Source organism: Stenotrophomonas sp. GW821-FHT01H02A (assembly GCF_059422145.1).
This window is the reverse complement of the sequence record NZ_JBWKWI010000003.1, coordinates 167,853-282,359: the sequence shown is the minus strand read 5'-3', so window position 1 is coordinate 282,359 and position 114,507 is coordinate 167,853. Positions and strand designations below refer to the sequence as shown.

Genomic DNA, 114,507 nt, shown 5'->3' with positions numbered 1-114,507 from the left:
TCTTCGAACGCCGCCATGGCCGCCGCTTCCTGCACCTCATCGCCGGCCGCGAATTCGGTGACCACGTAATACGGGTGGACCTCGGCGAACGGTGCCTGCGCACCATGCGCCAGCACATGCTCGAGCGCGCGGTCGGTGAAGAACTCGAAGGCCTGCAGCTGCAGCCGCTCGCGGAACGCGGCGAACACCTGCATCAGCACCTCGAACGAAGGCAGCGCCAGCAGCATCACGTTGCTGGCCGGCGGCGGATCGGTGAGCTTCAGGGTCGCTTCGACGATCACGCCGAGCGTGCCTTCCGAGCCGATCAGCAGCTGGCGGAAATCGTAGCCGCTGGAGTTCTTGATCAGGCCCTTGTTGAGCTCGATCAGCTCACCGGCCATGGTCACCACCTTCAGGCCAGCGATCCACTCGCGCGTGTTGCCGTAGCGGATCACCCGGATGCCGCCGGCATTGGTGGCGATGTTGCCGCCGATCGAGCACGAGCCGCGCGCGGCGAAATCCACCGGGTAGATCAGCCCGTGTTCGAGCGCGGCGTTGTGCACCGCCTCCAGTGGCATGCCCGCCTGCACGGTCAGGGTGCGGTCGACCGCATCGAAGGCCAGCGGCTTGTTCATGCGCTCCAGGCTGAGCACCAGCTCGCCATGGGCGGCCACCGCGCCGCCGGACAGGCCGGTCCGGCCACCGGAGGGCACCACGGCCACGTTCCGGGCGACCGCCCAGCGCAGGGTCGCCTGCACCTCTTCGACCGTGCCCGGCAAGGCGATCGCCAGCGGTGCCGGGGTCCAGCGCCGGGTCCAATCGCGGCCATAGTGCTCCAGGTCGGCCGGATCGGTCTTCAGGCGCAGCCCGGGGCAATCGTGCAACAGCGAATCAAGGCGCGGGTCGGTCATGGGGCGTCTGGCGGTGCCGGGGGAGCCCGCAAGCCTGCCAGCCACTCCCCGCCGCGTCCAGTAGCGGCGCCTCGGGTGACGGAGCGCGTTGCTGCTCCCCTGCCCCCTGCCCGCGCACTCCGGATAGGTGCATCTGAAACCGTTTCGCCAGCGATTGGCGCACCGCACCATCGCGGCCGGCTTCTGGCATAGTTGAGGGCTCCCGCCGCCACACGTCGCACGCCGCCCATGTCGCCGAAAAAGACCTCGTTCCCGAAGCAGGATATCCGCGTATTGTTGCTCGAGGGGGTCAGCCAGACCGCGATCGACGTGTTCACCGCGGCCGGCTATTCGCAGATCGAACTGCACAGCAAGGCCCTGCCCGAGGACGAGTTGAAGGCGCGCATCGCCGAGGCCCACATCGTCGGCATCCGTTCGCGCACGCAGCTGAGCGCGGACGTACTGGTGCATGCCAAGCGCCTGATGGCGGTCGGCTGCTTCTGCATCGGCACCAACCAGGTGGACCTGGAGGCAGCGGAGCTGGCCGGCATCCCGGTGTTCAACGCCCCCTACTCCAATACCCGCAGCGTGGCCGAGCTGGTGATCGCCGAGGCGATCATGCTGACCCGCGGCATCCCGCAGAAGAACGCCGAATGCCATCGTGGCGGCTGGTCGAAGTCGGCCGCCGGCAGCCACGAGGTGCGCGGCAAGACGCTGGGCATCATCGGCTACGGCCACATCGGCACCCAGGTCGGCGTCATGGCCGAGGCGATGGGCATGCAAGTCATCTTCCACGATGTGGAAACCAAGCTGTCACTGGGCAATGCCCGGGCCGCGATCAGCCTGGACGACCTGCTGGCGCGCGCCGACATCGTGACCGTCCACGTGCCTGAAACGCCGGCCACGCAGTGGATGCTCGGCGCCGATGAACTGGCCCGGATGCGCCGCGGCGCGCACCTGATCAACGCCGCGCGCGGCACCGTGGTCGACATCGATGCGCTGGATGCGGCCCTGCGTTCAGGCCATCTCGGCGGCGCGGCGGTGGACGTGTTCCCGGTCGAGCCCAAGGGCAACGGGGATGCCTTCGTCTCGCCGCTGACCGCGCACGACAACGTGATCCTGACCCCGCACGTGGGTGGCAGCACGCTGGAAGCGCAGGACAACATCGGCGTGGAAGTAGCGGCCAAGCTGGTGCGCTACAGCGACAACGGCAGCACGCTGTCGGCGGTCAACTTCCCGGAAGTGACCCTGCCCGAGCACGCCGAGAGCCTGCGCCTGCTGCACATCCACCAGAACGTGCCGGGCGTGCTGTCCAAGGTCAACGAGATCTTCTCGCGCCACAACGTCAACATCGACGGCCAGTTCCTGCGCACCGACCCCAAGGTCGGCTACGTGGTGATCGACATCACGGCCAGCGAATCCCAGGCCGGCGCGGTCCGCGAAGAGCTGGCGGCGATCCCGGGCACCCTGCGCACCCGCGTGCTGTATTAATGTATTAATGGGGACGGGGGTAATTAATAATCACCCCCGTCCCGGTTGAATCAACGTGCCAGCCATCGTTTGGCCATGCGCGGCAGCGAATCATCTCCATCCGGGGTCTCGATCGCCGCGTTGGCCACGTCACGGATCTCGCGCCAGGCCAGCGCCAGTGATTCTTCGCTGATCGCGAACTGCTCGCTGCCCAGCGCTCGCACCACGTAGCGGGCGTCGTAATGCCAATGCCCCGGCACGTCCTTGCGTTCCGGAATCCAGTGCTTGTCGATGTCGAACAGTTCGCCATCCTCCAGCACCAGCGCGGACAGCCCGGATTCCTCCTCGGCCTCCTTCAGCGCCACCTGGGCCAGATCGCGCTCGCCATCGGCGTGGCCGCCCAGCTGCAGCCAGCGGCCCAGCTTGCGGTGGTGGGTCAGCAGCACGCGCTGCCCGTCGGCGCTCACCAGCCACGCGCTGCCGGTGAAATGCCCGGCCAGGCGCTCACGCAGAAACGGATTCTCCGGATCGTCCAGCAATGTGCTGAATTCGTCAGCCAACGCGGCGTGCTCCGGCTGTCGGCGGGCATAGGCGTCAAGCTGACTGCGCAGGGCAGCGTCAGGAACGGCAACGGATTCGGGGTTGAGCGACATGGCAGGAGCAGGCATCGGGCGGATTTGGCCGATTATCGCTCGGCCATGCTGCATTTGTGCTTGTACAGCGGCTTCAGCTTTGGCTAAGGTACAGCGGGCCCCGCACCGCTGGGGCGCCCAGTCGCCATCAGGGCGTGCGGCAATGTACCGCGCGCCTCACCTTTGTTCATTTAGGGAAGCACTGCATGCTGAAGTCTCTGTTGAGGGTCAAACCGGTCGCACCGGCACCGCACGTCGATGCCGGCGAGCCCATCGAAGGCAGCCTGGACGGCGAGCCCACACTGAAACGGACCCTCACAGCGAAACATCTCATCCTGCTCGGCATCGGTGCGGTGATCGGTGCCGGCATCTTCGTGCTCACCGGCCAGGCGGCGGCGAACCATGCCGGCCCGGCGGTGATGCTGTCGTTCGTGTTCGCCGGCTTCGCCTGCGCGCTGGCCGGCCTGTGCTACGCCGAGTTCGCGGCGATGATGCCGGTCTCCGGCAGCGCCTACTCCTACTCCTACGCCACCCTTGGCGAAGGCATGGCCTGGTTCATCGGCTGGTGCCTGGTGCTGGAGTACCTGTTCGCCTCGGCCTCGGTCGCGGTGGGCTGGTCGGCGTACCTGATCAGCTTCATCACCACCACGCTGAACATGCCGTTCCCGGATGCGCTCAGTGCCGCGCCGATCGCCTGGACCGGCCACGAGTTCATCGCCTCGGGCAAGCTGTTCAACCTGCCGGCGGTGCTGATCGTGGCGGCCGTCTCCGGCCTGCTGTACGTCGGCGTGACCCAGTCGGCCTTCGTCAACGCGATCATCGTGGCGATCAAGGTCACCGTGATCTGCCTGTTCATCGGCTTCGGCGCCGCGCACCTGGATCCCGCCAACTGGACCCCGTTCATTCCGGAGAACACCGGCGTGTCCGGCGAATTCGGCTGGAGCGGTGTGTTCCGTGCGGCGACCATCGTGTTCTTCGCCTACATCGGCTTCGATGCGGTCTCCACCGCCGCCGGTGAGACCAAGGACCCGCAGCGCAACATGCCGATCGGCCTGCTCGGCTCGCTGGCGGTATGCACCATCGTCTACATCATCGTCTGCGCGGTGCTGACCGGCATGATGCCGTACCACCTGCTGGGCACCGACAAGCCGGTCGCGACCGCGCTGGAGCCCTACCCGACCCTGTCCTGGCTGAAGACCGCGGTGGAGATCGGCGCGATCGCCGGCCTGTCCTCGGTGGTGCTGGTGATGATGATGGGCCAGACCCGCATCGCCTACACGATTTCCCGCGACGGCCTGCTGCCGAAGATCTTCGGCAAGGTCCACAAGCGCTTCCGGACCCCGTACTGGAGCACGATCGTGGTCGGCGTCATCGCCGCGGCACTGGCCGGCATGGTGCCGCTCAACGTGCTGGGCGAACTGGTGTCGATGGGCACCCTGCTGGCCTTCGCCACGGTCTGCATCGGCGTACTGATCCTGCGCTACACCCGCCCGGAGCTGGAGCGTCCGTTCCGCGTGCCGATGGTGTGGGTGATCTGCCCGCTGGGCGCGCTGGCCTGCCTGTTCCTGTTCTACCAGGCATTCGTGGTGCATTGGCACCTGTTCGTCGCCTGGACCCTGCTCGGCCTGTGCATCTACTTCGGCTACGGCATCCGCCACAGCAAGCTGAACAAGAAGAACGCCTGAGTGCTGCCGGGCCGGCCCAGTGCCGGCCCGGTCGTTTGTTACGTCGCGCCTGAGAAGAATTCCAAACCATGTTCAAGCAACTGTGGGCCACCAAGCATCCGCACGCCGCCCATGAAGACGCCAACGGCCTGAGCCTGCGCCGTACCCTCGGCCCCTGGGGCCTGACCGCGCTGGGCATCGGCGCGGTGATCGGCGGCGGCATCTTCGTGATCACCGGCCAGGCCGCGGCCAACCACGCCGGCCCCGCGATCATGCTGTCGTTCGTGCTGGCCGCGATCTGCTGCGCCTTCTGCGCGATGGCCTACGCCGAATTCGCGGCGATGGTGCCGGTCTCCGGCAGCGCCTACACCTATACCTATGCCACGTTCGGCGAGCTCTCGGCCTGGTTCATCGGCTGGATGCTGGTGCTGGAATATGGCGTCTCCGCCTCGGCGGTGGCGGTCAGCTGGACCGGTTATTTCCTGAGCCTGCTCAGCCATTTCGACATCCATCTACCGGCCGCGCTGGTCGGTGCGCCGCTGGATGGCCAGCTGCGCCCGACCGGTGCCATCGCCAACCTCCCAGCCGCCGTGCTGGTGCTGCTGTTGACCTGGCTGTGCTACGTGGGCATCAGCAAATCCTCGGCCATGAACATGGCGATGGTGGTGCTCAAGACCGCGCTGATCGTGCTGGTGATCGTGGTCGGCTGGAAGTATGTGGACCCGGCCAACTGGACCCCGTTCATTCCGGACAACGAAGGCCCGGGCAAGTACGGCTTCGATGGCGTGCTGCGCGGTGCGGCGATGGTGTTCTTCGCCTACATCGGTTTCGAAGCGGTCTCAGTGGCCGCGCAGGAATCGCACAAGCCGCAGCGCGACATGCCGATCGGCATGCTGCTCTCGCTGGTGATCTGCACCGTGCTCTACATCGCCATGGCGGCGGTGATGACCGGCCTGGTGCCGTACCAGTTGCTGGGCACGGATGAGCCGGTGGTGACCGCGGTGGCGGCGCATCCGCAGCTGGGCTGGTTGCGCGTGGTCGTGGAGATCGGCGCGCTGATCGGGCTGTCCTCGGTGGTGCTGGTGATGGTGATCGCGCAGCCGCGCATCTTCATGATCATGGGCCGCGACGGGCTGCTGCCGCCGTTGTTCACCAAGATCCACCCGAAGTACCGCACGCCGCACATCAATACCGTGATCACCGGCATCGGCATCGCGCTGCTGGCGGCGGTGTTCCCGCTGGACGTGCTCGGCGAGCTGACCTCGATGGGGACGCTGATCGCGTTCGCGGCGGTCTGCGCCGGCGTGCTGATCCTGCGCCGCACCCAGCCGGACCTGCCGCGTCCGTTCCGGATGCCGATGGCGTGGTTGATCTGTAGTCTGGGCGTGCTGAGCTGCGTGGCGCTGTTGACGGCGATGACGGCCCACAACTGGATGCTGATGGGCTTCTGGACGCTGGGCGGTTTCGCGATCTACTTCGGTTATGGGTATCGCCATAGCCGCCTGCGCGGGAAGTAAGGTCTACGCTTAAGGCCACGGCCGAAACGGCGGCTGTCGTGGATCAATCGGTTTGGCGGGGTGGTGCGGGTTCGCGGGGGACGCCGTGAATCCATCCCTGGAGGCTTATGTCGCCGCATCCATGCGGCTCATACCCCCGCCAACCCACACCACCCCGCCTCTGACAGCGTGCGGGTGACGGTGCCCACGTCACATGCAACGCCAAACGCCCGGCCTTCGGCATCCGGTTCGGCTTCCAGTTCGGCGTCAGCTTCGGCGTCAGCTTCGGCGTCAGCTTCGGCTTCGGCTTCGTGCCGGCGGGCTCCTCACTGTGTGGAAGGACGGACGGGGTGGGGTTTGAGGGGGTATGAGCCGCATGGATGCGGCGACATAAGCCTACAGGGACGTACTTGCGGCGTCCCCCGCAAACCCCACCCCGTCCGGCCCAGTCGACAAACCTGCTTTTGGCGTTTGACCTAGCTAAAATGACCGGCATGAGCACCCCCACCTTCCCGTACGACACCGCGCGCCTGAGCGAGCTGGCCCAGCTGCTGATCGACAACGTCCGTGAGCTGGCCCATGCCGGCTGGACCCCGGCCACCAGCAGCAACTTCTCCCACCGCCTGGATGACCGCCATGCCGCGATCACCGTGTCCGGCAAGGACAAGGGCCGGCTGGTGGAAGACGACATCATGGTGGTCGATTTCGACGGCAAGGCCGTCGGCCGGCCGCTGCGCCCGTCCGCCGAGACCCTGCTGCACACCCAGCTGTATCGCCGCTTCCCGGAGATCGGCTGCGTGCTGCACACCCATTCGCCGGTGCAGACCATCGCCTCGCGGCTGTATGCGCCGCAGGGCCATATCCGGCTGGAAGGTTACGAGCTGCTCAAGGCCTTCCACGGCAACAGTACCCACGAGATGGCGGTGGATGTGCCGGTGTTCGCCAACACCCAGGACATGGACGTGCTCTCGGCACAGGTCGATGCCCTGCTCGACACCCAGCCGCTGTGGGGCTACCTGATCGACGGCCACGGTCTGTATGCCTGGGGCCGTACCATGGCCGAGGCGCGCCGCCACATGGAAGCCTTCGAATTCCTGCTCCACTGTGAGCTGGAACTGCGCAAGCTGCGCGGCTGATCGCGCTCAGATTCCTGAAGAGAATCTGTATTCCGCGCATCGGCATCAGTGCGTCGCCCCCACCCCGGCGCCGCACTGGTACCCTTTCCTTCCCCTCTTCGCCTCGATGCCGCCGCCATGAGCCGACTCCGCATATTTGATGACACCGCCCCGGATGTCCCGCTGTTCGACAGCCGGGATGGCGAGGCGATCGCCGCCGAACTGACGCCGATCGGGGTCACCTTCGAGCGCTGGCAGGCGGCCCATGAGGTCGCGCCGGGCGCCAGCCAGGACGAGGTGTTCGCTGCCTACAGGACCGATATCGACCGCCTGGTCGCCAAGCACGGCTTCAAGAGCGTGGACGTCGCCTCGATCGCGCCGGACAACCCGAACCGCGCAGAGCTGCGCAGGAAGTTCCTGGACGAGCACTTCCACAAGGAAGATGAAGTCCGTTTCTTCGTCGCCGGCTCCGGGCTGTTCACCCTGCACGTGGACGGCAAGGTCTACGAGATCGAGTGCGTGAAGAACGATCTGATCGCCGTGCCCGATGGCATCACCCACTGGTTCGACATGGGCGAGGAGCCGAGCTTCGTGGCGATCCGCTTCTTCACCGAGCCGGATGGCTGGGTCGGCCATTTCACCGGCAGCGACATCGCCCAGACCTTCCCGCGTTACCACCCCGCACAGCACCAGGCCGACTGATCCATGCCGCATCCGACCGTCATCCTCACCGATATCGAGGGCACCACCAGCAGCATCTCGTTCGTCAAGAACGTGCTGTTCCCGTATGCGCGCAAGGCATTGCCGGCGTTCGTCGCCGCGCACGGCCAGGAGCCGCAGGTGCGCCGCTGGCTGGACGCGGTGGCGGTCGAGATCGGTGGCGCCTGCCAGGACAGCCTGATCGTGGAGACGCTGCAGGGCTGGATCGACCAGGATCGCAAGCACACCGCGCTCAAGGCGCTGCAGGGCATGATCTGGGAAAGTGGCTACCGCAACGGTGACTACAAGGCGCACTTCTATCCCGAAGTGGCCGCCGTGTTGAAGGGCTGGCATGCCGAGGGCAAGCCGCTCTACGTGTATTCCTCCGGGTCGGTGCCGTCGCAGAAGCTGTTCTTCGGCTTCAGCGAGGCCGGTGACCTGACCGGGCTGGTCTCGGGCTGGTTCGACACCGAGGTCGGTGGCAAGCGTGAGGCGGACAGCTACCGCCACATCGTCGAGGCGATCGGCGTGCCGGCCGGGCAGATCCTGTTCCTGTCCGATGTCGTCGAAGAGCTGGATGCCGCGCGCGAGGCCGGCCTGCAGACCCGTCTGCTGGATCGGCTTGAGGATTACCCGCTGCCGCGCAGTGGTGAAGCCACCCACGGCCACGACCGCGTCGAGAATTTCCAGCAGATCACGCTGTAGAGCCGATGGGTAAACCCGACCGGTAGAGCCGACTGTTAGTCGGCTGACGCCATGCCGATCGAAGAAAAGCAGCCGACCAACAGTCGGCTCTACCGGTCGCCTCTTCCCCCATCGGCTGACGCCATGCCGGTCGCCCGTCGCGTTACCTTGCCTTCGTATCCGCAAGCGAGGTGAAGCGCAGCGCATCACGCAGCGTGTCCAGGTCCATCTCACTGCGCAGGCGGATGGTGACCGTCTCACCCGGCACCAGGTCCAGCGCGTTGTCGTCCAAGGTGGCATCCACGCCGTCGAAGTCGATCCACAGCGCACGCACCAGCTTCGGCGCACGCAGGGTCAGCACGGCACCCTCGCCGTCCGCGCGCAGCGTGCTGTCGATCTTCGCAGGTGACAGCGCCAACGCCTTGGCCGGGACGAAGTAGACCACCTGTTGCGACAACAGCGTCGCGCCATCGAACAGCTCAACCACCGCCACGGTCCGCGTGGGATCGGCCCCTTTCAGCAGGTCCGCATCGGCGAATCGTCCCACCTCCAGCGCGGACAGCGGCGGCAACGCCACCGTGTGCCGCTGCTCGCTGTGCCGGGTGCCATCGACATCGAGCACACGCAGCCGCCACGTTGCCTGCAGGCCCTGCTGGCGATCATTGAGCAGGCTCACCCGGGTCACGCCTTCGTCGCGCAGCGCGGCCACCGCGTGGTCGGCGAAGAAGCGCCTGGCATGGAAATGCAGCGCCTTCCAGCGCCCGTCGTAGTCGATGCTCGACCACGACGCACCCGGCCACACGTCGTTGAGCTGCCAGTACAACGAGCCCATCGTATACGGCCGTGAGGCGCGGTGATGGAGCGCGGCGAGCTGGATGCCGTCGGCCTGCATCACCTGGCTCAGGTACACGAAGGCCGGGAAGTCGCGCGGCGTGCCGTACTCCTCCTCGATGTACTTGAGCAGGCGCTGGTTGCCCTCGCCGGCCATGAATTTCTGGTGCGCGCGCACCGTCGCGCTGTCGACCTGCTGCTCGGCGACCGGAATGATGCCGTCCAGCGTGCGCAGCACCGGCCAGGCCTGCAGCCCGTACTCGGACATGAAGCGCGGCGTTTCGTGCAGGTAGGCGGTGACCGGCAGCGCCGGATTGCCCCACACCTGCCAGTAGTGCTTGTCGCCGCGGGTGGAATCGTTGGCCTTCTCATCCAGGTCGTTGCTCGGCGAGCTCGACCAGTACGGCACGCCCAGGCCCTCCTCGGCCACCACCTGGCGCAGGTCATGGCCGAACAGATCCACGTAGCCCTGCCAGACCTTCGCGGCGAACGCGGGATCCGCAGCGGTCAGGGCGCGGCCGTGGCCCCAGTCCTTCCACGCGGTCTCTTCTTCGTTGTTGCCACACCACAGCACCACGCTGGGGTGATGACGCAGGCGGCGCACATTGTCGCGCGCTTCGGCGACCACGTTCGCGCGGAAGGCCGGATCGTAGCCGGGCTGCATGCCGCCGCCGAACATGAAGTCCTGCCAGACCAGCAGGCCAAGTTCGTCGGCGATGTCGAAGAACGCATCGTCTTCGTAGTAACCGCCGCCCCAGTTGCGCAGCATGTTCATGTTGGCATCGCGCGCCGCGGTCAGCTCGCGTCGGATCCGCGCCGCGTCCACGCGCGCGGGGAACATGTCGAACGGAATCACGTTGGCGCCCTTGGCGAAGATCGGCACGCCGTTGATGACGAACGCGAAGCCCTGCCCGCCGTTGCGATCCACCTCACGGCGCAGCTCGACGGTGCGAAGACCGGTGCGCTGCTCGATGTGGGTCGCGTCCGTCGTGCCAGGTGCCAAGGTGGCACGCACGGTATAGCGCGCCTGCTCACCCTGCCCGACCGGCCACCAGCGCCGCGGCTGCTGCAGCGCGACCGGGATTGAGATACGGTTGTCGCCGGCCTGGAGCAGAGGCATGCGCTCGATGCGCGCCACGCGCTTGCCGTCCGGGTCCACTACCTCCAGCTGCAACGCTGCAGTGCCGACAGCAGCACTCTCCACCTCCACTGCAACCTCAAGGTCCGCCCGCGTCGCATCCAGGGCGCGGGTCTGCACGCTCAGCGTGGTCAAACGCTGCGCGTCCCAGCTCTCCAGTTGCACTGGCCGCCAGATGCCGGCGGTCACGTAACGGGGGCCCCAATCCCAGCCGAAGTGGTAGCCAGGCTTGCGCACGAAATTGCCGATCATCGCGTCTTTGGGCTCATCGCCATAGGGCGAGGGATAGTTGCCGGCGATCTTGTGCGGCATCGCCTGCACGCCCGGCAGCAGGGTGCGGATCGGCGAGCGCAGCACGATGCGCAGTTCATTGCCGTGCGCGCGCAGCTTGCCGTCGACCCGCGCGCGCCAGGTGCGATGGCTGTTGTCGGCCTTCAGCAGCGGCTGGCCATTGAGCGCGACCGTGGCGAACGTGTCCAGCCCTTCGAACGCCAGCTCGGCATGCGCACGGGCGAGCGTGCTGGCATCCACATCGAACCGTGCGCGGTACTCCCAATCGGCCAGGCCGATCCACTGCAGGCCGGCCTCCGCGGCGCCGACGTAGGGATCGGGGATCCGCCCCTGCGCCAGCAGGTCGGTATGCACCGCGCCGGGCACCTGCGCCGGGCGCCACTGCTGCAGGTCAGGGTGCGCGGCACCGCGCGCGTCACCGGGCAGCAGGCGGAATGACCACTCCGCCGCCAGCGGGGCGGCAGCCACGGGCAGTGCCCATGCTGCCAGCAGGACCAGCAACAGCCAGCAGGCCGGTGCAATGACATGGAGACGGCTGTGCGCGCGCATGGAGACCTGCCTGGCTGCGGGAGCAGCCGACCAATGGTCGGCTCTACCGGGGTGTTGGAGCAGCCGACCAACGGTCGGCTCTACCGGGGTGTTGGAGCAGCCGACCAACGGTCGGCTCTACCGGGATGTTGGGGCCGCCGACCGACGGTCGGCGCTACCGGATTCAACGCACTACGTTGAGCACTTCGTAGCACGCGCCCATAGTGTGGTAATCGGTCTTGCCGGCCGGGCTCTTCTCGTCGCTGTACTTGCGGTTGTCGGCGTCCAGGATGCGGTACCACGCGCCGTAGCGGTGATCGATCATGTGCTGCCAGGCGTAGCCCCACAGCTTGTCGTACCAGTCCCAGTACACGGCGTCGCCGGTGCGCTTGGCCAGCAGTGCCGCGGTGGCCAGCGATTCGGCCTGCACCCAGAAGTACTTGTCGTCATCGCAGACGCTGCCATCCGGTGCGAAGCCGTAGTACAGCCCGCCACGCTCGGCGTCCCAGCTGCGCTCCACCGCCACATCGAACAGATGCCGCGCGGTCGGCACCAGCCAGTCGGCCTGTACATGGCGGTCCAGGATCAGCAGCAGCTTGGCCCATTCGGTCTGATGCCCGGGCTGGAACCCCCACGGACGGAACAGATGCTTGGGATTGTCGCGGTTGTAATCCCAGTCGATCTGCCACTGCCGATCGTAGTGCTCCCACACCAGCCCGTCGCCCTGTGCGGCCTGGCGGCGGGTCATGTGGTCGGCCAGCAGCAGCGCACGATCCAGGTAGCGCTGTTCGCCACTGGCCTCGAACGCCGCCAGCATCGCCTCGCACATGTGCATGTTGGCGTTCTGGCCGCGGTAGTCACTGAAGGTCCAGGCGGCATCGGCTTCGTCCTTGTACAGGCCGAACGCCGGTTCCCAGAAACGCGATTCCAGCAGCTGCCAGGTCTCGTCCATCCACGCGCGTGCTTCGTTGATGCCGGCCTTCAGCGCGCAGCTGTAGGCGAGCAGCACGAATGCCACGCCGTAGCAGTGGTTGGTCGCATCTTCGACCACACCATCGCGCAGCGTCCAGGCGTAACCGCCGGTGGCCGGGTTGCGATGCACCTCGCGCAGGTAGCGGATGCCGTGTTCGACCGCGGCCAGATCTTCCGGCTTGCCGAACTCGCGGTAGGCCATCGCGTGGTTGAACACGAACCGGGTGCTGCTGACCAGATGACGATGACTGGCATCGTAGACGCTGCCGTCGTCGCGGTAGTAATGGAAGAAGCCGCCCTTGGGGTCGATTTCATTGGGCTGGTAGAACGCCATCGTCTGCGCGATATGGGCGCGCAGGAACGCGGGCGAGCGGAAGTCGGGGGTTGGCGGAACCGGCGTGGTCATGCGGCGTCATCCTGTTGTTGCTGCAGCAGTTGCTGGACTTCATGGAGGCTGGGCATCGCGGCGAAGGCGCCCTTGCGGGTCACCGCGAGCGCACCGACGGCCGCGCCGAAACGGATCGCTTCCACCAGCGCGGTGGGGTCCTGGCAGAACGCGGCGAAGCCTGTACCGTCGCCACCGCGCTCGCCAATGCCGAACAGCAGGCCGCCGACAAACGCATCGCCTGCCGCAGTGGAATCGACCGTGGTGACCCGAAAGCCGGTGAGCACGCCGTGCGTGCGGCGGGTATGCCAGCGGATCGGCGCGGCACCGTCGGTGATCACCACCGCCTGCGCCTGCGCGGCGAGCAGGCGCTCGACCACCGCGGCGTCACCACCCGGCACCGAGGCCGCCAGATACTCGAGTTCCTCGCGCGAGAGCTTGACCAGATCGGCCAGCGACAGCGCTTCCCACAACCGCGGCAGCGGATCGACAGCGGTCGGCCACAGCGCGGGGCGCAGGTTGAGGTCGAGGCTGACCATCGCACCGGCCTGGCGCGCGCGGCGCATGCCCTCCAGCGTGGCCTCGGCGATCTCGGCCTCGGTCAGGCTGTTGGAGCACACGTGGAAGCTGCGCGTGCCTTCAAAACAGTTCGGGTGGAAGTGCGCGCTGCGGAACAGCAGATCGGCCGCCGGCGGGCGGTAGAAGCTGAAGCTGCGCTCGCCGCTGGCATCCAGCGCAACGAACGCCAGCGCGGTCTTGGCCGCGTCGGTGCGCACGATGCAGTCGGTCGCCACGCCGGCACCGGCCAGGCTCTCGGCGAGGAAGTCGCCGAACATGTCCTGGCCGAGCATGCCGGCGAAATGGGTATCCGCACCGAGCCGCGCGGCGGCCACGGCGACGTTGGCCGGGGCACCACCGGCGTACTGCAGGAAGGCACGCGGGGTGTCCGGGGTGGCCGGCGGCTGGGCAAGTAGATCGATCAAAATCTCGCCGAAACAAACAATCTTGGACATCGTGGCCTCAAGCTCCCTGGCGGAATCCGACGGCCGGGCGCGAACCGGACAGGCCGTAGAAAATGATGTAGCCGTAGCACAGCAGCGGCAGGATGAAGGACTCATGCAGCCCGATCTGGTCGGCCAGCAGGCCCTGCAGGTACGGCACCACCGCGCCGCCGACGATGGCCATGATCAACAGGCTGGAGGCCTTGTTGGTCAGCGTGCCCAGGCGTTCGATGCTCAGCGCGAAGATGGTCGGGAACATGATGGAATTGAACAGGCCCACCGCCACGATCGAGTACAGCGCGACCTGCCCCTGGCTGAGCATGGTCAGCGCCAACAGCGCCACGTTGATGCCCGCGAACAGGGTGAGCAGCACGCGCGGCGAGAACCGGGTCATGATGGCCGAGCCGGCGAAACGACCGATCATCGCCAGCGTCCAGTACGCCGAGACGTAATGGGTGGCCTCCTTCTCGGTGAAGCCGCCGATGTTGGGCAGCGACAGGTAGTTGACCAGGAAGCTGCCGATCGAGACTTCCGCGCCCACGTAGAAGAAGATCGCCAACACGCCGAACAGCACGTGGCGATGGCGCAGCGCATCCAGCAGGGTGTGCTTGCTGGTGTCGGCCTGCTCGGTGGTCTCGGTCAGCGCCGGCAGGCGGAACAGGCAGACGAACACCGCCAGCAGGAACAGCGCCACCGCCAGGCCGACATACGGGCCCTGCACCGACTGCGCTTCCTGCACGCGGTAGGCGATCTGCTCGGCCGCCGGCAGCGCGCCGATCTCATCGGCACTCTTGACCGTGTTGCCCAGGATCAGCAAGCCGCCGAAGATCGGCGCGATCGCGGTGCCCAGCGAGTTCAGCGCCTGGGCCAGGGTCAGGCGGCTGGAGGCCGTCTGTTCCGGCCCGAGCAGCGCCACATACGGATTGGCTGCCACCTGCAGCACGGTGATACCCGTGGCCAGCACGAACAACGCGCCCAGGAAGGCTTCATAGATGCGCAGCTCGGCCGCCGGCCAGAAGCCCAGCGCGCCGACAGCGGCGATCGCCAAGCCAGCCACGATGCCCTTCTTGTAGCCCAGGTGCGCGACCAGCCGGCCGGCCGGGAGCGACATCAGGAAGTACGCGCCGAAGAAGGTGAACTGCACCAGCATCGCGCGGGCGTAGTTCAGTTCGAACACGGCCTTCAGGTGCGGGATCAGGATGTCGTTGAGGCAGGTGAGGAAGCCCCACATGAAGAAGATGGTGGTCGCCACGGCCAGCGCGACGCGCGTGTTCACCACGGGCGCAGCGGAGGATGAGGTGGGGAGGCGGGGCGTTGGAGAGATGGGCATTCAGGTACGCGCCTCAGTGCGCGAGCAGGTGATTGGGGGAGCCATCAGACGGTCATCGCGCCGCTGCTCTCGCGGACGCGGAGCTGGACCGGTGCAACGGTACGGGCCGGTGCGGCGTCGGGGTGATCCAGACGCAGCAACAGCAGTTCGGCGGCCTGTCGCCCGCGCTCGCGCGGGTTGACGGTCAGCGTGGTCAGCGGCGGCGATGCCACCGAGGCCTCGGAAATATCATCGAAACCGGTCACCGCGAAATCGCGGCCCGGCTGCACGCCACGTGAGGCCAGGCCCAGCATCAGGCCCAACGCGACGCTGTCGTTGTAGCAGACCGCTGCGGTGGGCACGGCATCCAGCGCGAACAGCTCGCCGGTGCGCGCGGCCGCGTCCAGGCGGCTGGGCGAGGTTTCGATCAGCCACTCCGGCTGCACCGGCATGCCGGCTTCGACCAGTGCCTGCGCATACCCGGTACGTCGCTGATGGCAGGAGCTTGACACTGCATGCCCGCCATAGAACGCAATGCGGCGGTGGCCCTGCTCGATCAGATGGCGCGTGGCCAGATAGGCACCCTGCTGGTTGTCCAGGGTCAGGAAGTCCCAGTCGGCGCCCGGCAGCTCGCGGTTGAACAGCAGCACGTTGGCATGCCCGAGCACCTGGCGCAGCTGCCCGGCATCGCTGCCTTCGGCCGGTGACAGGATCAACCCGGCCGGCATGTGCTCCATCAGGGTGGTCAGCACCGCCTGCTGCCGCTCCGGCGATTCGCCGGTGCTGCCGAGCAGGGTCACGAATCCCTTGCCGCCCAGCGCTTCGTCCACCCCGGAGGCGAATTCGGCGAAGAACGGGTTGGACAGGTCGTTGATGACCAGGGCCACGCTCGACGACGTCCGGCGACGCAGATTGGCCGCGCCGCGATTGTACACGTAGCGCTGGCGGCGCAGTTCGGCCTCCACCTTGGCACGGGTGTCGACGTTCACCAGCGGGCTGCCACGCAGCACCAGCGAGACGGTCGCGCGCGACACGCCGATCGCTTCGGCGATGTCGGTCACGGTGACCGCGCGCGTGCCTTTGCCGGCGGGGGTGGCATTGTCTTTCATCGGGTCGTCGGGTTCCTCAAGCAAGGTGCAAGCCTAAACGATCGCATTGACCAGCGGTCCGTGCCCGTGCCGACGGTCAGCCCCGGTGGGCTGGCGATGGCGCGGGCCAGCGCGTGACTCATTCCAGCCCCGCGCCCGGCGTGGCGCAGAACGAGGCCGGCAGCGCCTCCGCCTGGGTGCCCCAGCCGTTCTCCGGGGCCGTGTTGCCCAGCGCGAACGCGATGGTGCCACCGCGCTGCAGCTGCGCCCAGTCCAGCCACACCGGCGCATGCGCGCGGCCATCGACCTGGACGTTCTGGACGTACTGCAGCTGGCGGCCATCCGCGCCCGGCGCCTTCAGGGTGAGCGTCCTGCCCTGCCCAAGGTCGATCTCGGCGCGGGCAAAGCGCGGCGTGTGCAGCAGGAACTCGCCGCTGCCCGGCACCGCCGGGTACAGACCGAGCGCGCTGAACAGGTACCAGGCCGACATCGTGCCCAGGTCATCGTTGCCGGTCACGCCGTTGGGCGCATTGGTGAACAGCTGCTGCGCGGCGCGCACCACGGTAGCGGTCTTCCACGGCTGGCCGATCAGCGTGTACATCCACGGCGCGTGCAGGTCCGGCTCGTTGTTGGGGTTGTAGCGGTACTGGTTGTAGTAGCTGTACGGGCCGACCACCCATTCCTTGCGCGCGGCGGTCAGCGGCGACTTCACGAGTGCGTCATAGGCGAAGAACGTATCCAGGCGGCGGGCCGCCTGCTCACGACCGTGCATGGCCTGGACCAGGCCGGGCACGTCCTGCTGCGCCAGCCACTGGTACTGCCACGCGGTGCCTTCATGGAAGCCATGGTGCGAACGCGGGCTGTACTTGCCATCGGCCGGCAGGTACCACGCGCCGTCTTCCATGCGCGGCCGCGGGAAGCCGTTGAAGTCGCCCTCCTCGTCCCGCACCGACGGATCCCACACCTTGTGCCAGTTGCGACCGCGCTCGCGCAGCACGCCGGCATCGGCGGCATGCCCGAGGCCATCGGCCATCTGCGCCAGCGCGCAGTCGGCCAGCGCGTACTCCAGCGTCGCCGAGCCCCCGTGGTGCGGATCCACGTCCATGCCCTTGGACGGGAACGCGCGGTCGTACTGCACGTAGCCATTGGCCAGGTAGCTCGGGTTGCCCGAACGGCCCGCGTGACGCGAGTTCATCGGCGGCACCTCGAACGCGTTCTTGCGCAGCGCGGTGTACGCCTCGCCTTCGCGGCCCGCCAGCGCGCCGAAGCGCCACAGGTCGACCAGGAACGGCGTCACCGGGTCACCGGTCATCACGTTGGTTTCGAAGTTGGCGTAGCCCCAGCGCGGGAGCCAGCCGCCCTGCGCTTCGATGGCCAGCAGCGTGCGGCCGATGTCGCGCGCGACGTCCGGCTTGGTCAGGGCCAGCCACTGGTTCTGCGCGCGATAGGTATCCCACAGCGAGAAGTACTCGTAGTAAGTCCAGCCATCGGCGCGATGGATGTTGTCGTCGTAGCCACGGTAACGACCGTCGGCATCGCTGCCGGTCAGCGGCTGCAGCAGCGCGTGGTACAGCGCGGTGTAGAGCACGGTGCGGTCGTCATTGCTGCCGCCCTGCACGCGCACGGCAGCCAGTTCCTTGCGCCACTGCTGCTGCGCCAGCTGGCGCATCTGATCGAAGCCAAGCAGGCGATCGCCCTGCATGCCATCGCTGCGCAGGTTCGCGCGCGCGCCTTCGGCGTCCACGTGGGAGATCGCGCTGACCGCGGTCACCGCGCGGCCCTTGGCCAGATCGAAGCTGAGCCACGCGCCGCTCGGCTTGAGCTCACCTTCCATGCCATGGCGGGCGCCGGGCAGGCCACCGCCCTCGCCCCAGGTGCCGAACGCCTTGAACGGGCGGTCGAACTCGATGCGGAACCAGGTGGTGTACTGATGCCCACCGCAGAAGCTCTTGGTGACCAGCTTGCCTTCCACCGCACGGTCGCCGACGACGTCGACCACGCTGCCGATCACCGAATGGCGCTCGTTGGCCTGGCCGAGGTTGACCAGCACATGGCCGGTGCCCGCATCGGCGGCGAAGGTGTAGCGCTCGGCCGCGGCACGGGTGCGTGCAGTGGCCTCGGCATCGATGCCGCCATAGTTGGTCAGGCGCACCTTGTAATAGCCCGCCTGCCCGACTTCGCCGTCATGGGTATAGCTGGAGGCGTAGCGCTTGTGATCGAAACTCTTGGCGTCGTCCGTATCGAAGTCACCGCCCGGGCCGATGCTGCCGGTCACCGGCAGGACCGAAACCTGGCCGCCCTGCTCCCAGCAGCCTGCGCCGGACAGGAAGGAATGCCCGAAACCCCGGATCTTCGGATCGTCGTAGCGCCAGCCCGCGTAGTGCTCACCGATCGGGCTGACCTGGATCAGGCCGAACGGCGCCGAAGCGCCCGGGAACGTATTGCCATCGTCCTTGCTACCGATGAAGGTGTTGACCTCGCGCTCCAGCGCGGCGGGCGCGGCCTGCAGCAACAGCGGCGCGCAGTTCAGCGCCAGCAGGCAGGCCAGGCCGGCGAGCGGGCGGCGCCGGGACGGGACGGCACCGGCGGCGGGAACGACGGAAGGACGGTGAGAAAGACGGGTCACGGACACGGACTCCTTGGCGGACGTGGCGGCAGCGCGAACCAGTAGCGACGGGCGCCGCTGGTTCCCTGGACTGGGCGACCCAATCCACACCCCGGTGAATTTAGATCGATTTAAGTAAAGCACGGGAATTTCAACCGATGCATTCTGCGCTGCAACATCGGCGGCCAGGCGACGGCTGCCCACGCTGACCGGCGCTGCGCAGTGACGGGCGGGGCCAGATCCCGGCGGCGCACTTTTCCTCCCATCGGGCGCCCCACGGGGTTGGAGCCGTGAAACCAGCCACGCCGCGGGATCGGTCGGGGTCAAGCGAAAGCACGCACCGCGTCCATATTGCGGAGCAGCATGCGTCCCCCGCCCGGTCGTGCTAAAAATCCCCCGCCAATCGTTTAGATCGATCCAACTTAAAACGGTCACGATTGCCGGAAGTGGGGAGCCGGGGGACTGCCCCACGCGATGCATGCGGGACGCGCCAGGCAACTCGACGCTCTGGAACATGGGCTTCAAACATTAGATCGATTCAAAGAATTCGTATCGCCACCGTTTCAATCCAGGAGAGGGAGAGAGTGGAATGAAGATGTCACGCATGCACCGCCGCGTTACGTTGTCCGCGGCCATCGCAAGCGCCTTGGCCGCGGCTGTCGTGCCCGCCAGCGCGTTCGCGCAACAAGCGACCCCGGCCGCGACCGGTACCCCTGATGCCACCACGCTCGACAGCGTGACCGTCACCGGCTACCGCTACGCCATCGAAAAGAGCCTGCAGCAGAAGCGCGACGCCAACGCCGTGGTCGAGGTGATCACCGCCGAGGACGTGGGCAAGTTCCCCGACAAGAACGTCGCCGATGCGCTGCAGCGCGTGCCCGGCGTGGTGATCACGCGTAGCGGCGGCGAAGGCAAGAGCGTCAGCGTGCGCGGCCTCGCGCCCGACCTGACCCTCACCCAGTTGAACGGCAATTACGTCGCCACCTCGGAAACCAACAACGAGGCGTCGCGTTCGTTCAACTACACGCTGCTGCCGTCGAACATGCTGTCCAGCGCGGAACTGTTCAAATCGCCGGAAGCGCGCATCGACGAAGGCGGCATCGGCGGCACGGTGATCCTGCACACCCGCCGTCCGCTCGACATGGAGGCCAACTCCGGGTACGTGAATCTGGAAGGCACCTCGTCGGACACCAGCCACGACATCGATCCGCAGGCCTCGGCGCTCTACTCCTGGCACAGCAAGGACGAACGCTTCGGTGTGCTGGTGGGCGTGACGCAGCAGAAGCGCACCAGCCGCACGATGGAAGCCAGCACCGAGGACTATCAGTGGTATGGCGCCGGCGACGCGCGTGATGCCAACGGCAATGTGCTGCCGCAGGATGGCATCCACTACTGGTGGGGCCAGTCCGGTTTCAACAACCAGACGGGCGGCAATTACAGCGACTTCTTCATGCCGACCTCGGTGAACTTCGCCGTGAAGGAAGAGAAGCGCGAGCGCAAGGGCGGCCAGCTGACCTTCCAGTTCAAGCCGCTGGACAACCTGACCCTGACCGCCAACTACTTCCGCTTCGAGCTGCAGGGGGATTACACCCAGAACATGCTCAAGGTGCCGGAGTGGAGCATGGCCCGCTTCAACGGCGACGGTAACTGGGCCGGCGGCCGGCTGCTCAACGGGCTCGACTTCGATCCCAGCGGCAGCATCGTGACCGGCGCGCAGTTCGAAAAGCTGCCGGGCAAGGCCTACATCTGCAGCGAAGAACAGGCAGCAGCGGCTGGCCTGGCGCCGGGCGGCTGGGGTCCGGACGATTGCACCCTCCCTACCCCGCAGCTGACCGGCGGCTACAGCAAGGAGAAGGCGCTGTCGCAGACCGCCGACCTGTCCGTCGAGTGGGACATCAGCCCGTTGTGGAAGGCGTCGTTCACCGGTGGCCGCACGTGGTCCGAAGGCGGCCCGTCGATGAACTTCCGCATGTCGGCCAAGCCGCGCCGCAAGGTCGGTGCGGACTACCTGTCGGGCAATCAGTACACCGCGTGGGACCTGACCGGCACGCCGTCGGTGCAGTTCTCGCCGGACCTGCAGCAGCAGCTGATGGCCGGCATTGCCGAAGTCGACACCGGCTCGACCGACTCGTCGTGGATGCAGACCGAGGTCGAACAGAACTACTTCCAGGCCGACTTCACCAAGCTGTTTGAAACCGGCTGGCTGGACTCGATCCAGTTCGGCACCAAGTACCGTGACGGCAAAGTCCACCGCAACACCGGCAACACCTACTGGGTGTGCCAGGGCCTGGACCCGGCCGACTACGACAACAACCGTTACCAGGCCGGCTGCGATTCGACCGCCGGCGATGCACAGCCGGGCTTCTTCCTGTCCAACCCGATCAGCAACATCGCCGGTGGCTTCAACGCCAACGTGTTCCCGGGCATCAACTACCCGGCCTACATCAATTACCTCAACCAGACCTACGGCGGCTCGCACAACCGCACCGAAGAAGACTTCGTCTACGACGTCAACGAGAAGATTTACTCCGGCTACTTCCAGGCCAACTTCCGTACCGAGCGCCTGCGCGGCAACGTCGGCGTGCGCGTGGTGCGCACCGAGCAGTTCGCCCAGTCCAGCGATTCGGTCGAGCGCTTCAACGATTACTTCGTCGACAACGCCAACGGCTCGCCGATGAGCTGCGACGATCCGGCCGCGGATCCGACCCTGCGTTGCCAGGGCGGCTTCGTGCGCCTGCCGGACAACCAGGTCCGCGACAAGGTCTACACGCTCAGCTCGCTCGACAAGACGTACACCGACTTCCTGCCGAGCTTCAACATCGCCTGGGACATCACCGACAGCCTGGTGCTGCGCGGTGCAGCGTCGAAGGTCATCGCACGTCCGGGCTATACCAGCATCGCCTACCCGGGCGGCCTGAATTACATCAGCGAGGAATACAGCAACGACCGCCGCGTCGCCGGCGGTACTGACACCCCCGGCTGGTACGGCTCCGGCAGCAACAAGAACCTGGAACCGTTCAAGGCCATCCAGTTCGACCTCGGCGTGGAGTGGTACTTCAAGCCGGGCTCCGCCGCGGGCGTGGCACTGTTCCGCAAGAACGTGGACAACTTCACCGTCCCGGTGGTGCGCGACCAGCAGATGACGGTCGGCGGCCAGACGGTCACCGTGCAGAAGTACGCCACGGAAGCCAACGGTCGTGATGGCGTCTCGCAGGGTGTGGAGGTGTACGGTCAGTACACGTTCGACATGGGCTTCGGCGTACAGGCCAACTACACCTACAACGACACCAACCTCGCCTCGATCGTGCTGGATGGCGAAGAAATCGGTGCCTCGCCGCTGGTGGGCAGCGCCAAGAACCAGGCCAACGTCACGATCTTCTACGAGAACGACACGATCCTGGCCCGCGCCTCGTACAACCGCCGTGGCGAAGTGGTGGGCGGCCTGAACAACGGCCTGACCACCTACACCAAGCCCTACGACCAGCTCGACCTCAACGTGGCGTACAACATCACCCCGGACTGGACGGTCACCGCCTCGGTGCTGAACGCCACTAAGTCCGAGCTGCAGAGCTACATCGGCGGTGACAGCGAAGCCCGCCTGCTGTCCAACATCTACGCCGGCCGCCAGTTGTACTTCGGCGTGAACTGGAAGTTCTAAGCATCACCTGGCCCGCCTCCGGGCGGGGCAACGGTCCTCCACGGCAGCTGCGCTGGTACAGGCGGCTGCCGTTTTTTTTTAACAGGGACGGAGGTAGTTAATTGCAGCCACGCGTCACGGATTAACTACCTCCGTCCCCGTTAAGGCTGTGCGCAGTGCGCTGACATGTGCCGCGTCGGTGACGCTCCAGTCCGGCGACAACCCGATCAGCGCCGGATTGTGGTGGCGCATCGCCGAGTGCTGCGTGGCCTTGGCCGAGGCGTGCAGTTCACGGCAACCGCTACGCTCGACAACCTCCGCGATGTTGGCCGCAGTGATGCCCGCGCCCGCCATCAGCGAAATCCGGTCACCGGCCTGCGCCACCAGCCCACCCAGGACATCGGCACCGGCCAGTGCACTGGCCTGCCCACCCGAGCTCAGGATGCGCTGGCAGCCCAGCGTCACGATCTGCTCCAGCGCCGCCGGCAGATCACGCGCGGCATCGAAGGCACGGTGGAAGGTGATGCCGAGCGGACCCGCCGCCGCCACCAGTTCGCGGCACAGCGGCATATCGATGCCACCGTCGGCATCCAGGGCACCGATCACCACCCCATCGCAGCCGAGCGCGCGGCAGTGCGCGATGTCGCGCAGCATGATTTCGGTCTCCAGCGCGGTATAAAGAAAATCGCCAGGACGCGGCCGGATCAGCACGAACAATGGAATCCGCAGGCGATCACGGGCGACCGCGATGCTGCCCTGCGACGGGGTGGTGCCGCCCTCGGCGAGGTTGTCGAACAGTTCGATCCGATCCGCGCCACCCTGCTGGGCAGCCAGCGCGGAGGCTACCGAGTTCGAGGCGATCTCCAGCCGCCGGTGCGGCGCGCTCACGTCTGCCCGCTCGTGTACACCGACGCGGAATCACGCAGATCGTCCTGCCGGTCCTTGTCGCAGACCGCGTAGACGAAGCCGCGATGCAGCGCATACGCGCCGACCTCACCGTGCTTGTTCAAGGCAAGGAAGCAGACCTGCAGGGTCCTGCTCGCCTCGGGGCGCTTGCGCACCACCCGCGCGATCGCCTCGCGGCAGGCCTCGGCCGGCGAGCGACCCTGGCGCATCAACTCGACCACCAGGAACGAGGCCGCGTTGCGGATCATCTCCTCACCAACGCCCGAAGCGGTGGCGGCACCGACCTCATTGTCCACGTACAGGCCCGCCCCGATGATCGGGCTGTCGCCGACCCGACCGTGCATCTTCCAGGCCATGCCACTGGTGGTGCAGGCACCGGCCAGACGCCCTTGGGCATCAATGGCGAGCATGCCCAGCGTGTCATGGTTGCTGCTGTCGCCAGGACGGCTGCGCCGCTCGGCATTGATCTCGGGGGTGTACTGCGCGGTCGTGAGCCACTCACGCCAGGCCTTCTCGGCTTCCGGGGTGAGCAGCTTTGTCCGCTCGAAGCCCTGCTTCACCGCGAACTGCTGCGCACCCTCGCCGACCAGCATCACGTGCGGCGTCTGTTCCATCACCCGCCGTGCCACCGAGACCGGGTGCGCGATATCGCTCAGCGCCGCCACCGACCCACAGCGGCCATCGCCGTCCATGATGCTGGCATCCAGGCTCAGTACGCCATCGCGGTCCGGATTGCCGCAGCGCCCGACCGTTGGATTGCACAGGTCGCTCTCCGCCCAGCGCGCGCCGGCCTCGACCGCATCGAGCGCGGAGCCGCCGGCAGACAGCGTTTTCCACGCGACCTGGTTCGCCCCCACCCCGAAATCCCAGGTGGACACGACGCGCGCACCGGAGGCCGCGCGTGCCTGCAATGTGGGCAGCGCGAGGGCGCCAGCGGCCAGGGCACCGGCCTGGAGGAATCGCCTGCGGTCAGTCATGGGTATGTCTCCAGCGAACGGACAAGGAAGGAATCACGCGACGATACAGCGATGCTCCGCATGCCAGACCGCCGCACCAAGAACACCAAGTTCGCCGTGGTCCACCCGCCAGATCGGCACCTGGCGCAGCACGTCGTGCATCACGCCCTTGGCCAGGAAACGCGCGCGGAAACGGCCATCACGCAGGAAGCGATCGACCCGCGTGGAGATACCGCCCGCCAGGTACACAGAACGCGCGCCAAACGTGGTGGCCAGGTCGCCGGCCAGACTGCCAAGCCAGGCGCAGAACACTTCCAGTGTCTCCACCGCCAGCGGATCCACGCCTTCGTGCGCGGCCGCGATCAGCGCCTCGGTGCTGGTCCAGTGCGGGGTGACGCCACGGATCTCGCACAGGCAGGGATACAGGTTCATCAGGCCGCCACCGGACAGCACGCGCTCGTTGTCCACGTGGTCCCAGCGCTGCAGCAGGCGCGACAGCACCTCCAGTTCCAGCGCGTTGCAGGCATTCAACGCGGCATGGCCGGCCTCGCTGGCCAGTACCGGCCGCTCGCCACCTTCAAAGCGCAGCGCCGCACCCAGCCCAGTGCCCGGACCCAGGACCAGCGCCGGCCAGCGCGGGCCCGCCTCCGGATCGCCGTTGAGAGCCACCAGGGTCTCCGGCGCCACGTGCGGAATCGCATAGGCAACCGCTTCGAAATCATTGATCAGCGCCAGCGACGCCAGCCCCGATGCGCGACGGGTCTGCGCGACCGAGACCGGCCACGGCAGATTGGTGTTGACCAGATGGTCGCCGTCCAGCAGGCCGGCGATCGCAACCACGGCGGTGTCCGGCGCTGTCGGCAGCGTGGCGATGAAATCGGCCAGGATCGCGGCCAGGCCAGGATGGTCGGCGCAGGCATAGCGCCGCAGGCCGCTGAGCTGTGGCGCAGCGCCCGCACGCACGGTGGCCAGCGCGACCCGGGCGAACGTACCGCCGACATCGGCCACGATCAGCGTGTCGGGAGTGGAATCCCGGTGGGCCGCGGTCGGCGACACCTCAGGTTGAGCCAGAACCGGTGCCGCTTCGCTCACTCGCTTGCCTTGGTTGAATCGATTGAATCCCGGCGATTCTCAGGCATCGCCGGGGGAATGCAAAGCCGCCTGCGCCATACAGCGCCGTACTGAAACACCGGCGTGGCGATCTCAGGGCTTGGCGGTCTGCAGGCGATAGCTGGTGCTGGCCGTGGCGGTCGGGCCATCGCCCTGCACCGCGCGCACTTCCACCTTGTGCTCCCCCACCGCCAGGTGGGTGGGCAGCGCGCCGCGCCACAAGTGCGGCGACGGCGTGGCTTCCGGCGAGCGGTCGTAGCCGCGCAGGCGCTCGGCGCTGTCGTCGGCGACGTTTTCCTGCAGCAGGCGCGGGTCCGGCTGCTCGACGCGCTTCATCGGCTGCCAGGCGCCATCGTCCACGCGATACTCCACCAGCGAATCGGCCTGGCCCATGAACACGTTGGCGTACACGCCCCACGCCGGATACGCCCCCTGGCGCAGCACCTTCGGCGCATGCAGGGCGATCTGGTAATCGTCCGGCGCGCGCGCCACGTAGTAGCGCAGGCCGTACTCACCGCCGGGCTTGACCGACAACACCGCGTAGCCGTTCGGGGTGCCATCGCTCATGGTCGCATCGGGGATCCCGCTGCTGTCCTTCGCCCCGGACCAGAATGCACCACAGGCGGCGCCGACGTTGTACTCGTGCAGCGGCTTGCGGCCCTCCCAGCCTTCGGCGGCACCGTGGTAGTAGTGCTGCTGGGTGTGGCTGTGGCCACTGAGCACCAGCACGTTCGGGAACTCCTTGAGCAGCGCGAACAGGCGCGCGCGGTCGGCATGGCGGAACGTCTCACGGCCCGGCGCCGCATCGAACAGCGGGATGTGCATGCCGAGCACGATCAGGCGATCGCGTGGCAGGCCCTTGAGGTAGTTGCCGAGGAAGGTGAACTGGTCCGCGCGCAGGCCGCCCACGTAGCTCGGCTTGGCCTTGGGGTCGTAGACCACGTCATCGAGGAACACGAAGCTCGCCCCTCCCTCTTCCACCGCATAGGTGTCCGGGCCGTATACGGCGCGCCAGCTGTCCAGCGAGTGCGCATCGCTGCCGGCGTCCATATCCAGATCGTGGTTGCCCGGCACGTGGAACCAGGGCACCTGCAGCTGGGCGGTGACCTTGTTGATGGCCGGGTACAGGCTCAGGTCGTCATTGACGATGTCGCCCAAGGTGGTGCCCAGGCGCGCCGGGTGCTTGCCGATGATCGGGTCGACGATGGCGCGCTGGTAGTAGCCGATGTCCTGGCGGCTGGCGGTCTGCGAATCGGTGAACACCAGCATCTCGAAGCCGTTGCGCGCGGCATCGGTATCCTTGGCCGGTTCCAGCGCGAAATCCCAGTTGCGGGTCGCGCTGCCGGTGGCACGGATGCCGTCGTACTTCAGCTTCGGCGAGCCCTGCGGCACATAGTGGCGCCAGTACGACGGCAGCCCATTGGCGGCGGCCGGGAAGCGGTACTCGTCCGGCTTGATCACGAACACGGTCTGGCCGTCGCGCACCGGCAGGCTGTAGCTGCCATCGGCGGCGGTGCGCACGATCACTTCACCATTGGAGACCTGCACGCCGGCCAGGCCGGGATCGGTCGGGCCGCGCCCCGGCTTGCCGTCGCGCTCCTGATACACCTTGCCGGTGACGGTCGTTGCGGCCGCCCAGGCAGGCGAAGTCATCAACAGCAGGCAAGCCAGCCAGGCAGCAGTACGGGTCATCGGGGGCGGTCCGGTCGGGGGTGGGGAATTGTAGAGCCGCACATCATCGCCTGCACCGCGTTTCACCGACGTTAAACGAGGTGAGCTCTCGCCTTATCCCGCGTGGCGCGCCGCCAGCACCGCGACCGCGTCGTCCAACGAGAGACCACGCGCACGCAGCAGTACGGTCAGGTGGAACAGCAGGTCAGCCGACTCGCCGAGCAGCGCCTCATCATCCTGCACCACCCCGGCCAAGGCGGTCTCCACGCCCTCCTCGCCCACCTTCTGTGCGATGCGCCGGATGTCACCCTCGAACAGCGACGTGGTGTAACTCCCGGCCGGGCGCTGCTGCGCGCGCTCGCGCACCACGGTATCCAGCCGGCCCAGGAAATTGCCCGGGGCCTGCGGGAAGCAGCTCTCACTGCCGGTGTGGCAGGTCGGCCCGGCCGGGCGCGCACTCACCAGCAGGGTGTCGTTGTCGCAGTCGATCCGCACCGCAGTCACCGCCAGCGCGTTGCCGGAGGATTCGCCCTTGGTCCACAGCCGCTGCTTGCTGCGGCTGAAGAAGGTCATGTGGCCCGTGGCCAGGGTCTGCTCCAGCGAGGCCGCGTTGGCATAGCCCAGCATCAGCACACGCAGCGTGTCCGTGTCCTGCACCACCACCGGCAACAGGCCATCGCCCTTGCCCCAGTCCAGCTGCGCCAGCGCCTCGCGCGACGGCCGCACGTCAATGGAACTCACCTCAATAGACATCTCGAACCTCGATCTGCTGCTCGCGCAGGAACTGCTTGAGCGCGGGAATGGCGATGGCGCCACTGTGGAAGACACTGGCGGCCAGCGCGCCATCGACGTCGGCCTGGTCGAACACATCGGCGAAGTCCTGCATGCCGCCGGCGCCACCGGAGGCGATCAGCGGGACGTGGCACAGCGCACGCGCCTGGCGCAGCTGGGCCACGTCGTAACCGCGGCGCACACCATCGCTGTCCATGCAGTTCAGCACAATTTCGCCGGCGCCCCGGCGCTGTGCTTCCACCAGCCAGTCCAGCGTACGTACCGCCACCGCCTGGGTCTTGTCCGGGTCGCCACTGAACCGGCGCACCCGCCATTCGCCGTCCGCCTCGCGCACCGAATCGATACCGACCACCACGCACTGCACGCCGAAGGCATCGGCCAGTTCTTCAATCAGTTCCGGCCGGCCCAGCGCCGGGGAATTGATGGAAATCTTGTCGGCGCCGGCATGCAGCACGCGCCGCGCGGTCTCCACGTCACTGATCCCACCGGCCACGCAGAACGGAATATCGATCAGGCGCGCGATGCGCTCGATCCAGGCCACATCCACCGCGCGCCCTTCCGGGCTGGCGCCGATGTCGTAGAACACGAGCTCGTCCGCGCCCTGGTCGCGGTAGCGCAGCGCCAGCTCGGCGATGTCGCCCATGTCCACGTGATCGCGGAAACGCACGCCCTTGACCACGCGGCCATCGCGTACATCCAGGCACGGAATCAGGCGGCGGCTCAGCATGCGAGTGCTCCTTCCAGGGTCATGTGCCCTTCCAGCAATGCCTTGCCGAGGATCGCCCCGCCGCAGCCGACCGCCTTGGCCTGGGCGACATCGTCGGCGTCGCGCACGCCGCCGGAGGCCTGCACCGCCACGCCTGGCAGCAACTGCGCCAGGTGACCGTAGAGATCGATGTTCGGCCCGGACAGCATGCCGTCGCGGGCGATATCCGTGCACAGCAGGTGCTGCATGCCGGCCGCGGCGTAGCGCTGGGCCAACACCTCCAGAGTGTCTTCGGCGGTCTCGGTCCAGCCATGCACCGGCAACAGCCAGCGGCCGTCTTCGGCCTGGCGGGCATCAAGCGCGATGGTCAGCCGGTCCGGGCCGAACTCGCGCAGCCAGCCGATCACCGTGTCCGGCTCACGCACCGACACCGAGCCGACCACCACGCGGGTCGCGCCGGCCTCGAGCATCCGGGCGACGTCATCGCGCGAGCGCACACCGCCGCCGGTCTGCACTTGCAGACCGGTCTGCGCCGCGATCGCCGACAGCAGCGGCGCCAGCGTGTAACCGCCGGCACGTGCGGCATCCAGATCGACCAGGTGCATCCAACTCGCGCCGGCCGCGGCAAAGGCCTGGGCGCGCGGCAACGGGTCATCGCCGTAGGTGGTCTGCTGCGCGTAGTCGCCCTGCAGCAGCCGCACCACACGGCCTTCGCGGATATCCAGGGCGGGATAGACGATGAAACTCATGTCGGTTCGATCTCGATGAAGTTGCGCAGGATGCGCGCGCCGGTGTCGGCCGAGCGTTCCGGGTGGAACTGGGCCCCACTGTGCCGGCCGCGCTGCACCACGGCCGCGAACAGCCCACCGTGATCGCACGCCGCCACGGTGTCTTCGCCCAAGGGCGCGGCGTAGCTGTGCACGAAGTAGGCACTGGCGCGTTCCGGCACGCCGGCGAGCAACGGCGACTCGCGCAGTGGCAGCAAGCGGTTCCAGCCCATGTGCGGCACGCGGATGCCGGTTGCCGGGCGCAGGTGGCGCACGACCCCGGGCAACAGGCCCAGGCATTCGACGTGTCCTTCTTCAGAACCGTCGAACAGCAGCTGCATGCCCAGGCAGATGCCGAGCAGCGGCACCTGCAGGTCACGCAACGGCTGGACCAGACCCTGTGCATGCAGGCGCGCCATCCCGTGCGGAGCGGCGCCGACGCCGGGCAGGATCACCCGCGTGACGCCCTCCAGTCCCTGCGCATCGCGGACCAGCCGCACCTGCACACCCAACCGTTCCAGCGCATAGCGGACCGAGCCGAGGTTGGCCCCACCCGCATCGATCAGCGCGACCTCGGTCACAGCGCCCCCTTGGTGCTCGGCAGCGCGGTGCCCTGGCGCGGCAAGGCCTGGCGCAGCGCACGGGCAAGCGCCTTGAAGCAGGCCTCGACCTTGTGGTGATCATTGTCACCGCGCACGCTCAGGTGCAGGTTGAGTCCGGCCGCATCGCACAGCGACCGGAAGAAGTGCGGCACCAGCTCGGTCGGCATGTCGCCGACGCGCTCGCGCTTGAACCCGCCCTCGAACACGAAATACGGGCGCCCACTGAAATCCAGCGCGGCACTGGCCAGGGTTTCATCCATCGGCAGGGTGAAACCGTAACGGCCGATCCCGCGCTTGTCGCCGAGCGCCTCCCGCAGGGCCTGGCCCAGCGCCAAGCCGGTGTCTTCGATGGTGTGGTGCTCGTCGATGTGCAGATCGCCCTCGGCCTGCACGCTCAGCGCGAAGCCGCCGTGCTTGCCGATCTGCTCCAGCATGTGATCGAAGAACGGCAGCCCGGTGTGGGTCTGCGGCTCGGCGGTGCGGTCCAGATCGACCTCGACCCGGATCTTCGTTTCCTTGGTATTGCGCTGCACGCTCGCCCGGCGCGGCGCGTCGGCCAGTTCGTGCGCGATCGAGGTCCAGTCCCAGTCGCCGCCGAACTGCTCGGTGCGCAGCTGGAAACCACGGATCTTCATGTTCCCGGCGAACTGGATGTCGGTCAGGCGGTCGCCCACCATCGCCGAACGGGCCCAGTCGATACTGCGGTCCTGCAGGTAGGGCAGCATCAGGCCGATGCCCGGCTTGCGGGTCGGCGCGTTGTCCTGCGGCCAGGTACCGTCGATGAGCACGTCGCGGAAGGTGATGCCCTGGCTGGCGAAGATCTGCAGCATCAGGTCGTTGGGGCCATCGAAGCTGGCCTGCGGATAGCCTTCCGTGCCCAGGCCATCCTGGTTGCTGACGATCACGAACTGGTAGCCCGCATCGCGCAGCTTGAGCATCGCCGGGATCACATCGCGCACGAAGCGCAGCTTCTCGTAGGCATCGATCTGGAAATCGGCGGGCTCTTCGATCAGGGTGCCGTCGCGGTCGACGAACAGAATCGGGGTCATGCGGCAGCCCTCCGGGCAGTGAGGGCGGCGAGTACGCGGTCGTTCTGCTCCGCGCTGCCGATGGTGATGCGCAGCGCATCGCCCAGCTGCGGCGCGGCACGCTGGTCACGCACCACTACGCCGGCCGCGAGCAGCGCATCGAACGCGCCCTGTGCGTCGGCAAAGCGGGCCAGCAGGTAGTTGCCCTGCGAGGGATAGACGCGCAGCACGCCGGGCAGCGCCGCAAGGCCCGATGCCAGGCGGGCACGTTCGGAGGTGATCTGTGCGATGCGCTGCGTGGTCACGGCCAGATTCTCGTTGCCGAGCGCGGCCAGCGCCAACTCGGCACAGGGTGCTGGCACCGGATAGGGTGCCTGGCAGCGGCGCAGCAGCTGGATCAGCGCGGCATCGGCGATCAGGCTGCCGATGCGGGCCGCCGCCAGCGCATGCGCCTTGGACAGCGTGCGCAGCACGGCGATGTTGTCGTAACGGTTCAGCAGCGTGGTCGCGGACGGCTGCTCGGCATACTCGCCGTAGGCCTCATCCACCACCACCAGCGCCCTGTCCTGCAACGCCGTGGCCACCCGCTCGATCTCGGCCAGCGTGATCACGCTGCCGGCGGGATTGGATGGCGAGCACAGGAACACCAGCTTGGCGTTGCCCGAGAGTGCGGCGGCGATCACGGCATCGATATCGGCGACCATCGCATCGCCCTGGTCGACCAGGGGCACCTCGATCAACGGCGCGTTCTGCAGGCGGGCGCAGACGGCATACATGCCGAACACCGGTGGCGTAGTCACCACCGCATCGCGGCCCGGCTCACAGAGCGCGCGTACCAGCAGATCGATGGCCTCGTCACTGCCACGACCAATCAGCAGTTGTCCGGAGGCGCAGCCATACAGCTCGGCCAGGCGATCACGCAGCGCCACCGGTTGCGGGTCCGGATAGCGGCGCGCGCCACCGGCGACGTCGGCCGGGTTGGCCCACGCCGACTCATTCGCGTTGAGCCAGACATCACCGGTCAGCACACTGCTGCGTGCCGAGGAATACCCGGTAAACGCCTGCAGATCGGCACGGACCAGCGACAGGACGGAGGCAGTGCTCATGCGGCCGCCTCCATGCGCAGGGTTACCGCGTTCTCGTGCGCATCCAGACCCTCGGCACGGGCCAGCACACGGGCGCACTCGCCGATCGCCGCGATGCCGGCGGCGGTGGCCGACTGCACGCTGATCAGGTTCTGGAAACTGGCCACGCTGACACCGCTGTAGGCACGTGCCGCACCGGCGGTGGGCAGCACGTGGTTGGTGCCACTGCAGTAGTCGCCCAGCGCTTCGGGGGTGTAGTCGCCGAGGAACACCGAACCGGCGGCCTCCACCTTCTCCAACCATGCGCGCGGCTCGCGCAGCGCCAGAATCAGATGCTCCGGCGCGTACCGGTTGCTGATCGCGAAGCCGTCATCAAGCGAATCGACCAGAATCAGGCGCGAAGAAGCGAGCGCCTGCGCGGCGATCTCCGCACGCGACAGTTGCGCCAGCTGCGCCTCCACGGCCGCTTCAACGCGCTCCACCATTCCTGCGTCATCGGTCAGCAACAGCACCTGCGAGTCCGGGCCATGCTCGGCCTGCGACAGCAGATCGGCGGCGACGAACGCCGGATTGGCGCCCGCATCGGCAATCACCAGCACTTCGGACGGACCGGCCGGCATGTCGATGGCCGCCGCGCCGTCCTGGGCCACCTGCTGCTTGGCTTCAGTCACGTAACTGTTCCCCGGCCCATACAACTTGTCGCAGGCCGGCACGCTGTCGGTGCCATAGGCCATCGCCGCGATTGCCTGCGCGCCGCCCAGCTTGAAGACGCGGTGCACACCGGTCAGGCGCGCGGCCACCAGCACCGCAGGATCGGCACTGCCGTCCTTGCGCGGCGGCGTGCACAGCACCACTTCGCGGCACCCAGCCAGCTGTGCGGGCACCCCCAGCATCAACGCAGTGGACGGCAACGGCGCGCTGCCCGCCGGCACATACAGACCCACCCGACCGATCGGGCGCACCACGCGCTCACAGCGCACGCCGGGGGCGGTCTCGACCGCATAGCCCGTGCTCATGCCAGCCTGGTGGAACGTACGGATACGCGTGGCAGCATCGATCATCGCCTGGCGCAGTTCGGCCGGGACCGCCTGTTCGGCGGCGGCAAATTCGGCCTCGCTGACCTCGAAGGTCGTCGGCGCCACTCCGTCGAAACGCAGGGTGATCTCGCGCAGTGCGACGTCGCCGCCTCCGCGCACCGCCGCGATCAGGGTCGCGACAGACTCACGGGTACGTGCCGCCACGGCCTGGACCGGGCGTTGCAGCGCCTGCGCCTGGGCGCCGGCATCCAATTGGGACCACGTCAAACGATTCATGCCAGCGACCGCTCCACACTCAGTACCATCAAGCCCTGCGCCCCCGCGCGCTCCAGTTCCTCCAACCGCTGCCAGGTCAATGCGCCGTGGCACATGGTCTGCAAACGCAGGTGACCGCCGTCATCGGGCAACTGCACCAGCGGGTCGGCGTCGGGCAGCAGGCGGGTCAGCTCGGACACCCGGTCCAGTTCGGCGCGGAACATCAGCAGCTTGCTGTCCTGCACCTTCACCACGCCATCCAGACGACGCAGCAGCATCGCCATCAGGCCGGCGCGGGCGTCGTCGGGCGTGCGGACCGGACCGGCCAGCACGGCCTCGCTTTCGAGCAGGGTTTCGACCGGCTTGAGCTGGTTGGCGGCCAACGTCGCGCCGCTGGAGACCAGGTCGCAGATCAGGTCTGCCGTGCCCAGGCGCGGGGCGATCTCGACCGAGCCGGACAGTTCGACCACCTGCGCATCCACGCCGCGCGCGGCCAGCCAGTCGGCCAGGATCGCCGGGTAGCTGGTGGCGATGCGCTTGCCGGCCAGCTGCGCCACGCCGGTCCACTCCCACTCGTCGGGTACCGCGAGCATCAGCCGGCACTGGCCGAAGTTGAGCCCGCGCCGCGCCTGGTAGGCGTCCGGCAGGCCGATCCGGCGGCGCGCGGCGCCCTGCTCGTCCAGCTCGTTACGGCCGACGATGCCGAAATCGCACACGCCATCGGCGATCAGGCCGGGAATGTCGTCGTCGCGGACCAGCAGCAGGTCCACCGGCAGCGATTCGCCGTAGCAGAACAGCTTGTCGCGGCTCTGCCGCCAGCTCAGCCCGCAGGCGGTCAGCAGGCTGCGCGCCGGCTCGGCCAGCCGCCCGTTCTTCTGGATGGCGATACGCAGCCGGTCGCGTGCCGGGGCGGTCTGGGTTGCACTCATGGGGGTGGTCTCTACTCGGATGCGGGGGAAGGCGGCGTGGCGGCGATGGCGGCGGCGTAACCGCCGTGGCCGTGGTCCAGCGAGCGCGCCACGCGCCCGGTGGTGGTCACGCTGACCCCGGTCAGCTCATGGATCTCGCGATACGGCACGCCCTGCTGCAGCAGCGGCACGACCTTCCAGCGATCGGACAGCGCCTCCAGCTCGGCAGGGGTGCACAGGTCGCGCAGGAACGCGGTCACGGCCTCCGGATCGGACAAGGCAGCAAAGGCACGCGCCAGCGAGGCCAGATCGGCCTGGGCATCTTTTTCGCGGGGGACGGGACGTAGTTTCATTGTATCAATGTAATAGCGTGCTATTACATTAGCGCAAATGACGGCGCATGGTCAAACCGCCACAGAGGGCGGAATGGCCCGGTTCAGGGTCTGGAAACGAACAACGCCCGCGTGGCGGGCGTTGTATGAATCAGCGGGGATTCGTGCCGAGCAACTGTCGGCACTACCGGCAGTGGACCTCGGCCCTAAGCGCGCCGCTGCGGCGGCATTCACCGAGCAGGCTGCCTTGGGGGCTGGGGAGCGACTCCACCGCCTCCAACGCCCCGGCGCCGTGGGGACACTGTCGCCCGGCCAGCTCGCGCAGGTCGCGTTCGAGCTGCGCGTGGTCGATCACATGGCAGCGATCAACCACGAGCCGGTAATGCCCGGGGCCGATCCGCTCGCTGCGCAGGGCGGGATCGCTGTGGCAGCCAGCGAGCAGGAGCACCATCAGTGCCCCTGCCGCGACCTGTTTCATGCCATCGCCTTGGCCTGCTCCAACTCAACCTGCAGCGCGCTGGCCAGCTCGTCGCGGGCGACCTCGAACTGCTGCTCGCGCAGCAGATCCTTGACCGCCACCACGCCACGCGCCAGCTCATCCTCACCGGCCAGCACGACGAAGCGGATGCCTGCCTTGGCGGCGTACTGGAACTGCTTGCCGATCTTCTTCGGCTCCATCTGCACTTCGGCATTGATCCCGCCCACGCGCAGGCGACGGGCGATGTCCAGCGACTCGGCCAGGCCGTTGTCGTCCATCAGGGCCACCAGTGCGTGCACGCTGCTGTCCTCGATCCCGGCGATCAGGCCGGCCTCGCGCAGCTGCCAGAACAGGCGGGTCAGGCCGATGGAGATGCCCACGCCTGGCAGCTTGGACTTGCTGTAATGGCTGGCCAGGTCTTCATAACGGCCGCCCGAGCAGATCGAGCCGATCTGCGGGTGGTCGGTCAGCGTGGTCTCGTAGACGGTGCCGGTGTAGTAATCCAGGCCGCGCGCGATCGAGAAGTTCAGGCAGTACGCGGTTTCCGGTACACCCAGCGCCTTGACCAGCTGCAGCACTTCGCGCAGTTCGGCGACGCCCAGCTTCAGCGTTTCGCTGGCGGCGCCGTCGACCAGCAGTGCATCCAGCTGCGCCAGGGCATCTTCATGGCTGCTGGAACGCACGGCGACGAAGGCCAGGATGCGCTCGACCTGCTCGGCCGGAATGGCAAAGCCCTCGCCCCCCAGCGTCTCGCGCACGTAATCGGCGCCCCGCTTGTCCAGCTTGTCCACTTCACGCAGCACCGCCAGCTGGCGCTCGCCATCGGCCACGCCCAGGCTTTCGAAGAAGCCGCGCATCAGCTTGCGGTTGTTGAGCTGCACCGAGAAATCCCCGATGCGCAGCTCCGCGAACACCGCATGGATGACCGCCAGCACTTCGGCGTCGTAGCGATTGCTCAGCGTGTCCTTGCCGATCACATCGATGTCGCACTGGTAGAACTCACGGAAACGGCCTCGCTGGGCACGCTCGCCGCGGTACACGCGCTGCATCTGGTAACGGCGGAACGGGAAGGTCAGGTCGTGTTCGTGCTCGGCGACGTAGCGTGCCAGCGGCACGGTCAGGTCGAAGCGCAGGGCCAGCTCGGGCAGCGCCTTCGCTTCGGCTTCGGCGGCGTTGGCCAGCGCGCCGGTGGACTGCACGAAGTACACCTGGCGCTCGGTCTCGCCGCCGGACTTGGTCAGCAGCACATCGGACAGCTCGAACACCGGGGTTTCCACCGGCAGGAACCCGAACCGCTCGTAGTTGCGGCGGATGACGTCCAGCATGCGCTGGAACGCGATCTGCTCACGCGGCAGCAATTCCATGATGCCGGGCGGCGTACGGGGCTTGATCACTTGCGGGACTCCTGCGGAAACGGGGGGATGAGCGAGCGGCATATTCTAGCCGCAGCCAGCGCGACGGGCCGCATCCGGGCCTGCGGACCGGGCCAATGGCGGCATGAAGTATCATAGGCAGGCCCCGCTTGCTGACCTGACATGACCCGGCCCCACTCCGGTACCGCGCTTTCCGCTGTTGAAGACCCCGCCGCCCCCGGTTGCTCGCCGTTGCGCGACTGCCTGCATTGCTCGGTCCGGCACCTGGCGGTCTGCTCGGCGCTGTCGCCGGATGAAGTACAGGCGCTGGAACGGGTTACCGTTTCCCAGCCCCTCCCGCTCGGGTCCACCCTGGCCCGTGCCGGCGAGCCGCGTCAACATGTCTATACGATTACCGCCGGTGCGCTGCGCCTGGTCCGCACCCTGGCCGACGGACGCCGCCAGATCAGCGGGTTCGTCCTGCCCGGCGATTTCCTGGGGCTGAGTGGCAGCGATCACCACCGCTATGACATCGAGGCCATCGCCGACAGCCGCGTGTGCCGCGTATCACTGCCGCAGATGAAGGACCTGCGCTCGCGCTTCCCGCACCTGGAGCGCAAGTTGCTGCAGCGCGCCTGCCAGGAACTGGATGCCGCGCAGGATGCCGCGATGGCGCTGGGCCGGCTGCAGCCGGCCGAGAAGGTCGCCGATTTCCTGCTGCGCCTGGCCGCGCGCGAAGCCCTGCTCGGTGAAACGGGGCTGCGCGTGACCCTGCCGATGGGCCGCGGCGACATCGCCGATCATCTCGGCCTGACCATGGAAACCGTCAGCCGCACCTTCACCAAGCTGCGCCAGCAGGGCCTGATCGCCCTGCCCCATCTGAATACCGTCGAGATCCTGGACGAAGCCGGCCTTCAGAAGCTGTCGGCCGACGAGTCGTACTGACTCCACCTCACCCGCGCAACAACACCTCACGCAGCGCGCCATAGGCCGGTGCGCATGCCTCGGCCGTTGCAGGCCGCTCCAGCAAGGCAGCCAGTGCCGGCGGCACCGTCAGTGGCTTGCCGATCAGCGGCTCCACCACCGATTCGAACTTGGCCGGATGCGCGGTCGCCGCGACCGCCCAATGCCCCTGTGCGCCGGCGGCACGCAGGTGCTCCAGGCGCGCCACCGCCGTCGCGGTATGCGGGCAGAACACCTCGCCGTGCAGGTCATGCCGCCGCTTGATCAGTTCGCGGATCGCCGCATCATCCACCGACTCGGCAGTGAACGCGGCCCGGAGCGCCACATCATCGTCGTTGTACAGCCAGCGCAGCCGCTCGACATTGCTCGGCGCGCCCACGTCCATCGCGTTGGCGATGGTCGCGACGCTGGTCTGCGCGCGGTAGGCCTCGCCCTGGAAGTAGCGCGGCAATACATCGTTGGCATTGGTCGCCAGGGCGATCTGTCCGAGCGGCAGGCCCATCGCCCGCGCCAGGATCGCCGCCATCGCATTGCCCAGGTTGCCGGTCGGAATCACCAGGTTCAGCACGTGGCCGGTCTGCGCCTGGTGCACCAGCGCCGCATGCGCGTAGTAACTCATCTGCGGGAGCCAGCGGCCCAGGCTGATGCTGTTGGCCGAGCTCAGCGGGACCTCGGCCTGCAGTTCGCGATCGCCCAGCGCCTGCTTCACCATGGCCTGGCAATCATCGAAGGAGCCTGCCACGCGCAGCGCGTGGATGTTGTCGCCGAAGCACCCGAGCTGATGCGCCTGCCGCGGCGAGACCCGTCCATCCGGGTACAGCACCACCACCCGGATCCCCGGCTGCCGATGGAAGGCAGCCGCAACCGCCGCCCCGGTATCGCCGGAAGTCGCGACCACGATCGTCAGCGGACGCTCGCGCCCCTGCTGCAACCGGGCCAGACAGGCCGCGAGGAAGCGCGCACCGAAATCCTTGAAGGCGGCCGTGGGGCCATGGAACAGTTCCAGCACATGGTCGTCGGCCGTCGCCAGCGGACGCAGCGGCGCATCGACATTGAAGGCCTGCGCGCAGAGTTCGGGCAGCACCTGCTCCAGGGCATCGTCATGGAAATACGGCGCCAGCACGGCCGCGGCCGTCTGCGCGAAGGAATCGCGCGCCGACCAGTGCTGCAGGCGCGGACGGTGCTCGGGAACATACAGGCCGCCATCCGGGGCAAGGCCGGCGGCAAGCGCCTGGCTGAGCGAGGTGGCGGGGGCAGCGTGACGCGTGGAGACAAACTTCATCGGACATCCCAAAGTAGAAAGTGTGGAGGCGTCACAGCAGGCGGGCGGCGGGCGCATTCAAGGGCGACACCCAGCCCTGGCTGTCGAAGCCTGCGTCAGCGAATGCGTGCTGGACCGCGGACTGCGCGGCACATGCGGCCTCGCGCTGCTCGAACCAGGCAAACACGCTCGGCCCCGCACCGGAAATGCTGGCGCCCATCGCACCGGCATCCAGGGCGGCATCGCGCGCCGCTGCAAAGCCGGCGATCAGACCGGCACGGCGTGGCTCGACCAGCACGTCGCGCAGGCCCGCACGAACCAACGCGGCATCGGCGGTGTAACAGCCACTGAGCACCAGCGCCAGATTCGCGCTCTGCGCGACGAACTCGCCCAAGGCGTAATGGCCCTGCAATGCAGCGCGTGCACGGCGGGTCTCCAGCACCGCATCCGGATGCACCAGCAGGCTGTGCCACGCCACCGGGACCGGCACCGGCACCAGCCGGTCCGCCGTGCTCAGTACCAGCCCGCCCAGCAGCATCGGCCCCAGGTTGTCGCCGTGCCGCCCGCCACTGGCGACCGCCTCGCCGGTCAACGCGAATGGATACAGCGCTTCGCGCGACAGCGGCTGCGGCAACAGCGCATTGGCGGCGACCAGTGCCGCCACGCATGACGCGGCCGAACCGCCCATGCCCGAGCCCAGCGCGATGCCCTTGTCGATCTCCACCTCGAACCCGAACGGCAGATCCAGCGCGGCACGCAGTGCGATCAACGCGGCACCGGCGGTGTTGTCCTCCGCCACCAGCGGCAGGTCCACCGTGGTGCCGCGGATCGCGTGGATGCGTACCACGGGCGCCTCGATACGCCGCACGGTCACCGTATCGCCAACGCCTTCGATCGCGTGGCCAAGGATGTCGAACCCGACCCCCACGTTGCCGACCGAGGCCGGTGCGAATGCGCGTGCTTCCGTCATGCGGCCCTGACTCACAGACGTGCTCCTTCGCCCACCGCCACGCGCAGCACATCGGCGAACACGCCGGCGGCGGTCACCTCCGGCCCGGCGCCAGGCCCCTGCACCACCAGCGGGTTGTCGCAGTAGCGGCGCGTGGTGAACTGCACCACGTTGTCGGTCAGACGCAGGTTGGCAAAGGCATGTCCCGCCGGCAGCGCGACCAGTCCTACTTCAGCGCCATCCGGGGTCAGGCGCGCCACGTAGCGCAACACCGCACCCTCGGCCCTGGCGACCGCCAGCCGCTCGGCGAACACCGCATCGATCTGCGGCAGGCCGGCCATGAAGTCGTCCACGCTGGCCTGGCGAAGCGCCTCGGGCACCAGGCTCTCCACGCGCACCTGCGCCAGGCTGAGCTCACGGCCTGCCTCGCGCGCCAGGATCACCAGCTTGCGCGCGACGTCCACGCCGGACAGGTCATCGCGCGGGTCCGGCTCGGTATAGCCCATGCCCCGCGCCTGGCTGACCAGCTCGGAGAACGGCACCTGCCCGTCGTATTTGTTGAACAGCCACGCCAAGGTGCCGGAGAAAATGCCGTCGATCGCCAGTACTTCATCGCCGGTATCGACCAGGTCGCGCAGCGTGGTGATCACCGGCAGGCCCGCACCCACCGTGGCCTCGTAACGGAAACGCGCGCCGCTGCCGGCGGCCGCCTCGCGGATCGCGTGATAGCGCTCCAGCGGACCGGCACCGGCCTGTTTGTTCGGGGTGACCACGTGGATGCCCGCGGCCAGCCAGCCGGCATAGCGGTCGGCCACATCGGCACTGCCACTGCAGTCGATGATCAGCGCGTGTGGCAGATGTGCGGAGAGCAGGTGTTCGGTGAATGCGTCCAGATCGCTCGGTTGGGCCGGGCCGGACAGCGCCGCGCGCCAGTCGCCTTTCAGGCCGCGCTCGTCCAGCACCATGCGGCTGCGCGAGGCCACCGCACGCAGCCGCAGGTCCACATTGGCGCGGCCGAGCAGTTGCACCTGGGCGGCCTGCAGCTGGTCCAGAAGTGCCGCACCTACGTTGCCCGGGCCGATCACGCCGACCGAGAATGTCTGCGGCGACAGCCAGAACCCGGCATGCGCCGCGCGCAGGGCCTTGGTCGCATGGCGGCTGTCCACCGCCACGGAAATATTGCGCTCCGACGAGCCCTGCGCGATCGCCAGGATGTTCACCTGCGCGCGGCCCAGCGACTCGAACAGGCGCGCGGCCACGCCCGGCTGCCCGGCCATGCCATCCCCCACCGCCGCCAGCACGCTTACGTTGTCGGTCAACTGCACGCGCTGCACCTGGCCCAGGCTCAGTTCATGCGCGAACGCCTGCAGCAGCGATTCGCGCGCACGCACCGCCTCGGCCTGCTTCACCACGCAGCAGATCGAGTGCTCCGAGGACCCCTGCGAGATCATCACCACCGACACATGCGCATTGCGCAGCGCCGCGAACACCCGCTCAGCGGTGCCCGGCACGCCAATCAGGCCGGTGCCTTCCAGATTGATCACGGCCAGGTCCGGGCTCAGGGTCAGCCCTTTGATCGGGCCGGACGCGGTGCGCTCGGCGGTGATGCGCGTACCCGGATGGTCCGGGTGGAACGTGTTGCGGATGATGATCGGCAGGCCGCGCTCGATCGCCGGCGACATCGTCTGCGGGTGCACCACCTTGGCGCCGAAATAGGCCAGCTCGCAGGCCTCGTCGTAGCTCAGCGCTTCCAGCTGGACCGCTTCGGGCACGACCCGTGGGTCGGCCGAGAGCACGCCGTCCACGTCGGTCCAGATATGCAGTTCATCGGCATTGAACAACGCAGCGAAGATCGCGCCGGAATAGTCGCTGCCGTTGCGGCCCAATGTGGTGATGCGGTCCTGGCGGTCGCGCGCGACGAAGCCGGTCGCCACAATGCGCGATTGCGGATGCTGCAGTCGCCATTGGGCGAGGCGTTCGGCGCTGCGCACCCAGTCCACGTCCACGCCCAGCTCGCCGCGCTCGATCACCAGCACGTCGCGCGCATCCAGCACGGCGCAGTCTTCGCCCAGCGTCCGCAGGTACTGGCCGAGCAGTTCGGCGGAATACACCTCGCCCATGCCCTGCACACGGTCCAGCACTTCGCTGGGCAGGCCACCGATCACCGCCAGCGCGCCGAGTACCTCGGCCAGCTGATCGAAGCGCTGGTCCAGCCACTCCACCGTCGCGCCAGCGTGCTCACCCAGCAAGGCAACGGCGGCACCGCGGTGGCGGACACGCAGCGCATGCCAGTGCTCGCGCCAGGCCGAGCCGTCTTCGGCCGCCAACGTCGCCACGCCGATCAGTCCATCGGTGACGCCCTTCATCGCCGAGACCACGGTGACCTGCATCGCCTCCTCACGGGCCAGCAGCAGCTGCGCCACATGGCGATAGCGCTCGGCATCGGCAACCGAGGTGCCGCCGAACTTGTGGACCACGGTGGCCGCACCGGCCCGCGCGGCGACGGACACGGCAGGCGGGGCGGAAGGTGGAGCGGAAGCGGCGACAGAAGACATGCTGACCTCGATGGGAGGCCCCGCGTCACATCAGGCTTGAGAGTTTCCCCCGCCACCTGATCTGGGTGCGGGGCCGTGGTTTTCGGAAATTACGCGAAGACGACGGGCCGCACCGGGCGAGTGGTGGCGGTGGTAATGATGGTGGTACCGGTCGACACGGCCTGGCCGCCCGCGGTAGCGGGTACGAGCACAGTGGCGTGGGCGGCGGTGATGACCATGGATCAAGAAAACTACGCCGCCGCCCTGCTTGTCAAGTGCTGCGCTGCAAAAGATCGCGACACGCAAACCGCCGCGATCGTCGGCCAAACAGTTGCGATTGTGACCATCCAGACGCAGCAAGGCCCGCCCTAGCCCGCGTGCTCGGCCACCGCGGCAGGCGGTCGATGCGCATGCGCGCACATCAGCACACCGGAGATCAGGCAGACGATGGCCACCGTTTCCATGAGCGTCGGCCAGCGCTGCTGCCAGGCAAAGCCATACAGCAGCGCGAACAGGGTTTCGAAGACGATCATCTGGCCGGTCAGGGTCAGCGGCAGGTGGCGGCTGGCGCGGTTCCAGCAGGCGTTGCCGAGCACCGAAGCGACCACCGCCACGCCGGCGCTGATCAGCCAGAAGTTCAGCCACTCACCGGGCGGATGCACCGTCGTACTGGTCAGGAAGGCACTCGGCACCAGCACCAGGGCCAGGCCGCCGGTGGTGATGCCGGTGAGCAGCGACCAGTCGTGGCCGGACAGATCCGGCCGGCGCGCCAGCCATCGGCTGTTGCCGATCGAGTACACCGCCCAGGACAACAGCGCGCCGATCGCGCACAGCAGGCCCAGCAAACGGCGCCCGGCAGACCCCTGCGCATGCTCGGCCATCAAGGCCTCATAGCCCACCAGCGCCACCCCAAGCAGGCACAGCAGCAGCGCCGGGGCCAGCCGACGCAACGGCACCGCACCCTCTTCGCGCACGCCGGCCAGGGTCACCACCACCGGGATCAATCCCACGATCAGCGATGCCGCGGCGCCACCGGCCCACTGCACGGCATTGGCCAGCAGCAGGAAGTACACCAGATTGCCGGCCAGGCTCAGCCACAGCAGGCCGCGCCACTCGGGCCAGGCCAGCCGGTCCTTGAGCTGCCGCCAGCGCGGTGCCAGCAGCACCACGGCGATCAGGCCATAGACCAGGTAACGGCCGGCCGAGAGCTGCACTGCGTTGAAGCTGTGCAGCATGGCCGGGGCAAGGAACACCACGCCCCACAGCGCGCCGGCGGCAATGCCATTGGCGATGCCCACTCCCATCGATCGATTCATTGCGGCTCACGCGGTGTGCATTGGCCGCGCAGTGTAGAAGCCGAGCCGCGCGGCGTCTTGACCGAGGCTACTGCCGCCGGAAGGCCTGCGGGGTCAGCCCGGTTTCCCGGCGCAGCGCGCGGGTCAGCGCGCTGTGCTCGGAGTAGCCGGCATCCAGCGCGATCGTGGCGATGCTGTCGGTGCTGGTCAGCAGCCGGTGCTTGGCCCAGCGCAGCCGGCAGGCACTGAGCCAGGCCTGCGGCGGCACGCCGAACTCCTGCACGAAGGCCGCATGCAGGCGACTGCCGCTGATACCGACCAGTGCGGCCATGCGGGCCACGTTCCAGTCCGCGCCGGGGGTGGCCGAGAGCCGGGTGCACAGGGCATGCAGCCGTGCCGCACTGCCGGCGGGCGCGTACTGCTGGAGCAGGGTCGCGAGCAGGTCGTCGCTGCCGGGTGCGGACGCACCGGCCAGGCGCTGCCGAAGCCCTTTGGGCAGTGCCAGCCAACGCTGGCGGCGAAGATGCTCCAGGGTATCGTCATCGATCAGCCCGGCCGGGCAATCGACGATCAGCATCAGATGATCACCATCGCCGGTCTGCGCGTGCCCTTCACCGGGCGCGACAAACGCACCTTGCAGCACATCCAGGCGGCCGCCGAATGCATCGACCTCGAAATCCAGATCGCCGCGCAGCGGCAGTACCCATTGCGCAAAGTCATGCCGGTCCACATCGCTGGACGTTCCGTAACACCGCAGGTGGCAGGCGCTGGCATGCATGGCGATAGTCTGCGCGCAGGGCGAAGTGCGCTGCAAGCGGCCTCGAAAAGCGCGCGCATCCGCGTACCATGGCAGCCGACCCGTACGACATGGAGCGTTCACCGTGGCCTGCACCATCGTTCCCCTCAGTGACCGCCCCGACCTGCTGCCCGTTCTGGCCGAGTGGTATTTCCAGCAATGGGGACGCCACGTGCCGGGCCTGACCCTGCTGGACGAGCAGCAGCGGCTGGAAGTCTTCCTGCAGGACGACGAATTGCCCCTGCTGCTGATCGCCCTGGACGACGCGGTCCCGGTCGCCGCGGCGCAGCTCAAGTTCCATGAACGCACCGAACGCCCCGAGCGGCTGCACTGGCTGGGGGGCGTGTACGTGCATCCGGCGCACCGCGGACGCGGCCTGGCCGAGAAGGTCATCCGTGAGTTGCTGGCACGCGGTCGTGCGCTGGGCGTGCGCGATGTCTACCTGCAGACCGAGGCCGATGATGGCGGGCTGTATCGTCGCCTCGGCTGGGCGCCGCTGGAAACGCTGCAGCATGCCACGGGCATGCCGGTCCGGATCATGGTCCGCAGCGTAGCCGCCGGCCGCGTCGACTGAACGGGCGGTTGCGGCGGGCCGGGTTGAGCATGAATGCGGCGCCGGTGAATAGCGTCAGCGGAAGCGTACCGGCTGCGGTGCCGGGCGGTCGGCCAGCGAGCCGAGCGTGAACGTGTATCCAGCCTCTTCCAGCAGCTTGCGCATGCGCAGCTCCGCGCGTTTGGGATAGGCCAGCGAAGTCGGCGCGTGCAGCGCGTAGGAGGTCGATTTCCCGGGCAGCGTTTCGCGGGTCACCGAGGACTGGTTGGTCTCGCACGCGTTGGCCCACAGGTCCATCAGCACCTTCGGGCCGATGGATTGATTGTTGCTGAGACGAAGCGTCAGCCAACGCATGTGTTCCATGACAAATCCAAGCGGCTCTTTGTCCCGAGTATGCACCAATTCCCCCACTACCGTTCGGCGCCGTCCGGCCCCCAGGCGCCACCCCGCCTGGCGGGGCACGAACGAACAGCCCCGGCAGTGCCGGGGCTGTTCTGGTTACCGCTCCAGGGAGCGGTGCACTGGCGACCGTGGGGAATGGCCAGCGCACCGCGCGCCTGAAACTCAGTGCTTCATGGCGTGCTTGCGGTCGCGCATCACGGCATGGCATTCCTGCACCTGCGGCAGCAGACGCTGGACTTCCTGGCGCGCGGCCGGCGAGGTGTCGGCGTCGGTCAGGGTGTCCTTGAACGCCTTCAGCAGGCGATCTTCGGATTCTTCCAGCTCCGCCACGTAGCCGTACTGCTTGTCGCCCAGGGTGGCGCGCACCTTGCCGTAGAACTGCTGCATGGAACCGACGAAGGTGCCATGGTCGGCCGGCTTGCCGCCAGCGGCGACAACCGTGGCGCTCAGCGAGCGGACGATCTCATTCTTGACACCGGCGATACGGGTGAAGAGCGCCGCCAACTCGGTATCTTCGACCTTGCCCGCAGCCTCGGTGTAGAACTCCTGGCCATCGCGGGCGATTTCGATCAGGTCGTTCAAGTTATGCGCTGTCTTCGATTCGGTATTCACTGCGATGTACTCCTGTTGGTCCGGTTTGGCCCGGTGTTTGTTCTCGGGGTGAGTCGACTTTTCCGCATCGGCCATGAAGTCGGCGTGACACTGAAATGCGAGTGTTCAGCGACCTCAACGCACTGCGCGGCAGATGTGCACGGCGCGTCGCCGAGGCGCGAAATGCGTGTTACTTCCCCGCCCGTCTGCGTTTGATCCAGGACAGACACTGCCCGGCGATGGCCGTGAGCAGGATCAGTGAATTGGTCACAACGAAAACGACCGATCCGGTCGCCGCGCTGTACGCAATGAACAACACCGAGGCGGTGATCTGGCCGACGAACAGCCAGGTCGATACCGCTTCCGCATCGTCGGCCGTCCACTGCTTCCAGATCTGTCGCCACAACGTGGCGATCAGCACGGCCGTCGCCGCCCAGCCGAGCAGATCAATGGTCTCCATCAGCGCGCCAGCAACGACAGCGGCGCCGCGTCACCTACCCCATCGTCCGTCGCCAGGCCGACGCGCTGTTCCAGCCGACGCAGGAAATCGCTGAAGCCGTGCGGTGCGCGGGCCTGTCGACGTGCGCTGGTCATCACGCGGGGGCTGGCCAGTCGCGCCACCTGCATGCCGGCGCCGTGCATGGCCTGGATCAAGGCAACATCTTCACCGGTGGCCAATGGCGCGAATCCACCGGATTGCCGGTAGGCCACCGCGCTGAAGCCCATGTTCGCGCCATGCACATGAGGATGCCCATCCACCGCCTGCTCGCCCTGCAGGAACTGCTCGCGCACGGCCTGCGGGTAGTCCAGCCAGTCGCCCACGGCCACCACGCCACAGAAGGCGTTCGCACCACACTGCAGCTGGCGCGCAAGCCAGTCCGGCGGAACCACGCTGTCGGCGTCGGTGCAGCCGATCCAGCGGGCACCCAGCGCCAACGCACGCTCACTCGCCGCCGCACGCGCGACGCCGACACAGCCCGCGTCAACCGTCACCACCTCCACCCCCATGCGCTGGCAGATCCACGCGGTGGCGTCACTGCAGCGATCCAGGGCGACCACGATCACCACTGCCTCGCCACGCAACGCGGGATGCAATGCAGCTACCTGCAGCGACTGCAGGCAGGCAGCGATCAATTGTTCTTCATTGTGTGCGGGAAGGGTCACGGCGATCATCGCAGCCCCTCGCGTTCGGCCACCGAGGTGGTCTCGGCCGACCAGCCTTCCAGCAGCATGTCCTCATCACGATACGAGAACAGGCGTGGCAGTCCATCATCAAACTGTGCGTGCACGAATGCGGCGCTGCAGCGCGCCTGCTCGAACGGCACGCGCCAATGGCAGGCGATCACAACGCCCTGCGGGGTGAGCGAGCGGATCACCTGCGCGGCGGTCTGACGCATCTCCTCCTGGGGGAGGTAGTAACCCATCTCACCCAGCACGATCAGATCAAAGGTGCCGTCCGGCCAGTCCCGTGGATGACGTGCCTGTTCGATGGCGACGTGCGTGTGCCGGCGGGTCATCGCGCGCGCCGCGTCGACCGCGCCTTCACTCAGGTCGGTAGCGAGCAGGTGATCGCAACGCTCGGCCAGGGCGGCGGTGAGCACACCGTTGGAGCAGCCCAGCTCCCAGCCGCGGGCAAAGCGCTCGCGTGGCAGGCTGGCCAGGGTGAGCGCGCGCTTGCGCTGCTCGTACCACCGGGTGCGGTACTGGAAGGGATCCTCCTTCTCGTACAGCGCATTGAAGTAGGCGACATCACTCATCCGATCAGTACCTCGTAGCTACGTTCGAAGCGCTGCAGGACAGCGGCGGGCAGGATGGGCTCGCAGTCCAGCCCGTCCACCGCGCCGGTCTGGGTCACGAATTGCTGGATCGCATCGCGCTTGCGCTCCACCAGGGCGCCATCCAGCGCAACGCGCGTGGCCGGCACCCACGCCGCCGGCGCCGCCTGCGGGTCGAGCCAATGCCAGCCCCACACGGGGTATTCCTTCACTGCTGCGCCGCGCACGCTGGCGGCCTGCAGGCAGGCACGCGCGACCGCTTCATGGTCCGGATGCCCATCGAAGCGCCACGGTGCCAGCACCAGGTCACCCGGCTGCAGCAGGGCCGCCAACTGTCGGCCCATCCAGACCTCGCTGGCTGCCACCGCGCCGTCGCCGATGTGCCAGGAGATCCGCTCTGCGCTCGCCACACCCAGGCAACGCAGCGCGTCGTCCAGCTCGGCGGCGCGGGCAATACGCAGCCGCTCGGGCGACCACGCGGGTTGGTCGGGATAGCAGGCTTCGCCATCCGTCACCGAAATCACCGTGATGGCAAGGCCAGCCTGGTGCGCAATCGCCATCAGGCCGCCGCAGGCCAACACCTCATCGTCAGGGTGCGGCGACACCACCACCAGCCGCCGCGCATCGGCGAGCAGCACCGCAGGGGATGCAACCGGCAGCGTCTGCAACCACGGCGAAGCCGCCCATTGCGCTTCGGTCACGCCGCCGCCTTCGATCTGACGATTCACAGCGTCCACGTACGGCCCTCCCGGTGCATCCGGTTGCCAAGATGCTGCCAGTCGCGGTCGGCATGACTCTGGCGGATGAAAACCGTCAGGTCAGCCCAGCGCCGGGCGTGTGCCGGGTCCATGCACATCGGGCCAGGCCCGAGCGCCCTGCCCACTCGGTCCAGCGTCAGGGAAGCGGCACGCTCCACGGCGCTGCGCGCCCGCACGATCTCTCGCTGATGGGGTTGGTCGGGCTGTGCGTCGATCAGCGCGGCGAGCTCGCGCAGCAGTGACGCACAGGGCGACAGTGCCAGATCGACCTCACCCAGGAGGCCAGCCGCCGTACCCGGTTCATCGGCCTTCGCGCTGCGCAGCAGCGGCTCGGCCAACGCGCTCGCGCCGCCGAACCAGCACGCTGCGATGCCCGCCCCACCGTGCCAGAAGCCCGGACGTTGCAGATACGCTTCGGCCGCCCCGACTTCAACGGCCGGCACCCGATCGAAGCGCGCCGTTCCACTGGGGACCCGCCCCATGCCCGTGGCCTGCCAGGTCTGCGGCAGGAAACTCACGCTGGCGCGGCGCACTGGGACGAGGAACAGGCGTGAGCGACCGTCATCGCGCACCGTGACCAGCGCATGGTCCACCCAGCCGGCGCCGGAGCACCACGGCTTGTCACCGGAGAGCGTGCCGCTGGCCCGATCAAAGCGCAGGGTCGCCGCCGGTCCTTCGGCTGCCCATACCGCTCCCAGCTGATCGCGGTCGGGCATAGCGGCGCCAAGCTCTTCCAGGATCGCCTGCGCGTCGTAATGTGCTTCAAGCACCTTGGCCAGGCAGAGATCGCGCGCGGCGATATGCGCCAGCGCCTGCCAGCGCAGCAAGGTGTCCCCGCTGCCCGGACGCGGCAACGAGGGTTGATGTTCGATCCACGCGCGAGCCTGCGCCTGCAGGTCATCGCCATCGGCCACCGGCTGCGGTGCCGCCGGCGGTACAAGAGAAGCCACGGCATTCATGTCAGGGCGTCAGGATCACCTTGCGGCAATCCTCCTCTTTGCGGTCGAAGATCTCGTAGCCACGCACCGCGTCCTCAAGCGACAGACGGTGTGTCACGATCACGCCGGGGTCCAGTCGGCCCTCGCCGATATGGTCGAGCAGCTCCGGCATCAACTTCTGCACATGGGTCTGGCCCATCTTGAAGGTGAGGCCCTTGTCGAACGCATCGCCGAGCAGGAAGCCATGAATGAAGCCGGCATACACCCCCGGGATGCTCACCGTGCCACCACGACGCGTCGCCGCGATGCACTGGCGGATCGCCACGCCGCTGCTGCCTTCCACCTTGAGCGTGGTCAACGCCGATTCCAGCGCACTGCCTTCCGCTTCGAACCCGACTGCTTCGATCGTGGCGTCCACGCCGCGGCCGTTGGTCTGGGTGATGATGTATTCCGCCGGATCCTCCACCTTGGTGAAATCGATCGGGGTCACGCCATAGGTCTGCTGCGCGAAGGCCAGCCGATACGGCAGATGGTCGACCATGAAGATGGTCTCCGCGCCCAGCAGGCGGCAGCACGCCGCGCTCATCAGCCCGACCGGGCCGGCGCCGAAGATCGCGACCGTCGATCCCGGTTTCACCCCGGCGTTGATCGCCGCCTGATAGCCGGTGGGCAGGATGTCGGAGAGGAACAACACCTGCTCGTCCGAGAGGGCGTCGGGAATGCGCAACGGCCCCACATTGGCTTTCGGCACGCGTACGAACTCCGCCTGCCCACCGGATACGCCGCCATACAGATGGCTGTAGCCGAACAATGCTGCCGGCGGCCGGATGCCCTTCTGGTTCACCGCCGCGCCCTTGCCGGTATTGGTGGTCTCGCAGGCCGCGAACTCGGCGAGTCGGCAATGGAAGCACTCGCCGCACGCAATCACGAACGGGATCACCACGCGGTCGCCCGGGCGCAGATCCATCACGCCGGCACCCACCTCCTCCACCACGCCCATGAATTCATGGCCCAGCACGTCGCCGGTATGCAGATCCGGGATCTTGCCCCGATACAGATGCAGGTCCGAGCCGCAGATCGCCGTGGCGGTGACGCGCAGGATGATGTCGTCCGCGGCAGCCAGTGCGGGATCCGGCACCGTATCGACCCGTACGTCCTTGCTGCCGTGGTAAGTCAGTGCGCGCATAGCAAACTCCGTTGTCCAAGTACCTCTTTGGTACGTGGTACGGCGTGGCAGCGTCGTGACCGCACCGTGTGCGGGGTGTCTATCCAGGCAACGGCGCCGCACGGCACGTCCAGAACGCAGGGCGCTTGGCCGTCCGCGAGGACTGAATCATTCATTCTCGGCGTGCCGCCCCGGCGCGCGTTCGACAATGCGCGCGTCTGCCGGTTACTCCACCGAAGGCGCCGACGGGGCTTCCGGGTCCGGCGGCAGTTCCTGCGGTGGCGAGGCGGGCGCCGGATCACCTTCCGGCGGAATCTCCTGTGGCGGTTCGTGCGCAGGCGGATCGCCACGGCCGGGTTCCTCCACCGGCGGTGCGGGCGGCACGGGGGCCGGGGTCGGGTCCGGAACCTGCGCGGTCACGCTGTCCAATGAGGTCGCTGTTTCGCTGCCTGCTGTCGTGTACATGCGGCGTGTTCCTTGCGTGGGGTTGCGCTCGACGCTACGCGGCATACCGTCAACATCCAGCGAGGGCGATGGTTTTTGGCCAGTGCACCGGATCAGTCATCGGCTTCCGACCGGCCTTTGTGCACCGTGATCTCGCCGGACGTCTCCAACACCGCCAGCTCGACCTGCCCGAAGCCTTCGCAGCCGTTGGCGCGCATCGCCACCTCCAGATCGGCCGGACTGACGTTGCAGCGTTTCACCTGTTCCCAATAGATGGTGCCGTGCCGCGCCAGCACCACCGGCACGCCCTCCACGATCTCGTTGAGGCGCTTGCTGCGCGCGCCCACGAAGCCGACGAACCAGTTCAGGCCGATCAGCGTCGCGGCCAGAATGAGCCCGCCGGGCAGCGAGGTGTCCTCGCCGATCAGCGAGTTCTGCACCGCAGTGCCCAGCAGCACGATCACCAGGATATCGAACGGCGTGGACTGCCCCATCGAGCGCTTGCCACTCATCCGGGTCAGCAGCAGGACCACGACATACACCGCGACCGCGCGGACCACGAACTCCCACCACTCCATTCCCAGCTCGAACATCTCATGCATCTCGGCAGCCTCCGTGTGGCGAGGTCTGGACGATAGAAACTCCCAGGTGAAGCCGATGGGAGCACCCGCCCTTCACGGCACCCCCGCTCCTTCGTAACAGCGGCAGGGCTAGCGTCGAGGCATCACCGCCCTACCCGTTCGCGCAGGAGACACGCCATGCAGCACGACCAGACCCCGCCCGCCTCCACCGAAGACGCCCACGCCACCCACAACTGCCCGCCTGCGGAAGGCAAGGTCGACAAGCAGCGCACCTCGGAGAACCACGACGAAGCGCTGGAAGAGACGTTCCCGGCCAGTGACCCGATCTCTCCGTTCGTCGCGGCCAAGCCGCCCAAAGACATGACCACCACACCACGACCAGCGGCGACGAAAGAAGACGACCAGCAGAAGAGTCACACCCCGGACAAATTGAGGAACGATGACGCCCGGTGGAAAGACAAGGACATGCCCGAGGCGGAACATGGGGCGACGCCTGGGGATTATGAGCGTCCGGCCCAGGCCTGAAATTCCAAGCGTCCCGCCGCCAGCTCCTTCAGCCGGTCGCGCGCCGCCGTTGCGGCGCGCGAAGGCTGCGGACATATTCCTCACCGAGCTGGGTGGCCATGGCTTCGGCGTCCTCCAGCGTCGCATGGCGAACCGAGGTCTCGATCGTGCGCAGATGACTGCGGTCCGGCGAAAAGATGTGCACGACACCTTGGCAATAAGCGCCGAGATCGACCACTGAAACCACCAGGCTGTAGCCGAGAATGTCCTTGTAGGACGCCATTGCACCGACCTGATCTGCCAGTTGATTCACGATGCCATACGGCATCTCATGCGTCATGGGCCCAAGGTCACGCCTGACATGAAGAGGCGGCGCGGTCGGTCCGCCAACCCCACCATTGTCGGTTATGGCATCATGCGCGCCTTCTAACGATGGCACACCATGAGCACCAGCCGTTTCCAGTTCGTTGACTCACTGCGCGGCATGGCAATCCTGGGGGTGATGATCACCCACATCGGCTCGATGACCCTTAACAACCAAACGGGACTCGCCGCCTCGTTGCGCAAGGTTACCGTCCTCGGGGGCATGGGCGTCCCGTTGTTCTATCTGGTCAGCGCGTTCACGATCATGCTGATGTACTCGAAGCGGGTGAGCACCGAGGTTGCGCCAGTAGGGTCGTTCTACATTCGCCGGGCCATGCGGATCGCACCCGTTTATTGGGGGGGCATCCTTCTCTACACGGCACTTTACGGGCTGACCGGAAGCCGGGGTTGGCAGGAGGGTCCAGAGCTGTGGCACTACCCGCTCCACGTGCTGTTCCTCAACATGACCAACCCTTTCACGCCCAGCACCGTCGTGCCGGGTGGCTGGTCCATCAGCAACGAGATTATCTTCTATGCCATGTTCCCGGCCATTTTTGGTCTGGTCAGGTCGCCGCGACGGGCGCTGCTTTTCTTTGTCGCCTGCGTCGCCCTGAGCCCTGCAGCGGAACTGTTGGCACGTCTTCTGGTCCAGACCGAGTTCGCCAGCGCCACCCCGAAGCAGGCAGAACACTTTGCATATCGCTGGCTCCCCAACCAGTTGTCCTGCTTCGCTGCGGGCTTCGTCTTCTACCACCTGTTCTCGCGGGTGAAGACCATCCCGGCAGCGCTCAACTCACGTGTCGCCAGGATGGCCTTTGCGCTGATCCTGATTCTGCTCCCGCTTGCGATTCTTCCCGCACGGAAGGGGCCGCTGCAGGAAAACCACCTCTGGATCGTGTGGTTCCTGCTGCTTGGCACGGCCATGTACCTGTATCAGTGGCGGCTGCTGGTCAACGGCGTTCTGGCATGGGTCGGCAAGATCAGCTTCTCCTGCTACATCTTCCATTTCGCCGTGATCGAACTGGTTCAGCGCGCGCTTCCCGACATGCGCCCTGTCGCCAACTTCAGTGCGACCCTGGCGATCGTGTTGCCGCTGACATTTGCGTTGGCGTGGCTGAGCTACAGGTACTACGAGACGGTGTTCATGACACTCACCGGCAAGCTGGTTGACCGCTATCAGCGCCGGCGATCGGCGGCAGTGGGCGGCGCCGCTGCGCTGTAAGACGAGGTGAGGCTGCACTACTGACCGTCCCCAACGCCGGTTGATCCGTCGCGGCACAAGGGCGGTCGCGCAAGTCCCTGAAACGTGGTGACCCCGGCCCGATTCGAACGGGCGACCTTCCCCTTAGGAGGGGGACGCTCTATCCAGCTGAGCTACGGGGCCACGGAGGGCGTAAAGGATACAGGCAAACGACACATCACTTCCAATTGACGCCGGTCGCGGCCCAGTCGCTCACCCGGTTGCCCGGCACTCATCTGCGGCAGCGGCAACTGGCCTATGCTCCTGTGCCGTGCGATGAGTGACACGAATGCAGTCCCTGTGGCTCTTCCTCTCCCAACTGGGCGACAGCCGCTGGTTGCTGCCGTTGAGCCTGGTGCTGATGCTCTTCGGCGCCAGGGCGAACCGCGCCCTGCGCGTGCGTTGGGCGGTCGGCCTGATCATCGTCGGTGGGCTGTCCCTGGCCTCGAAGTTGGCGTTCCTGGGGTGGGGCATCGGCTGGCCACGCCTGGATTTCACCGGATTCAGCGGCCACGCGACGATGACCGCGGCGGTGTATCCGGTGGTCGTTTACCTGACGCTCCAGGGGCGGGTGCGCTGGCCTCTGGTCGGCGCGGTGCTCGGTGCACTGCTCGCTGTGGCGATCGCCTACTCACGGCTGCCGCTGAACGCTCACTCCGTGTCGGAAGTCGTCAGCGGATGGCTGCTGGGCATCGCCGTCAGCGGCATGGCCCTGCGAGCCCGGGATGACACCGCGATGACGCCGCTGCCTGCCATCGCCGCCGCCGTGCTCGGTGCTGCGATGGCCCTGGTGCTCCTGTCGGGGGTGCGGACGCATGACCTGGTGATGCGACTGGCGACCGGTTTGTCCGGACGCGGCGAGGTGTTCACCCGCCCTGCCGGTTGCAGCCATCCGGCCGCCCACACGGCGCCTGGCTGCCAGCAGAAGCGCTGAGCAGCTGGGCGGCGCCAAAGGCATCCGTTCGCCCGGCGCCATACGCCCCGTACTGGCGGCGCGCCGCCCCGCACCGCCAGATTGGGCATTGCGCCCCTCTGTTACCATTCGGGGTTCAGCTTGCCGCCCCCCACCCTGCCAGCGGCCAGCGCCTTACAAACGCAACGCAACAGGAGTTTGCATGTCCTCTGACCTGCTCAAGGCCCTCGGCCTCGACGCGACCAACGCTGGCACCTACCTTGGCAACGGCGAGTGGTCCTCGGCCACCGATGCCGGTGTGATCACCCCGGTCAACCCGACCACCGGCGAAGCCATCGCCACGGTCTACGCGACCACCGACGCAGACTACGAAACCATCGTGGCCCGTGCCCAGGAGGCCTTCAAGGTCTGGCGCACCACCCCGGCCCCGCGCCGCGGTGAAGCCGTGCGCCTGTGTGGCGAAGCCCTGCGTGCCAACAAGGACGCCCTGGGCTCCCTGGTCGCGCTGGAAATGGGCAAGAGCAAGCCCGAAGGCGATGGCGAAGTGCAGGAGATGATCGACATCGCCGACTTCGCGGTGGGCCAGAGCCGCATGCTCTATGGCTACACCATGCATTCCGAGCGCCCGGGCCACCGCATGTATGAGCAGTACCAGCCGCTGGGCCTGGTCGGCATCATCAGTGCGTTCAACTTCCCGGTCGCGGTGTGGGCCTGGAACTCGTTCCTGGCCACGATCTGCGGCGATATCTGCCTGTGGAAGCCGTCCAACAAGACCCCGCTGACCGCGATCGCCTCCATGCGCATCTGCAATGAAGCGCTGCGCGAAGGCGGGTTCCCGGACCTGTTCTTCCTGATCAACGATGCCGGCACCGAGCTGTCGCAGAAAATGGTGGCCGACAAGCGCGTGCCGCTGATCAGCTTCACCGGTTCGACCCAGGTCGGCCGCCAGGTCGCCGAGAAGGTCGCGCACCGTCTGGGCCGCTGCCTGCTGGAGCTGGGCGGCAACAACGCGATCATCCTCGATGAGACCGCCGACCTGAAGCTGGCGATTCCGGGCATCGTGTTCGGCGCCGTCGGTACTGCCGGCCAGCGCTGCACCACCACGCGCCGCCTGATCGTGCACGAATCCATCCATGACGACGTGCTGGCCACGCTGATCAAGGCGTACAAGCAGGTGGAAGGCAAGATCGGCGATCCGACCGACCCGGCCAACCTGATGGGCCCGCTCAACAGCGACGGCGCCGTGCAGCAGTTCCTGGCCTCGATCGAGAAGGCCAAGGCCAGCGGCGGTACCGTGCAGACCGGTGGCACCCGCATCGACCGCGCCGGCAACTTCGTGCTTCCGGCCATCGTGACCGGCCTGAAGAACAGCGACGAGGTCGTCCAGCACGAGACCTTCGCCCCGATCCTGTACGTGATGAAGTACAGCACGCTGGACGAAGCGATCGACATGCAGAACGGCGTGCCGCAGGGCCTGTCGTCCTCGATCTTCACCACCAACCTGAAGACCGCCGAGCGCTTCCTGTCGGCCGCCGGTTCGGATTGCGGCATCGCCAACGTCAACATCGGCACCTCGGGTGCGGAGATCGGCGGTGCGTTCGGTGGCGAGAAGGACACCGGCGGTGGCCGTGAGTCCGGCTCGGATGCCTGGAAGGTCTACATGCGCCGCCAGACCAACACCATCAACTACTCCGACTCGCTGCCGCTGGCCCAGGGCATCAAGTTCGACCTGTGATGGACGCCGCGCCCCACCTGCCGGCGGGCCCGCGCCTGGACTTCACCGGGCGCCGGGTGCTGATCGCCGGTGGCAGCAAGGGTATCGGGCGCGCGATGGCGCTGGCGTTTGCTTCGGCAGGCGCCCGCGTCTCGGTCTGCGCACGCGGTGAGGCCGGCCTGGCCGCGCTGCGTGCGGATGCCGGGGCCCTCGATCTGGCCGTGCACACCGCCACCGCAGACCTGTCCCGGCTGGACGATATCGGCCACTGGCTGGCCGACGCCGCGCAGACCCTCGGTGGCATCGACGTGCTGGTCAACAACGCGACCGGCTACGGCATGGCCGACGACGAAGCCGGCTGGGACGCCAGTTTGAACGTCGATTTGATGTCCGCCGTGCGCGCTTCGCGGCTGGCCCTGCCCTGGCTGCAGCAGTCCGCGGATGCGTGCATTCTCAATCTGGCCTCGATCGCCGCCCAGCAGCCGCGCCCGGGTGGCGCGCCGTATGCGGCCGCCAAGGCCGCGCTGATGCACTACACCACCTCGCAGGCGCTGGCCCTGGCGCCACATCGGATCCGGGTCAACGCCATCGCCCCCGGCTCGATCGAGTTCGAGGACGGGCTGTGGGCGCGCCGACGCGAGCAGGACCCGGAGCTGTATCGAAACACCCTGGCGAAGATTCCGTTCGGCCGCTTCGGCGAGCCGGCGTCCATCGCCAATGCCGCGCTGTTCCTGTGCTCGCCGCTGGCGGGCTGGATCACCGGGCACACCTTGAATGTCGATGGTGGCCAGGTCCTGATGGGATAAACCCGCCGCTGGCCCTATCATCGAACCACCCCACCGCGACCAGGACCTGCATGAGCCTCCCGCCCCGACAAACCAGTGCCATGGCCGTGGTCAGCCTGATCATGGGCATCCTCGGTTGGACCGCCCTGCCCTTCATTGGCAGCATCGCGGCGATCATTACCGGCCACCTGGCCCGCTCCGAGATCCGCCGCCGCCCGCTGGAGCTGGAAGGCGATGGCATGGCGCTGGCCGGGCTGATCCTGGGCTGGATCATCGTGATCGGCAGCCTGCTGGCCCTGGTGGTGATTCTGTTGTTCTTCGGCGGACTGGCCTGGTTTGCCGCTACCCAATCGTGAGGTGCACATGAGCCGCTCGGATTCGACCGAACGCTTCAGCAGTCGGGTTGCCGACTACGTCCGCTACCGTCCCGACTATCCCCCGGCATTGCTGGACTGGCTGCACCAGGACATCGGTGTACCCACCGAGACCCTGGTCGCCGACATCGGCGCCGGCACCGGCATTTCCACCCGGCTGTTCCTGGCCGCCGGCCACCCGGTCATCGCGGTGGAGCCGAACGCAGCCATGCGCGAAGCGGCCGAGCAGTTGCTGGCCCCGGACTACCTGCGCCTGAAGGTCGCCGACGGCACCGCCGAGGCCACCGGCCTGGCCGACAACAGCGTGGGCCTGGTCGCCGCCGCGCAGGCCTTCCACTGGTTCGATACCACCGCAGTGCGCCGCGAATGGGCGCGCATCCTGCAGCCCGAGGGCATGGCGCTGGTGTTCTGGAACTCGCGCCTGCTCGATGCCTCGCCGTTCCTGATCGGCTACGAGCAGCTGCTGCAGGAGTTCGGCACCGACTACGTGGAGGTGGCCGAGCGCTACCAGGACGATGACACCATGCGCGCGTGGTTCGGCGAAGGCCTGCGCGGCATGGCCCGCCTGCCCAACGTGCAGCGGATGGACCTGGAGGGCCTGCGTGGCCGCCTGCTTTCCTCCTCGTATGCCCCGCAGGCCGGTCACCCGCGCCACGCGCCGATGCTGGAGGCACTGCAACACCTGTTCGACGCCCACGCGGTGGACGGCCAGATCGCCTTTGAATACCAAACCCGTGCCTTTGTCGGCACGCTGGACTGATTGAACGCCATGTACTCGCTTGCCCGCCCCTTCCTGTTCGCCCTTGATGCAGAACGCGCCCACGGCCTTGGCCTGAGCGCGCTGGACCTGGCCTATCGCACCGGCACCACGCCGTTGATGGGCCGCCGCATCGAGCCGCTGCCGACCAACGCGTTCGGATTGAGTTTCCCGAATCCGGTGGGCCTGGCCGCCGGCCTGGACAAGAACGGCGAGCACATCGATGCGCTGCTGGCGCTGGGCTTCGGCTTCGTGGAGATCGGCACGATCACCCCGCGCCCGCAGGCGGGCAATCCGAAGCCGCGCCTGTTCCGGCTGCCGGACCACCAGGCCATCATCAACCGCATGGGTTTCAACAACCTGGGCGTCGATGCGCTGGTCCGCAACGTGGAGCGTGCCAAGCGCCGTACCGGCCTGCTCGGCATCAACATCGGCAAGAACAAGGACACCCCCAACGAGCAGGCGTTCGACGATTACCAGCACTGCCTGCAGAAGGTGTATCCGCTGGCCGACTACATCACCGTCAACATTTCCTCGCCGAACACCGCCGGCCTGCGCGAACTGCAGGAAGAGACCGCCCTGCGGCAGTTGATTTCGCAACTGCGCGAGAGCCAGGAAAGCCTGGCCGCCAAGCATGGCAAGCGGGTGCCGATGCTGGTCAAGGTCGCTCCGGATCTGAGCGACCGCGATATCGACGCCGCCGCGCGTGTGCTCGGCGAGCTCAAGGTGGACGGCGTGATTGCCACCAATACCACCATCGATCGCAGTGCGGTGGCCGGTGACCCGCGTGCGAACGAAGCCGGCGGCCTGTCCGGCGCGCCGCTGCTCGGCCAGTCGACCTTGGTGCTGCGTCGCCTGCGCGCCCGCCTGCCCGAATCGATGCCGTTGATCGGCGTGGGCGGCATCCAATCCGGCGCGGACGCGGTGGCCAAAATGGCGGCAGGCGCAGCGCTGGTCCAGTGCTACAGCGGCCTGATCTTCCGTGGCCCGGAACTGGTGCACGACTGCGTGGAGGCGATCCGTCGCCGCAGAGAGGCGCCCAGCCGCGGCGCGGTGGCACCGCTGTGAACGACGCCATGACTGCCTGGGCCATCACCGAAAACGCCTCGCTGAAGGCGCTCAATACCTTCCATGTCGATGCCACCGCCGCGCAGTTGCTGGAGGTGTTCGATCCTTCCGTGCTGCCCGAGGTGCTGGCGCTGCCGCATGTCGCCGGACAACCGCTGCTGGTGCTGGGCAGTGGCAGCAATGTGCTGATCGCCGATAACGTGGCAGGCACCGTACTGGTGTTCGCCAACCGCGGCATCGAGATCCTCGAACACCGCGCCGACCACACCATCGTGCGCGCCGGTGCCGGCGTGAACTGGCATGGCCTGGTGATGTGGTCGCTGCAGAACGGCCTGTCCGGGCTGGAAAACCTGGCGCTGATCCCGGGTACCGCCGGTGCCTCGCCGATCCAGAACATCGGTGCCTATGGCGCGCAGGTCGGCGAGTTCATCCAGGCCGTGGATGCCTGGGACCGACAGGCGAACGACTGGGTGCGCTTCGATGCCGAAGGCTGCCAGTTCGGCTACCGCGACAGCATCTTCAAGCACGACCCGGACCGTTATCTGATCACCGCGATCGAGCTGCGCCTGCCGCTGCTGCATGGCCTGCGCCTGGGCTATGCCGGGATCGCCGAGGAAATGGAGGCGATGGGGGTGGAGCTGCCGGTGGCCGCCGACGTGGCCAACGCCGTGATCAACATCCGTCGCCGCAAACTGCCCGACCCGGACGTGCTCGGCAACGCGGGCAGCTTCTTCAAGAACCCGATCCTGCCGCTGGAGCAGGTCGAGGTGTTGCTGCAGCACTTCCCCGAGCTGCCGGTGTTCCCGGCCGACGACGACAGCCGCCGCAAGATCTCCGCCGCCTGGATGATCGAGAGCTGCGGCTGGAAGGGCTACCGCGATGGCGACGCCGGCGTGGCGCCCAGCCATGCACTGGTGCTGGTCAACCATGGCCAGGCCACCGGCGAAGAACTGCTCGCGCTGGCGCGGCGCATCTCCGCCTCGGTACTGGAAAAATTCGGCGTGCCGATCGAACCGGAACCGAGACTGATCGGCGCCCAGTGGTGAATCCCGCCCCCGCCTTGCCGGTGGCCACGCCGTTGCGGGCCGCCCTGCTGATGCTTGGCAGTACGTTGGCCTTCGGCCTGATGGCGATCGCGATCCGCTACGCCACCCGCTACGTGCCGACCCAGGAAGTGGCGTTCTTCCGCAACGCCTTCGGCCTGCTGGCGCTGCTGCCGATGCTGATCCGCCCGGGCAGCGCGCCGCTGAAAACGCAGCAGCTGCCGCGCTACTTCCTGCGCAGTGCGATCGGGCTGGCATCGATGCTGTGCGCATTCTGGGCGATCGGCCACCTGCCGATCTCGCAGGCGATCTCGCTGTCCTACTCCACCCCGCTGTTCGTCACCATCGCTGCGGTGCTGTGGCTCGGCGAAACGGTGCGCATGCGCCGCTGGGCGGCCGTGATCATCGGCTTCGTCGGCGTGCTGATCATCGTGCGTCCGGGCTCGACCAGCTTCACCCCCGGCACCCTGGTCGCGGTGGGCGCGGCAGTGCTGAGCTCACTGGTGGCGATCCAGATCAAGCAGCTCACCCGCGTGGACAGCGCCGATACCGTGGTGTTCTACACCTATGTGTTCTGGGTGCCGCTGTCGCTGGTGCCCGCCTTGTTCGTGTGGGTCTGGCCGACCGGCCTGGCCTGGGTCTGGCTGGTGGCCACCGGTGTGCTCGGCACCCTGGGCCAGCTGCTGTGGACCCGCGCCCTGCGCCTGGGCGAGGTCTCCGCGCTGACCCCGATCAGCTTCATGCAGCTGCCGCTGGTGAGCCTGCTGGGCTGGCTGCTGTTCAATGAAACACTGGACCGCTGGACCGTGATCGGCGCCGGCATCATCCTCGGCGCGAATGCCTACATCGCCCACCGCGAAGCGGTGCTGGCCCGGCGGGCGAAATCGCAGGCGGCGACCGCGGCCGCCAAGCCGGGCGAATAGCTACAGCCCTCACGCCTGTGCTGCCTGCCAGGCGCGTGCCGCGCAATCGGCCACGTTGCCGGGCGCGAACTGCCCGGCCATGTAGCGCAGGGCCTGGCGACGCTGCGCGGGCGGCCGCGCGGTGGCGCCGGGCTCCAGCAGCAGATCGTGGAACTCCTGCAGATCCTGCAGGATCCGCCAGTGACGGTAGTAGGCTACCCACAGCGGATCCACCGCCACCGCACCGTAGCCATCAACGAAGCCTGGCGGCTGTTCACGCCCCCAGCGCCCACCGATCCCGGCGCCGATGAACATCAGGTCGCGCTCGCGTGGCGCCAGCGCCATGTCATCCCAGTCGATCAGACAGACGCCATCGCCCGGGCCGACCAGCACGTTGCCCGCGTGCAGGTCGGCGTGACACAGCACGCGCGCGGACCGTCCCTCGCCGATCCGCGCACGCAGCTCGCGGCAGCGTTGCCAGATCGCCTCGATCCGCTGGCGATGGTGGCACCACAGCGCGAGGTATTCCTCGCCCAACGCGTCGCGCACCGGCATCCGCGCATCGGCACGCTGCAGCCATGCGCCGACCCGTTCCACCGCGATATCGTCGTCGAACCCGGGACGACGCAGGCGGTCGGCCAGTTCGGCCGGCAGCCGCACCTCGTGCACCTGGCGCAGCACCCGCCCCAGGCGTTCCCAATGCGCGCGCGAGAGCGCCTCCTCGAAACCGGAGAATGCGTCGATATACGGGAACAGGGTCCACTGCAATCCGGCCCACGTCCCCGAGGCCGCGCCATCGCGGGTCGGCAGCGGCGCGATCACCTCGCGCAGCCCGGCCTGGTCGCGCAGGTGGTGCAGCACCTCCCACACCACCGGGTCTACTGCGTAACGCCGGCACTTCAACCACCAGCGCGCGCCATCCGCGCCACCCACCTGATACACGGTCGCCCCCGCATCAGCGCCGCCGGCACGCTGCACCACCGCGCTGGCACACACGCCAAACACCTCGCCCAGGACCTGGACAATCTGCGCCGCGGACAACTCTTGTGGATGGAGCATCAATCCAACGCGCGTGATGTATATATGGCGACTATCTCAGATGGACCCCATCACCGCCCAGCGCAATCCATCACGAAAGCGACAACGCGTGCCACTGCGTCATCGCGCCGCCTTGGCCGAGGTGGACCCCCACCATCCCACTCAGTCCGCGATATGGATCGCCGCACCGGTTGCACCCGGCGCGAGCTCAGGTCGCAGGCACAAGGCCGGAATCTCGTAGTCGCCTCCATTCTGGCGGCGGTACGCGATCGGGGCATCGGTCGCCAGGCCGTCGAGCCGCTTGCCCAGGTCCTCCAGCAGCACCGGGAACGAGGTGTCGTCGACGCGGCTGGTGCGATAGACGACATGCGGCGGCAGCACGTCGAAACCGGGGTAGAACAGGATGCCGTGCTGGATCGGGAACAGCACATCCTCGATCGAACCGTTGATGCCGCGCGGCGCGTAGTGCGACGCCCAGCCGCCGGTGGTGACGACCAGCATCGCGCGCTTGCCGCTCATCGCGCCCTCGCCGTAACGATCGCCCCAATGGCGGTCGGAATGTTCGCCCACGCCGTAGGCGAATCCATAGGCGTATACCCGGTCGACCCAGCCCTTGAGGATCGCCGGCATCGAGAACCACCACAGCGGAAACTGCAGGATCACCGCATCGGCCCAGCGCAGCTTGTCCTGCTCGGCCGCGATGTCCGCGCTCTGCTGCCCGCTGGCATAGGCCTGGCGGGAATCCAGCGAGGCATGGAACGGCATCGACGGGTCGCGGCCCACGTGGTCGGCCGCATCCACCTGCGCCTTCCATTGCATGGCATACAGATCCGAGACCTGCACGGTGTGGCCGGCCTGCTGCAGGCGCTCGACAGTGAAGGTCTTCAGGGAGCCGCTGAGCGAGGTCGGTTCGGGGTGGGCGTAGACGATCAGGACGTTCATGGCAGTTCCAGAGAGGAGATGCCGCTACGGTAGGGATGGCAGCGCTATAGTAGAAATGAATTCCCGCAATCGTTGGCATTGCCATGGACAATACCCTGCGCCGCATCGACCTCAACCTGCTGGTCACCCTGCAGGCCCTGCTGGAAGAACAGAACGTCACCCGTGCAGCCGCCCGCCTGCACCTGGCGCAACCGACGGTGAGCGTGCAGTTGCGACGCCTCCGCGACCTGTTCGATGATCCGTTGCTGTTGCCCGGCCCGCGTGGGATGCGGACCACCGCACGTGCCGAGGCCCTGCGCACGCCGCTCGCGGATGCCTTGGCGGCGCTGGAACGTGCGGTGGCCCCGACCCAGGCCTTCGACCCGGCGCAGGCCAGCCATACCTGGCAGATCATGGCCTCCGATTACGGCGAATCCACCGTGCTGCTGCCCGCGTTGCCGGGCCTGCGCCAGGCCGCGCCGGGCACGCGGCTGGCGGTGGTCGAGCTGGCGCCCCGGCGCATGGTCGAACAGGCCGAGCGTGGCGAGATCGATCTGGCCTTCCACATCGCGTCCGATGCGCCGCCCGCCCTGCACCATCGCCGGTTGTTCACCGAGCGCTACGTGCTCGCCGGCCGCGCCGACCACCCCAGGTTGAAACGCCGGCCCACGCTGGCCCAGTTCTGCGCGCTGGATCATGTGATCGTGTCGCCAATGGGCGGCGGCTTCCACGGTGTCACCGATGCGGCGCTTGCGCGCGCCGGTGCACAGCGCAGGGTGGCGCTGTCGGTGCCCCACTTCCTGTATCTGCGCAGTGTGATCAGCCGCACCGACATGGTCGCGATGGTGCCGGCCCGGCTGGTCGCCGATGATCCGTCATTGCGCGTGGTGGAGGCGCCGATCGACGTGCCTGGCTACCAGATGGTGATGCTGTGGCACGAACGTGTGCACCGCGACCCGGCGCACCGCTGGCTGCGCGAACAGATCGCGGCGGCGGTGGCATGACGATCCGCTGTCAACCGGATGCGGCGGTGCCGGCCGCGCGCTCGAACAGCGCAGCCAGCCACTGCGCGAATACGCGCACCCGCGCGGACAACTGCCGGTTCTGCGGATAAAGCACGGACACCGGCATCGGCGGTGGCGGGTAGTCAGCCAGCACGATGCGCAGCTGATCCTCGGCCAGGGCCTGCGTGATGCGATAGCGCGGCACCTGGATCAGCCCCAGCCCCGAGAGCGCTGCGCCGGTGTACAGGTCCGCGCCGGTCACCGAGATGCACGACCGCAGCTGCCGCTCCACCACCTCACCATCGCGCTGGAAATCCAAGCCTGCCGAGCGCGCGCCACCGGGGCCATAGTCGACCGCGTAATGCTGCGCCAGATCGTCCAGGCCGGTCGGCACGCCCGCGCGCTCCAGATACGCAGGACTGGCGACAGTAACCTGCTCCAGCAGCGCGACCTGGCGTCCGATCAACGACGAATCCTGCAGAACGCCCGCACGCAGCACGCAGTCCACGCCCTCGCGGACCAGGTCCACCAGGCGGTCATCCTCACCCACGTGCAGGGTGATGCCGGGATAGCGTGCGAGGAATCCGCCCATCGCCGGCATCACCACGTGCCGGGCCAGCGTACCCTGCAGATTGACCCGCAGCAGGCCCTTGGGCGGAGCATCGCGGAACGCGCTTTCGGTCTCTTCCAGATCGGTCAGCAGGCGCACGCAGCGGTGGTAGTAGGCCTCGCCATCATGGGTCATGCGCACCTGCCGGGTGGTGCGTTCCAGCAGTCGCACCCCGATGCGCTGCTCCAGCCGCTTGATCAGGTTGGTCACCGTGGCGCGTGGAATCTGCAGGTCCTCGGCGGCCAGGGTGAAACTCTGGCGGTCGGCGATCCGGACGAAGACCTGCATTTCCTGGAAGCGGTCCATGACTGACCCTATTGTTGATGCAACTGGAATTGTGATCGCAACTTTAGCAGGATTATCCCTCCCGCTGAATGATCCACCATCCCTTCCGTGCCCATCACTGAAGGAAACCCCGCCATGTCCACCGCTTCCCGCGTCGCTCTGATCACCGGCGCCTCCCGCGGCATCGGCGCCGCCATCGCCCGCCGCCTGGCCTCCGACGGTTTTGCCGTCGCCCTCAATTACGCCTCCAATGCGGGCGAGGCCGAGGGCCTGGCCGCCGAGCTCACCCGTGCCGGTGCGTCCGCCATCCCCATCCAGGCCGACGTCTCCCGGGCCGACCAGGTCGGCGCGATGTTCACCAGCGTCGAGCAGCAGCTGGGCCGCATCGATGTACTGGTCAACAACGCCGGCATCCTCAAGACCGCCCCGCTCGCACAGACCAGCGACGCGCTGTATCTGCAGAACTTCGCGATCAACACCCAGGGCGTGTTCAACACCCTGCGCGAGGCGGCAACACGCCTCAACGACGGCGGCCGCATCATCAACCTGTCCAGCACCACGCTGGCCCTGAATCTGCCGGGCTATGCGATCTACAACGGCACCAAGGCCGCAGTGGAAGCGTTCACCCACGTGTTCGCCAAGGAGCTGCGTGGCCGCGCGATCACGGTCAATGCGGTGGCCCCGGGCCCGGTCGCGACCGCGCTGTTCCTCGACGGCAAGACGGACGAGCAGATCGCCACCTTCGCGCGGATGCCGCCACTGGAACGCCTCGGCCAGCCGGACGACATCGCCGGTGTCGTCGCGTTCCTCGCCGGGCCGGACAGCGGCTGGGTCAACGGCCAGATCCTGCGCGCCAACGGCGGCGTGGCCTGAGCCCGCCCGCATGTCACCCCGCCACCTCGCCGTGCTGCTGCCCCTGCTGTGCGCGACCGTCATGACCGCCTCGTGCGACGCAGGCGCACCACGCCCACACCCCGCCATGAAGCCCTCCATCACCTATCTGCACCTGCTGCGACACACGCCGTTCTTCGCCAGGTTGAGCACTGCGCAACTGCGCCACGTGATCGACCATTCGCGCGAGTGGGAGGTCAGCGCCGGTACGTCCATCCTCGGCAATACCACCACCGAGGGCCGCGAGGATGTCTGGGTGCTGCTGGATGGCGGCTGGGAACTGCGCTATCGCGGCCAGGTGCTGCGCAGCGGGCACGCCGATCCGGGCACGTGGTTCAGCACCACGCAGCTCGGTCCGGAGCCGTTCGAACTGGTCACCCACGCGCACAGCTACGTCATGCAGATTCCGGCGCGGGACATGGACGCGATGCTGGCCCAGGGCTTCGATTTCACCGCCCACATGGACGCGGGCCGCGCGCTCTACCGGCGCCTGCGCGACGGCACGCGCGCTTCCACGCAGTAACCCTCAACGCCCCTCTTTTCGATCAGGAGATATCCATGTCGCACACCATTCTCGTCACTGGCGCATCCTCCGGCTTCGGCCTGATGACCGCCAAAGCCCTGGCCCAGGCCGGTCACACCGTCTACGCTTCGATGCGCGACATCGGTGGACGCAATGCAGCGCGCGTTGCCGAGATCGCCGCGTGGGCCACGCAGCAGCGCGCCGACCTGCGTACCGTTGAACTGGATGTGCAGTCCGAGGCCTCCAGCAGCGCTGCCATCGCACGGGTACTCGCCGATGCGGGCACGCTGGATGTGATCATCCACAATGCCGGCCACATGGTGTTCGGACCGGCCGAAGCGTTCACCCCTGAGCAACTGATGCAGCAGTACGACGTCAACGTCCTCGGGACGCAGCGGGTCAATCGTGCCGCGCTGCCCTTCATGCGGGGGCGCGGCAGGTGTCTGCTGCTGTGGGTCGGATCGTCCTCCACGCGTGGTGGCACACCGCCATTCCTGGCACCCTACTTCGCCGCGAAGGCCGCGATGGATGCGCTGGCGGTGGCCTACTCGACCGAGCTGGCGCGCTGGGGCATCGAGACCACGATCATGGTGCCGGGCGCCTTCACCCAGGGCACCAACCATTTCGCGCACTCGGGCACGCCGGACGACACGACCGTCGCCGCCGAGTATGAGAACGGCCCGTATGCCGGCGTGGCCCAGCAAGCGCTGCAGGGCCTGGCCAGCCTGGAACCGGCCGATGCCGATCCCGAGCAGGTCGCGCGTGAGATCGTTCGTGTGGTCGGCCTGCCGCATGGCACGCGTCCCTTCCGCGTGCATGTCGATCCGTCGCAGGACGGGGCCGAGGTGGTCAACGCGGTAGCCGACCGGATGCGCACGGAAATGTACAGGACGATCGGCCTGGCCGACCTGCTCTCACCGCGTGCCTGATCCCTGTTCAGTATTGCGACGCGTCATGTAAACGATTACAGCCCCTGCTAGCGTGTGCCCCACCCCCGCCGTCGGCGGTCGTTTCAGATCAGGAGCGCATTGATGGGGCTGCATGTTGACCGTTCGATTGTTGGGCACCGGCCACGCCGCGTCATGGCCGGCACCCTGCTTTTCACCGCACTTGCCGTGAGCCTGTCCGCGGCTGCGCAGACCCTGCCACCGCGTAGCCAGTGGCAGGCCAGCAGTTCCTCGCAGCAGGTGCCGGCGATGGCGGTCAGCCACCTGATCGATGGCGACCCGTCGACGGTCACCGGCGGCGCCTTCAGTCCCGGCCACTGGTTCCAGGTGGACCTGGGCACGCCCAGCACGCTCAGCGGCGCGCAGATCACCTGGGACGTGTCCAATCCCGAGGGCTACACCGTGCAGACCTCATTGGACGGGCGGCAGTGGCAGCCGGCCTACACCATGCGCGATTCGCTTGGCGGTATCGAGACGCTCTACTTCGCACCGCGCCAGGCCCGTTACCTGCGCCTGGCGAGCCCGGAGCGCACCTCGGACTGGGGAGTATCGATCTTCGAACTGGAGCCGCTGGACCGCAGTGCCAGCGCGCGCGTGGCTGGCGTGGATGCAGCCCAGGCCGCGGCGCTGTGGCAGGGCGGCAGGGCGGTCGCCGTTCCACTTGGCAAAGACGGTGCGCATGTCCTGGAGATCGCGTTGCCGCGCGCAGTCGCCACCACCGGCCTGGCCGTGGACTGGACCGGCGCGCATGGTGCTGCGCGGCTGCAGGCACGTGATGCGCAGGGGCGCTGGGTGGATCTTGCGCGCGACCTGCAGGCCGGTACCCGGCAGCAAAGCTGGTTGGCCGGCCCGGCTGCCGTGACCGCCACGGCGCTGCGGCTGACGGTGACTGGTGATGCCCCGCAGGTCGACCGCCTGCGCCTGCTCGGCCCCAAGGCCGTGATGACGCCGATGAAGCGCTACCAGATCGCCGCCAGCGGTGCGCAGCGCGCGCTGTTCCCGGCGTCGCTGCACCTGCAGCAGACCTATTGGACCGCGGTCGGCATCCATGCCGGGCGGCAGAAATCGATCTTCGATGAGTACGGCAACATCGAGGCCTTCAAGGGCGCGCCACTGGTGCAGCCGATCTGGCGCAATGCCAACGGTGTCGCCGCAGGCGCCGCCGATCAACCGGTGCAGCACGCGCTGCGCGATGGCTGGAAGCCGATGCCCTCGGCGACGTGGTCGCCACAACCGGGGCTTGAACTGCAGAGCGAGGCATTCGCCGTCGAGCTCGACGGACAGCCGGTGACCTTCGTGCGTCACCGCCTGCGCAACACCGGCAGCGCGCCCGTCGAAGGCACCTTGACCCTCGCGGTGCGACCGATGCAGATGAACCCGCCGTGGCAGAACGGTGGCCTGTCACCGGTCCGCGAGGTCGCCATCGAGGGTCAGCGCGTGCGCGTCAATGGCCGCGCCCTGCTGCAGTCCCTGACGCCCGTCGACGCCGCCGGTGCGGCACCGTTCGGACCGGATGGCAGCAGCGAAATCACCGCTGCGATCGCCAGCGGCACCTTGCCCACCGCCACGCAGGCAAGCGATGCTGACGGCCTGGCCTCGGCGGCGCTGGCCTACCGCATGCAGCTCGCACCGGGTGCCAGCCGCTCGGTGGTGATCGCCTTCCCGCTTGGCACGGCGCCCGCTGCGGCGGACGGTGCCCTGCCCGACGCCCCGGCGCTGGATCTGGCCCGCGTGCCGCGTGCACCGGATGCCGCGTACGACGCCCTGGCCAAACGTGCATCGGACGACTGGCAGGCGCGCCTGGGCCAGGTCGGCCTGCGCCTGCCCGATCCTTCTCTGGTGGACATGCTGCGCGCGCAGGCCGCCTACATGCTGATCAACCAGACCGGCCCGGCGATGCAGCCCGGCCCGCGCAACTACAACCGCTCCTTCATCCGTGACGGCATGGCCACCTCGGCGGTGCTGCTGCGCATGGGCGAATCCCAGGTCGCCCGCGATTACCTGGCCTGGTACAGCGAGCACGGCGTGCACGCCAACGGGCTGGTCTCGCCGATCCTCAACGACGATGGCAGCGTCAACACCGGCTTCGGTTCGGATATCGAGTACGACAGCCAGGGCCAGTACATCGCCCTGGTCGCGGATGTGGCACGGCTGGATGGCGGCCCGGAGTCGGTGCGCGCCTACCTGCCCAAGGTGAAGGCGGCGATGCGCTTCCTGCAGGAACTGCGCGAGCGCACGCTGGTGCCCGGCTACATGGCCAGCCAGCCCTCCCCCGAACGCTTCGCCGGGATCCTGGCGCCATCGATCAGCCACGAGGGCTATCCCTCGCCCACGCACAGCTACTGGGACGACTACTGGGGCCTCAAAGGCTGGCATGACGGTGCGTGGTTGGCCGAGTCGCTGGGCGATCACGAAACCGCGGCGTGGGCGCGCGACCAGTACACCGCCCTGCACGACGCGCTGGCCGCCTCGATCCGCGCCACGATGGCGTGGAAGGGCATCGACTTCATCCCCTCCTCGGCCGACCTCGGTGACGGCGACCCGACCGGCGTATCGATCGCGCTGGACCCCACCGGCGCGCAGGATGTACTGCCGGCGGACGCGCTGCGCACCACCTTCGCGCGCTACCTGCAGGACGTACGCAAGCGCGCCGAGCCGGGTGCGTTGTACGCCTACACACCCTATGAAATCCGCAACGTGCTGAGCTACGTGCATCTGGACCAGCCCGAGGCGGCCGACGAGCTGCTGCAGGGCCTGTTGCACGACCGCCGCCCGCTGCAGTGGCAGGTGCTGGCCGAGGTGGTGCACTCGCGGCTGCGCTTCCCGCGCTACCTCGGCGACATGCCGCATACCTGGATCGGCGCGGAATACGGACGCACCCTGTTCGGGATGCTGATGCGCGAGGACGATGACGCACTGTCACTGCTGCCGGGCACCCCGCCGTCGTGGCTGGCCGGTGACGGGCTGGCGGTGGATCGCCTGCCGACCGCCTATGGCACCCTGGCCTTGCAGGCACGGCAGCGTGAGGGAACGCTGCAGGTCACGCTGGGCAAGGGACTGCGCAAGGACACCGCGGTGCGGGTGTGGTGGCCGAGCCGCACCCGCCCCACCAGCGTGCGGGTGGATGGACGCAACGTCACTGACTACGACGCACGCGGCGTACTGCTCACGCAGCCCTTCCGTCGGCTGGAGGCGACCTGGTGAGCCCGCGCTCGGACCGCCTCACAGGTTTGGCAATCCGGGTGGATTGGTCTGCGAACGCGCCACCGCTTCTTCGCCCACGTTCCAGCGCTGCAACGCCTGGGCATAGGTGCCGCTGGCGATCTGGGTGTTCAATGCCTGGGTGATCGCGTCGGCCAGGCCACTGCCCTTGCGCGTGGTCACCGAGATCGCCGCCGCATCCGGCCAGCCACCGGGAAACAGGCCGACGCGGCGCACCTTGCCATCGCGCGCGGAGTACGCGCCGGTGGCATTGGGCTCGAAGGAGACATCCGCACGCCCGGTGATCACCGCCAGCCGGCCGACCACCGCATCATCGAAGTACTGGTACTCCACCGGCTTGAGCCCGGCGGCGATGTTCTGCTGGTCCCAGTGGCGCAGGATCTGGTCCTGGTTGGTGCTGGCACCGACCACCACCTTCAGGCCGGCGACATCGGCCGGGGTGGCGATCGCCTTGATCGGACCGTCGGTGCGGGTATAGATGCCGAGCAGGTCGTAGCGGTAGCTGGAGAAATCGAACTTCCGCTTGCGCTCCTCGGTGACGGTGATATTGGAGATCACCGCATCGTACTTGCCCGACTGCAGGCCCAGCGGCCAGTCCTGCCACGCTACCGGTACCAGCACCAGCTTCAGCCCCAGCCCATCGGCGATCAGCCGCGCGATGTCCGGCTCCACGCCGACGATCTGCTTGCTGTCGGCACCGTAGTCGGCCAGAGGCAGCTGCGCCGGATGGGTCGCCACGGTCAGCGTGCCGGGGGTGACGAAGCGGAACCCGGCCGGGATCAGCGCCTCGGCCTTCGGATCCGGCGTCCCTGCCAGGACCGGTGCGTCGGCGCCGGCCAGGACGTTGGCGCCAACGGGCGCGGCATCGACCGGTTGGCCGACGCGCGAGTAGACGATCCCGGCGACGCCGAGAACGAACACGGCCGCGATCAACACGGTGCTGGTGGAGACACGTCGCTTGTGGGGCACATTCATGGGCGTTCCTGCTGGAAGAATTAGGGACGCATCACAGCGTCTTGGCCAGGAAATCGGCGGTGCGTTGTTGCCGGGGACGGTCGAAGACCAGCTCGGGCGGACCCTGCTCGATCACCCGGCCCTGGTCCATCATCACCACGTGGTCGGCTACGCGGCGGGCAAAACCCAGTTCATGGGTGACGATGACCAGCGTGGTGCCCGAGCGCGCCAGCTCCTCGATGACGCTGAGCACTTCGGACACCAGCTCCGGATCGAGCGCGGAGGTGGGTTCGTCGAACAGCAGCACCTTGGGCTGCAGCGCCAGTGCGCGGGCTATGGCGATGCGCTGCTGCTGGCCGCCGGAGAGCTGGCGCGGATACGCGTCTGCCTTGTCCGACAGCCCGATCCGCTCCAGCAGATCCCGGGCCTGCTGCTCGGCCCGGGCGCGGGTCACCCCGCGCACCGCGATCGGCGCTTCGATCAGGTTTTCCAGCGCGGTCAGGTGCGGGAACAGATTGAAGCTCTGGAACACCATGCCCACGTCCGCGCGACGGCGACGGATCTCGCTCTCGGGCAGTTCGTAGAGGGTGTCGCCCTCGCGCCGATAGCCGACCAGTTGCCCACCGACGGTGACGAAGCCGTGGTCGGCGCGTTCCAGATGGTTGATCAAGCGCAGCAGCGTCGATTTGCCGGCACCGGACGGACCAATCAGCACAGTCACGCTGCCGGCCTTCAGCTCCAGATGCACGTCATCCAGCACGGTCTGGTCGCCGAACGCCTTGCCGACGCCCTGCAGCAGCACCGGGGCGCCATTGCCGGTGGCGAATGGTGCGGCGATGGCGGCCCGGGTGATGACGCGCGGCGCCGCCTCCGGGGAAGACGCCAGCGATCTGGCCGGAACTTTCGAGATGCTGCGCTCACGATGCAGATGGCCACGCGCGAACCGCCGCTCCACGCGCCGCTGCACCAGCGACAGCACCGTCAGGATTACCAGATACCAGACCGTGGCGACCATCAGCAGCGGCACCACCTCCAGGTTGCGCCGGTAGATCACCTGCACGGTGTAGAACAGCTCTGGCAGGGCCAGCACGTAGACCACCGAGGTGCTCTTGGCCAGGTTGATCACATCGTTGAAGGCGCCCGGCAGGATCGAGCGCATGGCCTGCGGCAGGATGATCCGGCGGATCTGCCGGCCACGCGGCAGCCCGAGTGCGGCCGCCGCTTCGTACTGGCCGTGGTCCACCGACAGGATGCCGCCGCGGATCACCTCGGCCGAGAATGCGGCCTGGTTGAGGGTCAGTCCGAGCACCGCCGCAGTGAATACACCGATCAGCTGGGTGGTCGGATACGAGAACAGGCTGATCCCGGTGAACGGCACGCCCAGCTCGATGGTGCTGTACAGATAGCCCAGGTTGTTGAGCAGCAGCAACAGCACCAGCAGTGGAATCGAGCGGAACAACCATACATAGCCCCATGACACCGCCGACAGCAACGGCGAGCCGGACACCCGCGCCAGCGCCAGCAGCGTGCCCAGCGCGAAGCCCAGGCCGGTGCCCAGCGCGGTCAGCCACAGGGTACGGGCCAGACCTTCCAGCACCGGCCGGGCGAAGAACCACTCGGCGAAGGTGCCCCAGCCCCAGCGCGGATTGCCCAGCACCGACTGCAACCCGATCAGGATCAACGCCAACGCCAGCAGCGTGCCGAACACCTGCAACGGATGCCGTGCCGGCACGATGCGCAGCGCCGGCGCGGGCGCCTGCACGGGAATCCCGGTCAGGGTGGGCGACGGTGTGCTCATGCATGGACTCCCTGCAGGGCCGTCGTCGGGACCACGGTTGCCTGCGGCTGCAGCGGCAGATGCTTCTCGAACGGCAGGTGCGCGATGGTTTCCGGATCGGCGTCCAGATCGAACAGCGCGGCGTAGCCGTGGCTCAGGTAGAGCCCCACCGCCTCGGGCTGACGGAAGCCGGTGGTCAGGTACACGCGCCGGTAGCCCTGCCGCGCCGCCTGGTCTTCCAGTTCCTGCAGCACGCGCCGCGCGATGCCCTGGCGGCGCAGGCCGGGCAGCGTCCAGATCCGCTTGAACTCGGCGGTGTCCGCATCGCGGTGCGGCATGAAGGCACCGCCGGAAATCGCCTGGCCATCGCGCAGCAGCAGCACGAACGCCCCCACCGGCGCGGCGAACGCCTCGGCCGGATAGCGCTCCAGTTCCTCGCGTGCACTGCCACCGATGCGTCGGCGCACATCGGCGTAGCGGCTGTCGTACTCCTGCTCCAGGCCATCGAACAACGGGCGCGCCAGCGGATCGTGCACGGAGGTGTAGACGAAGCGCTCGCTCATGCCGGTTCCCCCACCAGGTAGCGCTCGGCCAGCCGCGCCCAGAGGCTGGCCGCCGGCGCGATCGCCGCATCGTTGAAGACATAGCGCGGACTGTGCAGCGGTGCGCTGTCGCCGTTGCCGACGAACACGAAACTGCCCGGGCGCGCCTGCAGCAGGAACGCGAAATCCTCGCTGGCGGTGCGCGGTGCGAACCCATCGACCACGCGCGCCGCGCCAAAGCCCTCCAGCGCCACCTGGCGCACGAACGCGGTCTGTTCGGGATGGTTGATGACACTGGGGAAGCCGCGCGGGAACTCGATCTCGGCGCGCGCGCCGAAGGCGGCCGCGGTGTGCTCGGCGATCTCGGTCACGCGACGGCGCAGGGTCTCGCGCACCTCCGGCAGGTAAGCGCGCACGGTGAGCGTCAGGTCCACCGCATCGGGAATCACGTTGGCCGCCTTGCCGCCGTGGATGGAGCCGACCGTGACCACGCCCATCTGGCGCGGATCGATGTTGCGCGCCACCACGCTCTGCAGCCCGGTGATGATGTGCGCGGCCACCAGGATCGGGTCGACGCTGCCCTGCGGTTCCGCGCCGTGGCCGCCTTTGCCGATCACCTTCAGGCGCGCCCAGTCCACCGAGGCCATCGCCGGTCCATCGACGAAACCGAAGTGGCCGGTCGGCACCCCGGGCCAGTTGTGCAGCCCGTAGATGGCATCGACCGGGAAGCGCTCGAACAGACCATCGGCGATCATCTTCGAGGCGCCCGAGCCGGTTTCCTCGGCCGGCTGGAACACCAGCTGCAACGTCCCGTCGAAGCGCCCGTGATGGGCCAGGTAGTGCGCGGCCGAAAGCAGGATCGCGGTATGGCCGTCGTGGCCGCAGGCGTGCATCAGCCCCTCGCGCTGGCTGGCATAGGCCAGCCCGGACGCCTCGTGGATCGGCAACGCGTCGATATCCGCGCGCAGGCCCAGCCGGCGGCTGCCCTGGCCGCGCTGCAGGGTGCCGACCACGCCGGTGCCGCCCAGCCCGGTGGTCACCTCATATCCCCATTGCTGCAGCAGCTCGGCCACGCGGGCACTGGTGCGGTGCTCTTCGAACGCCAGCTCCGGATGCTGGTGCAGGTCATGGCGCAGCGCGATCGCCTCATCGGCACGGGCGGCAATCGCCGGCAGTACCCCGGTGGCGGCGGTGTCCAGATCCAGCGGCGGACGGTGCAGGATGTTCATCGCAGGCCTCCCTCAGCTCGCCTTGCGCGTGGGCGCAACGTCGTCCGCGTAGCGGCTGGCCTTGCGTGGCAGGCCGAGATGGTCGCGCAGGGTGACGCCCTCCAGCGTGCCACGGTGGTAGCCGCGCGCCTCCAGGATCGGCAGCACCTGGCCCACGAAATCATCCAACCCCTGCCGCTGCGCGGCGAAGCCGAGAATGAAACCGTCGCTGGCGCCGGCATCGAACCAGCGGATCAGTTCATCGGCCACGTGCTCGGCGGTGCCGATGAAGTTCGGCCGCGGGCTGACCGCCTGCAGGGCCACCTCGCGCAGGCTCAGGCCGCGCTCGCGTGCATCCTGCTTGATCTTGTCCGTGGTGGAGCGGAACGAATTGGCCCCGACCTCGCCCAGCGCCGGGAACGGCGCATCCGGATCGTACTGAGTGAAGTCATGGTGGTCGAAGAAGCGCCCCAGGTACGCCAGCGCATCGTCCAACCCGGCCAGCGCGGCGATCGCCTGGTACTTGGCCTCGGCCTCCTCGGCGGTGCGGCCCACGATCGGGCCGATGCCCGGGAAGATCTTGACGTCGCTGGCACTGCGACCGTGCGCGATGGCGGCGTTCTTGACCTTCTGGGTGAACGCGCGGGTTTCCTCCAGCGAAGGCGCGTGGGTGAACACCGCATCGGCGTACTTGCCGGCCAGCGCGATGCCGTCATCGGAGGCACCGGCCTGGAAGATCACCGGCTGGCCCTGCGGCGAACGCTGGATGTTGAGCGGGCCTTCCACCTGGAAGAAACGGCCCTGGTGATCCAGCCGGCGGAACTTCTCCGGCGCGAAGAACGTACCGCTGTCGCGGTCGCGCACGAAGGCGTCGTCATCCCAGGAGTCCCACAGGCCCTGCACCACCTCCAGGTACTCGTCGGCGATCTGGTAGCGCAGGGCGTGTTCCGGATGTGGCCGGCCGTAATTGCGGCCGGAGCCTTCCAGTGGCGAGGTCACCACGTTCCAGCCGGCCCGGCCGCCACTGATCAGGTCCAGCGAGGCGAACTGCCTGGCCACCGTGTACGGATCGCTGTAGGAAGTGGACAAGGTGCCGGCCAGGCCGATCTTCTTCGTGGCCGTGGCCAAGGCCGAGAGCAGCGTGATCGGCTCGAAGCGATTGAGGAAATGCGGAATCGATTTTTCGTTGATGTACAGGCCGTCGGCCACGAAGCCGAAGGCGATGCCATGGTCTTCGGCGGTCCGGGCCACGTCGATGTAGAAGTCGAGGTTGACGCTGGCATCGGGCGCGTTGGAAGGATGCTTCCAGGCGTGCATGTGGCTGCCGGGGCCCTGCAGCATGATGCCGAACGGAATGGGGCGTGGGGTTTTGCTCATGGTGATCTCCAGGGGTCAGGCCACCGCCGCGCGGGGCGCGGGCGAGAGCAGTTCAAGGGATGTCAGGCGTGCATCGAGGTCGGCGACGGGCGCATCGAGGATGAATTCGCCGACGCCGAACTGCCGGTGCAGGTCATCCAGCGCGCGGCGCACGTGGTGTGCATCGCCGGCCAGCACGCTGGGATGGGTTTCTTCGATGCGGTAATCGGAGACGCCAACCTGACGCGCGTATTCCGCCGCCGCCTCGGGGCTGGGCAGGTTCACCGTCTGCCCCGGGGCGAGGTGCAGCTTGTAGATGCGCAGCGCGCCCAGATGGCGCGCGGCGGCGTCGGCGGTCGGCGCGGCGAAGGCGACGGTGGCCAGCAGCGGCGCCTGCGTGGACACCGCGCGGTAGGCATTGAACGCCGCCTCGATGCTGCGCGGGTCGCCATCGAAATGTGCGGCGTACACGAAGCGCCATCCGAGCTCGGCCGCCAGCCGTGCGCTCTGCGGGCTGGCACCCAGCAGGAAGCGCTCCGGCGGCGTCTGCGGGATCGGGCGGGCCTGCGCGGCCGCATGTGGATGCCCGGGGTGCAGGCTGCCGGACAGGAAGCCCTCCAGATCCAGCAGCTGCTGCTCGAACGGCCCCACCGGCGGGCGGCCGGCCGCCAACGCGGCGGTCGAGGCCGGCAGCCCGCCGGGCGCCTTGCCGATGCCCAGGTCGACCCGTCCGGGGGCGAGACTGGCCAGCAGATTGAAGGTCTCCGCCACCTTGTACGGCGCATAGTGGCGCAGCATCACACCGCCGGTGCCGACGCGGATGCGGCGGGTCTGCGCCAGCACCCAGGCGGCCAGCACTTCCGGTGCGGGACTGGCCAGCTGCGCAGTGGCATGGTGTTCGGCGAACCAGTAACGGTGATAACCCAGGTGCTCGGCGTGCTGGGCCAGGCGCAGGCTGTCGCGCAATGCCTGCTCGGCCGACCCGCCCTCGCCGATCGGGCTCTTGTCCAACACGCTGATCAGGTAGCTCATGCTGCGTTCCTCACTCAGGGATGGGCCACGGGGATGCCGAGCAACCCGTTGAGCGCGGCCAGGATCGGCTCGGCGCCGGAGATGACCTGACGGTCGTGATGCGCTGCATTGGCATGCGCGGAATGCACGCCCTGCGGCAGCACCAGCTTGGGCAGTGACTGGTCGTGCTCGCCGATTTCGGCGATCACTTCGCGGCGCGGCCGGGCGAAGCCGATGCGACGTACATCCAGTTGCTGATCCAGCCCTTCGATGCTGGACAGCGCACCTTCCAGCAGCAGGCTGTGCCGGCAGAAGAAGCGCTGGCCAGGCAGCTGGCCGTCTTCGAATTCGCGATCCAGCAGGAACAGGATCGGCTTGTCGGGGGCGTGTGCAGACACAGGGGTTGTCCTCGTCATGGCCGGCAGCAGCGTGCCGTTGGACAGTCGATGCTAGAGAAGGCGGCGGCGTTGCCTGCGTCGCAAATCGACAATCGGCGGTCGGATCACGCCAGGCAAATACGCGTTGGCAATAAGCACAGGGCCTGGGGTTATGGCCGCGCCAGAAGGCGCACCGTTGCGCCCTATGCGATCCGGCGCAGTGGCGCGCGCACCGCCGTCGGCGACAGGTGGCCGGCCGCCCGCTGCGCGGCCAGTTGGATCCGTGCCAGCAGCGCCGGGCTGCTGACCTGGGTGTCCTCGAAGTCCGCGGGCGTGGCGTACACCCCGATCGGCAGCGTGTGCGCCTGCAGGAAACTGAAGAGCGGCCGCAACTGATGATCGATCACCAGCGCGTGCCGCTCACTGCCGCCGGTGGCCACCAGCAGCACGGGGGTGTCGATCAAGGCCTCCAGCCCGATGAAATCGATCAGGTGCTTGAACAGCCCCGGGTACGAGCCGCGGTAGACCGGCGTGGCCGCGATCAGCAGGTCGGCCGTTTCGATCCGCTGCAGGGCCTGTTCGATGCGTGGCTCCACTTCGCTGCGGGCCAGTGCCTGGCCGAGCGAGCGCGCGATCGGCGCCAGCTCGACCACCTGCACGTCGATGTGCAGATGCAGCCGCAGTTCTTCCAGCAGGTGGCGCACCAGCAGCAGCGTGCGCGAAGTGGCCGAGCTGGTCGGCGACCCGATCAGCGCGACGACGTTCAGAGCGGTGGACATGCCTATCTCCCTCAGAAGCGGTAGTTGATGCGTCCGTACCAGAACGCGCCGATCGTGCTCAGCACGTCGCCGGTGTCCCAGGTGGTCTCGATGCTGGCCACGTCGGTGGCGCTGCGTGCGTACTCGGGCACCTTGCGGGTGCGTTCGTCGAACAGGTTGTTGATGCCCAGCGCGGCGCTCCAGCCGCCCCCGAGATCCGCGCTGCCGGACAGATTGGTCACCAGCACCGGCGGCTGCTTGTACTCCACCCCGTTGTTGAGCCGCTTGATCGGGCCGTAGTAGGTGAAATCCAGGTTCGAGCGCCAGCGCCCCTGCTGCCAGCCCAGGCCGGCCACCTGCGTATAGGCGGGGGTGCGGAAGCGCAGTGCGTACTCGCTGGAGCGGGTCAGCAGGTTGATGTTGGGCAGGCCCTGCAGCACCGCGGGGATGTCGCGCACGTTCTGGATCGTGGTGCGCCCTACGTTCGCCGCATAGCTCCAGCGCAGCTTGCCCCAGTCGGTTTCCTGGTTGGCCTCCAGGGTCAGCTCCAGGCCCCGCGTGCGGGTATCGCCGACGTTGGTGAAGTAGCTGGCATAGAACGCATCGCCGGGAAGAATGCTGATCCCGGCGGTACCGAGCAGGGCATCGATGGTGTTCTTCTGCGCGGCGGTCAGCACGGTGCCGCTGTTGTCGGTGATGCGTGCCGGGTCCTGGGCGTTGTAGCCGATCTGGCTGGACTGCCCGAGCTGGCCACGGATATCGATCTGGTAGGCATCCAGCGCCAGATGGAACGCCGGGCTCGGATCCCAGGTCACGCCCAGACTGTAGTTGTCGGCCTTCTCCGGCTGCAGGGGGGTGGCACCCAGCGCCAGCGCAGCCGGCGAAGAGACCTGCGCCACCAGCGTAGTGCCGCACGGGCAGCTGCCGGTGGCCTGGTAGTACTGCGCGCCGAGGCTGGGCGCATGGAACCCGTTGCTGACCGTGGCACGTACACCGAATGCGTCGGTGACATCAAAGCGGGTGGTCAAGCGACCGGTCGAGACGCTGCCGAAATCGGAGTGATCCTCCCAGCGCGCGGCCGCGTCCAGGTACCAGCGCGAGGTGACGTTGGTCGCCGCCCCTACGTACACCGCCTTGCTGTTGCGCGTGGCCTCGACCGCATCGGCCGTGGAATACCCCACGAAAGCCGCCGCACCGAAGCCGGTGTAGGACTCCCACTGCCCTGCTCCGCGCTCGTAGCGCTCGTGCTGGTACTCGGCACCGGCACTGACCTCCAGTGGCGAGGCGAATGCTGCCACGTCGAAGCCACGGCGCAGGTCCAGATTGGCGATGCCCTGCTGGTAATCCAGCTTGCCGTCATAGAAATCCGTCGGCGCCCCGGGATACGCCAGCGAGAAGTTCGCCGAGTTGCGCGTATAGGTGCGCACCGTATTGCGGTTGCCGGTCACGCTGGCGTCCACGTCCCAGCCGCCCCAGTGGCTTTTGACCCCGGCCGTACCCGTGTACTGCGCTTCCTTGGTCTCGAGCACCGGCAGGAAACCGTCCGGCCACACGCTGAGCACGCTCGGCGCCTTGTAGGTCCCGAAGATCGTCGCGGGCAGGCGGAAGTTCTGGATCGCCTGTGCGGTGCGGTCGCTGGCGGTGGCGTTGGCGTAGAACTGCGCGTTCTCGCCGAGGCCGTGGCCCACGTTCACCGCGAATGCGCGCAGCGCATACGACGGCGAGCTCAGGATGGTATTGGCTTCCGGGTTGCGTGCAGCTTCGGCCGGGCTGGGCGTGGCCCCTGCTGGCAGCCGGTTGTTCGGACGCAGCGCCACCGGATTGCCGTTCGCATCCACCGCCGGATAGCTCAGGTAGCCATCGATATAGCGCCGGGTACGGATCGCATGGTGCTGGCGGGTGCTCTCACCGGAGAGGTTGATGAAGCCATCCTGGCCCCACGGCAGCCCCACGTTGGCACGCACGCTGGTGCGGCTGCCGTCGCCATCGATGCTCTGCCCGCTCTCGATGGAGACGTCGCCGCCCTGCGCGTTGGATTTGAGGATCACGTTGATCACGCCGGTGATCGCGTCCGAGCCATACAGCGCCGACGCCCCATCGCGCAGCACTTCGATGTGATCGATGGCCGCGACCGGGATCAGTGCCAGGTCGGTCCAGGCATGGCCCGGATAGCCACCGCCGTTCGCACCGCTGACATAGGCGCTGGCGTTGCGGCGTTTGCCGTTGACCAGCACCAATGTGTAGCCCGGCGAGAGGTTGCGCAGCTGATAGCCGCGGATCAGGCTCTCCTGATCGCTCTGGTAGCCGCCGATCTGGCTCAGCGACGGCAGGCTGCGCTGCAACGCTTCCAGCAGGTTGGCCTGCCCGGTCGAGGCCAGGTCTTCAGCGGAGATCACATCGATCGGGGTCGAACTGTTCTTGACGGTACGCGTGCTGGTGCGCGACCCGGTGACGACCACTGCATCCAGGGTGGACGCAGCGGTGACGCCGGCGCTGACCACCGCATCCGGCGGTGTATCCGGACCCGCGGCCCGCGCGCCTCCGGCAGCGAGGGACAGCGCGATCAATGCGGCGAGGGAGGACAGCATCGGCACGTGGGCCGCAGGCAGGGAGCGGGGGACAGGAGACATGGGGGCTCTTGGTAGAAGGAGGACGGTCACCTCCGCGACGTCGCGTCGCAGGGCATCAACGTGCGTTGGGCGGATCGCCCAGGCACCGGCAACATCGCGACGAAGGCATCGGCGGCATCTCAGGGCCTGATCGGGAACAGGCCTCCATTCAAGGGCCTGCGCGGATCCGGCGACAGCCATCCAGGCGTCACGCAGCCGCAACATCGCGCCACGGATATGCCGGTTGGTGATGTGGTTAGCACCGGATCGCGAGCGGATCCTGCTGGCAGATCACCGCCGGTAATGACCTTATTCAGAGCGGAGCACACCCGGCCGCGGGCCACCGATTAGCATCGAGCGATGCATGACCGCCCTGACCTCCACGCCGCTCCCACCATCGCCATCGTGGCCTGCCATGGCCAGGGGCTGTTCGAATTCGGCTGTGCGGTGGGCCTGTTCGCGCCGGTCCGCCCCGAGCTGGAGGTGGCCTGGTACAGCACCCGGCTATGCGCTGCCGAACCCGGCGCGCTGCAGATGCTCGGCAGTGCGCAGGTGCACCTGCCCCACGGGCTGGAGGCACTGGATCACGCCGACACCATCGTGGTTCCCGGTTGGCGCAACCCCGCCGAGCGCCCCCCGCAGCCGCTGCTGGAGGCGATCATCCGCGCCCACCAGCGCGGCGCTCGGATCGCCTCGATCTGTTCGGGGGCCTTCGTGCTCGCATGGGCCGGCCTGCTCGATGGCCGCAGCGCCACCACCCACTGGCGCCTGACCGACACCCTGGCGCGGGAGTTTCCGCTCATCAGCGTGCGCGACGATGTGCTGTACGTCGACGAAGGCAGCATCATCACCTCGGCCGGCTCGGCCACCGGCATGGACATGATGCTGCACCTGGTCCGCAAGGATTACGGCGCGCGCGTGGCCAATCTGGTGGCCGAACGGCTGGTGCTGTCGCCATGGCGCGATGCGGATCGCAGCCAGCGCCTGGTGCGCTCGATCCCGCAGGGGGAGCCCACGCGGCTGGCACGGTTGATGGAATGGATCCGCCGCCACCTGCGCGATGAGCACTCACTGCGAAGCCTCGCCGAGCAGGCTTCGCTGAGCCAGCGCACGCTGCAGCGGCAGTTCCTGGAGGCCACCGGACTGTCACCGATCGACTGGCTGATCCGCGAACGCGTGGCCTATGCGCGCGACCTGCTGGAAACCACGGATCGACCGCTGCAGTGGGTGGCCGAGCAGGCCGGGTTCGGCTCGCAGGAATCGTTTCGCCGGCATTTCCGTGGGCAGACCGCGCTGAGCCCGACGCTGTACCGCGATCGCCATCGCGAGGCGGCTACCGCACGTGGTCCGGGCTGCTGACCTCCTGGCGTGATCAGCCGGCCGGCTGGCCACTGCCGGTCTCAACCGGGCGCCGATGGATCCGCCAGCACTGCACACCGAAGCCGATCACGAACAGCACCAGCCAGACCAGCAGCGTGCCGAGCACCACCGGCGCCATCGGCGCGGGCGCGATCGGATGCGAGAGCGGCACGCGGGTCAGGGTTTCATTGGTGCCCGGGACCAGCGACAGCAGGAAGGTGAATGAAAGCGCGAAGGTGGCCAGGTAAGGCCTGAGTCGCCCCAGCAGGGATATCCGCGGTACCAGGATGCCCCCCAGTGCGATCAGCAGGATGACGATGCCGAACGCGTGCCCCGGATTGAGCCCGCCAGTGCTGGAGACGCCGAAGGAGGTGATCACCGAGAGCACCAGGCCGAGCAGATAGACCTTGCCCGAGCGCGTGGCGGGGGTGATGGCACCGTGCCGTACGAAGGCATGGATGCCCGCGAGCAGCGGGATCAGGCTGAGCGCGGTGTGCACGACGCCCAGCGCAGAAAGGGAGTGACTCATGGGAAACCTCACGGAACGGTCATGGAAGCAGGGGCGGTCGGAAAAAGCGGCCAGGCGATGCGGAAAGCTACCTACCAGTAGGTAGGCATTACAAACAAAAAAAGGGAGAACGCTGTCCAGGCGATCTTCCTGGGTCTCAGGCCACGCGGGTCAGCCGGGCGATGGACAGCTCGCCCAGGGTCTGGAAGGTGCCGGGATCGGCGAAGCCGCGTGCCGCCAGCATCGCGCCATGCACCGAGGCCATGAAGGCCCGCGCCTCGTCGGCGGCAGGCCCCTGCAGGCGGAGCTGCCCCTGCGCGGCGCCCTTTTCCAGAACCGTGGTCAGCCAGCCGGTCAGATCGTCGAAGTGTCCGCGCACTTCTGCCACGATCTCGGCCGGCAGCAGCGGCAGCTCAGCCGCGAGCATCGCGCAGATGCAGAACGACGAGGTGCCGCCGCGGATGCAGCTGGACCAGTAGTCGACGTACGCATTGAGCTCACCCAGCGGATCGGCCAGTTGCCGGTCCAGGATGGCCAGGCCCTCGCGCGCCTCGGCACGGTAGAGCGCCACCACCACCCGGACCAGTTCCGCCTTGCTGGGGAAATGATGGTGGATGCTGGCCTTGCTGATGTTCACCCGCGCGGCGATGTCGGCATAGCTGAAACCGTTGTAGCCGCCGCTCTCCAGCAGTGAGCGGGCATGGCCAACGATTTCAGTGGCTTTGGGGGAGAGTGGCTCTTTCATGCCGCCACTCTACTAGTTGGTAGATTTCCCGGTCAAGCATTTTCAGCGAGGGCACTCCCAGGCTTTACATGCAGGTATTTACCTGCCTATTATCGACCGCGATGAATGCCGCAACGGAAACGGAAATGGATGCAGACAAGGTGTTCAAGGCGCTGGCCGACCCCACCCGTCGAAAACTGCTGGATGCGCTCTGCCAGACCAATGGCCAGTCCTTGGGGCAGCTGTGCATGCATCTGGAGATGGCGCGGCAGTCGGTCACCCAGCACCTGGGTCTGCTGGAGGACGCCAACCTGATCAGCACGGTCAGGCGCGGGCGCGAAAAGCTGCACTTCATCAACCCCGTGCCGCTGCACGAGGTTTACGAGCGGTGGGTACGCAAGTTCGAGCATCAGCGGCTCAGCCTGCTGCATGACCTGAAAAAGGAACTGGAAGGAGAATGACCATGTCATCCGCGTCAACGCGCTTCATTCATGTGATCTATATCGCCTCCACCGCCGGGAACGTGTTCGACGCCATCACCCGGCCGGAGATCGCCCGCACCTACTGGGGCCACGAAAACGTATCGGACTGGACGCCCGGCTCACGTTGGCAGCATGTCCGCGCCAACGAGACGCGGCAGGTCGAGCTGGTCGGCGAGGTGGTTGAATGCACCCCGCCCTCGCGCCTGGTGATCACCTGGGCGGCGGCATCGCAGGCGGACGACCCGCAGCGGTACAGCAGGGTGACCTTCGATATCGTGCCGTATGACGGCATGGTGCGGCTTACCGTGACGCACGACGATCTGGAACCGGGCAGCAGCATGGATACCGGCATCCGGAGCGGCTGGCCGCTGGTGCTGTCCAGCCTGAAATCGCTGCTGGAGACCGGCAAGGGCATGGATGTCTTTGCCAGGCCACTGCCCTGAGCGCTTGGCGGACCTCACAAGAAAAGGGCGCCCAAGGCGCCCTTTTCGTTGAACATGCTGGCAGCGGCGCGCCGTCCGCCATGCCGTGATCAGACCCCGCCCTCCTGCTCATGCAGGGTGATCAGCGATTCCATCAGATCCTCGTCGGCGCTGGCGCAGACCGCCAGCAGCACCGCTTCCTCGCAGCCGGTATCGACGATGTAGGCGTGGCCCATCTGGCTGTCGATGTAGATGCCCTGCCCGGTCTCCAATACCACCGGATCGTAGAACTCGGTGTGGACCTGGATGCGGCCTTCCATCACGTGCACGTACTCCTCGCCCGGGTGGCGGACCAGTTCGCCGAACTCGGCGGTGGTCTTGGCCCGCACCTTGGTCAGGATCGGAATCATCCGCTTGCGGCGCAGTTCCGTACACAGATAGTAGTAATCGTAGTTGTCGGTCTGTACTCGCAGCGCTTTGTCGAGCGAGCCGAGGCTGCGCCGGGCGGTGACCGGCTTGGGCGCACTGTCCGAATCCGGCTCGGAAAACAGCTCGGACATGCGCAGGTTCAAGCGCTGCGCCAGGTGCTGCAGCTTGTCGTAGGTCAACGTCAGGCGATCGTGTTCGATCTTCGACAACGTGGACAGGGGGATTTCGGTGTGTTCGCTCATTTCCTTGAGCGTCCAACCCTGGCGCGTGCGCAGGCCGCGCAGCAGGGTTCCGAGCGTCGGGCTTTTCGGGCTCATCGACAGGACCTTTGGGCTATTGCTGGTGAAGTTGTGGATACGATACTACGTAGAGATGAATGCCATCCTGATCAGGATGGTTTCTTGTCGCGTTCGTCTCCTATCGCGGCAATCGATGCCCTGAAAACGTTCCCAACCGCCCTCGAATGGCGTCTGCAAGGGCACGCAACCGTCACATTGACCCCCACACGGCGCGATCGAGCGATGATCACGCGCATTTGACATTTCTCTAATCAGGAATATTGTTGTCTGATTGAGATGGTTTTTGGCCCTCCGATGGTTCGCTTTGGAGTGCCTCGTCTTCCAGTTCCAGAGGGGATCGTCACATGCGTGCGTTGTCAGGACTTGTCGCGTTGTGTTGTGGGCTGTTGCTGTCGTTCCAGGCCGGTGCACAGCGGCCACCCTCCCCACCCCAGGACGCCCCTGCGCCCGGCGTGGATTCCGTTCCCCGGCTGACCGCGGAGGATGCGACCACCTGGCTGGACGGCTTCGTCCCCTACGCCATCGCGCGCGGCGATATCGCCGGTGCCGTGGTCACGGTGGTCAAGGACGGGCGGATCCTGGTCCGTCGCGGCTACGGCGTCTCCGACGTGGAGAAGCAGACGCCGGTGGATCCGGACCGCACCCTGTTCCGGATGGCGTCGGTCTCCAAGCTGATGACATGGACCGCGGTGATGCAGCTGGTGGAAGCCGGCAAGCTGGACCTGGACGCGGACATCAACCGCTACCTGGATTTCAAGGTGCCCGAACGCGGCCTGCCGATCACGCTGCGGCAGCTGATGACGCACACCGGCGGCTTCGAGGCCAACATCAAGTACATGTGGACCAGCGAGGCGGTGGCCGAGGCCGGCGGCATCGAACTGGGCCCCTACCTCAAGCGCCGCGTACCGGCGCAAATCTTCGCGCCGGGCACCGTGCCCGCGTATTCGAACTACGGCACCAGCCTGGCCGGCTACATCGTCGAGCGCGTGTCCGGCCAGCCGTTCGCCGAGTACGTCGAACAGCACATCTTCGTGCCGCTGCAGATGCAGCACGCCAGCTTCCGCCAGCCGTTGCCGCCGGCGCTGCGCGCCCTGGTCAGCAACGGCTATGCGCTGGGCTCGGGCAAGCCGCGTGACTTTGAGGTCACCCCGTCCGCCCCGGCCGGTGCGCTATCGGCCACCGGCAGCGACATGGCGCGCTTCATGATCGCGCACCTGAGTGCGGCGGGCGGCCGTGACAGCCCGATCCTGACCGCGGCGACCAGCCAGCTGATGCTGACCCCGCAGACCCGCTTCGCGCCGCCGCTGAACACCATGGCGCTCGGGTTCTACGAGATCGACGTCAACGGCCAGCGCGTGGTCTCGCACGCCGGTGACACCTATTCGTTCCATTCGCAGCTGTTCCTGTTCCGCGACCACGATGTCGGCCTGTTCATCTCACTCAACAGCGCCGGCGCCAACGGCATCACCGGTCCGATCCGGCTGGAGCTGCTGGAGAACTTCGCCGACCGTTACTTCCCGGCTCCCGCTGCGACCGCGGCGCCGGTGGTCGACGCCGCACTGGCCAAAGAACAGGCGCGCCTGCTGGCCGCGCCGAGTTACCTCGATTCGCGCCGCGCCGAAACCGGCATCGGCCGCACCGGCATCCTCACCCAGACGCGCCTGGAGGCCCTCGACGATGGCAGCCTGCGCCTGCCGCGCATGAAGCAGCCCAATGGGCAGCCCACCACCTTCAAGCCGATCGCACCGTGGCTGTGGCAGGCGCGCGACAGCGAACTGCGCCTGGGCGCCATCCTCAAGGACGGCAAGCCGGTCGGCTTCGCGGTGGACTCTTCGTCACCGTTCAACGTGTTCCTGCGCGCGGAAGGCTATCGCTCCGCGCTGTGGCTCAAGCCGGTGCTGACCGCGGCGGTGGCGATCCTTGCGCTCGCCGCGCTGGCCTGGCCGATCGCCGCATTCGTGCGCCGCCGTCACGGCCGCGTCCTCGGCTGGCCGCGGCGGACGCTGCTGGCGTATCGCCTGAGCCGCGTCGCCTGCTGGTTCATGCTGCTGGTGCCCGCCGTGGCGATGGCGGTGATGGCCTGGGCCTCGGCGGATTTCGCGCGACTGGATGATCGACTCGATCCGGCGGTGATCGGGCTGGGCATCGCCTCGCTGATCGCGATCATCGGCGGGATCGGATCCACTGCCTGGAACCTGGTGCAGACCTTCCGCGCCGGACGCGGCTGGCTGGCGCGCCTGTGGGCGGTGCTGCTGCTGATCTCGGCCTGCGTGCTTGCCTATGCCCTGGTCCTGATGGGCCTGGCCGACTTCGCACTCAACTACTGACCCGTAGCCCCGATCACGGGGCTGGAGACATCCTGTGAAACTGACCCTGCAGATCGACTCGCTTGCGTTGCTGGCCCCGTTCCGGATCAGCGGCTACGTGTTCGAACACGCCCCGGTACTGCGCGTGGAACTGGAAGACGGCGGCCATCGCGGCCGTGGCGAAGCCAGCGGCGTGTACTACTTCGATGACACCCCCGAGCAGATGCTGGCCACGCTGGAACTGCTGCGTGCGCGGATCGAAGCCGGCATCACCCGCGACGAGCTGCAGCAGCTGCTGCCCCGCGGCGGTGCGCGCAACGCGCTGGACTGCGCGCTGTGGGATCTGGAAGCAAGCCGGACCGGCAGGCATGCCTGGGCGCTGGCCGGGCTCACGCAGACGCGACCGTTACTGACCACCTGGACGCTCGGCGCCGATGACCCGGCGACGATGCAGTCGATCGCGACCGGGCGCTATGCACCTGCCAAGGCGCTCAAGCTCAAGCTCAGCGGTGATCTGGATATCGACATCGAGCGCGTGCGCGCGGTGCGCAAGGTGCGCCCGGATGTATGGATGGGCGTGGATGCCAACCAGGGCTACAACGTGGACGCGCTCGATGCACTGATTCCGGTGCTGCTGGAGAACGAGATCAAGCTGCTGGAACAGCCGTTGCCGCGCGGCCGCGAAGCCGAGCTCAAGGGCTTTGCGCGGCCGCTGCCGTTCGCGGCCGACGAGAGCGTGCAGGACGTGGCGGAAATCGAGGCGCTGGTGGGTCTGTTCGACGTCATCAACATCAAGCTCGACAAGGCCGGCGGGCTCACCGAAGGCTTGGCGATGGTCGGCAAGGCACGTTCGCTGGGCATGCAGGTGATGGTCGGCAACATGATCGGCAGCAGCTGGGCGATGGGCCCGGCCTTCATCGTGGGTCAGCATTGCGATGTGGTCGACCTGGATGGCCCGCTGTTCCTGCGCGACGACCGCGTGCCGGGCCTGCGTTACGACGACGGCCTGGTGCATTGCGACGACGCCGTCTGGGGCAAGGGAGTGCAGGCATGAGTCTCTGGCGCCCCCTGATCTGCGGCCTGCTGCTGGCCTCGACCGCCGCGTTCTCGCCGCTGCATGCGCAGGCCCCTGTCCCGGTCGCTGCACCTGCGGCGCCGGCGCCTGCCCAAGCGCCTGAGCAGGCCGCGCCCGCGCAGCCTCCCACCGGTACGCTGGATGCGGCCCGGGTCAATACCTTCCTCGATGGCCTGGTGCCCTACCTGATGGCACAAGGCGATCTCGCCGGCGCCTTGGTCACCGTGGTCGAGAACGGCAAGGTCGTCACCGAACGCGGCTTCGGCTTCTCCGATGTCGAAAAACGCACGCCGGTGGATCCCAGGACCACCCTGTTCCGTCCCGGCTCGATCTCCAAGCTGTTCGTCTGGACCTCGGTGATGCAGCTGGTCGAACAGGGCAAGCTGGACCTGGACGCCGACATCAACACCTACCTGGACATCAAGGTCCCGGCCAAGGGTGAGCCGATCACGCTGCGCCAGATCATGACCCACACCAGCGGTCTGGAAGAGCGCATGCGCTACCTGATCGTGCTGGGGCCGGACCATCCGGCCAACCGCGACAACTACCTCAAGGAGTGGGTGCCCAACCAGATCTCCGCGCCCGGCACCACGCCGGCGTATTCCAACTACGCCACCGGCATCGCCTCGTACATCGTCGAGCGCGTCAGCGGCCAGCGCTTCGAGGATTACGCCAGGCAGCACATCCTGCAGCCGCTGGACATGCAGTACGCCAGCTTCGAACAGAAGCTGCCGGCCGAACTGCTGCCGCACGCCGCCAAGGGCTATCTGCTGGGCTCGGGCAAAAGCTACCCGGCCGAGAAGAACACCGCGCCGGGCGTGGGCGGTCTGTATGCCTCCGGTTCGGCGATGTCACGTTTCATGATGGCCACGCTCAATCATGGCGAACTGGACGGCCAGCGCATCATGCGCGCGGAAACCAACGCGCAGATGCTCACCCCGCAGCCGGCGATCCTGCCGCATCTGCCGCGCATGGCCCTGGGCTGGATGGCCTCGGACACCGGTGGCTACGACACCCGCTCGCACGGCGGCACGATGCTGTTCTTCTACTCGTGGCTGTGGATGATTCCGGAACGCAACATCGGCGTCTTCGTGTCCACCAACAGCGTGGGGCGTGATGCCGCCGGTTCTGCGCTGCGCGCCCAGGTCTGGGAGCGCTTCGTCGAGAACTTCCTGCCGACCCTGCCGATCGAACGCGCCGGCCCGGGCGTCGATGCTGCGGTGGCGCGCGAGCACGCCGCTGCGCTGGCCGGGACGAGCTGGCAGAGCACGCGCCGCTCGGACAGTTCCTATCTGCGCATGCTGACGCTGTTCGCACCGATCCGTGTGCACCCGCAGGAGGACGGCACGATCACCGTCGATGGACAGAAGGGCCTCAACGGCCAGCTGCTGCGCTGGCGCGAAGTGTCCCCCTGGCTGTGGCAGCAGGAAAACGGCCGCGGCCTGCTGGAAGTGAAGGTCAAGGATGGCCGCCCGGTGTACTTCTCCGGCGGGCCGTTCGCCTCGGTGTTCGGTTTCGAGCCGATCCCGGGCTGGCGCTCACCGGCATGGCTGCGCCCTGCCCTGTTCATCGCGCTGGGGTTGCTGACCCTGTCGGCCGTACTGCGCATTGGCGGTGTGTTCGTGCGCCGTTACCACAACGCCACCACACCGCTCGACGCCCGTGGCCTGCGCTGGCTGCAGACGCTGGCGATCAGCACGCAGCTGGGCACCTTGGTCGCGTGGGCGTTGTATGTGAAGTCGATCGCGGGCCCGGGCGCGATCTCCTCATACACCAACGGGCCGTTGATCCTGGTGCAGGCGCTGTCCTGGCTGAGCGTGGCCGCCGCGGCAGCGCTGGTCTGGGTTGCCCTGCGCGCACCGGCCAGCTGGCCGCGCGTGCGTCGTTACGGCGCCTGGGTGATCGCACTGGCAGGCCTGGTGGTGGCATTCGTCGCCATCACCCAGCGCCTGGTCAGTACCGGCCTGCAGCTCTGACCGCCGGACGCCCCGCCTCATGACCGTCGATGCACCGCGCAGGGCCTGGTTCGGGCAACCGCCAGGCCTGACCATCCTGTTCCTCACCGAGATGTGGGAGAAATTTTCCTACTACGGCATGCGGGCGCTGCTGGTCTACTACATGACCAAGCAGCTGCTGTTCTCGCAGGAACAGGCCTCGATGGTCTATGGCCTGTACACCGCGCTGGCCTACCTCAGTCCGGTGTTCGGCGGCATGCTCGCCGACCGCTGGCTGGGCAAGCGGCGTGCGGTGATCCTGGGCGGCGCGATCATGGCGTTCGGCCATTTCCTGATGGCCTTCGATGCGCTGCTGTATCCGGCTCTGCTGGCGATCGTGCTCGGCAACGGCTTGTTCCTGCCGACCCTGCCCGGCCAGGTCGGCGATCTGTACACGCGCGATGACCCGCGCCGTGGCTCTGCGTTCAACGTGTACTACGTGGGCATCAACCTCGGTGCGTTTCTCGCCCCGCTGGTCTGCGGCACGCTGGGCGAGGTGTATGGCTGGCACGTGGGCTTTTCCGCCGCCGGCATCGGCATGCTGCTAGGCCTGGTGATCTACATCACCGGCCGCCGCCACCTGCCACCGGACCCGCCGCGCAGCGAACGCGCCACGCTGCCGTTCTCGGCGCTGTGGCAGCCGGCCTACCGCCCGCTGCTGCAGCTGATGACGATGATCGCGGGCTTGATCGTGATCTTCCGCCTGGCCTACGAGCAGATCGGCAACACCATCGCGATCTGGCTCGACACCGGCGTCGACCGCGTGCTCACTGCGGACTTCACCCTGCCGATGACCTGGTTTTTCTCGCTCAACCCGCTGCTGGTGTTCCTGATCACGCCATTGCTGGTGCGTCGCTGGACACGGCAGGCACGCGACGGCCGCGAGCCGGCTGCACTGACCAAGATGGCGATCGGTGCCGCGGTGGTCGGCCTGTCGTTCGCCCTGGTCGCGATGCTCGGCGGTGAACCGTCGGCCAAGGTCGGCTGGCTGTGGGCCGCGCTGTTCTTCGCGATCTTCACCTTCGGCGAGCTCTTCATCCTGCCGGTGGGGCTGGGGCTGTTCGCCCGGCTGGCGCCGGTGGGCTTCGGTGCCACGATCATCGCGTTCTGGTTCCTGGCCTCGTTCGGCGGCAACCTGCTGGCCGGCGCGGTCGGCACGCTGTGGTCGACGCTTTCCAGTGCGGTGTTCTTCTCGCTCATGGCCGGCACCTGCCTGCTCGTTGCGATGCTGCTGCTGCGCCTGGAGCGTCGGGCACGGCCATTGCTCGCCAACCACGGAGCGCCCCCCCAATCCCCTGCGGACTGACGCCACGCGGCTGGATCAGCCGTGGCTGGCGACCGTGTTTCCTGCCTGACCCCGTCCCTGATTCCGGAGAGACCGCCACATGCGCAAGCCGATCAACCGCTCGATCCTCGCCTCCACCGTCACCCTGTGCTGCATGGGCCTTGCCACCACCGCGATGGCGCAGGATGCCGACGCCGATGACAGCCGCAGCACGCCTGATGTCGTCGAGCTGGATCGCGTGGTGGCCACCGCGCAGAAGCGCAGTGAGAACGTCATGGACGTGGCGGCCGGCGTCAGCGTGATCAGCGAAGAACGCCTGGAAGCGTTCGGTGCGACCCGCTTGAACGACTTCGCCGCCTACGTGCCCGGCTTCCAGGTCGACAGTGGCGGCGCGCCAGGCCAGACCACGATGGCGCTGCGCGGTGTGGCACCCCTCGGCGGTGGTTCGATCATCGGCACCTACATCGATGACACCCCGATCGGCCCGAGCAGCAACAAGCAGCGCGCGACCACCTACGCGCTGGATCTGCTGCCCTATGACATCCAGAGCGTGGAAGTGCTGCGCGGCCCGCAGGGCACTCTGTATGGGGCCAGCTCGATGGGCGGCCTGTTCAAGTACATCACCAAGGCGGCCGATCCGGATGGCTTCGAGTTCCGCGCCGGCATGGACGTCAACGCCACCAAGGAAGCGGGCGACGTGGGCACCGGCGTGCGTACCGCGTTCAACGTGCCGTTGATCGAAGGCAAGCTGGGCCTGCGTGCCAGCCTGTCGCGCCAGGGCACGCCCGGCTATGTGGACCAGCCCGACCTCACCGGCGAGGACGCCAGGGACAGCAACGGCTACTACCAGCTCGCCTCACGCCTGGCGCTGACCTGGCGCATCAGCGACACCGCCAACCTGCGCGTGCAGGCGTTGTCGCAGATCGTGGATGCCGACAATTCCAGCGCGGTGGGCCTGACCTATCCCACGCTGGAACCGATCCGTGGCCCGCTCGAAGGCATCCTGCAACGCGCCACGCCGTACCGGATGGAAACCGACTACTACTCGGCGATCCTGGACTGGGACCTGGGCAAGGTCGATTTCGTCTCCGCGACCAGCTTCTCTGAAACGCGCATGGACGAAGTGCAGGATTCCACGCTGGTCTACGGCGTGGCATGGCCGCTGCTGACCCCGTATCCGGCTGGCCAGGCGCAGTTCGATGTGTTCCTCGGTACCCGCAAATGGACCCAGGAATTCCGCCTCAGCTCCAAGGAGAGCGAGCGCTTCGAATGGTTGCTGGGCACCTTCTTCACCGGCGAGAAGAACGCCAACCGGCAGCAGGTGAGCGCCTACGATGCCAACGGCATCCCGCTGCCGTTCAATCCCGGCACCGCCAGCCTGCCGGGCACCTATGACGAGCAGGCGATCTTCGCCGACGTCACGTACAAATTCAGCCCCCGCTTCGACGTTTCCGCCGGTGTGCGGCATGCGCGCAACCAGCAGGATTTCGAGCAGCACAGCATCGGCCTGCTGTACGGCCCGCGGCCGATCGATCTGGCCGACTCCGCCGATGACAGCGTGACCACGTGGAAGCTGGCCTCGCGCTGGCACCTCAACGACAGCGCGATGATCTATGCGCGCTACGCCACCGGCTATCGCCCGGGTGGCCCGAACGTGTCGACCTCCGGCGTGGTGCCGATGACCAAGGCCGACACCCTGGACAACCTCGAGCTCGGCTTCAAATCGCATTTCTGGGACCGCCGCGCGATGATCGATCTGGCGCTGTTCCGGATCGACTGGGACGACATCCAGGTGCGCGTCTCCGAGAACGGCCTGAGCTGGATGGGCAACGCCGGCAGCGCGCGCAGCCAAGGTGCGGAACTGAGCCTGATGGTGCGCCCGGCCGAGCGCCTCACGCTTGGCCTCAATGCCGCCTACATCGATTCGACGATCGGCGACGTACCGGCCTCCAGCGGCCTGGTCTCGGGCAGCCGGATGCCGATGACGCCGCGGCTGAGCTGGTCGAGCACCATCGACTACGACGTCGATCTGAGCGACCAGTGGCAGGGCCGGGTCGGTGCCGGCTATCGCGTCACCGGCGAGCGCGTGGCCGGCGCGTACGACATCGACAGCTACAACGCGCTGGACCTGCATGCCGAACTGACCAACATGACGTGGACCGTGCGCCTGTATGCACGCAACGCCACCGACGAGCGCGCCTATGTCTCCACTGGCTCGGTGCGGGACGCGCTCAACCGCTACGTCGCGGTGACCGGGGTGCCGCTGCAGCCGCGAACGATCGGCATGTCGATCGACTATCGCTACTGAGTCCAGGCACCTGCCATGGCGGCGTCCCCTGCCGTCGCCAGACCACTCGTCGGAAGAGAAAGAGAAGAATCCTAATTAGGTTGCATATTCTCTGATTAGGACTTATACAGATCCAACCAGGTCAAACAATAGCGAGCCCCTCGTGAATGCCTCCCCTGCTCTCTTCTCTCCCCCGGTCATTGGATCCCCCATGAGCTCGACGCCCACCGCCGCCGTACAGGCCCTTGCCGCCCTCCCCCAGCCCTACCTGCTGTTTCTGGGCGACACCACCGAAGCCGGCTTCGCCAAGACCGCGATCGGCCTGCATGACTGGGCCCCGGAAGTGTGCGTGGCCGAATGGAGCCTGCCGGGCTGCCCGATCAGCACCGGCCTGCCGAGCATGACGCCGGCACAGGCGCGCGCCGCCGGTGCACGTGCCATGGTGATCGGCGTGGCCAATGGCGGTGGCGTGATTACGCCGCAGTGGCTGCCGGCCCTGGTCGACGCCCTGGAAAACGGTCTGGACCTGGTCAGCGGCATGCACCAGAAGCTGGGTGACATTCCGGAACTGGCGGCCGCGGCCGAACGCCACGGGCGCGAGCTGATCAACGTGCGCGTGCCGCCGCGCGGCATTCCGGTCGGCAACGGCCGCAAGCGCACCGGCAAGCGCGTGCTGACCGTCGGCACCGACTGCGCGCTGGGCAAGAAGTACACCGCACTGGCACTGGCGCGCGGCCTGCGCGGGCTCGGCGTGGATGCCGACTTCCGTGCCAGCGGCCAGACCGGCATCCTGATCGCCGGCAGCGGCATTCCGATGGACGCGGTGGTCGCCGACTTCTCCGCCGGCGCCGCCGAACTGCTCAGCCCGAATGCGGCCGACGATCACTGGGATGTCATCGAAGGCCAGGGCTCGCTGTTCCACCCCGCCTACGCCGGTGTCAGCCTCGGCCTGCTGCACGGCAGCCAGCCGGATGTGTTCGTGGTCTGCCACCAGCCGGGGCGCAAGCATGTGCTCGGCTATCCGGACTACCCGCTGCCCTCGATCGAGGAAGTGATCGCGTTGACCGTGCAGCTGGGGCGCCGGACCAATCCTGATATCCGCTGCGTCGGCGTCAGTCTCAACACCCATGGCATGACCGACGCCGCGGCGGCCGCCGCCTGTGCCGAAGTCAGCGCGCGTCTTGGTCTGCCGGTGGCCGACCCGATGCGGCAAGATGGGGAATTCAACCGTTTGCTGGAGGCCTGCATCGCATGAAGATGACATCCCGTACCTTGAGCCTGTGCGTGGCGGCGCTACTGGGCCTGAGCCCGCTCGCCGCGTTCAGCGCCAGCAAGACCAGCCCGGTGGAAACCGAAGTTGCGCGGCTGGCCACCCTGATCGACGGCAAGGTCGGTGTCTCGGCGTGGCGCCTGGATGGCAAGGGCGAGCAGGTCCATCTGAATCCCGATGAAGGGTTCCCGATGGCCAGCACGTTCAAGGTTGCGGTCGCGGCGGTCATCCTGACCAAGGTGGATGCCGGCGAACTGGCGTTGACCACGATGGTGCCGGTGCCGAAATCGTTCTATGTCGATTCGGAAGTGATCGCGGACCGCTTCATCCATGATGGTGTGAGCCTGTCGGTGCACAACCTGCTGGAGGTCATGCTGACCCAGAGCGACAACACCGCCACCGACGTGCTGGTGGCGCAGGCCGGCGGACCGGCCGCGGTCACCGCCTGGCTGCGCACACAGGGCATCGAAGGCCAGCGCCTGGATCGCAACACCCGGCAGCTGCTGAGCGATATCTTCGGCCTCGGCGATGAGCCGCTGACCAAGGAACGCGTCGCCGAACTCACCCTCGATCCGGAGGTGGTCAAGCGCACCAAAGCCGGCAACGACGCCTTCGACAAGGATCCGCGCGACACCTCCACGCCGCGCGCGATGTCGACCCTGTTGACCAGGCTGTTCACCGGCAAGGCCCTGAGCCCGGCCAGCACCGAGGTGCTGGTGCAGATCATGGAACGCTGCCGGACCTGCAGCGCGCGCCTGCGTGGCAGCCTGCCGCCGGGCACCAAGGTGGCCGACAAGAGCGGCACCGTGGCCGGCACCGTCAATGATGTCGGCGTGGTCACCCTGCCCGATGGCAGCCAGTTCGCGATCTCCGTGTTCGTCAAAGCCAGCAATGCCCCACGCAGCGAACGTGAGCGTGTGATCGCCGAGATCGCCCGCACCGTGCGCGACTTCTACCTGCTGCAGCCGACGGCCGCGCGCAAGTGACCGCCGCCGCCAGCCGGTTCCAGCGGTATCTGTTGCCCGGCCTGGCGTTCAAGTCCGCCGTGATCGGCGGCGGATACGCGACCGGCCGTGAGCTGGCGGAGTTTTTCCTGCCATCGGGCCCCTGGGGCGGCCTGGCCGCGATGGTGTTGTCGATGCTGATCTGGAGCGTGATCTGCATCCTGACGTTCCTGTTGGCCCGGGCGATCCGGGCCAACGATTACCGCACCTTCTTCCGGCATCTGCTGGGCCGGGGCTGGTGGACCTTCGAAGTGGCCTACCTGGCGCTGATCGTGGTGGTGTTGGCGGTATTCGGCGCGGCCGCCGGCGAACTGGCCGCGACCATGTTCGGCTGGCCGCGGATCGTCGGCACGCTGGTGCTGGTGGCGATCATCACCGGCGTGGTGCAGGCCGGGACCACCGCCGTCGAACGCATGTTCAAGCTGATGTCGGCCTTCATGTACCTGGTCTACGCCATTGCCGCGTGCCTGATCCTCTATCGCTTCGGCGGCGGCGCGATGGCGCAGCTGTCCAACACCCATGAGCTCGGCCAGGACTGGGTGCTCAACGGCGTGACCTACGCCGGCTACAACATGTTCGCGGCGGTCTCGATCCTGCTGGTGGTGCGCCACCTGCTGTGCCGGCGTGATGCGGTGATCGCCGGCGCCCTGGCCGGCCCGTTGGCGATCCTGCCGGCCATCGTGTTCTACGTCTGCATGATCGCCTTCCTGCCGGACATCGCCGATGCGCCCCTGCCCTCGGACCTGATGCTCGGCCAGCTCGGCCTGCCATGGTTCCAGTGGTTGTTCCGGCTGATGATCATGGTCGCGCTGGTCGAAACCGGGGTCACCCTGATGGCCTCGGTGGACGGCCGCATCAGCGTCAACTGGAAAGAGCGCACCGGCGCTGCCCCCGGCCGCGGCATGCGCGTGGCAATCATTGCCGCCATCCTGCTGATGGCCGTGTTCCTGGCCGATGGGATCGGACTGGTCGCGCTGATCGCGAAGGGCTACCGGCTGCTGGCGTATGCCATTCTGGCTACCTACGTGGTGCCGCTGCTGGCGTACTCGGCGTGGCAGATCTGGACGCGCCGTGGGCAGGCCTTCACCGCGCCCGTCGGTGAGCTGCCTGATCCGCGTCCTGCCCTGGCCGATGCACTCGGCGCTCACCCGCCACAGGCAAAGACCAGGAACTGATGCAGTGCGCGTGCCGGCGCGGACAGGTCTTCGTCCGGGCGCCAGACCAGGCCGACTTCCATCGGCGGCACCGCGTCGGTGAGGGTGCGTACGTCGATCCGGCGCCCCTCCAGCGACCACGGCCGATAGACCATGTCCGACAGGATGCTCACCCCGAAGCCATAGGCGACCATGCCGCGCAGCGCTTCCAGCGACGAGGTGCGGAACACCACGTTGGGTTCGCGCCCGACCGAGCGCCAGTAGCGCATCGCCGACTCCTGCCCTTCATCCACCATCAGCATGATGTACGGATACGGCTCCACGTCGGCCGGGCTGATCACAGGCAGCTGCAGCAGCGGATGCGACTCTGCCAGCCACAGCTGGCGGCGCGAGCGGATCAGCACCTGGCGCCGCAGCACATAGGGCTCGGCCATGTTGGAAATGATGCACAGCCCGAAGTCGAGCTCGCCGCTGCCGACGCCCTGCTCGATCGCGGCACGGTCCATGTCGACCAGGTCGACCTCCACCTGCGGGTAAGAGCGCTTGAAGCGCGCCAGCAGGCTCGGCAGGAAGTAGCCGAGCACCGTGTAGGACGCGCCGATCCTGACCCGGCCCGGCAGGGTGTTGGCCAGGAACATCGGCTCGCTGAGCGCATCCTGCAGCGTGTCCAGGATGTGCCGCACATGCTGGTGGAACCGGTGCCCCTCGGCGGTCAGCCCGACCCCGTGCGGCATGCGGTCGAACAGCTTCAGGCCCAGCGAGGCTTCCAGCTGGGCGACCGCCGTGGTGATCACCGACTGGGAGACGTGCAGCTTGCGTGCGGCCTGTGAGAACTGGCCCAATTCGGCCGCTTCGGCAAAGTACCGGAGCTGGCGCAGGGTCATGTTGGCGGGGATTTGCATGCACGGGCTCCCACGGAACGAAGATATCTGAATAAACAATACCTCATACGCAATTAAACAAATTTACGATAAGCCGCTGTGCCTCTAGACTTCACACTGGGTGCAATGCGCCATGGCCCCAGCCGCCTTGCAAGCGCTGGTCCTTACCCGCTTCGCGACGAGATCCTGACCGGATGTCGGCGCGCCAACATCGCCATTACCGTTGCCCCCCGCCTGCGGTATGCCTGTAGCTCCATGACCCAAGCCCAGCGAGGCCCCTGACATGTCATCACCCCAGATCCCCGCCACGAGTGAACCGTTGCGTTTGCACGTGCCCGAGCCCAGCGCCCGTCCCGGCGAGGCCACCGACTTTTCCTATCTGAAGCTGAGCCCCGCCGGCGCGGTCGACAAACCGCCCGTGGATGTGAGCGCCAGCCAGGCCGCGCCGCTGACCGGCCAGCTGATCCGCGTGCTGGATGACAACGGCGACGCCGTGGGCCCGTGGGCCGCCGACATCGACGACGCCGTGCTGCTGCGTGCCATGCACGCCATGCTCAAGACGCGCGCCTATGACGCGCGCATGCTGATCGCCCAGCGCCAGAAGAAGACCTCGTTCTACATCCAGTGCCTGGGCGAAGAAGCCATCGCGGTCGGCCAGACCCTGGCGCTGCGGGATGACGACATGCAGTTCCCGACCTACCGCCAGCAGGGCATCCTGGTCACCAAGGAAGTGCCGATGGTGGACATGATGTGCCAAGTGCTCTCCAACGCGGCCGACCCGCTGAAGGGCCGCCAGCTGCCGATCATGTACTCCTACAAGGATTACGGCTTCTTCTCGATCTCCGGCAACCTGACCACCCAGTACATCCAGGCGGTGGGCTGGGCGATGGCCTCGGCGATCAAGGGCGACACCCGCATCGCCACCGCATGGGTCGGTGATGGCGCCACCGCCGAAGGCGATTTCCACGCCGCGCTGACCTTCGCGCACGTGTACCGCGCCCCGGTCGTGCTCAACGTGGTCAACAACCAGTGGGCGATCTCCACCTTCCAGGCCATCGCCGGCGGTGAGAACACCACCTTTGCCGCGCGCGGCGTGGGCTACGGCATTCCGTCGCTGCGCGTGGACGGCAACGATCTGCTGGCCGTGTACGCCGCCTCGCGCTGGGCCGCCGAACGTGCCCGCAGCAACCTCGGGCCGACCCTGATCGAGTGGGTCACCTACCGTGCCGGCCCGCATTCGACCTCGGATGATCCCTCCAAGTACCGCCCTGCCGACGATGCGCAGCAGTTCCCGCTCGGCGATCCGATCGACCGCCTGAAGCAGCACCTGATCAAGCGCGGCCTGTGGAGCGAGCAGCAGCACGACGCGCTCCGCGCCGAACTGGATGCCGAGATCCTGCGTGCCCTCAAGGAAGCCGAGACCCACGGGTTGCTCGGCAGCGACAACCGTCCCGGCGCGGCCCTCATGTTCGAAGACGTCTACAAGGACATGCCCGAACATCTCCGTCGCCAGCGTCAGCAGTTGGGAGTCTGAACACATGAGCGGGATTGAACAGAACAACACCGGCGGTACGCCGATGACCATGATCCAGGCGCTGCGCTCGGCGATGGACGTGATGCTGGAACGCGACGACAACGTGGTGATCTTCGGCCAGGACGTGGGCTACTTCGGCGGCGTGTTCCGCTGCACCGATGGCCTGCAGACCAAGTACGGCAAGCAGCGCGTGTTCGATGCGCCGATTTCCGAGAACGGCATCGCCGGCGCGGCGATCGGCATGGCCGCCTACGGCCTGCGCCCGGTCGCTGAAATCCAGTTCGCCGATTACATCTACCCGGCCTACGACCAGATCGTCTCCGAAGCGGCGCGCATGCGCTATCGCTCCGGCGGCAGCTTCACCTCCTCGCTGGTGTTCCGCACCCCGTGCGGCGGTGGCATCTACGGCGGCCAGACCCACAGCCAGAGCCCGGAGGCGATCTTCGCCCATGCCACCGGCCTGCGCACCGTCATGCCGTCCAACCCGTACGACGCCAAGGGCCTGCTGATCGCCTCGATCGAGAACGACGATCCGGTGATCTTCCTGGAGCCCAAGCGCCTGTACAACGGCCCGTTCGACGGTCACCACGACCGCCCGGTCACCGCGTGGTCCAAGTACCCGGACAACCTGGTGCCGGAGGGCTACTACAACGTGCCGCTGGACAAGGCCGCCATCGCCCGCGAGGGCAAGGCACTGACGATCATCACTTACGGCACCACCGTGTGGGTGGCCAAGGCCGCCGCCGAAGATGCCGGGATCGATGCCGAAGTAATCGACCTGCGCAGCCTGTGGCCGCTGGATCTGGAGGCCATCGTCACTTCGGTCAAGAAGACCGGCCGCTGCATCGTGCTGCACGAAGCCACCCGCACCTGCGGTTTCGGCGCCGAACTGGTCGCGCTGGTGCAGGAGCATTGCTTCTACCACCTGCAGGCCCCGGTGGAACGCGTTACCGGCTGGGACACCCCGTATCCGCACGCGCAGGAATGGGACTACTTCCCGGGTCCGTCCCGGGTCATCGATGCAATGCAGCGCGTGCTGGAGGACTGAACCATGGGACATCACGTCATCAAGATGCCGGACATCGGTGAAGGTATCGCCGAAGTCGAACTGATCACCTGGAAGGTCGAGGTCGGTGGCCCGGTCGCCGAAGACCAGGTCGTGGCCGAAGTCATGACCGACAAAGCGATGGTCGAGATCCCCTCCCCGGTCGCCGGTACCGTCGTCTCGCTGGGCGGCAAGCCCGGCCAGATGATGGCCGTGGGCAGCGAGCTGATCCGCCTGGAAGTGGACGGCGCCGGCAATGCCAGCGCCGCCAGTGCGCCGGCTGCCGCCGCGCCGGCCGAACCGGTTGCCGCGCCCAAGGCTGCCGCGCCTGCGCCTGCCGCGGCGGCTGAAGCTGCACCCGTTGCCGCGCCGGCCAAGGCTGCCGCAGCGCCCGCCCCTGCCGCCAAGCGCGACGAGCGCGGTGCGGTCACCAACGGCGTGCTCAACGCCGGTGAAGCCCCGCTGGCCTCGCCGGCCGTGCGCCGCCGCGCCTGGGACCTGGGCATCGAGCTGCGCTATGTGCCGGCCACCGGCCCGGGCGGGCGCATCCTGCAGGCCGATCTGGACGCCTACGCCGCCGCCGGTGGCAAGGCGCAGCCGGTTGGCGGCAGTGCCGGCGGCAGCAGCTACGCGCGCCGTACCGGCGAGCAGCAGGTGCCGATCATGGGCCTGCGCCGCAAGATCGCGCAGAAGATGCAGCAGTCGTGGTCGACCATTCCGCACATCACCTATGTGGAAGAAATCGACGTCACGGAAGTGGAAGCCCTGCGCGCCAAGCTCAACGAGCGCTGGGCCAAGGAGCGCGGCAAGCTGACCCTGCTGCCGCTGCTGGCACGCGCCGTGGTGCTGGCCGCGCGCGACTTCCCGCAGATGAACGCCCGTTTCGATGACCAAGCCAACATCGTGACCCGCTATGAGGGTGTGCAGCTGGGCATCGCGACCCAGAGCGAGGTCGGCCTGTCGGTGCCGGTGGTCGCGCATGCCGAGTCGCTGGATCTGTGGCAGACCGCTACCGAAATCGCGCGCCTGGCCAACGCCGTGCGCGTGGGCAAGGCAACGCGTGAGGAGCTGTCCGGCTCGACCATCACCATCAGCAGCCTCGGTGCGGTGGGTGGTGTGGTGTCGACCCCGATCATCAACCATCCGGAAGTGGCGATCGTCGGTGTGAACCGCATCATCGAACGCCCGATGTTCCGCGAGGGCCAGGTGGTGGCACGCAAGCTGATGAATCTGTCGTCCTCGTTCGACCATCGCATCGTCGATGGCATGGATGCGGCCGAGTTCGTGCAGGCGATCCGTATGCGCCTGGAAACCCCGGCCCTGCTGTTCGTGGAGTAAGCGATGTCCAATACCCTTCAAACCCAGTTGCTGATCATCGGCGGCGGTCCCGGCGGGTACATCGCCGGCATCCGCGCCGGCCAGCTCGGCGTCAAGACCATCGTGGTCGAGGGCGTCAATCCGGGTGGTACCTGCCTCAACATCGGCTGCATTCCGTCCAAGGCGCTGATCCATGCCGCCGAGGAATTCGCCAAGGTCACCGCCTATGCGGCGGGCACCTCGCCGCTGGGCATCAGCGTGCAGGCCCCCTCGCTGGACCTGGCCAAGACCGTGGCGTGGAAGGCCGGCATCGTCAAGAAGCTGACCGGTGGCGTCAGTGCACTGCTGAAGAAAAACGGCGCGCAGCTGATCAAGGGCTGGGCCACGATCATCGACGGCAAGACCGTCGAGATCGCCGGTGCCGCCGAAGATGGCGGCACGCTGCGCATCAGCTGCGAGCACCTGCTGCTGGCCACCGGCTCGGTGCCGGTGGAACTGCCGTTCCTGCCGTTTGGTGGCAAGGTCATCTCCTCCACCGAAGCCCTCTCGCCGACCTCGCTGCCGAAGCAGTTGATCGTCGTCGGTGGCGGCTACATCGGCCTGGAGCTGGGCACGGTGTACCGCAAGCTCGGCTGCGAAGTCACCGTGGTCGAGGCCCAGGAGCGCATCCTGCCGGCCTACGACGCCGAGCTGACCAAGCCGGTCGTCACGCACCTGGAGAAGTCCGGCGTGAAGCTGCTGACCGGCCACAGCGTGCTCGGCCTGGCCGACAACGGCCAGCTGCGCGTGCGCGACAAGGACGGTAACGAAATCGCGCTGGACGCCGACCAGATCCTGGTCGCGGTCGGCCGTCGCCCGAAGACCGACGGCTTCAATCTCGAATCGCTGCAGCTGGATCTGACCGGCAAGGCAATCAAGATCGACGACCAGTGCAAGACCTCGATGCGCAATGTGTGGGCGATCGGCGATGTCGCCGGTGAGCCGATGCTCGCGCACCGGGCGATGGCACAGGGCGAACTGGTGGCCGAGATCGTCAGCGGCAAGAAACGCCACTTCGTGCCGGCCGCGATTCCGGCGGTGTGCTTCACCGACCCGGAAATCGTGGTGGTCGGGCTGTCACCGGACGAAGCCAAGGCACAGGGCATCGAGACCAAGGTCGCGCTGTTCCCGTTCGCCGCCAATGGCCGTGCGATGTCGCTGGAATCCACCGATGGCTTCGTGCGCGTGGTCGCACGCAGCAGCGACCATCGCATCCTCGGCTGGCAGGCCGTGGGCGTGCAGGTCTCGGAATTGTCGATCGCCTTCGTGCAGTCGATTGAGATGGGCGCCACGCTGGAAGACATCGCCGGTACGATCCACCCGCACCCGACCCTGGGTGAGGCGGTGCAGGAAGCGGCATTGCGTGCGTTGGGGCATGCGTTGCATATCTGAGGCAGGTCTTTAGGTCCGAGCCATGCTCGGACGCTTTGCAGGCACCACAACAAACGGACCGCACTGCGGGCCGTTTGTTGTTGGCGGCAAACGCTGCGGCACGCGCGGTACCGATCTGTGCCACATGGCGCGGTGACCGCCTGCCAAGCCCCTACTTCTGGTATCTGCTGGAATCCAGCGCCGAGTTCTCTTTGCTCTTCAACCGCTCAACCAACCGCTGCCCCACCTCCAGCGCCGAAGCCGGGTTCTGCCCGGTAATCAGCTCACGGTCCACCACCACATGCCCGGTCCACGGCGTGGCGTTGCTGCTGAACCGCGCACCCGCCCGCTGCAGCGCCGTCTGCGGGTAGAACTTCATCTCACCGCCGCCCAGCAGCGGCTTGGCCTGCTCTTCTTCTTGGTTGCTGATCACCGTCATCTGGTAACCGCTGTAGATCCACTTCGGCGTGGCCGGCATCGCACCGGCTTCCAGCTTCGCCACGAAACCCGCCGCATCCGGCAGCGTGGACACCAACGCGATCGGCCCGTGGCAGACCAGCGCGGTGGTCTTGTTGCGCTGGTGGAAATCGGCCAGCAACCGGCCCAGTGCCGGGCTCTTCAGCAGGTCCTGCATCGGCGCGTGGCCACCGGGAATGTAGACTGCATCGAAACGCGCGTAGCCCTGCTGCTCGACGCGCGCCAGGCTGACCACCGGCGACGCCGTCGGCGAGGTCAGCGCCAGCTTCTCCAGCAGATCCTTGTGCACCTGCAGCTGCGTGGCATCGTTGCCGAAGTACGCCGGCGTCACCGAGGACGCATCCACCATCGGCGCCCGCCCCTGCGGCGTGGCGAAGGTCACCTCGTGGCCGGCGTCCAGCAGCAGCTTGACCGGCTGCATCAACTCGTTGAGATAGAAGCCAGTGGACAGCACCTTGCCGTCCTTCAGGTCCAGGTGGTTTTCGTCGGACAGCACTACCAGCACGTTGGCGGCATGGGCACTTGTGGCGGCCAGGGTCAGGGCCAGCGCTGCGGCCAGCCGGGTCATCAGGTTCATGGAGAGCTCCTATCGGGGAATGGCCGCCACTTTATTCATCGCCCCAACGGCGATAAATTGGCCCCATCGCAAAACATCTGTTCCCCGGAGAGCCAAATGAGCCGCAAGTTCGACTACCTGGGGGATGTGGAGGTGTTCATGGCGGTGGTCGAACACGGCTCCTTCACCGCCGGCGCGGTGGCGCTGTCCACCACCCCGTCGGTGCTGAGCCGCGCGGTCACCCGCCTGGAAGCGCGGCTGGGCCGGCAGCTGCTGCAGCGGACCACCCGCCGCGTGGGCCTGACCGACGCCGGGCGGCTCTATCTGGAACAGGTGCGCACCGCCTTCGGCCTGCTGGACGACGCCGAGCGCGACGTGCAGGGCCAGGACGGCACGCTGGCCGGCCGCGTGCGCCTGAGCGTGCCCACCACCTATGGCCACTACCGGCTGCCGCCCGTGCTGGCGCGCTTTGCGCAGCAGTATCCGCAGGTGCAGGTGGAACTGAACATCACCAACCGCAACGTGGACCTGGTGGCCGAAGGCTTCGATCTGGCCATCCGCCTGGGCCAGCTGCCGGACAGCGGGCTGGTGGCACGAAAGCTGGAAGACGCGCCGCTGCTGCTGGTGGCCGCGCCGGACTACCTGCAGCGCCGTGGCACGCCGCAGACGCTGGACGACCTGCAGCAGCACCTGTGTCTGCCGTTCGTGATGCCGCGCACTGGGCGGTTGGCGCCTTGGATCTTCCGCGATGGTGGGCATGACGTGGACTGGCTGCCGCGTTCGTCCATCGAGACCTCCGACGATGTGCTGGGCGTGGTGTCGCTGGCCGAACAGGGCATCGGCATCTGCCAGAGCTATGAGTTCATCGTGCGCGAGCGGTTGCTGCGTGGGGAGCTGGTGGAAGTGCTGCCGAAGTTGCGAGGGCGGTCGAGGCCGTTCTCGGTGATCTATGCGCCGCATCGGCGGCAGTCGGCGGCGGCGCGGGCGATGATTGAGTTGTTGGTAGGGAATGCGGCGGTGGGTGGGGATGGTGGTGGTTGAGGCGGGGATGCTGGCTGGCGGTGTCGTGTTTGAACCGCCTTTCGGAGTGACAGGCTGATCGGGCGCCGTTGCTTGCTGAGCAAGACTAAGACTGGAGACTAGCCACCTCGCTCTCAGCCGATTATTCAGGCACCTCCGGTCGGCTCCTGCAAGCTGGGACGCCTCACAATAGCCTTGAACAGATTGCCGGTCCGATCATCGATGAGTTCATTCAGCGACCATGACATCAGTGAGCGCGGCAAGCCGCAACCCAATCAGCGATGTGGCAGGACTGTCCGTGTTGAACTGGTCCCTACTATCGCCGCCCCGGCCGAGCAGGTCGATCAGAGCTGTGGTTTCCACAGGTTGTAGACCTCTTTGCGACGGTTGAAGGCTTCCCGGCCTCCTTCCATGATGTTGATGATGGCGTCCTGCACCGGGCGGGCGTCGATGCTGCCACTTCGCGTGGCAACCTTCTCGTCTTGGTATTGGCAGGCGTGCACCTGTTCCGCATCACCGAGCACAGGGAAGTTAGCGTTGTGGGTCGCGAAAATGAACTGGGCATGGGGCTTCATATCCCGTAGCAGCTTGATCACATCGTCGTAAATGGTCTGGTTATCCAGATCGTCTTCCGGTTGGTCGATAATGATCACGTCGTTCTGGCGTTGGCTGAGCACATACAGCAACAGCGCCGAAGCGCGTTGCCCGAGAGAGTGGTGCTTCAATTCTTTGCCGCGATAGCGGATGACGAAGCGGTTGGGCACCTGCCAGGTGACGAAAGCGCTCAGGCTCTGCATGAAGGTCTTTTCGAACACTTCGGGAGTGCTGCCGGCCTTTGCCAAGACTCCTGGCATCGCACGAAGAAGGCCGCCGAAATCGGAATAGTCCTCCATCACCGCACGCAGCGTCGTTTCGCGGATGTTGCTGCCCTTGAAGAGCTGCTGCATGAAGCTGATGGCGGCCTCCTTGTCGCCCTTGAAGTCTGCTTCGATCTGCAAAGCGGTGTGACCAGCGTTTACGTGGTCCAACTCCACCTTAATGGCACTGAACTCCCGCAACCATAGTTCATTGAGTTTATCGATCTCAACAAACAGTGCGTCGCGGATGCTGGTCTGCTGACACTCCTGCTTGGCCAGCGCCTCCAGCATTTGCTCCGCCTTCGTCTTGCGCCGCTGCTGAGCCAAGAAGTCATCCGGCTGAATGGCCGTCATACCGGTTTGCTTGAGTTCCTGAGCTACTTGACGCTCGATTTGTGCGAACTCCTCCTGAAGGCTCTTGCTTGCTCCTTCAAACTCGCCTTGCTTGGCCTTGAGGCGCTCTACAATGGATCGCACGTCTTCCTCGATGTGCTTGAGCTGATCAACCTTGGCCACGAGGTTGGAGAACTCGACGTAGTAGGAGGCGAAGAAATCTGGGTTCTGCTTGGACAGGTAACTCGTCGCGTTGCGCAACTCGTCCTCATGCTCGGCAATCAGGTGCCCTAAGGCTAGGAGGAAGCTGTCTGCTCGCCCCTCCATGCGTAACAGCGCGGTAGCATCCTGCTGGAATCCGAGGCGCTTTTGGAGCTTGTCGGCGACGCCGTGCTCTTCGAACTTTGTCAGACGAAAGTTGGCATCATTTAGTTGGGTCTCGAAGTCCCGCTTGAGTTCGGTTGTGTTGCTGAGCTTGAACCAGCGCTGAGCGGCATCGCTCACACACTGACGTTGAACCTCGATTTCGTCGCGCAGCACACGCAGCTTCTCGCCAACGAGTTTTTCCACCAGATCAGTCTCGAAACCTTCGCCAGTGCTGGAAAGATCCTTCTGACCGAAGTATATCGGACGGCGCAGTACCGTCTCCCGGATGGAGACGCCGGGTTGCAACCTGCCGCCCAAATAAACATTGGGAGCTTCGCGGAAGATGCGCGAGATGGTGAATTCCTGTCCGTACATGTCGCAGGCCGTCAACGTCACCTTGCCGCCACTACCGAGGGTATGGCGGATCAACTCATCCTTGTACTTAGTGTCCTGCGCCTTCTCGCCGCGTGGAATGTCGAGGACGTAGCGCACCGCCTCTAGGATGGATGATTTACCGCTGCCTCGGACGCCGATCAGCGTGTTGAGCTCGAAAGAGAAATGCAATACCTGCCCGTCGAGAATGCCGCCGTCGAAGCGGATGCTGCGAATGTGCGACGCTTGATGCTTTGGCAGCTCCATTGCTACCCGCCCAGCAGGATCGCTCAGGGCAAGCTTGACCGCCTCGAAGGACAGTTCGCCTAACTTCAGGTGGCTGGCCTTGCCTCGACCGATTTCATCGACACTCTTGGGATCGCTACCTTCCAGTTCGGCGGGGTACCAACTCTGTAGCCAGCTTTGAATCTTTGTACGGCAAGGCTTGTCTTTGCCTCCGCCGTCGTGCGTACGCACTTTCTGAAACGCCAGCGTTCTGCGGCGGAAGAACTCGTTCTGCCCCAACTCAGTCAGCCGGCCGCCATCCAGCTCCGCCCACAGGCCACTCGGGGCTTCGACATGGGCGAAAACAAGAAAGAAGTCCCGGTGATAGCCTCCAGCTTCTTGATGGTCTCCAAAAGCGACCAAGAAGTTCGCCCGTTCTCTTGCTCGTACTGCGCGGGAGCCTTGCCTTCGAATGCACTGGTCAGGAAGGGGTTGATGTAATTGTGTTCATCGATCCATTCGTCGGAAAACACAACAAGCGTGTGGATGCCATTAGCCCCGTCATTCACGGACAACTCGACGCCTGGCATCAGCGAAATACCCTTCTTCTGTGCCGTCTTGCGCAGTGCTTTGAACTCTTCGATGTCGAACTTGTTGTGGTTTGTGATAACGCCCAATCGGATTCCCGCTTTATCCAGCGCGTCCACATAGTTGCTGTTGTAGTAGTTGTCATCTCCCGTGAACTTGAATTCACGGTCCGCTCTGGTGTGCAGGTGAAAGTCAGCGCGAACCCACTGCGCCCCTTCTGCAAAGACCATGGATCGAGCCTCAGACTGCTTCAGTCGCAAACTCTCGATCATGGTTCATCCTTGCAGGGATTGCGCGCGCAGCCCACGAGGCGAGCGGTCCTCGGGTCATAGATACACTCGGTAATCGATCCGTCTCGAATGCGCTGAACTGCCTCGTCGATCACATGAAGCGGCACTAGAAACCATTCCTCAGGCTGGACAGGATGACCGAAGCGATCGTTGATCGTGATCTCCAATCGCGCTGGCGAGAATAGCCTGTGGAAAAGCTTCTCCATGCGGATGCGATTGATGCCCGCGAGCTTGTAGGTCGCTACCACTTCGACCTTCGCAAGCAGGTAGGTAGAGTCATGTTCAGCGCCGGCGATGCGCGCCTCCAGCCTTCCTCCTGTTACACCGACCTTGTGGATAATGTCACGGTACTGCGCGACATAGGGATGATCAGAGAGGGAGCGAAGAACGTAGATCGTGCCGCTTTCGACATCGTCGGCGTCGAGCTCACCGCCGAAAGAGAGTTGCCCACTCTCGGGCGAGGCTAGCCGTCGCGCGGCGGCGTCATCATAGAACGCTCGCTGGAGCGATCGCAGCAGCAAATTGCTCTCTGTCCCGTTGGAGAAGATGAGGCGCAATCGGCGATCCACTTCCCGAGCAGTAGTTTTCAACGGCTCGCCGACCTCGGCAACGTAGAGCGTGATGCCATCGAGAACGAAGAAGTCGCCAGTCTCAATCGCGCGGCGCCCTGCCTCTACGGGCTGGGACTGGCGCAAGCCGGTCTTTACTTCCGTCGCTACACGGTCAAATAGTGGCTTGAACTTCTCGAAGTCCTCGCAAGGCTTACGATCCGCGATCTCCTCTGCAGCGCGCTTGTCGGCGCTGGTCCGGACATGGCGTAGGACGGTGATGTCGTCCGCATCCGCTACGCCCGCTAGCTCGGCCGCCAGGTGGTCGACGCCAATGGCCTCGTCTGGCAAAGCGACAACCGTAGGCGCCCCTGCAAGCAAGCACTGGTGGTCCAGCGGCTCTAGCATGGCGCGGTATTCTGGGCTCGCGCGCAATTGGTCCAGACGTACGGCGTATAGGCGTTCGAATAAATCGCGATCTTCACCGTGCATCGGCGCACGACCGCTCTTCTCTGCGAAGCCTTGGATCTCCTCGAAGCCCGCGATAACGCGCTCCTCACTGGCCGGCCGTCCGCCCTTCTTCTCAGGAGGAGCGAACTCTCCAAGCTCTGCAGCGAGTTCATCAAGATCGGAGTTATTCATAGCGCCCCTCCACCCTGAAGCGCATGAACGCGGCGGCACCTTCGGCCATTCGTCGCTCCCAAGCATCCTGGGAATGGAGCGAAGGAATGCGACCGCGCTCCTTTTTGAACTGGAGGGCACGAACGGCCATATCCTTCGCCTCATCAGGCGTTAAGCTTGTGCCCTTTGCCGAGATGGCCGCCGCAACCTGCTTCAAGCTATCTTCGCTCATGGCCTTGGCAAGAATGGCATACGCTTCCCCAAATGGGTTGATGCGGTCGATGAGGTCAATGTCCAGCTCGCGCACGTCCATTGCGAATCGGCGCACACCGTCGATCAGGGCAGTGTTTGGCGACCCGTCGCTCTCGCCTGCGGTAACAACGCGCTTGGCTTGCTGCGTAAGATTGAGGGCGGAGATAGCGTGCTGGCGTACAGCCTCCTGACCTTCAGCGTCAAGCTCGGGATACTTATCCTTGATAATCTTGCCCATGCGAACCTGCGTTAGCTCCTCGGGCACGATTTCCTCATCGAACAAGCCACGCTCGATGGTGGGCCTATCCTGCACGAAGGCTGCGATCACTTCGTTCAGATCCTCCTGACAGATGCGCGCAACCTCTTTGCCTTTGGGTTCGGCGAGCCCCTTGATCTCGACCTGGTACGTCCCCGTCTGCTCATTGACGCCAGCGTTACAGCGGTCCGGGTCATAGCCACCCTCGCCATAGTTGAATCCTGGCGTCGGGCCGCTGTCAGATTTCTTGGGCGTGAACTCGAAGCGCGGAGCCAGAACCTGCTCCATCAGCAAGCTCGCCGCGATGGCTTTCAACGTATCGTTGACGGCCTCGGTAACAGCTTCCTCGGCAGCATCCGGCTCTGCGATCAGGTTGGTGAACCTTGCGCGGGTCTTACCGGGGGCATCGCGGGTCGCTCTGCCGATGATCTGCACGATCTCGGTCAGGCTGGCGCGGTAGCCAACGGTCAGCGCATGCTCGCACCAAATCCAATCGAAACCTTCTTTTGCCATGCCCAGCGCGATGATGATGTCCACATGATCGCGGTTACTCTTCTGCGCAGGGTCTTTGAGCGCGGCAGACACCCGGTCGCGCTTGGCGGCATCGTCGTCGACAAGATCAGCGATCCGCAACACACGGCCGCCCGGCCGCTTTACGAGTTGGAAGCCGGTGGCAGCGTCAATTCCCTGCCACTCACCCAGCGCCTCGATGATATGTTCCACTTCGCGCACCTTGTCCTTCGTGCTCTCACGCGAATTGACATTGGGGATGTGGATTATCGTCTTCTCCGCAGGATCCAGGACATTTAGGATGTCGTCAACGTACGGCCCGCCGTAGAAAAAGTAACCGATATCGAGCTGCTTAAGGTACTCGTAGCCATTGAGCTGCTCATAGTAAGTGTAGGTAACAGTATCGAACTTGGATTCGTCAATTGGAGCAAGTACGGCTTCTGCGTCACCCCGGAAGTAAGAACCCGTCATGGCAACAATGTGAGTTCGGCCTCGAGAGATAAATTGACTCAGGTGCTGGCCGAGCTTATTGTCCGAGCTTGCTGAAACATGATGGAATTCATCAACCGCAATTATGCGATCGTCGAATGCCTCGACGCCGTAGGCATCCACCGCGAAGCGGAAGGTCGCATGGGTGCAAACGAGCACCTTGTCGCTGCTAGTGAGGAATGCACCGAGTGACTTCACCTTGCCGCCGCTATCGCCCCCCGGCGCATTGCATAGATTCCACTTGGGCTCCACGCTCCAGTCAGCCCAGAATCCCCGCTTCGACAGCGGCTCATCACTAAAGCTGGAACCAATGGATCTCTCAGGCACAACAATGATTGCCTGCTTCAATCCCTGATTTTCAAGCTTATCGAGTGCCACGAACATCAATGCGCGGCTCTTGCCAGACGCGGGTGGCGACTTAATCAGTAGATACTGCTCCCCGCGCCTCTCGTAGACGCGCTCCTGCATAGCACGCATACCAAGAGCATTGGCACTGGTGGAACTGCCATTCCGCGAATAGGAAACGGAAACGGAAGGAATAGGCTTCATGGCTAAATCAACCCTCCGAAACGCCGTCCCCTAACCATCTTCCTCACATCCGCTAACCGATGCCCGTATAGCACTTCAAACTCCTCAAGTTCCAGCGCTGTTAACAAGAAAGACCCGCCTTCCGGCCTAAAGACTAAAACCTTTCCATCGTAGACGCCGAACCCGTGATTCTCAGGCATTGGCAGCGTCAACTTCTCCATCCCGTTGTCATTCTCACGATAGCTCTTTGTGACAACAGGACCAAATTCCGTCCTGAACGTAATCTCACCAATAAGCGTCGACGCACCCCCAGCCTTCTCGAGCCCAAAATATCTTCGGAATCCATGCGGAGCAAAGATCTGATTACCTGGCTTATCCTCTCCTCGATTCTTAGTAACGTACCCTGCCTCGATCCAGAACCCGGAAAGCACGCCCCCGACCTTGGCCGATCTACTTCCATCACGCAAATCAACTAAAGCGTCCAAACGCTCTTCATATACTTCTAAAATATCATCCAGCGGACAAGCTCGCAGCCACAATTCTTCAAACACATCTCGAACAGGCTTGATGCGCGAATCAATACGAGCCTTTTGCGCAGCAATAATTGCCGCACCAGCTTCAACACTACGCCGAAGACCATTATTCGAGAAGTTGCCGGACCCAAGGACTACCCCCTGCACTTGGGTTTTCGTGTTCTTCATCATTGCAACTTTTGGATGAAAATCGCGACGAGGATCGAAGCCAGCTCTTTCTACGACAAATCGTCCGTCAAACACCCTCACCTCTGTGTTAGTACGCAATGCGATCTCACGCAGTGCGCGCGGATCGGTTCTGCCGTAGTCAATACCAAAAAGCCATCTTGACTTTGTGCGCTCCCAAAAATCCATCCCAACGCACAACTCGAACTCTCGGAAGCCAGACTGAGTAGCATATGCAAAACATCCGAAAAATTCATCCGCTGAAATCTCACGCCTTACACGATCGATTTCTGAAAGCGTCGTCTTGCCTAACACAATACTATGTGCGAATCCGGTCATCTTGCCACCTTATGGTACAACGCAAATAAGCTCTCCAGCCTGTCGGTGTCATTCTTCATTCGGCGACCAAAGTAGATCCTCTCAATCAATTCATCATTTTGACGATGCGCCTCGCGCAGCTCTTCCGGCATAGCGTTCGCGTCGTAGAGCTCGGCAATGGTTCTTGGAAAATGCCTTTGGCGTGCGATTAAAATGTTCTCAGATGCTCGCTCGAGATCGATCCGATTCTTCTCGGTAAGGGCTGGGACCGGAAAAGTATTCCACCCAAGCGTGTTTGAGTATGAGAAGTCCGTCCGCATGCGGACGCAAACCGTACCTATCCAAACCCAATGGAGACGAGAGGCGATCAACGCAAAATTCCAAAGTGGCGCATCGTAAAGAGCGAAATTTCGATCTCCAATGACGTATTCTGCACTCACGAGATCAACTGGCAGATACTCGCGATTCTCAGAAGACACCCTTGGCACGACTATCGCGGATCTCTTCGCCGTACCCGCAATCTGCACAAAGCGGTGCGGCAGGTCCGCAAACGCGCGAGTAGATTCAGCAGGAGATTGCCGCCTGTTTTCAGCCACGAGCAGGAGCCGGCTGGCGATGAACGGACTCTTCCTAGCCGCTTCAACCTCGCCATCTCCAATCCAGAGGCAGAACCTCATTTTCCCGTTAATTAATTCATCGGAGCCTAGGAATCTTCGTACATAATTCCTCGCAGCAGGATTCATTCGGAGTTCGCGTGCCTCCTGAGAGGTAAGGAACAGGTGACCACCATCTCGCGGCATGTTTCCGAACAACATGGTGGACTGTGGACCTAACGGCCTATTCGCCTTAATCACGGCATCCGGCATATTGGGCACGAGATAGGGCCCGATGACCTCACAATCACGCACAAGGCCATCATCGCCAAAAATCCGTTTCGGTAAAGGCGACTTCGGACCCAGACCAACAATGATTACGGTAACACCGGCGTTATGAACGGCGAGATTCTTCCACGTAAACGGTGCATGTGCGAACCGAATCTCTCTCCCTTGTTGAGTCACAACTGGCCAAATCTCGGATGCTTGCTGACCCTGGCAGATGCTATTGGTTGTAACAAACGCCGCCACCGCATCTGGCACCATGCGGGCGTACTTGAGATAAGCGGCGATCCAGCCAGACACTAAGTCGGTAGTCTTGGCAAGCTGCGGGTGTTCGGCCCAAGCAAGCGCCAGGTCCGCCTTTTGCTCTTGATCTTGCCACTTGCTCCCTCTGTAGGGCGGGTTGCCGCATATATATGTTTCACCACCCTCATTCTCAAATT

103 protein-coding genes and 1 tRNA gene (2 of these 104 running past the window's edge) are annotated in these 114,507 nt (G+C 66.6%); 41 read left to right on the top strand and 63 right to left on the bottom strand.

The window, feature by feature from the left end; all coding sequences use genetic code 11:
* Positions 1–890, bottom strand: partial view of an FAD-binding oxidoreductase gene (locus tag AC07WC_RS06850; RefSeq protein WP_495209336.1) — the 5' portion only. 499 nt of this gene lie to the left of the window's left edge; 890 of the gene's 1,389 nt are visible here — the first part of the coding sequence; its start codon is at positions 888–890; its stop codon lies beyond the left edge, outside the window.
* Between the two features lie 228 nt (positions 891–1,118).
* Here AC07WC_RS06850 and serA point away from each other — a divergent pair, with 228 nt between their 5' ends.
* Positions 1,119–2,360, top strand: a complete 1,242-nt coding sequence (gene serA / locus AC07WC_RS06845; protein ID WP_495209335.1) for a phosphoglycerate dehydrogenase — start codon at positions 1,119–1,121, stop codon at positions 2,358–2,360.
* 50 nt (positions 2,361–2,410) lie between these two features.
* On the opposite strand, the gene AC07WC_RS06840 is transcribed toward serA, so the two are convergent.
* Positions 2,411–2,992 (bottom strand): NUDIX hydrolase, encoded by a 582-nt coding sequence (locus tag AC07WC_RS06840; protein ID WP_495209417.1) that lies wholly within the window; start codon positions 2,990–2,992, stop codon positions 2,411–2,413.
* Between the two features lie 185 nt (positions 2,993–3,177).
* Between AC07WC_RS06840 and AC07WC_RS06835 the strand changes: the two genes are divergently transcribed.
* The 5 genes from AC07WC_RS06835 to mtnC all read left to right on the top strand — a co-directional run bounded on the left by AC07WC_RS06835 (position 3,178) and on the right by mtnC (position 8,650).
* A complete protein-coding gene (locus AC07WC_RS06835; protein ID WP_495209334.1) occupies positions 3,178–4,656 on the top strand; it encodes an amino acid permease in 1,479 nt (492 codons plus the stop codon).
* 68 nt (positions 4,657–4,724) lie between these two features.
* Positions 4,725–6,152 carry an amino acid permease gene (locus AC07WC_RS06830; protein ID WP_495209333.1) on the top strand — a complete coding sequence of 476 codons (1,428 nt, stop codon included), beginning with the start codon at positions 4,725–4,727 and terminating at the stop codon, positions 6,150–6,152.
* A 473-nt stretch (positions 6,153–6,625) separates the two neighbouring features.
* Complete coding sequence (locus AC07WC_RS06825) at positions 6,626–7,267, top strand: methylthioribulose 1-phosphate dehydratase (protein ID WP_026069746.1); 642 nt, start codon at positions 6,626–6,628, stop codon at positions 7,265–7,267.
* Positions 7,268–7,384: 117 nt separating this feature from the next.
* A complete protein-coding gene (locus AC07WC_RS06820) occupies positions 7,385–7,948 on the top strand; it encodes a 1,2-dihydroxy-3-keto-5-methylthiopentene dioxygenase (protein ID WP_495209332.1) in 564 nt (187 codons plus the stop codon).
* Between the two features lie 3 nt (positions 7,949–7,951).
* A complete protein-coding gene (gene mtnC, locus AC07WC_RS06815; RefSeq protein WP_495209331.1) occupies positions 7,952–8,650 on the top strand; it encodes an acireductone synthase in 699 nt (232 codons plus the stop codon).
* Positions 8,651–8,792: 142 nt separating this feature from the next.
* On the opposite strand, the gene AC07WC_RS06810 is transcribed toward mtnC, so the two are convergent.
* The 6 genes from AC07WC_RS06810 to AC07WC_RS06785 all read right to left on the bottom strand — a co-directional run bounded on the left by AC07WC_RS06810 (position 8,793) and on the right by AC07WC_RS06785 (position 18,798).
* Positions 8,793–11,438, bottom strand: coding sequence for a beta-mannosidase (locus AC07WC_RS06810; protein WP_495209330.1), 2,646 nt, complete (start codon positions 11,436–11,438; stop codon positions 8,793–8,795).
* A gap of 163 nt (positions 11,439–11,601) precedes the next feature.
* Positions 11,602–12,795 carry an AGE family epimerase/isomerase gene (locus AC07WC_RS06805; RefSeq protein WP_495209329.1) on the bottom strand — a complete coding sequence of 398 codons (1,194 nt, stop codon included), beginning with the start codon at positions 12,793–12,795 and terminating at the stop codon, positions 11,602–11,604.
* The gene (locus AC07WC_RS06800) at positions 12,792–13,787 is read right to left on the bottom strand and encodes a carbohydrate kinase family protein (RefSeq protein WP_495209328.1); all 996 of its coding nucleotides are present in this window, start codon (positions 13,785–13,787) and stop codon (positions 12,792–12,794) included. Before AC07WC_RS06800 ends, AC07WC_RS06805 begins: the two co-directional genes overlap by 4 nt.
* 7 nt (positions 13,788–13,794) lie before the next feature.
* On the bottom strand, positions 13,795–15,105 hold the full coding sequence (gene fucP / locus AC07WC_RS06795) for an L-fucose:H+ symporter permease (RefSeq protein ID WP_495209327.1): 1,311 nt from the start codon (positions 15,103–15,105) through the stop codon (positions 13,795–13,797).
* A gap of 44 nt (positions 15,106–15,149) precedes the next feature.
* Positions 15,150–16,193: a LacI family DNA-binding transcriptional regulator gene (locus AC07WC_RS06790; RefSeq protein WP_495209326.1), complete on the bottom strand. Its 1,044-nt coding sequence runs from the start codon at positions 16,191–16,193 to the stop codon at positions 15,150–15,152.
* A gap of 118 nt (positions 16,194–16,311) precedes the next feature.
* A complete protein-coding gene (locus tag AC07WC_RS06785) occupies positions 16,312–18,798 on the bottom strand; it encodes a GH92 family glycosyl hydrolase (RefSeq protein WP_495209325.1) in 2,487 nt (828 codons plus the stop codon).
* Positions 18,799–19,366: 568 nt separating this feature from the next.
* Between AC07WC_RS06785 and AC07WC_RS06780 the strand changes: the two genes are divergently transcribed.
* Positions 19,367–22,435, top strand: a complete 3,069-nt coding sequence (locus AC07WC_RS06780) for a TonB-dependent receptor (protein WP_495209324.1) — start codon at positions 19,367–19,369, stop codon at positions 22,433–22,435.
* A gap of 114 nt (positions 22,436–22,549) precedes the next feature.
* On the opposite strand, the gene AC07WC_RS06775 is transcribed toward AC07WC_RS06780, so the two are convergent.
* From AC07WC_RS06775 to hisS, 15 genes are all read right to left on the bottom strand, one after another.
* Positions 22,550–23,302 carry a copper homeostasis protein CutC gene (locus AC07WC_RS06775; RefSeq protein WP_495209323.1) on the bottom strand — a complete coding sequence of 251 codons (753 nt, stop codon included), beginning with the start codon at positions 23,300–23,302 and terminating at the stop codon, positions 22,550–22,552.
* Positions 23,299–24,297, bottom strand: a complete 999-nt coding sequence (locus tag AC07WC_RS06770) for a glycosylasparaginase (protein WP_495209322.1) — start codon at positions 24,295–24,297, stop codon at positions 23,299–23,301. The genes AC07WC_RS06775 and AC07WC_RS06770 overlap by 4 nt, the downstream gene beginning before the upstream one ends.
* A gap of 33 nt (positions 24,298–24,330) precedes the next feature.
* Positions 24,331–25,332 (bottom strand): glucokinase, encoded by a 1,002-nt coding sequence (locus tag AC07WC_RS06765; protein WP_495209321.1) that lies wholly within the window; start codon positions 25,330–25,332, stop codon positions 24,331–24,333.
* A 147-nt stretch (positions 25,333–25,479) separates the two neighbouring features.
* Positions 25,480–27,078, bottom strand: coding sequence for a calcineurin-like phosphoesterase C-terminal domain-containing protein (locus tag AC07WC_RS06760; RefSeq protein ID WP_495209320.1), 1,599 nt, complete (start codon positions 27,076–27,078; stop codon positions 25,480–25,482).
* Positions 27,079–27,171: 93 nt separating this feature from the next.
* Entirely contained in the window at positions 27,172–27,810 is a 639-nt protein-coding gene (gene hisIE, locus AC07WC_RS06755; protein ID WP_495209319.1) for a bifunctional phosphoribosyl-AMP cyclohydrolase/phosphoribosyl-ATP diphosphatase HisIE, read from the bottom strand.
* Positions 27,800–28,576, bottom strand: a complete 777-nt coding sequence (hisF, locus tag AC07WC_RS06750) for an imidazole glycerol phosphate synthase subunit HisF (protein ID WP_495209318.1) — start codon at positions 28,574–28,576, stop codon at positions 27,800–27,802. Before hisF ends, hisIE begins: the two co-directional genes overlap by 11 nt.
* Entirely contained in the window at positions 28,570–29,304 is a 735-nt protein-coding gene (hisA, locus tag AC07WC_RS06745) for a 1-(5-phosphoribosyl)-5-[(5-phosphoribosylamino)methylideneamino]imidazole-4-carboxamide isomerase (protein WP_495209317.1), read from the bottom strand. The genes hisF and hisA overlap by 7 nt, the downstream gene beginning before the upstream one ends.
* Positions 29,301–29,903 (bottom strand): imidazole glycerol phosphate synthase subunit HisH, encoded by a 603-nt coding sequence (hisH, locus tag AC07WC_RS06740; protein WP_495209316.1) that lies wholly within the window; start codon positions 29,901–29,903, stop codon positions 29,301–29,303. The genes hisA and hisH overlap by 4 nt, the downstream gene beginning before the upstream one ends.
* Positions 29,900–30,973: a bifunctional histidinol-phosphatase/imidazoleglycerol-phosphate dehydratase HisB gene (gene hisB, locus AC07WC_RS06735; protein ID WP_495209315.1), complete on the bottom strand. Its 1,074-nt coding sequence runs from the start codon at positions 30,971–30,973 to the stop codon at positions 29,900–29,902. Before hisB ends, hisH begins: the two co-directional genes overlap by 4 nt.
* Positions 30,970–32,058, bottom strand: a complete 1,089-nt coding sequence (gene hisC, locus AC07WC_RS06730) for a histidinol-phosphate transaminase (protein ID WP_495209314.1) — start codon at positions 32,056–32,058, stop codon at positions 30,970–30,972. The genes hisB and hisC overlap by 4 nt, the downstream gene beginning before the upstream one ends.
* Positions 32,055–33,350 (bottom strand): histidinol dehydrogenase, encoded by a 1,296-nt coding sequence (hisD, locus tag AC07WC_RS06725; protein ID WP_495209313.1) that lies wholly within the window; start codon positions 33,348–33,350, stop codon positions 32,055–32,057. The genes hisC and hisD overlap by 4 nt, the downstream gene beginning before the upstream one ends.
* Complete coding sequence (gene hisG / locus AC07WC_RS06720; RefSeq protein WP_495209312.1) at positions 33,347–34,258, bottom strand: ATP phosphoribosyltransferase; 912 nt, start codon at positions 34,256–34,258, stop codon at positions 33,347–33,349. The genes hisD and hisG overlap by 4 nt, the downstream gene beginning before the upstream one ends.
* A gap of 11 nt (positions 34,259–34,269) precedes the next feature.
* Positions 34,270–34,590 (bottom strand): YerC/YecD family TrpR-related protein, encoded by a 321-nt coding sequence (locus AC07WC_RS06715; RefSeq protein WP_495209311.1) that lies wholly within the window; start codon positions 34,588–34,590, stop codon positions 34,270–34,272.
* A 163-nt stretch (positions 34,591–34,753) separates the two neighbouring features.
* Entirely contained in the window at positions 34,754–35,047 is a 294-nt protein-coding gene (locus AC07WC_RS06710) for a hypothetical protein (protein WP_495209310.1), read from the bottom strand.
* Positions 35,044–36,441: a histidine--tRNA ligase gene (hisS, locus tag AC07WC_RS06705; protein ID WP_495209309.1), complete on the bottom strand. Its 1,398-nt coding sequence runs from the start codon at positions 36,439–36,441 to the stop codon at positions 35,044–35,046. Before hisS ends, AC07WC_RS06710 begins: the two co-directional genes overlap by 4 nt.
* 141 nt (positions 36,442–36,582) lie before the next feature.
* On the opposite strand from hisS, the gene AC07WC_RS06700 reads away from it, so the two are divergent.
* A complete protein-coding gene (locus AC07WC_RS06700; protein ID WP_495209308.1) occupies positions 36,583–37,344 on the top strand; it encodes a Crp/Fnr family transcriptional regulator in 762 nt (253 codons plus the stop codon).
* Positions 37,345–37,351: 7 nt separating this feature from the next.
* Here AC07WC_RS06700 and thrC read toward each other — a convergent pair whose 3' ends face one another.
* Genes thrC through thrA form a run of 3 tightly spaced genes read right to left on the bottom strand, consistent with a single transcriptional unit; the run spans position 37,352 to position 42,127 of the window.
* Positions 37,352–38,644, bottom strand: coding sequence for a threonine synthase (gene thrC / locus AC07WC_RS06695; RefSeq protein WP_495209307.1), 1,293 nt, complete (start codon positions 38,642–38,644; stop codon positions 37,352–37,354).
* 31 nt (positions 38,645–38,675) lie between these two features.
* Entirely contained in the window at positions 38,676–39,593 is a 918-nt protein-coding gene (locus AC07WC_RS06690) for a homoserine kinase (protein WP_495209306.1), read from the bottom strand.
* An 11-nt stretch (positions 39,594–39,604) separates the two neighbouring features.
* Positions 39,605–42,127 carry a bifunctional aspartate kinase/homoserine dehydrogenase I gene (thrA, locus tag AC07WC_RS06685; protein WP_495209305.1) on the bottom strand — a complete coding sequence of 841 codons (2,523 nt, stop codon included), beginning with the start codon at positions 42,125–42,127 and terminating at the stop codon, positions 39,605–39,607.
* 75 nt (positions 42,128–42,202) lie between these two features.
* Here thrA and AC07WC_RS06680 point away from each other — a divergent pair, with 75 nt between their 5' ends.
* Positions 42,203–42,478: a hypothetical protein gene (locus tag AC07WC_RS06680; protein WP_495209304.1), complete on the top strand. Its 276-nt coding sequence runs from the start codon at positions 42,203–42,205 to the stop codon at positions 42,476–42,478.
* On the opposite strand, the gene AC07WC_RS06675 is transcribed toward AC07WC_RS06680, so the two are convergent.
* Together AC07WC_RS06675 and AC07WC_RS06670 are read right to left on the bottom strand one after the other, a co-directional pair.
* Positions 42,475–43,422 carry a DMT family transporter gene (locus tag AC07WC_RS06675; RefSeq protein ID WP_495209303.1) on the bottom strand — a complete coding sequence of 316 codons (948 nt, stop codon included), beginning with the start codon at positions 43,420–43,422 and terminating at the stop codon, positions 42,475–42,477. The genes AC07WC_RS06680 and AC07WC_RS06675 overlap by 4 nt on opposite strands.
* Positions 43,423–43,489: 67 nt before the next feature.
* Positions 43,490–44,179: a helix-turn-helix domain-containing protein gene (locus AC07WC_RS06670; protein ID WP_495209302.1), complete on the bottom strand. Its 690-nt coding sequence runs from the start codon at positions 44,177–44,179 to the stop codon at positions 43,490–43,492.
* 103 nt (positions 44,180–44,282) lie between these two features.
* Here AC07WC_RS06670 and AC07WC_RS06665 point away from each other — a divergent pair, with 103 nt between their 5' ends.
* A complete protein-coding gene (locus AC07WC_RS06665) occupies positions 44,283–44,771 on the top strand; it encodes a GNAT family N-acetyltransferase (protein WP_495209301.1) in 489 nt (162 codons plus the stop codon).
* 54 nt (positions 44,772–44,825) lie between these two features.
* On the opposite strand, the gene AC07WC_RS06660 is transcribed toward AC07WC_RS06665, so the two are convergent.
* The 10 genes from AC07WC_RS06660 to AC07WC_RS06615 form a co-directional block, all read right to left on the bottom strand.
* On the bottom strand, positions 44,826–45,113 hold the full coding sequence (locus tag AC07WC_RS06660; protein ID WP_046272599.1) for a hypothetical protein: 288 nt from the start codon (positions 45,111–45,113) through the stop codon (positions 44,826–44,828).
* Between the two features lie 201 nt (positions 45,114–45,314).
* A complete protein-coding gene (locus tag AC07WC_RS06655; RefSeq protein WP_495209300.1) occupies positions 45,315–45,764 on the bottom strand; it encodes a PA2169 family four-helix-bundle protein in 450 nt (149 codons plus the stop codon).
* 169 nt (positions 45,765–45,933) lie between these two features.
* On the bottom strand, positions 45,934–46,203 hold the full coding sequence (locus AC07WC_RS06650) for a PQ-loop domain-containing transporter (protein WP_495209299.1): 270 nt from the start codon (positions 46,201–46,203) through the stop codon (positions 45,934–45,936).
* A complete protein-coding gene (locus tag AC07WC_RS06645; RefSeq protein ID WP_495209298.1) occupies positions 46,203–46,916 on the bottom strand; it encodes a glycosyltransferase family 2 protein in 714 nt (237 codons plus the stop codon). Before AC07WC_RS06645 ends, AC07WC_RS06650 begins: the two co-directional genes overlap by 1 nt.
* A complete protein-coding gene (locus tag AC07WC_RS06640) occupies positions 46,913–47,500 on the bottom strand; it encodes a class I SAM-dependent DNA methyltransferase (RefSeq protein WP_495209297.1) in 588 nt (195 codons plus the stop codon). The genes AC07WC_RS06645 and AC07WC_RS06640 overlap by 4 nt, the downstream gene beginning before the upstream one ends.
* Positions 47,497–48,255: a PIG-L deacetylase family protein gene (locus AC07WC_RS06635; protein ID WP_495209296.1), complete on the bottom strand. Its 759-nt coding sequence runs from the start codon at positions 48,253–48,255 to the stop codon at positions 47,497–47,499. The genes AC07WC_RS06640 and AC07WC_RS06635 overlap by 4 nt, the downstream gene beginning before the upstream one ends.
* Complete coding sequence (locus AC07WC_RS06630; protein WP_495209295.1) at positions 48,243–49,235, bottom strand: acyl-CoA dehydrogenase family protein; 993 nt, start codon at positions 49,233–49,235, stop codon at positions 48,243–48,245. The genes AC07WC_RS06635 and AC07WC_RS06630 overlap by 13 nt, the downstream gene beginning before the upstream one ends.
* Position 49,236: 1 nt before the next feature.
* Positions 49,237–50,400: a zinc-dependent alcohol dehydrogenase gene (locus AC07WC_RS06625; RefSeq protein ID WP_495209294.1), complete on the bottom strand. Its 1,164-nt coding sequence runs from the start codon at positions 50,398–50,400 to the stop codon at positions 49,237–49,239.
* A 204-nt stretch (positions 50,401–50,604) separates the two neighbouring features.
* The gene (locus AC07WC_RS06620; RefSeq protein WP_495209293.1) at positions 50,605–50,844 is read right to left on the bottom strand and encodes a hypothetical protein; all 240 of its coding nucleotides are present in this window, start codon (positions 50,842–50,844) and stop codon (positions 50,605–50,607) included.
* Between the two features lie 92 nt (positions 50,845–50,936).
* Complete coding sequence (locus AC07WC_RS06615; RefSeq protein ID WP_495209292.1) at positions 50,937–51,425, bottom strand: DUF421 domain-containing protein; 489 nt, start codon at positions 51,423–51,425, stop codon at positions 50,937–50,939.
* A 156-nt stretch (positions 51,426–51,581) separates the two neighbouring features.
* Here AC07WC_RS06615 and AC07WC_RS06610 point away from each other — a divergent pair, with 156 nt between their 5' ends.
* A complete protein-coding gene (locus AC07WC_RS06610; RefSeq protein ID WP_495209291.1) occupies positions 51,582–51,929 on the top strand; it encodes a hypothetical protein in 348 nt (115 codons plus the stop codon).
* Between the two features lie 28 nt (positions 51,930–51,957).
* On the opposite strand, the gene AC07WC_RS06605 is transcribed toward AC07WC_RS06610, so the two are convergent.
* Entirely contained in the window at positions 51,958–52,248 is a 291-nt protein-coding gene (locus AC07WC_RS06605) for a hypothetical protein (protein ID WP_495209290.1), read from the bottom strand.
* Between the two features lie 102 nt (positions 52,249–52,350).
* Between AC07WC_RS06605 and AC07WC_RS06600 the strand changes: the two genes are divergently transcribed.
* A complete protein-coding gene (locus AC07WC_RS06600; protein WP_495209289.1) occupies positions 52,351–53,493 on the top strand; it encodes an acyltransferase family protein in 1,143 nt (380 codons plus the stop codon).
* 85 nt (positions 53,494–53,578) lie between these two features.
* Here the strand turns inward: AC07WC_RS06600 and AC07WC_RS06595 are convergent.
* Positions 53,579–53,655, bottom strand: a tRNA-Arg gene (locus AC07WC_RS06595).
* A 145-nt stretch (positions 53,656–53,800) separates the two neighbouring features.
* Between AC07WC_RS06595 and AC07WC_RS06590 the strand changes: the two genes are divergently transcribed.
* The 8 genes from AC07WC_RS06590 to AC07WC_RS06555 all read left to right on the top strand — a co-directional run bounded on the left by AC07WC_RS06590 (position 53,801) and on the right by AC07WC_RS06555 (position 61,088).
* Complete coding sequence (locus AC07WC_RS06590) at positions 53,801–54,445, top strand: phosphatase PAP2 family protein (protein WP_495209288.1); 645 nt, start codon at positions 53,801–53,803, stop codon at positions 54,443–54,445.
* Between the two features lie 181 nt (positions 54,446–54,626).
* A complete protein-coding gene (gene amaB / locus AC07WC_RS06585) occupies positions 54,627–56,159 on the top strand; it encodes an L-piperidine-6-carboxylate dehydrogenase (protein WP_495209287.1) in 1,533 nt (510 codons plus the stop codon).
* Positions 56,159–56,944, top strand: coding sequence for an SDR family NAD(P)-dependent oxidoreductase (locus AC07WC_RS06580; RefSeq protein ID WP_495209286.1), 786 nt, complete (start codon positions 56,159–56,161; stop codon positions 56,942–56,944). Before amaB ends, AC07WC_RS06580 begins: the two co-directional genes overlap by 1 nt.
* A gap of 50 nt (positions 56,945–56,994) precedes the next feature.
* Positions 56,995–57,279 carry a DUF4190 domain-containing protein gene (locus tag AC07WC_RS06575; protein ID WP_495209285.1) on the top strand — a complete coding sequence of 95 codons (285 nt, stop codon included), beginning with the start codon at positions 56,995–56,997 and terminating at the stop codon, positions 57,277–57,279.
* Positions 57,280–57,286: 7 nt separating this feature from the next.
* On the top strand, positions 57,287–58,057 hold the full coding sequence (locus tag AC07WC_RS06570) for a class I SAM-dependent methyltransferase (RefSeq protein ID WP_495209284.1): 771 nt from the start codon (positions 57,287–57,289) through the stop codon (positions 58,055–58,057).
* 9 nt (positions 58,058–58,066) lie between these two features.
* Positions 58,067–59,122, top strand: a complete 1,056-nt coding sequence (locus AC07WC_RS06565; RefSeq protein WP_495209283.1) for a quinone-dependent dihydroorotate dehydrogenase — start codon at positions 58,067–58,069, stop codon at positions 59,120–59,122.
* Positions 59,119–60,168 (top strand): UDP-N-acetylmuramate dehydrogenase, encoded by a 1,050-nt coding sequence (gene murB, locus AC07WC_RS06560; RefSeq protein WP_495209282.1) that lies wholly within the window; start codon positions 59,119–59,121, stop codon positions 60,166–60,168. Before AC07WC_RS06565 ends, murB begins: the two co-directional genes overlap by 4 nt.
* A gap of 32 nt (positions 60,169–60,200) precedes the next feature.
* Positions 60,201–61,088 (top strand): DMT family transporter, encoded by an 888-nt coding sequence (locus AC07WC_RS06555; RefSeq protein WP_495209416.1) that lies wholly within the window; start codon positions 60,201–60,203, stop codon positions 61,086–61,088.
* Between the two features lie 9 nt (positions 61,089–61,097).
* Here AC07WC_RS06555 and AC07WC_RS06550 read toward each other — a convergent pair whose 3' ends face one another.
* Both AC07WC_RS06550 and AC07WC_RS06545 read right to left on the bottom strand, forming a co-directional pair.
* Entirely contained in the window at positions 61,098–62,126 is a 1,029-nt protein-coding gene (locus AC07WC_RS06550; RefSeq protein WP_495209281.1) for a phosphotransferase enzyme family protein, read from the bottom strand.
* A 141-nt stretch (positions 62,127–62,267) separates the two neighbouring features.
* Positions 62,268–63,047 (bottom strand): NAD(P)H-dependent oxidoreductase, encoded by a 780-nt coding sequence (locus tag AC07WC_RS06545; RefSeq protein ID WP_495209280.1) that lies wholly within the window; start codon positions 63,045–63,047, stop codon positions 62,268–62,270.
* 83 nt (positions 63,048–63,130) lie between these two features.
* Between AC07WC_RS06545 and AC07WC_RS06540 the strand changes: the two genes are divergently transcribed.
* Positions 63,131–64,030: a LysR substrate-binding domain-containing protein gene (locus AC07WC_RS06540; protein WP_495209279.1), complete on the top strand. Its 900-nt coding sequence runs from the start codon at positions 63,131–63,133 to the stop codon at positions 64,028–64,030.
* Between the two features lie 10 nt (positions 64,031–64,040).
* Here the strand turns inward: AC07WC_RS06540 and AC07WC_RS06535 are convergent, their stop codons facing one another.
* On the bottom strand, positions 64,041–64,946 hold the full coding sequence (locus AC07WC_RS06535) for a LysR family transcriptional regulator (protein ID WP_495209278.1): 906 nt from the start codon (positions 64,944–64,946) through the stop codon (positions 64,041–64,043).
* A 114-nt stretch (positions 64,947–65,060) separates the two neighbouring features.
* Between AC07WC_RS06535 and AC07WC_RS06530 the strand changes: the two genes are divergently transcribed.
* The 4 genes from AC07WC_RS06530 (at position 65,061) to AC07WC_RS06515 (ending at position 70,490) form a co-directional block, all read left to right on the top strand.
* A complete protein-coding gene (locus AC07WC_RS06530; protein WP_495209277.1) occupies positions 65,061–65,798 on the top strand; it encodes an SDR family oxidoreductase in 738 nt (245 codons plus the stop codon).
* Between the two features lie 10 nt (positions 65,799–65,808).
* Positions 65,809–66,339 carry a hypothetical protein gene (locus AC07WC_RS06525; protein WP_495209276.1) on the top strand — a complete coding sequence of 177 codons (531 nt, stop codon included), beginning with the start codon at positions 65,809–65,811 and terminating at the stop codon, positions 66,337–66,339.
* A gap of 35 nt (positions 66,340–66,374) precedes the next feature.
* On the top strand, positions 66,375–67,268 hold the full coding sequence (locus tag AC07WC_RS06520; protein ID WP_495209275.1) for an SDR family NAD(P)-dependent oxidoreductase: 894 nt from the start codon (positions 66,375–66,377) through the stop codon (positions 67,266–67,268).
* Positions 67,269–67,370: 102 nt separating this feature from the next.
* Entirely contained in the window at positions 67,371–70,490 is a 3,120-nt protein-coding gene (locus AC07WC_RS06515) for a galactose-binding domain-containing protein (protein WP_495209274.1), read from the top strand.
* Between the two features lie 18 nt (positions 70,491–70,508).
* Here AC07WC_RS06515 and AC07WC_RS06510 read toward each other — a convergent pair whose 3' ends face one another.
* The 9 genes from AC07WC_RS06510 to AC07WC_RS06470 all read right to left on the bottom strand — a co-directional run bounded on the left by AC07WC_RS06510 (position 70,509) and on the right by AC07WC_RS06470 (position 81,100).
* Complete coding sequence (locus tag AC07WC_RS06510) at positions 70,509–71,483, bottom strand: ABC transporter substrate-binding protein (RefSeq protein ID WP_495209273.1); 975 nt, start codon at positions 71,481–71,483, stop codon at positions 70,509–70,511.
* Positions 71,484–71,514: 31 nt separating this feature from the next.
* Positions 71,515–73,260, bottom strand: a complete 1,746-nt coding sequence (locus AC07WC_RS06505) for an amino acid ABC transporter permease/ATP-binding protein (RefSeq protein ID WP_495209272.1) — start codon at positions 73,258–73,260, stop codon at positions 71,515–71,517.
* Positions 73,257–73,802 (bottom strand): GNAT family N-acetyltransferase, encoded by a 546-nt coding sequence (locus AC07WC_RS06500; protein ID WP_495209271.1) that lies wholly within the window; start codon positions 73,800–73,802, stop codon positions 73,257–73,259. Before AC07WC_RS06500 ends, AC07WC_RS06505 begins: the two co-directional genes overlap by 4 nt.
* Positions 73,799–75,010 carry a M20 aminoacylase family protein gene (locus AC07WC_RS06495; protein WP_495209270.1) on the bottom strand — a complete coding sequence of 404 codons (1,212 nt, stop codon included), beginning with the start codon at positions 75,008–75,010 and terminating at the stop codon, positions 73,799–73,801. Before AC07WC_RS06495 ends, AC07WC_RS06500 begins: the two co-directional genes overlap by 4 nt.
* A gap of 12 nt (positions 75,011–75,022) precedes the next feature.
* Entirely contained in the window at positions 75,023–76,366 is a 1,344-nt protein-coding gene (locus tag AC07WC_RS06490; RefSeq protein ID WP_495209269.1) for an LLM class flavin-dependent oxidoreductase, read from the bottom strand.
* Positions 76,367–76,381: 15 nt separating this feature from the next.
* Entirely contained in the window at positions 76,382–77,377 is a 996-nt protein-coding gene (locus AC07WC_RS06485) for an MsnO8 family LLM class oxidoreductase (RefSeq protein WP_495209268.1), read from the bottom strand.
* A gap of 14 nt (positions 77,378–77,391) precedes the next feature.
* Positions 77,392–77,754, bottom strand: a complete 363-nt coding sequence (locus AC07WC_RS06480) for a DUF3088 family protein (RefSeq protein WP_495209267.1) — start codon at positions 77,752–77,754, stop codon at positions 77,392–77,394.
* Between the two features lie 182 nt (positions 77,755–77,936).
* Positions 77,937–78,512 carry an FMN reductase gene (gene msuE / locus AC07WC_RS06475; protein ID WP_495209266.1) on the bottom strand — a complete coding sequence of 192 codons (576 nt, stop codon included), beginning with the start codon at positions 78,510–78,512 and terminating at the stop codon, positions 77,937–77,939.
* Positions 78,513–78,523: 11 nt separating this feature from the next.
* Positions 78,524–81,100 carry a TonB-dependent receptor plug domain-containing protein gene (locus AC07WC_RS06470; RefSeq protein WP_495209415.1) on the bottom strand — a complete coding sequence of 859 codons (2,577 nt, stop codon included), beginning with the start codon at positions 81,098–81,100 and terminating at the stop codon, positions 78,524–78,526.
* A 360-nt stretch (positions 81,101–81,460) separates the two neighbouring features.
* Here AC07WC_RS06470 and AC07WC_RS06465 point away from each other — a divergent pair, with 360 nt between their 5' ends.
* The gene (locus AC07WC_RS06465; RefSeq protein WP_495209265.1) at positions 81,461–82,459 is read left to right on the top strand and encodes a helix-turn-helix domain-containing protein; all 999 of its coding nucleotides are present in this window, start codon (positions 81,461–81,463) and stop codon (positions 82,457–82,459) included.
* A gap of 13 nt (positions 82,460–82,472) precedes the next feature.
* Here AC07WC_RS06465 and AC07WC_RS06460 read toward each other — a convergent pair whose 3' ends face one another.
* Together AC07WC_RS06460 and AC07WC_RS06455 are read right to left on the bottom strand one after the other, a co-directional pair.
* Positions 82,473–82,988: a hypothetical protein gene (locus AC07WC_RS06460; protein ID WP_495209264.1), complete on the bottom strand. Its 516-nt coding sequence runs from the start codon at positions 82,986–82,988 to the stop codon at positions 82,473–82,475.
* A gap of 136 nt (positions 82,989–83,124) precedes the next feature.
* The gene (locus AC07WC_RS06455) at positions 83,125–83,712 is read right to left on the bottom strand and encodes a TetR/AcrR family transcriptional regulator (RefSeq protein WP_495209263.1); all 588 of its coding nucleotides are present in this window, start codon (positions 83,710–83,712) and stop codon (positions 83,125–83,127) included.
* 125 nt (positions 83,713–83,837) lie between these two features.
* Here AC07WC_RS06455 and AC07WC_RS06450 point away from each other — a divergent pair, with 125 nt between their 5' ends.
* Together AC07WC_RS06450 and AC07WC_RS06445 are read left to right on the top strand one after the other, a co-directional pair.
* Positions 83,838–84,152, top strand: a complete 315-nt coding sequence (locus AC07WC_RS06450; protein ID WP_495209414.1) for an ArsR/SmtB family transcription factor — start codon at positions 83,838–83,840, stop codon at positions 84,150–84,152.
* Positions 84,153–84,154: 2 nt separating this feature from the next.
* The gene (locus tag AC07WC_RS06445) at positions 84,155–84,616 is read left to right on the top strand and encodes an SRPBCC family protein (RefSeq protein ID WP_495209262.1); all 462 of its coding nucleotides are present in this window, start codon (positions 84,155–84,157) and stop codon (positions 84,614–84,616) included.
* An 89-nt stretch (positions 84,617–84,705) separates the two neighbouring features.
* Here the strand turns inward: AC07WC_RS06445 and AC07WC_RS06440 are convergent, their stop codons facing one another.
* The gene (locus AC07WC_RS06440; protein ID WP_019183064.1) at positions 84,706–85,341 is read right to left on the bottom strand and encodes a helix-turn-helix domain-containing protein; all 636 of its coding nucleotides are present in this window, start codon (positions 85,339–85,341) and stop codon (positions 84,706–84,708) included.
* Positions 85,342–85,775: 434 nt separating this feature from the next.
* On the opposite strand from AC07WC_RS06440, the gene AC07WC_RS06435 reads away from it, so the two are divergent.
* The 8 genes from AC07WC_RS06435 (at position 85,776) to AC07WC_RS06400 (ending at position 97,719) form a co-directional block, all read left to right on the top strand.
* Positions 85,776–87,650, top strand: a complete 1,875-nt coding sequence (locus AC07WC_RS06435; RefSeq protein WP_495209261.1) for a serine hydrolase domain-containing protein — start codon at positions 85,776–85,778, stop codon at positions 87,648–87,650.
* Between the two features lie 34 nt (positions 87,651–87,684).
* Positions 87,685–88,683: a dipeptide epimerase gene (locus tag AC07WC_RS06430; RefSeq protein WP_495209260.1), complete on the top strand. Its 999-nt coding sequence runs from the start codon at positions 87,685–87,687 to the stop codon at positions 88,681–88,683.
* Positions 88,680–90,680: a serine hydrolase domain-containing protein gene (locus AC07WC_RS06425; RefSeq protein WP_495209259.1), complete on the top strand. Its 2,001-nt coding sequence runs from the start codon at positions 88,680–88,682 to the stop codon at positions 90,678–90,680. The genes AC07WC_RS06430 and AC07WC_RS06425 overlap by 4 nt, the downstream gene beginning before the upstream one ends.
* Before the next feature lie 19 nt (positions 90,681–90,699).
* Positions 90,700–92,004 carry a peptide MFS transporter gene (locus AC07WC_RS06420; protein WP_495209258.1) on the top strand — a complete coding sequence of 435 codons (1,305 nt, stop codon included), beginning with the start codon at positions 90,700–90,702 and terminating at the stop codon, positions 92,002–92,004.
* 79 nt (positions 92,005–92,083) lie between these two features.
* Positions 92,084–94,291 carry a TonB-dependent receptor gene (locus AC07WC_RS06415; RefSeq protein ID WP_495209257.1) on the top strand — a complete coding sequence of 736 codons (2,208 nt, stop codon included), beginning with the start codon at positions 92,084–92,086 and terminating at the stop codon, positions 94,289–94,291.
* Between the two features lie 190 nt (positions 94,292–94,481).
* Positions 94,482–95,525 (top strand): N-acetyltransferase DgcN family protein, encoded by a 1,044-nt coding sequence (locus tag AC07WC_RS06410; RefSeq protein ID WP_495209256.1) that lies wholly within the window; start codon positions 94,482–94,484, stop codon positions 95,523–95,525.
* On the top strand, positions 95,522–96,526 hold the full coding sequence (gene bla / locus AC07WC_RS06405; protein WP_495209255.1) for a class A beta-lactamase: 1,005 nt from the start codon (positions 95,522–95,524) through the stop codon (positions 96,524–96,526). The genes AC07WC_RS06410 and bla overlap by 4 nt, the downstream gene beginning before the upstream one ends.
* A complete protein-coding gene (locus AC07WC_RS06400) occupies positions 96,523–97,719 on the top strand; it encodes a YkvI family membrane protein (protein WP_495209254.1) in 1,197 nt (398 codons plus the stop codon). The genes bla and AC07WC_RS06400 overlap by 4 nt, the downstream gene beginning before the upstream one ends.
* On the opposite strand, the gene AC07WC_RS06395 is transcribed toward AC07WC_RS06400, so the two are convergent.
* Positions 97,689–98,600: a LysR substrate-binding domain-containing protein gene (locus tag AC07WC_RS06395; protein ID WP_495209253.1), complete on the bottom strand. Its 912-nt coding sequence runs from the start codon at positions 98,598–98,600 to the stop codon at positions 97,689–97,691. The two genes, AC07WC_RS06400 and AC07WC_RS06395, sit on opposite strands and share 31 nt — an antisense overlap.
* A gap of 298 nt (positions 98,601–98,898) precedes the next feature.
* Between AC07WC_RS06395 and AC07WC_RS06390 the strand changes: the two genes are divergently transcribed.
* The 4 genes from AC07WC_RS06390 to lpdA are packed head-to-tail and all read left to right on the top strand — an operon-like array spanning position 98,899 to position 103,906.
* A complete protein-coding gene (locus AC07WC_RS06390; RefSeq protein WP_495209252.1) occupies positions 98,899–100,113 on the top strand; it encodes a 3-methyl-2-oxobutanoate dehydrogenase (2-methylpropanoyl-transferring) subunit alpha in 1,215 nt (404 codons plus the stop codon).
* A gap of 4 nt (positions 100,114–100,117) precedes the next feature.
* Complete coding sequence (locus tag AC07WC_RS06385) at positions 100,118–101,161, top strand: alpha-ketoacid dehydrogenase subunit beta (RefSeq protein ID WP_088434370.1); 1,044 nt, start codon at positions 100,118–100,120, stop codon at positions 101,159–101,161.
* A 3-nt stretch (positions 101,162–101,164) separates the two neighbouring features.
* Positions 101,165–102,496, top strand: a complete 1,332-nt coding sequence (locus AC07WC_RS06380) for a dihydrolipoamide acetyltransferase family protein (RefSeq protein WP_495209251.1) — start codon at positions 101,165–101,167, stop codon at positions 102,494–102,496.
* A gap of 3 nt (positions 102,497–102,499) precedes the next feature.
* On the top strand, positions 102,500–103,906 hold the full coding sequence (gene lpdA, locus AC07WC_RS06375; RefSeq protein WP_495209250.1) for a dihydrolipoyl dehydrogenase: 1,407 nt from the start codon (positions 102,500–102,502) through the stop codon (positions 103,904–103,906).
* A 151-nt stretch (positions 103,907–104,057) separates the two neighbouring features.
* On the opposite strand, the gene AC07WC_RS06370 is transcribed toward lpdA, so the two are convergent.
* Positions 104,058–104,939 (bottom strand): type 1 glutamine amidotransferase domain-containing protein, encoded by an 882-nt coding sequence (locus AC07WC_RS06370; protein WP_495209249.1) that lies wholly within the window; start codon positions 104,937–104,939, stop codon positions 104,058–104,060.
* 96 nt (positions 104,940–105,035) lie between these two features.
* On the opposite strand from AC07WC_RS06370, the gene AC07WC_RS06365 reads away from it, so the two are divergent.
* The gene (locus tag AC07WC_RS06365) at positions 105,036–105,959 is read left to right on the top strand and encodes a LysR family transcriptional regulator (RefSeq protein ID WP_495209248.1); all 924 of its coding nucleotides are present in this window, start codon (positions 105,036–105,038) and stop codon (positions 105,957–105,959) included.
* A 323-nt stretch (positions 105,960–106,282) separates the two neighbouring features.
* On the opposite strand, the gene AC07WC_RS06360 is transcribed toward AC07WC_RS06365, so the two are convergent.
* The 6 genes in view from AC07WC_RS06360 to AC07WC_RS06335 are tightly spaced (at most 2 nt apart) and all read right to left on the bottom strand, a layout consistent with a single transcriptional unit that may run on beyond the window.
* The gene (locus tag AC07WC_RS06360; RefSeq protein WP_495209247.1) at positions 106,283–108,514 is read right to left on the bottom strand and encodes a TrlF family AAA-like ATPase; all 2,232 of its coding nucleotides are present in this window, start codon (positions 108,512–108,514) and stop codon (positions 106,283–106,285) included.
* On the bottom strand, positions 108,397–108,951 hold the full coding sequence (locus tag AC07WC_RS06355) for a PHP domain-containing protein (protein WP_495209246.1): 555 nt from the start codon (positions 108,949–108,951) through the stop codon (positions 108,397–108,399). The genes AC07WC_RS06360 and AC07WC_RS06355 overlap by 118 nt, the downstream gene beginning before the upstream one ends.
* The gene (locus AC07WC_RS06350; RefSeq protein ID WP_495209245.1) at positions 108,948–110,159 is read right to left on the bottom strand and encodes a GIY-YIG nuclease family protein; all 1,212 of its coding nucleotides are present in this window, start codon (positions 110,157–110,159) and stop codon (positions 108,948–108,950) included. The genes AC07WC_RS06355 and AC07WC_RS06350 overlap by 4 nt, the downstream gene beginning before the upstream one ends.
* Entirely contained in the window at positions 110,152–112,194 is a 2,043-nt protein-coding gene (locus AC07WC_RS06345; RefSeq protein WP_495209244.1) for a DEAD/DEAH box helicase, read from the bottom strand. Before AC07WC_RS06345 ends, AC07WC_RS06350 begins: the two co-directional genes overlap by 8 nt.
* Positions 112,195–112,196: 2 nt before the next feature.
* On the bottom strand, positions 112,197–113,210 hold the full coding sequence (locus AC07WC_RS06340; RefSeq protein WP_495209243.1) for a hypothetical protein: 1,014 nt from the start codon (positions 113,208–113,210) through the stop codon (positions 112,197–112,199).
* Positions 113,207–114,507 carry the final stretch of a class I SAM-dependent DNA methyltransferase gene (locus AC07WC_RS06335; RefSeq protein ID WP_495209242.1) on the bottom strand. Its footprint extends 1,426 nt past the window's final position, so 1,301 of the gene's 2,727 nt are visible here — the last part of the coding sequence; its start codon lies beyond the right edge, outside the window; its stop codon occupies positions 113,207–113,209. Before AC07WC_RS06335 ends, AC07WC_RS06340 begins: the two co-directional genes overlap by 4 nt.

Excerpts from the sequence above, each read along its gene's own strand:
- AC07WC_RS06540 (WP_495209279.1), top strand. The coding sequence starts at position 63,131 with ATGGACAATACCCTGCGCCGCATCGACCTCAACCTGCTGGTCACCCTG.
- AC07WC_RS06590 (WP_495209288.1), top strand. The coding sequence starts at position 53,801 with ATGCAGTCCCTGTGGCTCTTCCTCTCCCAACTGGGCGACAGCCGCTGG.
- AC07WC_RS06690 (WP_495209306.1), bottom strand. The coding sequence starts at position 39,593 with ATGACGGAAGCACGCGCATTCGCACCGGCCTCGGTCGGCAACGTGGGG.
- AC07WC_RS06710 (WP_495209310.1), bottom strand. The coding sequence starts at position 35,047 with ATGAAACAGGTCGCGGCAGGGGCACTGATGGTGCTCCTGCTCGCTGGC.
- AC07WC_RS06445 (WP_495209262.1), top strand. The coding sequence starts at position 84,155 with ATGTCATCCGCGTCAACGCGCTTCATTCATGTGATCTATATCGCCTCC.
- AC07WC_RS06345 (WP_495209244.1), bottom strand. The coding sequence starts at position 112,194 with ATGAAGCCTATTCCTTCCGTTTCCGTTTCCTATTCGCGGAATGGCAGT.
- hisB (WP_495209315.1), bottom strand. The coding sequence starts at position 30,973 with ATGACCCCGATTCTGTTCGTCGACCGCGACGGCACCCTGATCGAAGAG.
- AC07WC_RS06810 (WP_495209330.1), bottom strand. The coding sequence starts at position 11,438 with ATGCGCGCGCACAGCCGTCTCCATGTCATTGCACCGGCCTGCTGGCTG.
- AC07WC_RS06380 (WP_495209251.1), top strand. The coding sequence starts at position 101,165 with ATGGGACATCACGTCATCAAGATGCCGGACATCGGTGAAGGTATCGCC.
- AC07WC_RS06535 (WP_495209278.1), bottom strand. The coding sequence starts at position 64,946 with ATGGACCGCTTCCAGGAAATGCAGGTCTTCGTCCGGATCGCCGACCGC.
- AC07WC_RS06520 (WP_495209275.1), top strand. The coding sequence starts at position 66,375 with ATGTCGCACACCATTCTCGTCACTGGCGCATCCTCCGGCTTCGGCCTG.
- AC07WC_RS06525 (WP_495209276.1), top strand. The coding sequence starts at position 65,809 with ATGTCACCCCGCCACCTCGCCGTGCTGCTGCCCCTGCTGTGCGCGACC.
- AC07WC_RS06620 (WP_495209293.1), bottom strand. The coding sequence starts at position 50,844 with ATGTACACGACAGCAGGCAGCGAAACAGCGACCTCATTGGACAGCGTG.
- AC07WC_RS06545 (WP_495209280.1), bottom strand. The coding sequence starts at position 63,047 with ATGAACGTCCTGATCGTCTACGCCCACCCCGAACCGACCTCGCTCAGC.
- AC07WC_RS06410 (WP_495209256.1), top strand. The coding sequence starts at position 94,482 with ATGAGCTCGACGCCCACCGCCGCCGTACAGGCCCTTGCCGCCCTCCCC.
- AC07WC_RS06610 (WP_495209291.1), top strand. The coding sequence starts at position 51,582 with ATGCAGCACGACCAGACCCCGCCCGCCTCCACCGAAGACGCCCACGCC.
- thrC (WP_495209307.1), bottom strand. The coding sequence starts at position 38,644 with ATGAAGTTTGTCTCCACGCGTCACGCTGCCCCCGCCACCTCGCTCAGC.
- AC07WC_RS06510 (WP_495209273.1), bottom strand. The coding sequence starts at position 71,483 with ATGAATGTGCCCCACAAGCGACGTGTCTCCACCAGCACCGTGTTGATC.
- thrA (WP_495209305.1), bottom strand. The coding sequence starts at position 42,127 with ATGTCTTCTGTCGCCGCTTCCGCTCCACCTTCCGCCCCGCCTGCCGTG.
- AC07WC_RS06450 (WP_495209414.1), top strand. The coding sequence starts at position 83,838 with ATGGATGCAGACAAGGTGTTCAAGGCGCTGGCCGACCCCACCCGTCGA.
- AC07WC_RS06640 (WP_495209297.1), bottom strand. The coding sequence starts at position 47,500 with ATGAGTGATGTCGCCTACTTCAATGCGCTGTACGAGAAGGAGGATCCC.
- AC07WC_RS06505 (WP_495209272.1), bottom strand. The coding sequence starts at position 73,260 with ATGAGCACACCGTCGCCCACCCTGACCGGGATTCCCGTGCAGGCGCCC.
- fucP (WP_495209327.1), bottom strand. The coding sequence starts at position 15,105 with ATGCCCATCTCTCCAACGCCCCGCCTCCCCACCTCATCCTCCGCTGCG.
- AC07WC_RS06395 (WP_495209253.1), bottom strand. The coding sequence starts at position 98,600 with ATGCAAATCCCCGCCAACATGACCCTGCGCCAGCTCCGGTACTTTGCC.
- AC07WC_RS06630 (WP_495209295.1), bottom strand. The coding sequence starts at position 49,235 with ATGAATGCCGTGGCTTCTCTTGTACCGCCGGCGGCACCGCAGCCGGTG.
- AC07WC_RS06415 (WP_495209257.1), top strand. The coding sequence starts at position 92,084 with ATGCGCAAGCCGATCAACCGCTCGATCCTCGCCTCCACCGTCACCCTG.
- AC07WC_RS06385 (WP_088434370.1), top strand. The coding sequence starts at position 100,118 with ATGAGCGGGATTGAACAGAACAACACCGGCGGTACGCCGATGACCATG.
- AC07WC_RS06495 (WP_495209270.1), bottom strand. The coding sequence starts at position 75,010 with ATGAACATCCTGCACCGTCCGCCGCTGGATCTGGACACCGCCGCCACC.
- AC07WC_RS06660 (WP_046272599.1), bottom strand. The coding sequence starts at position 45,113 with ATGGAACACATGCGTTGGCTGACGCTTCGTCTCAGCAACAATCAATCC.
- AC07WC_RS06770 (WP_495209322.1), bottom strand. The coding sequence starts at position 24,297 with ATGACTGACCGCAGGCGATTCCTCCAGGCCGGTGCCCTGGCCGCTGGC.
- AC07WC_RS06820 (WP_495209332.1), top strand. The coding sequence starts at position 7,385 with ATGAGCCGACTCCGCATATTTGATGACACCGCCCCGGATGTCCCGCTG.
- AC07WC_RS06550 (WP_495209281.1), bottom strand. The coding sequence starts at position 62,126 with ATGCTCCATCCACAAGAGTTGTCCGCGGCGCAGATTGTCCAGGTCCTG.
- AC07WC_RS06440 (WP_019183064.1), bottom strand. The coding sequence starts at position 85,341 with ATGAGCCCGAAAAGCCCGACGCTCGGAACCCTGCTGCGCGGCCTGCGC.
- hisIE (WP_495209319.1), bottom strand. The coding sequence starts at position 27,810 with ATGTCTATTGAGGTGAGTTCCATTGACGTGCGGCCGTCGCGCGAGGCG.
- AC07WC_RS06575 (WP_495209285.1), top strand. The coding sequence starts at position 56,995 with ATGAGCCTCCCGCCCCGACAAACCAGTGCCATGGCCGTGGTCAGCCTG.
- lpdA (WP_495209250.1), top strand. The coding sequence starts at position 102,500 with ATGTCCAATACCCTTCAAACCCAGTTGCTGATCATCGGCGGCGGTCCC.
- hisF (WP_495209318.1), bottom strand. The coding sequence starts at position 28,576 with ATGCTGAGCCGCCGCCTGATTCCGTGCCTGGATGTACGCGATGGCCGC.
- serA (WP_495209335.1), top strand. The coding sequence starts at position 1,119 with ATGTCGCCGAAAAAGACCTCGTTCCCGAAGCAGGATATCCGCGTATTG.
- amaB (WP_495209287.1), top strand. The coding sequence starts at position 54,627 with ATGTCCTCTGACCTGCTCAAGGCCCTCGGCCTCGACGCGACCAACGCT.
- AC07WC_RS06420 (WP_495209258.1), top strand. The coding sequence starts at position 90,700 with ATGACCGTCGATGCACCGCGCAGGGCCTGGTTCGGGCAACCGCCAGGC.
- AC07WC_RS06515 (WP_495209274.1), top strand. The coding sequence starts at position 67,371 with ATGGGGCTGCATGTTGACCGTTCGATTGTTGGGCACCGGCCACGCCGC.
- hisD (WP_495209313.1), bottom strand. The coding sequence starts at position 33,350 with ATGAATCGTTTGACGTGGTCCCAATTGGATGCCGGCGCCCAGGCGCAG.
- AC07WC_RS06500 (WP_495209271.1), bottom strand. The coding sequence starts at position 73,802 with ATGAGCGAGCGCTTCGTCTACACCTCCGTGCACGATCCGCTGGCGCGC.
- AC07WC_RS06455 (WP_495209263.1), bottom strand. The coding sequence starts at position 83,712 with ATGAAAGAGCCACTCTCCCCCAAAGCCACTGAAATCGTTGGCCATGCC.
- AC07WC_RS06715 (WP_495209311.1), bottom strand. The coding sequence starts at position 34,590 with ATGAAACTACGTCCCGTCCCCCGCGAAAAAGATGCCCAGGCCGATCTG.
- AC07WC_RS06800 (WP_495209328.1), bottom strand. The coding sequence starts at position 13,787 with ATGTCCAAGATTGTTTGTTTCGGCGAGATTTTGATCGATCTACTTGCC.
- AC07WC_RS06580 (WP_495209286.1), top strand. The coding sequence starts at position 56,159 with ATGGACGCCGCGCCCCACCTGCCGGCGGGCCCGCGCCTGGACTTCACC.
- hisA (WP_495209317.1), bottom strand. The coding sequence starts at position 29,304 with ATGAGTTTCATCGTCTATCCCGCCCTGGATATCCGCGAAGGCCGTGTG.
- AC07WC_RS06830 (WP_495209333.1), top strand. The coding sequence starts at position 4,725 with ATGTTCAAGCAACTGTGGGCCACCAAGCATCCGCACGCCGCCCATGAA.
- AC07WC_RS06650 (WP_495209299.1), bottom strand. The coding sequence starts at position 46,203 with ATGGAGACCATTGATCTGCTCGGCTGGGCGGCGACGGCCGTGCTGATC.
- AC07WC_RS06825 (WP_026069746.1), top strand. The coding sequence starts at position 6,626 with ATGAGCACCCCCACCTTCCCGTACGACACCGCGCGCCTGAGCGAGCTG.
- AC07WC_RS06460 (WP_495209264.1), bottom strand. The coding sequence starts at position 82,988 with ATGAGTCACTCCCTTTCTGCGCTGGGCGTCGTGCACACCGCGCTCAGC.
- AC07WC_RS06780 (WP_495209324.1), top strand. The coding sequence starts at position 19,367 with ATGAAGATGTCACGCATGCACCGCCGCGTTACGTTGTCCGCGGCCATC.
- AC07WC_RS06490 (WP_495209269.1), bottom strand. The coding sequence starts at position 76,366 with ATGAGCAAAACCCCACGCCCCATTCCGTTCGGCATCATGCTGCAGGGC.
- AC07WC_RS06340 (WP_495209243.1), bottom strand. The coding sequence starts at position 113,210 with ATGACCGGATTCGCACATAGTATTGTGTTAGGCAAGACGACGCTTTCA.
- AC07WC_RS06760 (WP_495209320.1), bottom strand. The coding sequence starts at position 27,078 with ATGACCCGTACTGCTGCCTGGCTGGCTTGCCTGCTGTTGATGACTTCG.
- msuE (WP_495209266.1), bottom strand. The coding sequence starts at position 78,512 with ATGTCCACCGCTCTGAACGTCGTCGCGCTGATCGGGTCGCCGACCAGC.
- AC07WC_RS06605 (WP_495209290.1), bottom strand. The coding sequence starts at position 52,248 with ATGACGCATGAGATGCCGTATGGCATCGTGAATCAACTGGCAGATCAG.
- AC07WC_RS06805 (WP_495209329.1), bottom strand. The coding sequence starts at position 12,795 with ATGACCACGCCGGTTCCGCCAACCCCCGACTTCCGCTCGCCCGCGTTC.
- mtnC (WP_495209331.1), top strand. The coding sequence starts at position 7,952 with ATGCCGCATCCGACCGTCATCCTCACCGATATCGAGGGCACCACCAGC.
- hisG (WP_495209312.1), bottom strand. The coding sequence starts at position 34,258 with ATGAGTGCAACCCAGACCGCCCCGGCACGCGACCGGCTGCGTATCGCC.
- AC07WC_RS06790 (WP_495209326.1), bottom strand. The coding sequence starts at position 16,193 with ATGAAAGACAATGCCACCCCCGCCGGCAAAGGCACGCGCGCGGTCACC.
- AC07WC_RS06485 (WP_495209268.1), bottom strand. The coding sequence starts at position 77,377 with ATGAGCTACCTGATCAGCGTGTTGGACAAGAGCCCGATCGGCGAGGGC.
- AC07WC_RS06625 (WP_495209294.1), bottom strand. The coding sequence starts at position 50,400 with ATGCGCGCACTGACTTACCACGGCAGCAAGGACGTACGGGTCGATACG.
- AC07WC_RS06365 (WP_495209248.1), top strand. The coding sequence starts at position 105,036 with ATGAGCCGCAAGTTCGACTACCTGGGGGATGTGGAGGTGTTCATGGCG.
- AC07WC_RS06675 (WP_495209303.1), bottom strand. The coding sequence starts at position 43,422 with ATGAATCGATCGATGGGAGTGGGCATCGCCAATGGCATTGCCGCCGGC.
- AC07WC_RS06465 (WP_495209265.1), top strand. The coding sequence starts at position 81,461 with ATGCATGACCGCCCTGACCTCCACGCCGCTCCCACCATCGCCATCGTG.
- bla (WP_495209255.1), top strand. The coding sequence starts at position 95,522 with ATGAAGATGACATCCCGTACCTTGAGCCTGTGCGTGGCGGCGCTACTG.
- AC07WC_RS06645 (WP_495209298.1), bottom strand. The coding sequence starts at position 46,916 with ATGATCGCCGTGACCCTTCCCGCACACAATGAAGAACAATTGATCGCT.
- hisC (WP_495209314.1), bottom strand. The coding sequence starts at position 32,058 with ATGAGCACTGCCTCCGTCCTGTCGCTGGTCCGTGCCGATCTGCAGGCG.
- AC07WC_RS06835 (WP_495209334.1), top strand. The coding sequence starts at position 3,178 with ATGCTGAAGTCTCTGTTGAGGGTCAAACCGGTCGCACCGGCACCGCAC.
- AC07WC_RS06670 (WP_495209302.1), bottom strand. The coding sequence starts at position 44,179 with ATGCATGCCAGCGCCTGCCACCTGCGGTGTTACGGAACGTCCAGCGAT.
- AC07WC_RS06570 (WP_495209284.1), top strand. The coding sequence starts at position 57,287 with ATGAGCCGCTCGGATTCGACCGAACGCTTCAGCAGTCGGGTTGCCGAC.
- AC07WC_RS06840 (WP_495209417.1), bottom strand. The coding sequence starts at position 2,992 with ATGTCGCTCAACCCCGAATCCGTTGCCGTTCCTGACGCTGCCCTGCGC.
- AC07WC_RS06565 (WP_495209283.1), top strand. The coding sequence starts at position 58,067 with ATGTACTCGCTTGCCCGCCCCTTCCTGTTCGCCCTTGATGCAGAACGC.
- AC07WC_RS06700 (WP_495209308.1), top strand. The coding sequence starts at position 36,583 with ATGACCCGGCCCCACTCCGGTACCGCGCTTTCCGCTGTTGAAGACCCC.
- AC07WC_RS06370 (WP_495209249.1), bottom strand. The coding sequence starts at position 104,939 with ATGAACCTGATGACCCGGCTGGCCGCAGCGCTGGCCCTGACCCTGGCC.
- AC07WC_RS06350 (WP_495209245.1), bottom strand. The coding sequence starts at position 110,159 with ATGAATAACTCCGATCTTGATGAACTCGCTGCAGAGCTTGGAGAGTTC.
- AC07WC_RS06600 (WP_495209289.1), top strand. The coding sequence starts at position 52,351 with ATGAGCACCAGCCGTTTCCAGTTCGTTGACTCACTGCGCGGCATGGCA.
- AC07WC_RS06355 (WP_495209246.1), bottom strand. The coding sequence starts at position 108,951 with ATGATCGAGAGTTTGCGACTGAAGCAGTCTGAGGCTCGATCCATGGTC.
- AC07WC_RS06425 (WP_495209259.1), top strand. The coding sequence starts at position 88,680 with ATGAGTCTCTGGCGCCCCCTGATCTGCGGCCTGCTGCTGGCCTCGACC.
- AC07WC_RS06615 (WP_495209292.1), bottom strand. The coding sequence starts at position 51,425 with ATGCATGAGATGTTCGAGCTGGGAATGGAGTGGTGGGAGTTCGTGGTC.
- AC07WC_RS06530 (WP_495209277.1), top strand. The coding sequence starts at position 65,061 with ATGTCCACCGCTTCCCGCGTCGCTCTGATCACCGGCGCCTCCCGCGGC.